This window comes from Pseudomonas frederiksbergensis (genome assembly GCF_001874645.1).
GTDB lineage: Bacteria > Pseudomonadota > Gammaproteobacteria > Pseudomonadales > Pseudomonadaceae > Aquipseudomonas > Aquipseudomonas frederiksbergensis_B.
Genome location: NZ_CP017886.1, coordinates 285,330 through 397,672, shown reverse-complemented (window position 1 = coordinate 397,672; position 112,343 = coordinate 285,330). Strand labels below are relative to the sequence as shown.

Below are 112,343 nucleotides of genomic sequence, written 5' to 3'. Positions count from 1 at the left end.
ATCAGTAAGGCGTAATTGATAGAGCTGTAAGCAACGGCATCCACCAACTGCTGAGAGGTGTCTTTAATCTGAGTCGGCTGGAGCAACGCATACGTTTTCAGGCTGATGAAGCCTGGAACCACAAATGCGATGAAAAAGACCAGCTTGTCGACGTTCCATATGTCCATACCAGCTCCTAGTCGGGGGGTGCACTGATGTTGCCCGTCTTTAAACCAGATTAAAAGCCGGCGCTCGCCGACCGTCCCATCATGGGCACATGACGACATCCATCCCTTACACAAGCCTCACCGCTGCTCACTGGCAGCCTGCCCTCGGCACCTCGGGTGAAGTGGTCGTGGGGCTGCGCGATATTGACCAGGTCATTCGGATCCTCATGACCACGCCCAAGGGCAGTGATCCTCATCGGCCAGAGTTTGGCAGCGATCTTCACCTCTACCTCGACTGGCCCACCAACCGTGTGACTCCGCACCTGGTGCGCGAAACGGTCGATGCCATTCGTGTTTGGGAAAACCGCGTCACGGTGGTCCAGGTGCAAGTCCTTATAGATGAAGCGCAGATCACCGTGAGAGTGCTCTGGCGCGTCGCTAATGGGATCACCCAAGTGACCGAGGTGCCTTATGCGCGAGCTGCCTAAACCCGAGTTCATCAAGATTGATCCTGCGGCGCTTGAAGCCGAACTGATTGCCCGCTATGAGGAAAAGTCCGGCAAAACCTTGTACCCGGCCCAGATCGAGCGCCTGTACATCGACCAGATTGCCTACGCCGTCACTCGGTTGCAGATGGGTATTCAGAACGCAGGCGAGCAGCTCCTGGTGCGTTTCGCTCGCGGACCGATCCTCGACTACCTCGGTGAATTGGTGGCTACACCCAGGCTCTTGGCACAACCCGCTCAATGCCCTTTGCGTTTCCGCATGCCCGCCGCCGTGCTGGCACCCTTGTTGATTCCTGTTGGAACTCAGGTCAGTACCCAGGATGCGAAGCTGACGTTCGTGACGGATCAGGATGTTGTCATTGCAGTGGGGCAGACCCAGGTGACTGTCATTGCGACGTGCCTGATTGCTGGTGAGTTGGGTAATGGTTGGACCATCGGACAGATCAGCAGCATTGGTACCTCGCCAGCAGCGGGGCTGGTCGCTAGTAACACCAGAGTCACAGCTGACGGTGTCGAGGACGAAGAGGATGACCGTTACCGTGAGAGGATCATCCTGGCGCCTGAGGCGTTCAGCAATGCCGGAAGTCGCGGTGCCTATCGCTACCACGCGTTGGCCGTGCATCAGTCGATTATTGATGTCGCCGTGCATGGGCCGGACGAAGGGCAACCAGATGGTCATGTCGCTCTGTACCCGTTGACCACCAACGGATTGCCATCGGACGACCTGCTGCAACAGGTCAAGAATCAGGTCAGCGGCGAAAAACTCCGTCCCTTGTGTGACACCGTCAAGGCATTGTCACCGACTGAGGTAGGTTTTCAGATCAAGGCACGGCTCACCTTTTACGCCAACGCAGTCCGCAGCGATGCCATGGCTGCCGCGCAGGCCGCAGCTGACGCCTATGCCGTAGAACGTCGGGCCGGACTCGGACGGGATATTGTGCAGGAGCAATTGACGGCACTGCTCCAGGTGACTGGTGTGTACCGCGCCGATCTGGAGCTGCCTGCTGCCTTGCGCGAACTGCAAGGCAACGAATGGGCAAACTGCACCTCAATTCAACTGATCGATGCTGGGGTGGCTTATGGCTGATCAGCAGCTGCCCCCTGCGCTGGCCGGTGATGAACGTTTTGCGCTGCTCTGTGAGTTGCTCGACGAGACGTTGACCGACCTCGATCTCAACGTGATGTTGGTCTACCTGATCGACCTGGTGAAAACGTCACTACTGCCGACCCTGGCCGATCAATTCTCGCTCCTCGATGAGGCTGCCTGGATGTTGGCCGAGTCCGAGGAGGCCAAGCGCAACCTGATCAAGAGCGCCGCCGAACTGCATCGCTTCAAAGGCACCCCCTGGGCGATGCGCGAGGTCATTCGGCTGCTGGGGTTCGGTGAGGTGGTCCTGCAGGAAGGACTGAACAACCAGGTGCACAACGGCTCCATCACCAGAGATGGGAGCCACGTCCATGGCGCCCCTTCAGCGTGGGCGCTTTACCGGGTGTATCTCCAGCGCGTTATCACCAACGATCAGGCCGCGCTCCTGCGCCGACTTTTACTTTCCGTCGCACCGACTCGCTGCCGACTGGTGTCGCTCGACTATCAATCGGTAGCCATCCGACACAACGGCGTTGCTCGCCGCGACGGCCAATACAACCATGGGAGCAGCTAATGGCCGATCTACCCGAATCAAATGAATGGGCACCAGGTGTCTATCAGCTCGAAACATCAGATCCTGTGCTGGGTGGGCCGGAAGGTATCGACAACCTCCAGGCAAGACAGCTCGCGAGTCGCACTAAATGGCTCAAGGATCAAATTCAGAAAATCATCAATGATGCAGCACCGTTGGCTAGTCCGACGTTCACGGGTGACCCAAAGGTGCCAACCCCGCTAGCCGGGGACAATGATCTGTCCGTGTCGAACACTGAATTTGTGCGCACGGCGTTGCACGGTAATACGTTCATTGATGTCTCGGGCTCGGGCGTTCTAACGCTGTCGGCGGCTCAGGCCGGGACCGGAACGCTGAGTCTGTACGGGACTCTCACCGGTAACCGGACGATCATCGTGCCGACATTGCCCGCGCGTTTTCAGGTGGTCAATGGCACCACTGGTGCCTTTTCCTTGATTGTGAAAACGGCGACCGGTACGGGGGTCGCGGTAACGCAGGACACGTCAACTCTGCTGTTTGTGACCGGTGCAAACACCATTGCTCAGCAGCAGAGCGACTTTGACAGCGTGAACCTGACCGGCAATCCGAAATCCCCCACGCCGCCCCCTGGAGCCAACGATAAGTCGGTAGTGAACTCCGAGTTTGTACAGAGCGCCATCAATGGCGCTACTTCGGTGAATATTGCTGGGGCCGGCAATATTGTGCTGACAGCGGCTCAACTGAGTGCAGGCATTGTGTACCTGTCAGGCGTGTTGACCGGCAACAAAACGGTGATCGTGCCAAACGTGACTGCTCGATTCCAAATGCAGAACGTCACGACGGGCGCCTTTACGGTGACGGTAAAAACGGCGGCGGGCGTAGGGATTGCGATCACGCCGAACACGTCCTCCTTGCTGTTCTGTGATGCCACCAATGTGCAGTTGCAGCAATCGGACTTTATCAGTCCGGTCCTGCGGGGTAAGCCGTTAACGGCCCTTCCTCCTCGGTTCGATGTCAGCACCCAGGTGATGAGTACGGAGGCAGCGCAAGCCCGAGGGCATCAGTATTCAGGCTTCTGGTCGTTTTCGGGGGCGACACCGGGAGCTGTCGGCCACGTTGGTGGGGTGGTCCATTGCTCGGGGGCTACGAACAACTCCTACAGTCTGCCTGACAGTGCAACGAACAACATTCCAGTAGGGGCTGCCATTCGGGTGCAGAACTGGGGCACTTACGCTATGGCCCTGAGTGTTCAGGGTGCCGACAAGATGCAGGAAAATATAGACGGCATGTGGACGGCTGCCACGCGCTCGATTCCGCCAGACACCTACGTCGATTGCATGTTCATCGGCATGAACCTTTGGTTGCTGACCGGCACGGGGGTGGTCGGGAAAACCCGACCGTGGGCTTGCATGTTGGGTCCGTCAGGCTATCAAAAACTACCATCCGGTTTGATCGTTCAATGGATGACCGCGACCTTCTCGGGTCCGGGTCCGGCTTCGGGCGCTTACAACTTGCCGATTGCTTTTCCGAGTATGAACTTCGGTTGCCTGGTCACCATGACGGACAGCGTTATTTATGGCGCCAGTGGGACGCCCTTTGTGGCAGGCATGGCTAACGGTCTTGGCCAAGTGCTTTTGCAGACGAACTACACCGCCAGTCAATCGGCGGGCAAGGTGTTGGCCTTTGGGATTTAAGGGGAAACGATCATGGTTTATTCCAGTAAGACAACGGGACTTTTTCACGATCCAGATTTAGGCGGTGAGCTTCCGGTGGACGCGATTGAAATATCAGCCGAGCTACATGCCGAACTTTTGACGGGGCAAGGAAACGGCAAGAAGATCAGTTTCGATACTGAGCCGCCGTCTCTGATTGAGCGTCCGCCGATGTCCCCCGAGCAGTTGGCTGACATCGAGCGCGCTTGGCGTGACGGGCAGTTGGCTACGACCGACAGCGTCGTGGCGCGCCACCGTGACGAGCTAGAAGGTGGCCCGACAACCACGCTCAAAGCCGAGCAATACGCGGCGCTGCAAGTCTACCGGCGTGAGCTGCGTGACTGGCCACAATCGCCTGGCTTTCCCTCTCAGGAACTTCGTCCCGCTCAACCCACCTGGCTCATCGAGCAGGAACGGTAAACCATCCTCGGGGCGTCACGACCTTTTGTGTCCTGTACGCTCTGCTCACGAGCGAGCGTCTGGAAAGGGAGCGAAGCAAAGGAGGAGCTAAACTTCAGTTGGAACGTTCAGGCCGACCTGTTTTGATATTCTGTTGCAACAGGTGCAAAAGAATCTGAAGCTATTTATCTCACGTTAGGGTGCGGATTTTTCGCGCTCGGCGTCAGGCTACTTCCCTTGGTTTAGCGGGGCGTCCGATTGGGATGCCTCCCAGCGAGCCCATTACGATTTGGCGGCCACCCTCATAATCGGTGCCGTTCTGCCTCGCAATCTCCTCTACAAAGGCGACTGATGCCTCCGTCTCCACCCATCCCGGTGAAACCCTGACCACGCGCACGCCCTTGGGGCTGACCTCTTTGGAAAGGCCCTTGCTGTAGTTCGAGAGCGCGGCCTTGGCGGCGGCATACGCAAGTGTGGATTCAGGCAGCGGAAGCTGCCGCTGGATAGAGGTGACATGGATGATGACACCCGAACCTTGCTTGAGCAGCATAGGCAACAGCGCTCGGTCAAGGCGAACTGCTGAGAACAGGTTCAGGTCCAGAGCCCGTTGCCATTCCTGGTCGTCGAGCACCGCATAGCCACCGGCTGGAGCCGATGAGCCGCCAGCGACATGAACGATGATATCGAGCCCGCCGAGACGATCATGGACGGCATCGAAGACGCTGGCACAACCCTCGGTGGTGGTGATGTCCGCTGAGACGAAGAGGTCCTCGGGCAGGTGTTCGGGACGCGAGCGCGCAGCTGTCAGGACTTTTGCGCCAGCCTCGCGAAGTCGGGAGACGACGGCTTCTCCAATGCCTTTGGTTCCGCCGGTGACCAGCGTCCGGAGGTCTTCGAGTTCCAGTGCGATGCTCATTAGCGAATCTCCAGGGATGCGATCTTGTCGTCGACGAGTACAACGGTGTAAGTGAGCTCGACAGGGCTGCCAGGGAAGTTCCCCGTAAGCCGAGCGAGCAGGGTCACGGTCTGTCCTTCCTGCGAGCTGCTCAATGGTTCGATGCTGTATTGATACTTGGCCTGGGAGGCTTGCTTCCAGGACTTGATAGCCTCCAACCCCTTGTACGTCCGGCCTTCGTCGCGCACGGTGGCATCTTTGGCGAAGCAGCGCTCCAACACCTCGGTGTCAGTAATCTTTTCGGCCGCAAGGTAGCTGGCGAGCGGTTCAGGCAATTCGATTTTCATGGCGATTTCACCTCACTGATGTAAGGATTTCTTCATCCACATGCTCGCTTTCGGCCATACCCGATGGCAAGAACCCACGAAAAAGTAAGCTAGGGAAATATGAGAAAAATCTATACGCCCTCTACTGCGGCTAGCGAAGTAGAAGCAGTGTTCAAGCAACTCGAAGGACGTTGGAAGCTGGTGATCCTGTTCCACCTCTTCGGTGGCCAGGTGCAACGTTTTTCCGAGCTGGAAAAGCTAATCCCCGAGATATCCCAGAAAATGCTCGCCCAGCAGTTACGCCAGTTGGAAGCGGATGGCATTGTGCATCGCACCGCCTATCCGCAAGTACCACCCAAGGTGGAGTACCGCATGACAGAGTGGGGTCAGGCGCTTTGTCCGGCACTGGATGCACTGTTGAAATGGGCGGAACTTCGGGAAACGCTCAAGCCAGCAGATTGAACCTCCCAAGTTTCGCAGCCCCACCTGAGAGGACACTTCTGGCCGAATGCAGTCGCCGCAACAGCGAGAGCTTCATTCCGCAATTTTTTGAGAGGCCCTGATTTTATTGGCTTTCAACGGTGGCGAAATTCACAATATGCGGAAAAATAAACCCTGTAACTAGCTGATTTTAAATAAGAAGTACTTGGACTTAAAATCCCCCGCTCGTAAGGGCGTGCCGGTTCGATTCCGGCTTCGGGCACCATATTTATCAAGGGTTTGCGAGCGAAAGCTAAGCAAACCCTTGTTCATTTCTGGTCCGCAATTTCAGAGTTGGTCCGCAATTCACTTCGTTGGCGAGACTTTCTTGCCTTTTCGGTTGCGGATGTACTGCTCTGTCATAACGACGGTGGTATGCCCAAGTTGATCCTTGGCCTACATGATGTCACCACTCGATTCAGCCTTGTCCGTACCGGCCTTTGCGCGAAAATCGCGCATTTGAAACTCTGGCTTTGAAACACCAGCGGCCTCCCTGGCCACATCAAATCTTCTGCGCAACATCGCCACTGTCATCGGTGTGCCTTCCTCTGTAACGATCAGCCGCGTCGAGCGGACCTTATGGCCTAACTTTCGGGCCGTGATTCGATCAATCAAAACCTTCAGTTCACCGGTCACTTCGATTCGTCGCTTGGCCTTCGTCTTACCTTGCAACACCCAAATTTGCCCGTCGCGGATATCGCGTTCGTCCATCAGGCGTGTGTCGGTCATGCGCTGGCCGGTCAAATAGGCCAGATCCATAGCATCGCGCAGGCCGACATCAGCCTTGTCGTGCACGCGCTTGAACAGTTCGTCCTCGATATACGCGTCCCGACCGGTCTCCTTATTACCCTTGATTCCCGCACAGGGGTTGGCCAATGAGGTGTAGCCGGTATCTCGGGCGAAGTTCCAGATTGCACTCAGCAGCGCTTTTTCCCTGTTGGCTCTCACTGGCGCCGACTTTCGCCAGGTGAGGTACTGGCGGACATGCAATGGCTCGATAGTTTCCAGTGGCGCGGGTGGATCTACGCACCATCGTGCCGACCGGTAGTACGCCATTGCTAAACAGTCCGTTTGTGCTCGGCGCTTGGGACTGTTTTGCTGTTGTACGAGATTTTTACATCCGCGCCATGAGCATCGAGCTGCCAAACTTCAAGCGCGAAGATGGCTGGTGGGAGAATGCGGACGCGGCAAGCTTGCACGAGGCCAACTACGAGGCAGCAGGTTTCGTGAGAGTCGATCAGCCGGAGCGTGGCGACATGATCGTTATGGGTGTCGGTCGCACGGCTCACCCGAATCGCGCGATGCAGTGCTACCTGGCAAAGAGTCAGATACGTTCGGGCCTGGGCCCTTTCTGCTGCACCACCTGTACGGGCGGCCGTCGGAGATCATCGTCTTCGGCGGCCTCTGGCTCGACCGAACACGCCTGATACTCAGGCACAAAAATGCACAACCAACGACATGATGCGGCAGGGCTGCGAGAGGAAGAAAATGGGGGAGATAAAATTGGCAAGGCTTGCTGACGAGAAGATTGTTATTTCTGGACTGGGGCTTGGGGCTGGCAGTGGTTCAGTCACTGCCAGCCAAGGCCTCAAGAAAGTCGCGACAGAATGAGGTTGATAATTTCCTCATACTGGCTTTGGTTTCCGTTCTGTATCTGAACGGATTTCAGCTCTTCCCTGAGCCTTGACGGTCTGCTGTGAGTCACCAAAGGATGACGTATAGGGGGGTATTCACACTAGTTGGTAAAGCCGTTCCCGCTAGCGTTTGATTGAAAGTCAGAACACACTTATTTTCCAGAACCTGAACGGCTGCCTTAGTCGTTTGCCAGCGTCGACAATCAGCTTAAAGTCAGCAATAAACATTTATCCGCTCAACGCATTACAACGTTGCATCGCCTTATTGAGCAATCTATGCCTGCCTCCCTACGGAAGAGAGCTTATGCAGACCGACAAGACTGAATCACTTCTTCACATAGCCCGCAGCATCGTTGCCAAAGTGCCGTATTGCATGGCAATTACCGTTACCGAAGCGGGCCATGCGAATGCTCGTATTGTTGAACCCTATTCATTGAGCGAACACTGGTCGGTGCGTTTTCTGACGGGGCGGCAGTGCCGTAAGGTGCAGGAAATGCAACACGCTGGGCGAATGACCCTGTCTTACCAATGTGATGAAGATCATGCGTACGTGACACTGCTTGGACAAGCAAAAGTGCTGGATCACGATCCGGCACTCAAAAGCACGTTGTGGCGGAAGAATTCAGACTTGTGGTTCCCTGGCGGACCATTTGACCCGGACGTGGTGGTGATCGAATTGCGGGTCGAGCAGATTGAATTGTGGTGTCTAAAACTCGGCGTGGCCCCACCTCCGCTCGGCCTGCAAGCTGCAATCCTGAAACGCGATGGCGCCGAATGGATTACGTTGGTGGGCTGAACACAGAGACTGCCTAGGTCGTAAGCGCGCCGAAATTGGCGCAATCCCAGTCCTTGGGCTTGCAAGAAAGGGCCGGGACAGTTGTTCTTCGTTAGTCCAGCCAGTCTCGCTCAATATACAGACGCGGCCCACCTTGCTGGTCGTTAATGGTGAAACGGAAAACGGCGGTGTCAGTTGAGCCGTTGCTGTAGTAGAAGCTGATGATCCCCTGCCATGGGTTTTTTGCTGACAATCTAATGCTGCGTTGCGTGTCCTTGAGTTCTGGGTAGCGCTTGTCGATTGCAGTATCAAGCGATTTGCTCTCTTCCAGAGACATGATTAGGCGGCAGTTCTTGAGCCGGGACAGAATGCGCTTTTCTATATCCAGCCTGGGAAGGTAACTCTTGGGGCGGCGTATTCGGGATCTGGAATGTGCAGTATGGGGACGGAGCGAATAGAAAGAGACGCTTCAGCGCAGCAAAACGTAATCAAAAAATATCGAGTCTTTACTGGCGGCGATGGGCAGATAGATATTCTTCCCACCACGCTCTGAATCGAAACCGCCTATTGGCGGTTTTTTATTGTCCGGAATCATTAGACCACTACATATTGAGCATTTTGAAAGGTGCGTGTGTGCTTCCTATCGCCAAGCTGCTCTCGTCAGTGCATTTGCGATGGCGAACTAGAACTGTAGAGGCCGCGGCAGTGCCAACGTTCGACCTGTGGAAGTGGCACGCCGTCGAGAGCTTACATCGGAGTAACAAAAAGCCCGCACGCGGCGGGCTCTTTGCATATGGGGTCAAATCCTTTTGTCCACTGAATCTGCGCTTTGGTTTGTGAGCGCTTTGTGAAAAGCATGTCGAAGAATTGAAAGGCCCGCAAAGAGGTCGAGGGGTTTTCTGTCGGCAGGGAGATGCCTTGCCGAGGTAGCATGGCGAATGTGTGTGCGGGTTACTCGAATATCAACCACCAGAGGGATGCAGCAATGACTGAGCGCCATTTGATCCACTCGGAAACGCTTTCGAACGGACGCAAGATCGAGGTCAGGGCCAAGATTCTGAGGGACGGTTCGTTGCAGATGTTCATCGGTGTTTACCAGCCAGACGGCACGGTCCTCCTTGAGGACAACGACCCAAAACCGCATCTGCTGGACATGGAAGATGCTCTGGACTGGGGGATCGAAATCGCGAGAGGCGCCGGTAACGACCCTAACATCAGTCAGGCTTGATAATCACTGGATCTGATTTTTTGGTGTGCCGACTCCCACGAATGAATCATTGAACTGCTTGATGGTCGTATCTGCGGTTGAACGCTCTCCGAACTAAACTTGTGGGTAGCGACAATCCTTCTCCGTAGCACTGACCTTTGCTTTTAGGATGTCCAAATGAAGCGCACAGCGATAATGATCCTGGCCATTTCAAGCTCTCTCCTGCTGGGAGGCTGCTGGCCTTACTGGGAAGATGGAGGCGGGCACGGTCGAGATCATGACCGAGGTCGCGAATATAACCGTGGTTATGATCGTGGTTATGAGCGCCACGATGACCGTGGATACGATCGTCGTGACAATGATCAGGGTGAAGGTCGTCACCATAATCGTGAATATGACGACAGAGGCGACTGACACATACAAGCCTGCCCTTCAGAGCGTGTGAGTCCCGCTCTGAGAAAAGCCCAGTCCTAGTGCTGGGCTTTCTCGTTTGTGCGCCAGCCGCAAGTCGATCTGATGAACGGGCGTCTTGTCGGCGTAGAGGCGCTGGCACGCTGGGAACACCCAACACCGGGAAGTATCTCGCCAACGCGATTCATACCCTTGGCCGAGGAGTGCGGGTTAACGCTGAAGGCATTGAGCATGCTGCCTAGCGCGACATTCTCAGATTGCAAGGTTATGAGGTCGGGCAGGGATGTTTCTTCTCTGTCCCATTGTCTTCCGGGGAATTCATGCAATGGATGCCGAGCGGCTGAGCTGGCGATAGTTAACGGTGCAGGAATAATTCCTGGCCAGCCACGGCAGTCGATCAGGTCTTCATCCCTGACATCTATACTGTTTGTCATGTATTCAGCCATGGGATCACGATCCTGGGGCCTATCCTGTTCACTCGCTGGTGATAAAGCCTTGGCATAGTTTTACGAGGGCTCAACATGCGGATTTTGATAGGGGTTGCAGCCTTTGCATTAATTTCAGGGTGCACGACTTCTCCAGTTTCAGCAGAAAAAGCAGCTCAGGTTCCAAGTGATCGGGTTTTTGCGTTTCAGCAACCCGTCGAGGGAGACAGTGGAACGATTTTTGTAACTCGTGATGGTGGCTTGCTGGGTTCGGCCTGTTACATCGGTGTTTACGTGAATGGTGATTTTGTTGCGAGAGTGGGGCCTGGTGAAGGAGCAAGATTTTTCACTAAACCTGGGGAAGTCTTTGTGGGCGCAGGAGAAGACCTGAAGGGTAACGGCCTGTGCTCGATAGGTATTTCCTTGCGCGAGGTCTTGACGACCATGGATGCCGGAGAGGTAAAGCATTTTCGAATTTACGGTGATGTGAGCGAGGGTATTTCAATAACGCCAAGCTCTCGCTGAAGCAGCGACTGCGCATACCTTGTTGTAGAGCTGTAATGCCCTTGTCGTAACAAGCTGTAGACTTGAAAAAAGTGTGGTTATTTAAGGGCTTAGGTGATTATTTCGTTTAAAAACAAGATGTAAATATCTTGTTACATGTCGAGTGGTGAACTATTATCGCGCCCGTGTTCACCTACCACGGTTTACGCATTTTTAAGCCCCAAGCGTCCATCAGCTGCTTGGGCTTTTTTTTGCCTGAAATTTGTCGCTGGCTGGAACTGGCTTTGAGCATGGGTCGTTTCTAAACTTCTAATATGTATCGACCGCAGGGCGTACGAGAGGTGAACCATGAAGACCGATCCGCAAGCACCAGGTACTAAAAAACCAGTTGAGCCGATCCGTTCGGATGACGCGCAACAGGACCGCGACGAGCTCCAGCCAGATAATCCGAAAAAGTGGAAGGATGATCGAAGCTTGGTCGAAGACGAGCTTGAAAAACTGCACGATAGAGCCAGACCCCTTTAAATGGCGCGAGTCAGTGGGTATGAAAAAATGCATCTCACCGCGTGGTGAGATGCATTTTGCAAATCAGGCAATCAGATCTACTTTGCCGCTGGCCAGGCGATAGATACCCCCGACGACTTTCAACGTGCCCTTGCTCAGCGCTTCAGTCAGTACGGGTGAGGCTGTCTTGAGGTTATTTACCGCGTCTTTGACGTTTTGCACGGTCGCGTTCTCGAGTAGACCTCCCGGGTCCTTGAGTACCTTCTCGATAGAGGGCCTGAGTGCGTCAGTCAGTTTCTGGATGTGTCCAGGGAAAACCGCATTGTCCTTTGTTGCCTTGATGCCGGCAGTGAGGGCGCCGCAGTCTTCATGCCCCAGCACCAGAATCAGTGGTGCGCCGAGAACCAGGACCGAGTACTCCAGGCTTGCCAAGCCTTCCTCCGTGACGAAGTTGCCTGCGACACGCACCGCAAACAGGTCGCCGCGGGCGGTATCAAACGCGTACTCGGGGGCGATGCGCGAATCAGCACAACTCAACACTGCCGCGAACGGGTTCTGGCCAGAGACCAGGGCTTCACGCTCGGACTTGAAATCATGTGTCATGGAGGTGCCGCTGATGTATCGCTGATTGCCCTTGATCAGTCGTTGAAGGGCCATGTCCGGGCTGATCGAGTTTTGTGGTTTCGGAGGAGGAGCCTTTTTCTCGGCGGCCTGGACGATGCTGTCAGGCAGCGCACCGGTAAGCAGCAGGGCACCAGCCCCTAGTCCTGCAAGCCGGAGAAAACGACGACGGCCATTTGCGTCTGGCGCAGCGGTTGAATCACAGGATTCACACATAGTCTTGCGTACTCAGGGTTTGGGTAGGAGTGACTCGCTATCAAGGGCTAATACTTCCATAAATCTTCAGCAGTGCTTCGTTGGAGTCTAGATGCTTTGTAAAAGCCTGTTGCGGGCGTCGTGGCATTACACATTGAGAAGCGGATAGCACTTTGAGCTTAATCCGTTCGCATTTGTGGGAGGCAGCTAACCTGTAAGGATCAGGCAACACTCCAGTACACAATCCCCCACGGACGGAATGCCATGTTTCCTCTTCTTCAGCTTTGCCAGATTGTGGAGTCCGGTTTCTATCCACTCTCGTGCACCTGTACGGTGAATCCCGACGGATCGTTGAGGATCACGATTGTCGAACCAGAATCCGGACGCGTTGAACTACTGATCACGGGCATGTCGACGGCGAAGCTGAGCAGTGTCCGGGAGATCGCCAACTTTATCGGTGAGCTGCGTACTGAGTTGAAAGCCGGGCGCAGAGCGTTCGCTGGCTGACACAACGATTAAGTCAGGTCGAAGGCCGACGATTGCGCGTGTTGCGAGCCTCGGCGAGGTTCAGCTTTGCCAGCAAAAGACCGGGCAGTTGCGCCATAAGGTCGGCCTTCATGCAGCGATTCGGCGCGCAGCCCGTCAGCGTGACGCCGTGAGTGCTTTCCTCGCCTGAACAGGCGGGCGACTGGTGGGTGATCTGGCGGCAGGCATTGTTCACCGCCGTAGCGAAGTACTAAATCCGGGAGTTGCATCAAGTGCACGAGAGGGTTATCAAGTATTTTGCAGTTGTATCGATTTTCAGAGCGTCGCATCGAGTGATGCCGTGACGCGGAGGGAATTGCCATGTTACTCAACAAACCTGAACACGAACTGCGCAGCGATTTCCAGAACCTTGCATCTGATTTGCGATGGTCAGCGGTGGAGCTCAAAGGCATTGCCGAGCGACTGAGACAGACCGGTAGTGAGGTCGACGCCGAGGCACTGCTGAAGACGTGCCAGGTGCTGGAAACCGCCGAAGAGCGGCTGGCAACCTACGCGGACGAAGTAAAAGCTCATCGAATCAGCCTTAAATAAGCGCGGTTCGCCATTGCAGCTCGCTCAGGGCTGTCAGGTAGCCTCTGCGACATCATTGTGGATTTTTCGGAACGATGGAAGTTTCCAGGCGTCTCAGATCAAGTCGCCTCTATAGAGTAGGGAGATATACCCAGTTGAAGGAAAGGTTATCAGGTTTTGCAGTGCTCACATTGATGGCGCTTGGCGGCATTTCGTTGCTGTTCGTTGCTAAATACTGCATTGAATACTTCGTAGGCCCCATTGCTGAGTCATGGATTGATCTCGTGCTCGTTCTCTCGGGCTATGTATTGTTCTTTTTTCTTGAGCCTATTCGAAAGCGGGTGAGTAAAAAATGGAGTAAAGATGCGAGACGAAAAAAACACAGCAGGGAAGTGTGAAGGGCGTTGAGAAGGCGCTGGCTTCTTGGGGGACTGTGATATTTCCGTAACCGTGACAACCCTTTCACGAAGTCTTCACCCTGACCGGCCTAGATTGACCTGACTCCTTTGAGATATTCCCTTCAAGCCCGCCCGCATGCGGGCTTTTTTTCGACCTCAACATTGTAGTGGTCAACTAATCCCGGACACGGTTTTGAGTTTTTCTTCAGTTTTCGCCGGGGCCAACCCATCGTTAAATTGATGGGGTCGGATCCAGTTGTAGTGATGCATCAGGTACTGGCTGATGTCTCGCTGAGCTTGCTGGCCGGTCATGTAGCCAGTGGTCGGTATCCATTCTGTTTTCAAACTGCGAAACACCCGTTCCATCGGCGCATTATCCCAGCAATTTCCTCGGCGACTCATGCTCTGGCGCATACGGTAGCGCCACAGTCGTTGGCGAAATTGGCGGCTGGCGTACTGCGATCCTTGATCCGAGTGAAACAGCAACCCCTGAGGCTTTCCACGTTGTTCGTAAGCCACGTCCAGCGCCTTGACCACCAGATCTGCATCCGGCTTTTCTGATAACGCCCAGCCCACAACTCGACGCGCGTAGAGATCCAGGACAACCGCAAGGTAGTGCCATTTACCCTGCGCCCAAATGTAGGTGATATCGCCACACCAGACCTGGTTGGGCGCCTCGACATCAAACTCCCGGTTCAAGATGTTCGGGATATCAGGCCGCTCCACCGTCGCTTTTTTGTAGGCGTGTGATCCCGGCTGCTTGCTGACCAGCTCCAGTTCGCGCATCAGGCCGCGTACCTTGAACCGCCCGATTTGCTCACCCTCTTCTTGCATCATCACGGTGATGCTGCGGCTGCCCGGCGCACTTCGCCCCCGGGTGAACAACTCGTTCACTCGACTACGCAGCCTGAGCCGCTCAACGTCAGGGGTTAGCCGTCTGAGACGATGTGCGTAGTAACTCGAGCGGGCGACTTCGAACACCTCGCACAAGCAATCAACTGGCTCATGGACGCTTAACTGATTGATCAGCGCGTACGCTCGAGATCTTCCGACATCAAGAGCGCGGTAGCCTTTTTTAGTATCGATTTCTCGCGCTCAAGGCGAGCGATCCGAGCTTCCAGCTCCTGGATTTTTTGCTGCTCTGGAGTTAGCGCCTTGCTCTGTGGGGTGATGCCTGTGCGCTCCTGCTGAAGCTGGTCGACCCAACGGCGCAGAACCGATTCGCCAACGCCGAGCGAGCGGCTGGCCTCGATGAAGCTGTAGTTTTGCTTGAGCACGAGGTCGGCAGCCTCGCGTTTGAATTCAGCGGAAAAGGTACGGCGTTGCTTGGTCATCTGACACCTCGATCTGGCGGGTATTCTCGCCTAAATGGGTGTCCGGAATCATTAGACCACTACAACATTGTCCATTTGTCGATAGGTGCAGAGCTGCTTCGACGAGGCCATACCTCGATTCGCGCTGTAGGTAAAGCTGCGCACCTTTAAACCCGCCTAAAGAACTCCTCCTTCAACGAGGGAAAACCACCTTCGAACTACTATTACTTTTGCCGAGGTCTGACAAATTCTATAAAGTTAACCATTAGGTCAGCTTTTTAGGCCTGTCAGCCCTTCGCATTGCCAGGAAGGGCTCCTGAGACCAGAGATTTCCCCGTACACCATAACGACATGGGCGGATTTCATAACCGTCCAGAGGATGATCCATGTCCAACCGTGATATATCCCGGCGCTCCTTCCTGCAGGGTGGGTTGATCGCTGGCGTCAGCGTGACGCTGACGCCACTCAGCAGTCAGGCGTTGGCTGCCTTGATGGAAAACAGCGTGACCGTCCCGTCCGAGCAATGGCTCGGCAACAACGGCAAGGCACGCATGCGCAACGACTCATTGTCCAAGGTCTGCGGCAGCAAGGTATTTGCCCGCGACATCCGCGCCAAGGACATGCCGGGCTGGCCGCAGCAACAAGGCCACGCGATGTTGCTCAAAACCATTCGCGCCGACCGCATTTATGACGGTTTCGACCTGTCGTTGCTGGGGGCCGAGTTGCAGCCAGATCGCATCGTCACCGCTGAAGACCTGGACAAGGACGGCATCGTTTTCCCTGAAGACCACGCGCCCGATCCACTGCTGCCGACCGGCAAGGTGCCGATGTTCATCGGCCACCCGGTGGCGATCCTGATCTGGAACGACTTCGAGCGTTTCCGTCAGGCCAAGAACACACTCAAGTTCAACGACAAAGCGATCCGTTACGGCGCCGAGGCGCCGTTTTACACGCGCGATCCTTATGGCAGTTTCCGTTACGTGCGGGTCGGAGGTGCAACCTCGGCGGATGAAGATGAATTCGCCAGTCTGAAAGACTCGATCCTGTTCCCAATGATTCGCGAGCGGCGTCCGGTGTGGAACGCCCAGCCGAACCTGCATGGCAACCTGACCGAGCGTGGCCTGTTTTATGCCGATCGCATGAAGCAGCAACTGGAAACCCCGCCAGAAGGCTGGATGGTCTTCGACGAGCGCTACAAGACGCCGTCGATTGAACCGGCTGCAATGGAACCGGACAACGGCAATGGCTGGTATGACCCGGCGACCAAGACCCTGCATTTTGTCGTCGCGACCCAGTGCCCGCTGGAGGCTGCGACTGAAACCGCGAAGATGATCGCACCATCGCGTTTCGGCTTGAGCACGCTGAACATGCACCCTGGTTATACCGTCGGCTACGGCTCCAAAGACCACAACATCTTTGTCTACTACGCGGCCTTGGCGGCGTTGTATGGTGGCGGTGTGCCGGTGCGTCTGGCCAACGACCGATACGAGCAATTCCAGAGCGGTATCAAGCGTCATCCGTTCGACATTCGCTACCAGTTGGCTGTCGACAAACAGGATCACACTTTCAAGATTTTCCGTGCTGACATGTCCATCGACGGCGGTGGCCGAATCAACTACAGCCCTTCGGTGGCGGCGGTCGGTGCGACGGCCGCGCAGTCGATTTACTACATGCCACAGAACGACCTGCAAGTGACCGCTTACCACTCGCGCGGCGTTGAAGCAGGCTCCATGCGGGGTTACGGCACCCTGCAAAGCATGGCCGCCACCGAGATGATGGTGGACGAAATCGCTGATCGTCTGGGTATCGACGCCATCGACCTGCGCAAGAAGAACGCGCTGCTGTCCGGGATGAAAAACACCCAGGGCGCAGTGCCGGCAGGTGCGTTGCGCCTGCACGAAATTCTTGAGAAGGCAGCTGATAACGAGCTCTGGAAAAACCGTCACGCACTGAAAAAGCAAGAGGACGCCAAGGATCCGGATAACTGGTACGGCATCGGTTTTGCCATCTGCCAGAAAGACTTCGGCACCGGGTCCGAAGCGCCGATGGCCAGTGTCGAATTCACTGCTGACGGGCATATCACGCTGCGCCATATCGGCATCGAAATTGGCACCGGCATGTCCACTTCGCAGGCCTTGGTGGTCGCCGATTTCCTCGGCAACCCGGCCAGTGAAGTGAAGACCGGCGAAACCGAATGGAAAGAGCTGCAACTGACCAGCAGTGGCAACCCGTACATCATGAGCCAGGCCGAGCAGGACACCGTGCTGCGCAACCCGCGTTGGGTCGGCAAGATTGCCTCGGCGTCGTCGGCGACCAACTCTGCTTACTACTTCAGCCACGCCACCCGTGAAGCGGCGCGTGTGCTGTTCAACCACGGTCTGTGGCCAGCCGCCGTCGAAATTTGGCGTCAGGGGCCGTTCGGTGGTCAAGCCAACCCGTATGTGCTGCGCCGCGAAGATGCCCATTGGGTGGACGGCAAACTGACCGCCAACGGCATGGAGCCGCTGCCATTTGCCGTATTGGCCAAACGTGCCCATGAGCGCGGTCTGGTGACCGGTGCAACGGTGCACGGTTTCAACCGCTGGAGCTGGGCCGAGGCCGAGTACAGCATCAATGGCGTGCGCGAGCGGTTGCCACTCGATGGTCTTGCCGTGAAGTATGGCGACGGTGCGCCGAACGCGATAAAGGCGCAGATGACCAGCGCCGGTTTCCATCTGCTGGATCGGCAGAACATCACCTATCCGGCGACCCAGTTGAACAACGCGGCGGTGACCTATTACAGCCCCGTGGCGACGCTGGTTGAACTGAAAGTGAACAAGGGTTCGGGTGAGGTGCACGTCCTCAACCATCACTCCTGGCTCGAATGTGGCCGGGTGTTGGTGCCGGAACTGGTCAAGGGCCAGCTCGAAGGCGGGATCGCCATGGGCATCGGGCACGCGCTGCTGGAAGAAATGCCGCTGTACGAAGGTGGACCTGGGGAGGGTGACTGGAACTTCAACCGTTACCGTTTGCCGCGCGCCAAGGACGTCGCGGTCTGGACGCAGACCTCGGAAATCCTCCCGCCATTGTCGCCAAGCGATCCGTCCAAGGGCATTGCCGAGGTGGTGATGATTCCGGTAGTGGGCGCCATTGCCAACGCCGTGGCCCACGCAATTGGCAAACGGGTCCGGGACCTGCCTATCACTCCAGCGCGCATCAAGGAGGCCCTCAATGGCTAACCGTCCGCTTCAAATGACCCTCAATGGTCAATCCGTCGGTCCCGTGGAGGTCCCTGAAGATCTGCCGATGATCGACTACCTGCACGAATACCGAAACCTTACCGGTTCGCGCCTGGGCTGTGGCCAGGGCATTTGCCACGCCTGCGTGGTGATTGTCGACAACCCCGACGGTACCAGCGAAGAAGTGCGCACCTGCATCACCGGCGCGCATTACTTCGAGGGCAAAAGAATCCGCACCATCGAAGGCCATGCGGCCCGTGATGAAAACGGCAAGGTCACCGAACTGAACCCGATCCAGCAACGTTTCGTCGACGAGTTCGCCTTCCAGTGCAGCTATTGCGCCCCAGGCTTTGTCAACGCTGCGACGGTGCTGGTGGAAAAACTCCAGCGTCAGCCGATCAAGAAAAGCCAACTGGAAGCGGTGATCGAGGACAGCCTCGGCCACCACATCTGCCGCTGCACCGGCTACGTGCGCTATTACAGCGCCACGCGTAACGTGCTGACCGATCTCGGCCTGGTCAAGGAGGGTTAAGCATGAAGCGACTACTTTCCGGCCTTGGCGCTGCGGTTGGTCTGGCCGTTTCGCTGATGGCGACCCAGCAGGCCCAGGCCGCCGATCAGCCACAGATCAAGCGCGGTGAATACCTGGCACGGGCGGCGGACTGCATGGCTTGCCACACCGCACCCGGTGGCGCGCCCTATGCCGGCGGCCTGCCGATCGTTTCACCGTTTGGCACGATTTACGGCAGCAACATCACCCCGGACAAGGATCACGGCATTGGTCTGTACAGCGACGACGAGTTCTTCGCTGCGTTGACCGAAGGCAAGCGTCGTGACGGCGCCAACCTGTATCCGGCGATGCCGTACACCTCGTATCACTTGATGCCGCGTGAAGACTCCGATGCGATCCACGCGTACCTGCAGACGGTCGCGCCGATCAACCGTGCCGCACCGGTCACCCGCCTGAGCTTCCCGTTCAACGTGCGTCTGGGGTTGACAGGCTGGAACATGCTCTACGGCAAGGACGTGAAACTGGCGACGGCTGATGGCAAAAGTGAAGACTGGAAACGCGGCCAATACCTGGTCGATGTACTCGGTCACTGTGGTGAATGCCACACGCCGCGTGGCTTGCCCGGCGCGATGCAGCAAGACAAACGCATGACCGGCGGCCTGCTCAATGGCTATTTGGCGCCAAGCTTGCTCACCAACGATCTGGCGGCACGCGGCTGGACGCATCAGGACCTGAGCTCTTTCCTCAAGCACGGTATGAGCGCCCAGGGCACGATGTTCAACGAGATGTTCCCGGTGTTCCATAACAGCACCCAGAACCTCAATGACCCGGACCTGGCGGCCATGGCGACTTTCCTGCTCGGCGACCAACCACCACCGGCGAAGGTGCTGAGCGAAGTGCCGCTGGCGAAAATGACCGAGAGTGCCCAGCGTGGCCGTCAGGATTACCTGAACGTTTGCGCCGGTTGCCATGGTGCCAATGGCGAAGGCAAGCCGCACATCGCGGTGGCGATGCAAGGCAACACCACGCTGCGCCTGGAAGATCCGCGCAACCTGTTGCGGGTGATCGAAGACGGCATTGGCGAACAGAAGTTTGCCGGTTTCGAGCGCATGCAACCGATGCCGGGTTTTGCTGATAAATTGAGCCAGCAACAAACGACCGACCTGATCAACTACTTGCGTCAGGCCTGGGGTGGTCAACCGACTGATCTGCTGATCAGTCAGATCGAGCAGTTGAAGGCGGATATCCCCGCTGAGCACAAGGCACACTGATATGCAGCATCTTGACCTGCAAGTGGTTCGGCGAGCGTTGGCCTGGTCCAACGCTGGTCAGCGTGTGTGGCTCTGCAGTGTGCTCGGCACCTACGGTTCGGCGCCCCGTGCGCCGGGCTCGATGCTGGCGGTCAACGACAGCGGCCATTGGATTGGTTCGCTGTCGGGCGGCTGTGTCGAAGAGGACTTTCTTGAGCGCATGGCCGAAGGGGCGTTCCTCGATGCCGTTTCGGTGGTGCGCTACGGCGAAGGCGACGACCCGCGCTCCCAGGTGAAACTGCCCTGCGGCGGGTTGCTCGACGTGCTGGTGGAAAAGCTTGAGCCTGACGGTGAGGTGCAAGCCCATTTGCGCGAGCTGGAGTCCGCATTGCTGGGCCAGCGTCGCTTGATTCGTGAAGTCGATCTGGCCAGCGGTGCACGCAGCCTGCTGGTTGATCGTGAACATGGGCCGCGTATCGAGCGAGAAATTGATCGGGTGCGTTTGCGCGTCGGTGCGGCCCAACGCTTGTTACTCGCCGGTTATTCCAGCGTGGCACAGGCGTGTGCCGAGTTCGCGGTTGGCCTGGGTTTCGAGGTGATTCTGTGCGATCCGCGTGATGAGGTCCTCGACGGTGTGGTCCTTGAGAACGTGGAGATTCGTCGCGAGTTGCCGTCGATGTTCATCGCCGACGGTGGCTGTCACAGCGATACGGCGGTGGTGGCGCTGACACATGATCCGCGCATCGACGACCTGGCCATGATGGAAGCGGTGCGCACCGAGGCGTTTTACATCGGTGTAATGGGCTCGATGCAAACCTCGCAAAAGCGCTTTGAGCGTTTACGGCGTATCGGTGGTTTGGACGAGGCTGAGCTGGCACGTATTCACGCGCCCATCGGGCTTAATCTGGGCAGCAAGACACCGGCGGAAATCGCCTTGGCGGTGCTCGCCGATATTCTGCGTATTCGCAGCGGTATTGCGCGGGATCGGCTCTGAGAAACACCCTGTCGGTGGCGCGCCGATCCTGAGCGAGTCCCGGCTTCAGCTGGCTTGAGCGTAGGGGCCGGGACTTGTTTACCGGAATCGAGGCAGTGGCCGGTCGATGGGTTTGAGTGATGTCAGCGCATTCTGAATCAGCGGCGCATCTTTCTCGATGTCTTGCAGACGGTCGCGAATTTTCATCGCGGTGGGGTGGCCGCCATGGATGTCGACCCAGTCGGCGATTTCCTTGCAGGCCGCCGCCAAGCGCGCCTGACGCGAGTCGAGCAGGGTCAATAATGTGGTGATGGACTCTTTTTCGGACATGAGAAGCACCTCCCTATCAGAGAAGCTTTTGATCGAGCAACAAAACGCTCGCCGGGAGCGAGCGTTTGCCGATGAGGTCGCCGATCCTTCAGCTGAAATCAGTATAGACCCAGAAAACCAATTGCAGAGGAGCCGCTTCACGTCTGCGTTTCAGACTTTACGCGAGCCCCGCGAACTGGCGGCATTGAGCCGTCGACACTCACGCATGGCATCTTCAATACGCTCATAACCGTCGCCGATAAAACCGCCGCCGGTGCGGGTATCGGCGATCCGGTACCAGATCGCCGCAATCGGCTGTTGCTGAGACACTTCACCCGCCCGGCGACCCTGGACGCTGATCTTGTTGCAACGTTTCACAACGAAAATGTCTTCCATGGCATCACCGAACTTCAATCGTGTTCACATCAACTATAGAAGCAAGTTGAAAAGGCGCAAAAAGGCTCTCGTGCTGTTCGTCGCCTTACGCGAGGACCGCCACCGCCTTGATCTGCGCCCACAGTTGCTGACCTGGATGCAGCTTCAAGTGATCGCGGGAATAGCGGGTAATGCGCGCCAGCAATGGCGTTCCGGCAGCATCCAGGCGCACCAGCACATGGGCGGCGTTGTCTGCGGAAATTTCGCTGGTCACCGTCACTGGCAGGCGATTGAGGATACTGCTGTGCTCGCCGCCCTGAAGACTCAGGCTGACGTCGCGAGCCTGGACCTTGAAGCGCAGCAATTTGCCCACGGCCAAAGGCGAATGCGCGACCCGCACGTTCAATGGGCTGTGGGGCAGTTGCAGGGTCAGCAGTTGGTAATGGGCGTCGTAGTCCGTCACCTGACCTTCGATCACCACGCCGGCGTCGTCACCCAATGCCAGCGGCAGGTCGAGCCGCGCAAGGGTTTCGCCGACAGGACCGCTGGCCAGGACCTTGCCGTAGCTGAGCAAGACAATGTGGTCGGCCAGTCGCGCGACTTCATCCTGCGAGTGGCTGACGTACAACACCGGGATTTCCAGTTCGTCGTGCAGCCGTTCGAGGTACGGCAGGATCTCGCTTTTGCGCTGTGAATCCAGCGCGGCCAGCGGCTCGTCCATCAACAGCAGCTTAGGGCTGGTGAGTAACGCTCGGGCAATACCGACCCGTTGGCGCTCACCGCCCGAGAGGTGTTGTGGATGACGGTCGAGCAAGTGGCCGATTCCCAGCAGTTCGGTGGCGTGGGCCATGTCGACCCGGCGTTGCTGGCGTGGAATGCGCCGCAGGCCAAACTCCAGATTGGCCTGCACCGACAGATGGGGAAACAGGCTGGCCTCCTGAAACACGTAACCCAGCGCCCGTTTGTGCGGGGCGACAAACAGCTTTTTGCTGCTGTCCTGCCAGACTTCGTCATTGATCTGGACGAAGCCTTGCCCGGCTCTTTCCAGGCCGGCGATGCAGCGCAGGCAGGTGGTTTTGCCCGAACCGGAATGGCCGTATAGCGCAGTCACGCCTCGGCCGGGCAGGTTCAGGTCGACGTCCAGGGAAAAATCCGGATAGCTCAGTTGCAGGCGAGCGTGAATCGTTGAGGCCATTGATCAGCTCCAGCCGGCTTTGGTTGTGCGGCTGGAGTACAGCGCCAGCAAGACCAGGAATGAGAACACCAGCATCGCCCCGGCCAGCCAGTGGGCCTGGGCGTACTCCATGGCTTCGACATGATCGTAGATCTGCACCGACACCACCCGGGTTTTGTCCGGGATATTACCGCCGATCATCAGCACCACCCCGAACTCACCGACGGTGTGGGCGAAGCCGAGAATGGCCGCGGTGATAAAGCCTGGCCTGGCCAACGGCAAGATCACGCTGAAAAAAGTGTCCCAAGGGTTGGCGCGCAAGGTGGCGGCCACTTCCAGCGGACGCGTGCCAATCGCCGAGAAGGCGTTCTGCAATGGCTGGATGACAAAGGGCATCGAGTAGATCACCGAGCCGATCACCAGCCCTGCAAAACTGAACGTCAGCGTGCCCAACCCAAGTGTTTGGGTGAACTGGCCGATGACCCCGTTAGGGCCGAGGGTCAGCAGCAGATAGAAGCCGATTACCGTTGGCGGTAACACCAGGGGCAGGGCGACGATTGCGCCGATCGGGCCGCGCAACCACGAGCGGGTGCGCGACAGCCATAACGCAATCGGAGTGCCGATGACCAGCAGGATGACCGTCGTCAGGGACGCCAGTTTGAGGGTCAGCCAGATGGCGGAAAAGTCGGCACTCGATAGCGTCATTTAGAGTTGATAACCGTAGGACTTGATGATGGCAGCCGCTTTAGGCCCCTTGAGGTAGGTGACCAGTGCCTTGGCGGCCGGGTTGTCTTTGCCTTTGTTGAGGATCACGGCGTCTTGTTTGATCGGGTCGTGCATGTCGGCTGGAACGATCCACGCCGAGCCGCCGGTGACTTTGCCGTCTTTATAGATCTGCGACAAGGCGACGAAGCCTATTTCAGCATTGCCGGTGGAGACGAACTGGTAGGCCTGGGTGATGTTCTGGCCTTCGACGATCTTGTCCTTGACCTTGTCGGTCAGGCCCAGTTTGGCCAACACCTGGGTGGCCGCGAGGCCGTAAGGGGCGGCTTTCGGGTTGGCGATCGACAGGTGCTGATATTTGTTGTCGGTGAGCACTTTGCCTTTGGCGTCAACATAACCGTCCTTGGCCGACCACAGTGCCAAGGTGCCGATGGCGTAGGTGAAACGCGAACCTTTGACCGTGTCGCCTTCGCTCTCGAGTTTTTGCGGAGTGGCGTCGTCAGCCGACAGGAACACTTCGAACGGTGCACCGTTTTTGATCTGGGTGTAGAACTGGCCCGTGGCGCCATAGACTGCGACCAGTTTGTGTCCGGTGTCTTTTTCGAAGTCGGCGGCAATGGCCTGGATCGGTGCGGTGAAGTTAGCCGCGACCGCAACCTGGACTTCGTCGGCGTGGGCTGAGCCCAACGCAAACACGGCGAGCAAGGATGCCAGGCAAGTGGGGGCAAAACGTGAGGCACGAATAGTCATGAAGCGGCTCCGAGGTGCAAGTGAAGTGGGCAGTTTGTTGTTGTCAGTCGACTGCGCCGGGGCTGAGGCAAAAACGCTATATATCGGAATATATAGCGAATTGGCGACGAACGGAACTCACAGGCTGTTTTCGCGCAAAAATTGTATACAATTTTTAAGCCGCGCCAGCAGGGCGCTGTTTGATCAGACGCAGAGCGTGGTAACGATCAATCGAACGGTATTTAGCGGCGGGACATCAAGGCCAGCGCCTCGTCGGCCAGGCGGCGGGTCAATTCTGCGGTCGGTAATTCAATCCCAAGTCGCAGCGCTTGCCCGGCCCAGAGGTTGCTGAAATCCGCTTCACCCTTGGCGCGCAGCGGCATCAGCGCGCCGCCGGCCATCGGGAAGGCTGGGGCAGCGGGGCTGATCGGGCCGAGTTCACGCATGACCCGATTGAGAATTCCCCGTGCCGGACGCCCGGTGAAGATGTTGGTCAGCGCTGTCTCGCTTTCCTTGGCGCTGCGCAGTGCCCGGTGATGGGAGGCACTGACCTTGGCCTCTGGAGTAAACAAGTAGGCGGTGCCCAGCAGCACTGCCGAGGCGCCCAAGGCGAAGGCGGCGACAATCCCGCGCGCATCGCCAATCCCGCCAGCGGCGATCACCGGTACGCTCACGGCATCGACCATTTGCGGCACCAGCGCAAAGGTGCCGACCTGACTGCTCAGGTCGTTGCTGAGAAACATTCCGCGATGGCCTCCGGCCTCGTAACCCATGGCGATAATCGCGTCGCAGCCATGCTGTTCCAGCCAGATCGCCTCATCGACGGTGGTCGCCGAAGACAGGACTTTCGCGCCTGTGGCTTTGACCCGATCGAGCAGGGATTTTTCCGGTAGGCCGAAGTGAAAACTCACCACTTCCGGGCAGAACTCTTCGACCACCGCGCAGGCGGCGGCATCGAACGGCGCACGATTGGAAACCGGGGTCGGTGCGTCGAAGTCAGCGCCCAATTCGCGGTAATACGGTTCCAGCAGATTTTTCCATTGCCGGGCGCGTTGCTCGTCGGCCATCGGTGGTTGATGGCAGAAGAAGTTCACATTGAACGGGTGCTGGCTGTGTTGGCGGATGACGTTCAACTCGGCGCGCAACTGTTCGATGCTCAGCATGGCGGCGGGCATTGAACCCAGGGCACCGGCATTGCTGGCCGCAATGACCATGGCCGATCCGGTGGCTCCGGCCATGGGCGCCTGGATGATCGGTAATTCGATGCCGAGCAGATCAAGAATGCGCGTGTCAGGCCACGGGTTCATCGGGATGCTCTCCTCATGACAAGAGTCGGTTTTGTAGCAGGCGTCAGCGTCACAAGACCAGTGGCCTTTAGGCGCAGATGCCGAGTGCAACAAAGCGTAGCCTTCGGTTGTGACATTGCTTGTGGCTTTTTTGTGCGGTGATTGACTCGGTCGGTAGCCACACCCTGGCACAACGCTTGTGCCAGCACCCGGGCCAAGGCATTGTGGCCGCTTGTGGTGGATGTGAATCGTTAACGACGGAGGCGTTGTTCCATGGATTTTAAGCAACTTGAGATTTCGCCATTCCGCGTGTCGGGACTGCGTGTACGTACGCTCAACAGCGCTGAACAGCAGGCAACTACCGCCAGAATCGGTCCGATGTGGCAGCGATTTTTTGTCGATGGGCTGTTTGACAAAATTGCCAATAAAAAACCGGATTCACCGGCTTACGGGGTGTACTCCAGCTATGAGTCCGATGCCTCCGGGGCTTTCGATGTGATGGCCGGGGTGGCGGTCAGTGAAGCCGCCCCCGGTTATGAAACCATTGAGGTACAGGGCGGCCAGTACCTGGTTTTCGAGGCGAAGGGGGCGATGCCGGGCGGTGTCATCGAGGCGTGGGGCAGAGTCTGGGCGTATTTTGAGGCCAATCCGCAGGTCAAACGCCGATTTGCCACCGACTTCGAGGCCTATACCGGCCCTGAGTCAGTGGCAGTACACATCGGCATTTTCTAAGGCTGGGTTTCACGCGCAAGCAGTTGACGCTTGCGCTCCACGCCCCAGCGATAGCCCGAGAGACCGCCGTCACTGCGCACCACCCGATGGCAGGGAATAGCCACCGCGAGGCTGTTGGCACCGCAGGCCTGGGCCACGGCACGGAACGCTTTTGGCGCGCCGATGCGCTGGGCAATGTCGGCGTAGCTGGCGGTGCTGCCCGCCGGAATATCTCGCAGCGCCATCCACACCCGCTCCTGAAACGCCGTGCCGCGCACATCCAGCGGCAGGTCCAGGCCAAGCGCTGGGGCTTCGATGAAACCCACCACCTTGGCAATCAACTGCTCGAACTCATGGTCAGCGCCAATCAGGTTGGCTTGGCGGAACCGGTCTTGCAGGTCGCAGACCAGTGCGTGGGGATCATCCCCCAAAAGGATCGCGCACACCCCGCGTTGACTTTGTGCCACCAGAATCGCCCCCAGCGAACATTGGCCGACGGCAAAGCGGATATCGGTGTTTTGGCCCGCGGCGCGGTAGTCGCTGGGCTTCATGCCAAGCAGATGGTCAGCGGACTCGTAGAAACGGCTGTTGGAATTGAAGCCTGCGTCATACAGCGCGTCGGTCACCGAGCTGGCGACTTCCAGGCGTTCACGAACCCTGCGTGAGCGCTGTGCGGTGGCGTAGCCCTTGGGCGTCAGGCCGGTGACTGCCTTGAACACCCGGTGAAAGTGGAAGGCACTCATTCGTGCGGTCTCTGCCAGCGCGTTCAAGCTGGGCACCGTCTCGGCGGACTCGATCTGCCGACAGGCTGCGGCGACCAGTGTGGCGTGTTGTGCGGCGAGATGGGTCTGGTCCGTTGCTGCGCGTTTGCTCGGGCGATAACCGGCAGCCTGAGCCTGTTCCTCAGTGTCGAAAAACTCGACGTTTTCCGGTTTCGGCAGCCGTGCCAGGCTGCTGGGGCGGCAGTAGATTCCGGTGGTTTTCACCGCGTAGACAAACTGACCGTCAGCACGCGAGTCGCGAGCCAGCACGGCGGACCAACGGGGATCTTGCTCAGTGGTGTGTTTGGCAGTGGTCATGGGCATTACCCGTAAAAGTTTCAGTTCAGCCTAGGCTCTGTACGAAAACTGCCTGGCGAGTGTGGGCGGTGAAGACACTCCGGTGCTTGCGGTCAAATTCCGGGTTTCATCCCGCGGTGCGGAACGTGAAGTTGATCCGCTGTCCGCCCAGTTGTGGGTGATAGCCATCCTTGAGCGGCAACACGCCGTGGTAACGCAAGCGATCCACGCCGCCCCACACCACGATGTCTCCGTGAAACAGCGGCACTCGCTGACTCTTGTCATTACGCTCAAAGCCACCGAACAGAAACATCGCCGGCAGGCCGAGGGATACCGAAACAATGGGTGGATCGTAGGAGCGTTCATCCTTGTCCTGATGCAACGACATCCTGGCGCCCGGCAGATAACGGTTGATCAGGCAGGCATCGGGCTCAAAGTGATGGAAACCGGCTTCTCGTGCTGCCGCCTGTGCCAATTCACTAAAGACCTCGGGCATCGCCGGCCAAGGTTGGCCGCTGACGGGATCAATGCGAGTGTAGCGATAGCCGCTGCGATCGGTGGTCCAGCCCAGCGTGCCACAACTGCTCAAGCCGACAGACAGGGTGAAACCGCCGGGGGTCACCATCTGCCGAAACGGTGCGGCCAATAAAATCTTCTCCAGCACCGGTAGCAATTGCTCCACCCAGGGCAGGGCGAAACCTCGGAGAACGAAAGACTGTTCGCCGATTTGCTCGGTTCTGGCCGGTTGTTGATCGTCATCGGCTAACAGGTCGAAGGTCGTTGGCGGCATCGCTTTACTGCGCATCGTGAAAGATCACTCCAAGGGTATGCCGTTTGCCGCTGTGCAGGCGACTGACACCGTGACGCACGTTCACCCGGTAATCGCCGCGAACACCTTTGACCGGGCGCTGATGCACGGCAAAGATCAGCGCATCGCCTTTTTCGAGGCTCATCACCATGGGCCGTGATTGCACCCGTGGGCGCTGCTCGGTGAGCACGAATTCGCCGCCGGTAAAGTCTTCACCGGGTGCGGACAGCAAAATCGCCACTTGCAGCGGGAACACATGCTCGCCATACAGATCCTGATGCAAGCAGTTGTAGTCCTGCGGACCATATTGCAGCAACAGCGGCGTAGGGCGCTCTTGTCCTGCGTCATGACAGCGTTGCAGAAACGCCGCGTGCTCCATGGGAAAGCGGGTGGGCAAGTCCATCCGTTCATTCCAGCGATTGGCCCGCGGCACAAGCCTTGGGTACAGCGTGCTGCGCAGGCGAGCAATGATATCTGGCAGCGGGTATCTGAAATACTGGTACTCGCCGCGCCCGAAACCATGCCGCGCCATTATCACTTGCGAGCGAAAAAGCGTGGGCTGAGCGTAGAGTGCGCTGAGGTCTTCACAGTGTTCAGGGCTCAGCAGTCCTTTGATTGTCGCGCAGCCGTCCCGGTCGAGGTCTTGCTCCAGGGTGAGCCAGTCCAGTGCGTTGATGCGCGAGGTCAGAGGCTGTTCGCCCATTGCACAGACACCGTCGATATGACGCGCTATCGAGGTGTGGTGCGGCGAAGAAATGGACATGTTCCGGCTCCTGAACTCAAGGTTGAGGAGTGCCAGTCTAGGGAGCTCAAGGGGGGGCGACACTCCGGTGCTTGCGGTCGAACTCCGGAGTGGCTGCCGAGCGTATCGGCGTTACAGCGCTTTGCTGACGCTGATATCGCTGATGATGTCTGACGTTTCACCATGAATGGCGGTGAGCGCGGCCTTGGCCTCTGCTTCAGTGCCATTTTCAAGCTGGGCGAACTCGAAGCGGCGCTCGCCGTTGAATTTGTACTTGATGACGTATTTAGTCGTTTGGGCCACGGTCGTACCTGTTTGTCGCTGTGCGGGCCGAGGTCTCAGCTGAGTTTCGAACTGGACCGGCGGATGATTTTGATCGAGTGAGTCAGCGTCGGTTTGCGGGTCACGCTGATCGGCCGACGGTTGACCGTGTCGATAGTAATGTTCCAGAAACCGGTGCTTGGCGCGGTGATTTTCGCCGGGAAGGTGTCGAATGCGCCGCCGTGGTAGGTGTGGCGGCCGCCATTCTTGAAGCTGCGAAAATTGGCGTCGTTCATCAAGCGGATGTTGCACATTTGGGAGCATTGAATGACGACGATGTCATCTTCGTTGAGGTGCTCGCGCTGGTGGATAAATTTCATGGTGGCGCCTCCAGAAGGGCTTTTTCTACAAAATCAAAACGATAGCATGGGCGATGGCGCAGTTTATCAGCCCGAACGGTTTATTATTGGGCTACCGCTGGGCGCTTTGACAATAAAAACAGCTATTCGGGTTTTTATGGGTGATAAAGCAGCGGTCTCCGGAGAAAAACAGTATTTGTGCTGTCGGAGGGTCTTTATCGGAGGTTTTGTATGAGACGGGGCGTTTTAGTGCTGGTGTTGGCGATGAGTGGTTGTGCGACAGTCTCGGACATTAGTCAGACGCTGCCGACCATGAATGTGATTTCGGGGAAAAAGCCTCAAGCGTACGCCAACTGCGTGGCCGCCAAGTTGGCCAAGACCCGCGGAGCGCTCCAGATGGAACCGCATAAGGATGGCGTGCGGGTGATTGTTCCCGGGAAATTGTCCGCAGGCCCTGCTGCGGTATTTGACATCGAAGAGCGATCTGGCGGTAGCAGTATCAAGCTTCACGAGAGCATGTCCAATGTGCCGTTTCGGCCTGGAGATATCGGTAATGCCGCCAATGAGTGCATTTCCGGTTAAGACCTGTTCGCCTGCACACGACACTATTTACGCAAAGCCCGGCTCGGTACCTGTTCAAGGTCCGGGGCCGGGCTTTTTCGTCCCCGCAGAGTGACTCACTCGATTGCCTGGGGTGAAACTCCCAACCCTCTGGTTTCGCCATCTCGTACTGACGCCCGCATTGTGACGGGCAGAACAATCACCTACTCTTTGTATGCTTATGCTGAATAAGTCTAAGCCTATAACTAGAAAAGGGAGTTCGAGATGGTTTTCAACCGGATTGTGTTGAGCAGCGTGATGCTCATTGCCGTAAGCGGCGCCCATGCCGCAGACGGACAGAAAATATTTACTCAGGGCGGTGCGCAGCCGGGTGCGACGGCTTGTTTTGCTTGCCACGGTGGCGACGGCATGGGTATGCCGGCAGCCGGTTTTCCGCGACTGGCGGGGTTGTCTGCGGGGTATCTGAGCAAACAACTGGAGGACTTCAGAAGCGGTTCACGCGTCAGCGCGGTGATGCAGCCATTGGCGAAAGCCTTGGCCGAAGATGAAATTCAAGCGGTTTCCAGCGCCTTGGCGGCCATGCCAGCCCCCAAATCGCCACTCATCACGCGTAATGAATCGCCCAAAAGCCCCGGTGAAAAACTGGCGCTGCGTGGTGCCTGGGATCGTCAGATTCCAGAGTGCGTGATGTGTCATGGCCCCGGCGGTGTTGGCGTCGGCGTCGCGTTTCCACCCTTGGTCGCTCAACCTGCCAGTTATCTGGTGGCGCAATTAAACGCTTGGCGTGACGGAACCCGCCACAACGATCCCAATGACCTGATGGGACACATTGCCAAGTCCCTGACCTCGGATGAAATCAATGCGGTGGCCGACTATTTCTCGACACTGGGCAATCAGGAGGTCAAGCCATGAAATCTCGTCATGTTGTGCCACTGGCTTTTGCGCTGTTGAGCCTCCACGTTGATGCCGCATCGACCGTCATGGACGACCAATCCGAACTGCAAACCCCGGCACCTGCCGCAGGTCATGCCCAATATTTCCAACCACCGACCGAGCATGAATTACCGGATAACGCTTTTGGCAAACTGGTCCGGCAAGGCTACAGCTTGTTTGTCGACACCAAACGCCAGGCACCAGAGTTTGTCGGTAACGGACTCAATTGCAGCAATTGCCACCTCGATCAAGGGCGTTTGGCCAATTCCGCGCCACTGTGGGGGGCTTATCCACTGTACCCGGCGTATCGCAAGAAGAACGACAAGGTGAATACCTTTGCCGAGCGCCTGCAAGGTTGTTTCCAGTACAGCATGAACGGCAAGCCGCCAGCGGCGGACAGCCCGGAGATCACCGCCTTGTCGGTGTATTCCTATTGGCTGGCAAGCAAGGCGCCTATTGGTGTCGAGCTACCGGGGCGCGGTTACCCTGAGGTGGCGAAACCGGCCAAGGGATACGACATTGCTCAAGGCGAGCAGGTCTACAAGACGCAATGTGCGATTTGCCATGGTGACGCCGGACAAGGGCAAAAAGTCGGCCAGGACTATGTGATGCCGCCGCTGTGGGGGAAGGACTCCTACAACTGGGGCGCCGGTATGCATCGGATCAATACGGCGGCTTCGTTCATCAAATACAACATGCCGCTGGGTAAAGCGCAGACCTTGAGCGATCAGCAGGCCTGGGACGTTGCAGCGTTCATCAACAGCCATGAGCGCCCTCAGGATCCGCGGCTGATCGACGGCTCCATTGAGAAAACCCGGGTGAAGTTCCACGCCAACGATGGGGTCAATCTGTACGGACAAACGGTTAATGGCGTGCTGATGGGGCAAGGCATCCGATAAACTGTCGTCCATCGACACAATGCCGTCCGGGTTCGCGCTTTGGCGGCATTGTCATTTCTGGAGTGGTCAATGAAGCGAGAGCAAGTAAGAGAGCGGCATGCAGAGGGGCACATTTCTGCGACCCATGTGATTCAAAACCCGGCAAACTCCGGTGAATGGATTGTGTTCTTCAAGAAAAGTGCGGGGCGCAGCTTTTTCCTGGTGGATGAAAACGACGAGGTCGAATCATTCGCTCGGCTGGACGATTTGATCGAGACAGTGCGTGGCCTCGGGATCAAATTCGCCGAAATTCACATGTAACGGCCCACAGCGTCTTGCCGGTTACTTGCACACGACAACGACACTGCGGCTCTTGAAGTTGCCAACGTCGACACCCAGGGTCTTGTCGCTTTCCTTGGTGGTTGGCGAGCCTTCGGTGCCGATGATCCGATAGCCGGTTCCAGCGCAGGAAGCATCAGCCATTTCATAGCATTTGGCCCAGGAATTGGCTTCCCCCGAGCAGTCGATTGACAGGCCTTGTTCGCCGTTATCCAGATAGGTTTTGGAGGCCGTGGCGCAACCGCTCAAGGCCAACACCGCAATCAGAGCCAGATATTTTTTCATGTGAGGGTCGTCATCGAGTGGAAAGGGCGTAACGGGCACGGGTCACCCTGCAGCGAGATGCTATAGCGAACAGCCTTTTCGGTACAGATAGACGCCCAAAAGCCCTGCGCGTTGGCGGCAGGGCTCTTTTGCGGCGCAGGTGTTACTCAGGCTTGGCGCCGCGCCGCTTGGGTGCCGGAGGGGTGTCTTGCAGCACCGAGGCTACCTCGATCGCCATTGCTTCAGAAGGGAAAGGCCCGGCGATGTTTTCGCCACTGGCGCTGTCGACCCACCATTGGCCATCTTTGGCCTGATTGATCAGGTAACCGTTTACGCTTTTTGCTGCCGACATCTATCTGCCTCGTTGGCTGGTTCAATCGCGCAATGATAACTGGAAAAGTGCCTGGGCGCGTTCACTGGTCTAAAGTGAAGTCTTTGCGTTGTTCGATACGCGTTAGCCTGGAGGCTAATCTGCGTCGCTGCGGAACTATCCGCGGGAATATTTCTCTATGATGGCATCGGTTAGCCAGCGCGGGGCATTGTAAGGTGCTCGCCGCCTGATTAGACTGCGCCGAAACTCGTACACACAGCCCTTTTAAGGACTTTTATGATCAAGAAATGCTTGTTCCCAGCAGCCGGTTACGGTACTCGCTTCCTGCCAGCGACTAAAGCCATGCCTAAAGAAATGCTGCCGGTGGTGAACAAGCCACTGATCCAGTACGGCGTTGAAGAAGCACTGGACGCTGGTTTGACAGAAATTTCCATCGTTACCGGTCGTGGCAAGCGCGCCCTGGAAGACCACTTCGACATCAGCTACGAGCTGGAAAACCAGATCAAAGGTACTGACAAAGAGAAGTACCTGGTCGGCATCCGCAAGCTGCTCGACGAGTGCTCGTTCTCCTACACCCGTCAAACCGAAATGAAAGGCCTGGGTCACGCGATTCTGACCGGTCGTCCGTTGATCGGTGATGAACCGTTCGCGGTCGTGCTGGCGGACGACTTGTGCGTCAACCTGGATGGCGACGGTGTACTGACCCAAATGGTCAAACTGTACAAACAGTACCGTTGCACCATCGTTGCGATCCAGGAAGTCGACCCGCAGGAAACCCACAAATACGGCGTAATCGCTGGCGACTTGATCGGTGATGACCTGTACCGCGTCCGTAACATGGTCGAGAAGCCAAAGCCGGAAGATGCTCCTTCCAATCTGGCGATCATTGGTCGTTACATTCTGACGCCGGACATCTTCAAGTTGATCGAAGAAACCGAGCCGGGCAAAGGCGGCGAGATTCAGATCACCGACGCCCTGATGAAACAGGCGCAAGACGGTTGCGTGATTGCCTACAAGTTCAAAGGCACGCGTTTCGACTGCGGTGGCGCTGAAGGCTACATCGAAGCGACCAACTTCTGCTTCGAACACTTCTACAAGACGGGCAAGGCTTACTAAAAGCGCTTCGCTGTTTTGTTCTGAAAAGCCACCTTCGGGTGGCTTTTTCGTTTGTGCGCCAGGCATGGCGCGTTGCGCGTAAGCGCAATCAGCTTGGCTGTGGTGGTCTTGCTGGTGACTTGGAAGTGAAAGTCTTCTACACACCCGGCAAGGGGAAGTGTTAGCCAGAGGCAAGGGTGTCGCGGGCGACTGCGAATCTGAAGGAAGCCCGAGGCAAACTGCTGGCCTGACGAACAGGAAGCGGATAGAGGCGGCGCAGTGGGGTAAGGGGGCAAACTTCCTCAAAGCCCAATACTTGCACGGGACGCTGCGACGTAGATCCGACAGGCATAAGCAGGAAGGTCGCGCGAATTACCCTGGGAGATCTGCACGTTTGCCACTGTGCTACCGAGCGTCGAGAGGCGACGGGATGAGCGTGCAGAAGTCAGCCGAAGCCGTAGTAAGTGGCGGTTAACCGCGCCACCAAGGGCTGAACAAGTTATGCCGCTAGTAGGTGTCAAAGTCTCGTTGAATACCGAAATGCAGAAACTTCTCCCAGAGAAGACTGTTACTCCGAGTCCCGGACAGAATCCGAGGATGACGGCTGACAGCGCACAGGTATCGACGGCGTCTGTGACGTGGACGAACGCGGAGCCGGACATGCTGATGGAGCGGGTGCTTGCACCCGCCAACCTCAGGCGTGCGTATCAGCGCGTGGTCAGCAACAAGGGCGCACCGGGTGCCGATGGCATGACGGTCGACCAACTGGCGGACTACGTGAAACAGTATTGGCCGATCCTCAAGGCGAGGTTGCTGGCCGGCGAGTATCACCCACAGGGTGTACGCGCCGTCGATATCCCCAAACCCAAAGGCGGGACAAGACAACTGGGTATCCCCAGCGTCGTGGATCGTCTGATCCAACAGGCTTTGCTGCAACAACTCACGCCGATCTTCGACCCGCTGTTCTCGGACTACAGTTACGGTTTTCGTCCGGGCAGAAGCGCCCACCAAGCCATCGAAACAGCCCGTGCCCATGTGGCGGCGGGTCACCGCTGGTGCGTGGAACTCGATCTGGAGAAGTTCTTTGACCGGGTCAGCCACGATGTTTTGATGGCCTATGTGCAGCGTCAGGTTGAAGACCGGCGGGTATTAGCGCTGATCCGTCGCTATCTCGAGGCCGGCGTGATGTCGGGCGGGATCGCCGGCCGACGGCAGGAAGGGACGCCGCAAGGCGGCCCGCTCTCGCCGTTGCTGTCGAATATCTTGCTCAACGAACTTGACCGTGAGCTGGAGCGGCGAGGTCATCGCTTCGTGCGTTATGCCGATGATGCGAACATTTATGTGCGCAGTCAGCGGGCTGGTGCGCGAGTGATGGCCGGTGTCGAGCGCTTTCTGAGCCAGCGTCTGAAATTGACGCTTAATGGGGCAAAGAGTCGCGTGGCAAGGCCTTGGGTCTGTGATTATCTGGGCTACGGGATGAGCTGGCACCAACGACCGAGGCTGAGAGTAGCGACGATGAGTCTGAGTCGCTTACGTGACCGACTCAGAGAACTACTGCGCGGAGCGCGGGGTCGCAAGATGGCATCTGTCATTGAGCGAATAAACCCTGTACTGCGTGGCTGGGCAGGTTATTTCAAGCTAAGCCAGAGCAAGCGGCCCCTTGAGGAGTTGGATGGTTGGGTGCGTCGTAAGCTGCGCTGCGCCATATGGCGTCAATGGAAGCGGCCCTCAACAAGGGCTCGTAACCTGATACGCCTAGGGCTCAGCAGGCACCGCGCCTGCATATCGGCGTTCAATGGCCGAGGCCCATGGTGGAGTTCCGGTGCTGCGCATTTGAATCACGTGCTACCGAAGAAACTGTGGGATCGGTATGGACTGGTCTCAATACTGGATGCAATCAACCGGCTTAATCGCATAATTTGAACCGCCGTATACGGATTCGTACGTACGGTGGTGTGAGAGGACGGCGGCTGTGAAGCCGCCTCCTACTCGATTCCGGCCCCATGTCATTCGCAGCGCTGACCGAGAAAGCTGCAGCGGGTATGCTTGTGGCCCGCCGAGGAGATTGAAAATGGCCTACGATTTTGACCTTTATGTGATTGGCGCCGGTTCCGGCGGTGTACGAGCAGCACGCTTCGCTGCAGGTTTTGGCGCGAAAGTGGCAGTAGCCGAGAGCCGCTATCTGGGCGGGACTTGCGTTAACGTTGGCTGCGTGCCGAAGAAATTGTTGGTTTACGGGGCGCATTTTGCCGAAGACTTCGAGCAGTCGCAGGGCTTTGGCTGGTCGTTGGGCGAGGCGAATTTCGATTGGGCAACGCTGATTGCCAACAAGGATCGCGAAATCAATCGGCTGAATGGTATCTACCGCAATCTGTTGGTCGGAAGCGGCGTAACCTTGCACGAAGGTCACGCCAAAATCGTTGGCCCGCATGAGGTCGAGATCAACGGCGGGCGCCATACCGCCAAGCATATTCTGATTGCCACGGGCGGCTGGCCGCAGATCCCCGAGATTCCGGGGCATGAGCACGCCATCAGCTCCAATCAGGCATTTTTCCTCAAAGAACTGCCCAAGCGCGTTCTGGTGGTCGGCGGCGGCTATATCGCCGTAGAGTTCGCCGGGATCTTCCACGGGCTGGGTGCTGAAACCACCTTGTTGTATCGCGGTGAGCTGTTCCTGCGCGGTTTCGACGGTGCAGTGCGCAAGCATTTGCAGGAAGAGCTGACCAAGCGCGGGATGAATCTGCAATTCAATGCCGACATCGAGCGCATAGAAAAGCAGGCCGACGGCAGTTTGAACGTGACCCTCAAGGATGGTCGCGAACTGCAGGCGGACTGTGTGTTCTACGCTACGGGTCGTCGTCCAATGGTCGACAACCTGGGGTTGGAGAACACCAGGGTCACGCTCGACAAGAAGGGTTTTGTCGAAGTCGATGAGCAGTATCAAACCGCTGAGCCATCAATTCTGGCGATTGGCGATGTGATCGGTCGCGTACAGTTGACGCCCGTAGCCCTGGCTGAAGGCATGGCAGTGGCGCGTCGGTTGTTCAAGCCTGAGCAGTATCGTCTGGTCGACTACAAGATGATTCCCACGGCCGTATTCAGCTTGCCGAACATTGGCACCGTTGGCCTGAGTGAAGAGCAGGCCAGGGAAGAAGGCTATGAGGTGCAGATTTTCGAAAGCCGTTTCCGGCCAATGAAGCTGACCATGACCGAGAGCCAGGAGCGCACGTTGATGAAATTGGTGGTGGACGGCAAGACCGACAAGGTTTTGGGTTGCCACATGGTTGGCCCGGAAGCGGGCGAGATCGTTCAGGGCCTGGCGATTGCCTTGAAGGCCGGCGCCACCAAGCGCGATTTCGACGAAACCATCGGCGTGCATCCTACCGCTGCCGAAGAGTTCGTCACTATGCGCACGCCGGTAGCGGGTTAATCGTCCTTCAACATCCCTGAAGCGGTGTCTGGCTCTGCGTTAATCGCGAGGGCCAGCCCGTTTCTCAGGGATGGCCCGGAACGCTGAAAAGGCTGTCGGCGATTAGATACGATTTTCTTCTATTAATAGTGTTGGCTAATAGCGAAAACCAATCAGCAGCATCAGGTTTGCCAATGAGCCATCAGGCGACCGGGTAGGTAGGATTCACTCCATCAACTTTTCAACCCTGACGGAGAGTCAACGATGCCTATCATCAACAGCCCAGTAAAACCGTTCAACGCTACCGCCTACAAAAACGGCAACTTCGTCGAAGTGTCGGACGCCGATCTGAAAGGCAAATGGTCTGTCGTGTTCTTCTACCCGGCCGACTTCACCTTCGTTTGCCCAACCGAGCTGGAAGACCTGGCTGACAACTACGATGCGTTCCAGAAGCTGGGCGTTGAAATCTACAGCGTGTCGACCGACACCCACTTTGCCCACGCTGCCTGGCACAACACGTCGCCTGCGATCGGCAAAATCAAGTACACCATGATTGGTGACCCGACCCACGTGATCTCCCGCAACTTCGACGTGTTGATCGAAGAAGTCGGTCTGGCTGACCGCGGCACCTTCGTGATCAACCCGGAAGGCCAGATCAAAATCGTCGAACTGAACGACGGCGGCGTTGGCCGTGACGCTTCCGAGCTGCTGCGCAAAATCAAGGCTGCTCAGTATGTCGCTGCTCACCCGGGCGAAGTGTGCCCAGCCAAGTGGAAAGAAGGCGAGGCCACCCTGGCTCCGTCCCTGGACCTGGTCGGCAAGATCTAAGTCTGTGAGTCGATTGAGGGCGATGAGCTCTTAAACACGTAAACACCATCGCCCCAAAAAACGCCTGGGCGAGTTGGTCGCCTGTGTGGCGAGTTCTGTTAGTCAATTTCGGCGCCGGCAGTCCATATCCTGCGTTGCCGCTCCTCCCCATAGCGGGCTATGAGTCGTCGCGGCGCCTTGGCTCTGGACTTCCGGCATCCGAACTTGATCTAACGAACTCGCCGTACAGGCGACAGCCCGGGCGTTGTTTTTTCTACCGTATTCAAAATGGAAATCGCCCGTATGTTGGACGCCAATCTTAAAGCTCAGTTGAAGTCATACCTGGAACGGGTCACCCAGCCGATCGAGATCGTCGCCTCCCTCGACGACGGTGCGAAATCCCAGGAAATGCTCGCGTTACTCAAAGACGTTGCCAGTCTTTCCCAGCACATTACCTTGCTCGACAACGGTACCGATGTGCGTAAGCCATCGTTCTCGTTGAACCGCCCGGGAAGTGATATCAGCCTGCGTTTCGCCGGTATCCCCATGGGCCACGAATTCACTTCGTTGGTGCTGGCCTTGCTGCAAGTCGGCGGTCACCCTTCAAAGGCCAGTGTCGAGGTGATCGAACAGATCCGCTCGCTCAAAGGCGAGTTCAACTTCGAGACCTACTTCTCGCTGTCGTGCCAGAACTGCCCGGACGTGGTTCAGGCGTTGAATCTGATGGCGGTGCTCAACCCGAACATCCGTCACGTCGCCATCGACGGTGCGTTGTTCCAGGACGAAGTCACTGAGCGTCAGATCATGGCGGTGCCAAGCGTTTACCTGAACGGCGTTAATTTCGGTCAGGGCCGTATGGGCCTGGAAGAAATCATCGCCAAGATCGACACCCGCGCCATCGAGCGCCAGGCCGAGAAAATAAACGCCAAAGAAACCTTTGACGTGCTGGTTGTCGGTGGTGGCCCGGCCGGTGCTTCGGCGGCGATCTACGCGGCCCGTAAAGGCATTCGTACCGGCGTTGCGGCCGAGCGTTTTGGTGGTCAGGTGCTGGACACCATGGCCATCGAAAACTTCATCTCGGTACAAGAGACTGAAGGGCCGAAGCTGGCTGTTGCACTGGAAGAACACGTCAAGCAATACGACGTCGACATCATGAACCTGCAGCGCGCCGACACGTTGCTGCCGGGCAAGAACGGCGAGTTGCACGAGATCAAATTCGCCAGTGGCGCTTCGCTCAAGGCCAGGACCGTGATCCTTGCGACCGGTGCTCGCTGGCGTGAAATGAACGTCCCGGGCGAGCAGCAATATCGCAACAAGGGCGTGGCGTACTGCCCGCACTGCGACGGCCCGCTGTTCAAAGGCAAGCGCGTTGCGGTGATCGGTGGCGGTAACTCGGGTGTGGAAGCGGCCATCGACCTGGCCGGTATTGTCGCCCACGTGACCCTGCTGGAGTTCGACGTGCAGTTGCGTGCCGATGCGGTGTTGCAACGCAAGTTGCACAGCCTGCCGAACGTGACGGTGATCACCCATGCGCAAACCACTGAAGTGACCGGCGACGGTCAGAAGGTCAACGGCTTGCGTTACAAGGATCGTCAGTCAGGCGAAGTGCTGAGTGTAGAGCTGGAAGGGATCTTCGTGCAGATCGGTTTGTTGCCTAATACCGATTGGCTCAAAGGCACCGTCGAGCTGTCGCCGCGCGGCGAAATCATCGTCGACAACCGTGGTGAGACTTCGATACCAGGTGTGTTTGCTGCCGGTGACGTCACGACCGTGCCATACAAGCAGATCGTGATTGCAGTAGGCGAGGGTGCCAAGGCATCGTTGAGTGCTTTCGATCATCTGATTCGCACGTCTGCCCCGGCATAAACCTCAACGCTGAAAGCACAAAACCCCATGAGCGATCATGGGGTTTTTTATATATGGATCAAAAGATCGTCCGAACGCGGCCCGAGCCTGCGGCAGCTCCTACGCCGAATCAAGCTCTGTAGGAGCTGGCGAAGCCTGCGATCTTTTTACAGCGGTGCCGGCTGAATGATTTCAACCCAGTACGCGTCCGGGTCCTTGATGAAGGCCAGGCTCTTCATGCGGCCGTCGTTCAGGCGCTTCTGGAAATCGCAGCCCAGGGCTTCGAAGCGCTCGCATGCGGCACGAATGTCCGGTACGGAGATGCAGATATGGCCGAAACCGCGAGGGTCGGCGTTGCCATTGTGGTAGGCGAAATCCGCATCGTTCTCGGTGCCGTGGTTGTGCGTCAGCTCAAGAATGCCGGGAATCGATTTCATCCACTGGGTGCGTGCAGCGGCGTCGGCCGGGATCTGGTTTTTATCGACCAGCGCCAGGAAGTACAGGCTGAACTCGGCTTCCGGAAAGTCGCGCTTTTCCACCAGCGTAAAGCCGAGGATGCGCGTGTAGAAGTCCAGGGATTTGGTGATGTCCTTGACCCGCAACATGGTGTGGTTGAAGACGAATTGCTGCGTGGCAGTGTCAGGTTGGGCGGTAACGCCGGGGAACGTGTTCAGTTCGTGCAGGCTCATGGGCCCTCCGGGAAATAAGTGGGGCAAACGGCGCTCCAGATAAGAGCTGTCCCTTGGCTTGCAGTTGATTGGGCTTCCTTGCGGTACGCCAATAATACGCAAGGGGCGCGCATTGCGCCAAAGCAAAACCTTCGGCTATTGCCTGGTGGCGTGGCTGGGCTCAAACTTTAACGTTCACCCCGTCAGTGTTGAGTGCAATGTTGCGACCGTATTGCTATCTGTTTGTGTTGACCTGCCTGTTTTCGGCTGTTGCCCGCGCCGAGACTGTGCTTCCCGAGATTACCTGGCCCAGCGGCTGGGAAGTGCAAGTGTTGCCACAAGAGGATGCGACAGCTCAAACATCGTCCAGGGTTTCAAGGCAGCGGGCGGTGAAAAACGATGCAAACGGTGATCCGGTCCTGGTGATGGAGTTGACCATGAGCCAGGTTGAGCCTGGGCATGAAGTCAATTTGCAAGGTGTGCTGCTGGAAATGCGCAAGTCCGTGCAAAAGGATTTTTTTCAGGGCGGCTATCAAAGTGTTTGCAACAAAATTCATCCTGCTACATTGAGCAGGCTGCCAGCGCTGGAAACCACCTGTACGGTCACGCAGAATGGACGACATCTGTTGTCGCAAACATTAGTCGCGGCGCTAGATGCCGATAAGGCCTATGTTTTTTCCTACGCAGGCCAAGCCGAGGCTTATGCCGCAAGTCAGGATGACATACGCGATGCGCGAAACAGTTTGAAACTTTAGTAGTGCGCGACGTCTGCACGCTTTCAGTGCCGAGAGTTAGTGTTTAATACCCAAAGGGATTAAGAACAAAGTTGTGCCGCGTGCCCACGGTATTTGGCGGGCGTTTCCAACTAGATCGACGATCATCGTTGCATCAAGTGTAGCCGAGCATAAAAAAGCCCTGCACAGGCAGGGCTTTTGGAGGGGCGCAGGGAAGCTTAAGCGCGCAGCCAGGAGTCGACGGTGCTCGCACCATATTGTTCCTTCCAGGCTTTCAGGCCGCGGTGATTGCCGCCCTTGGTTTCAATCAATTCACCGGTGTGCGGGTTTTGATAAACCTTGACCACGCGAGCGCGGCGGGTTTTAGGTGCGGCGGCCTGCTGGAGGCTGGATTTTGGGTTCGGGTCGAGAATGGCGATGATGTCGCGCAGGCTTTTGCCGTAGGTTTTCATCAGCCCCTGGAGCTTTTCTTCGAATTCGATTTCTTTCTTGAGCCCGGCGTCGTTCTTCAGCGATTCCAGCTGTGCGAGCTGTTCTTGAAGGGCCTTTTCAGCGGCACGAAATTCAGCGAGTCTGGACAATATCTTTACTCCAATAGTGTATTTGGCTGATACCAACCGCCAACAAAGCTATAAGCCAAGAGCCTTGTAGCGACTCGGTGTTAATGGCTCACCTGTCAATCTCGCGCAGGCAAGAAAAATTGTAGTAGTTAATTCGCTCAGAGTAAATCACGTCTTTTTCATGATGTAACGTACGCTGCTGTTTGGTGCAATGTGCTGCGGCTCCTTTTGTTGAGGATCTCCATGGAACGCGGAAAGTGGCTAATTAATGGCTGTTCAACGCAATAATGAAATCGGCGCCCGGCATCGGTCGTCCAAATAGGTAGCCTTGCAGAAAGTTCACCCCATGACGGGCAAGATAATCACTCTGTTCGAGGGTTTCGACACCTTCGGCAACGATACCAAGGTCCAGCTTGGCCGAGAGTTCGATAATGCTGTCGAGTATATGGCGTGACAAGGCATCGGCACCGATCATCGCCACAAAGCTTTGATCGATTTTCAGAAAGTCCACATTGAACTGGCGCAAATAGCCCAGGCTTGAATGCCCGGTACCGAAGTCATCGATCGCAATCATCACCCCCAGCTCATGTAACTGTTCGAACAATTGAAGGGTGATGGCGTTGGGTTCGATCAGCTCGCGTTCGGTCAGCTCCAGAACCAGCGCAACCTTGTCAGGCGGGAAGGCTGCGAGAAACTCGCGGCAATCGTCTACCAGCTCAAGGTCACGACAGTGGCTGGCGGTGATGTTGATGCCGATGTGAAAGCGCGTATGGAACACATGTGCATGCGGGGCGAGCAACGCCGCAGTCTGGCGCATCAACGAGCGGGTCATCGGCACGATCAATCCAGAATGCTCAGCGAATGGAATGAACAGGTCCGGACGCACCAGCCCTTCTTTTGGGTGCTTCCAGCGCATCAAGACTTCAATGCCGGCCCACTGTTTAGTGTCGCCGTGGACCACGGGCTGAAAGTAAGGAATGAACTCATTGGCTTCCAGTGCTCGCCGCAATTCATGACTCGGTGACGACGAGCGCTTCTGTAGCCAATGACCAAGGGTCCCGGCAATCACCCCAAAGAAGATCAGCAGGCTGAAAAGCGGCGGGTATTCACTTTTCATGTAGCGCCAGACTTCGCCCTCGGGAAAGCCGGCCTCGACCTCAAAGGCATACCGCGAAGATTCAAGATTGCTTCGGGCTACCGGTAATACGGGCAGGGCGCCCTCATGGACCTTGCCATCGGCCGACAGCCAGTGGGGGCCGACTTGCAGTAACAGCAGGGTCTTGCGACCAATCAGCCGCAGGACGTTGCTCAGGTGATAGCCGTCCAGGGAGGTTAGGGCGCCTTGTCTGCCTTTGCTGAGGCGATACACCAGCAATGCGGTATTGGGTGTGACCGGATTGCCGTTCATCAACCACAACGTGCCTTGGGTGTACTCGCCAGGATCAACCGCTGCCTGATAGTCGCCAAACAGCGAGCTGCAATACAGATTGTTATCCCACACCAGATTGGTCGAGCGCACAAAGGGTCGGCGCGTGACTTGTTCGCGCAATGCCAGTTTTACCTCGGCGCAAGGTTGTCCAGCCAGCGGCAGCAGTTCTTGTGCCGCCTGCGCGGTGTTGTCGAGCATCAAATCGAATTGCCGTACCGCTTCTTCGGCTGTTTGGTAGGTGCTCTGTTCCAGCCCCTGTTCGGCTTGCATGCGCAGAATGACGGTTCCCAGTACCACGGGAATCAGGCCGATCAGCAGCGTGATGAGGTTGCGAGTCAGTGGCGTGCGACGGACGTTGATGGTCAAGGGCATTGGTGGAACCTGCGACGATGGAGTAGGGCTCTCAGAAAGAGTAGGGCTCTCGAATGCAGGCAGGGCACAGGCTTGCCTTTCAAAAAGAGTACAGATACGGGCCATGATAGATGGCGTACAGGCTTTGTGCTTTTCAGCGGTAATCCAGACTCGTGGCCAATTTGATAAACGCCAGGGTCGCCGGTGATTTAAGTGGGGCGATGTACCTGGGAGGCGGGGCGATTCTGCTGGGCATCTACCTGTGCAACAAACCCCTTGCACCGGCGCCCAAAAGGGGCATTTTATAGAGAAGGCGGACAAATCTGGTTACGCTGTGTAGAATCGGTTTACGCATATAAGAATAACGTCTTCTGGCAGCAGAAGCCTCGCCCGCAAGAGCCTTGGGTCGACAATGAAGATATTTGGGTTCCAATTGATCTACGGTGATTTTCTCGCCCGCAGTGTGCGAGGCATCTCCTGCGCGCCACCCGCCGCTCTCAGCATTGCTTGTAACTAACGCTCCGTTAATCCAGCCGTTAATTCCAAAAGCATCATGATGAGGCGCCAACCATGGCAGATTTATACGAAAACCCAATGGGCCTGATGGGCTTTGAGTTCATTGAGCTTGCATCGCCGATCCCGAACACCCTTGAACCGATCTTCGAGATCATGGGCTTCACCAAGGTCGCGACCCACCGCTCCAAAGACGTGCACTTGTACCGTCAGGGCCAGATCAACCTGATCCTCAACAACGAACCCCACAGCGTAGCCTCGTACTTTGCGGCCGAACACGGCCCGTCGGTGTGCGGCATGGCGTTCCGTGTCAAGGATTCGCAAAAAGCCTACAAGCGAGCCCTGGAACTCGGCGCCCAGCCGATCCACATCGAAACCGGTCCTATGGAGCTGAACCTGCCGGCGATCAAAGGCATCGGCGGCGCGCCGCTGTACCTGATCGACCGTTTCGGCGAAGGCAGTTCGATCTATGACATCGACTTTGTGTTCATCGACGGTGTTGACCGCCACCCGGTAGGGGCGGGCCTGAAGATCATCGACCACCTGACCCATAACGTGTATCGCGGCCGTATGGCTTATTGGGCGAACTTCTACGAGAAGTTGTTCAACTTCCGCGAGATCCGTTACTTCGACATCAAGGGCGAATACACCGGCCTGACCTCCAAGGCCATGACCGCTCCGGATGGCATGATCCGCATCCCGCTGAACGAAGAGTCGTCCAAGGGCGCCGGGCAGATCGAAGAGTTCCTGATGCAGTTCAACGGCGAGGGTATCCAGCACGTTGCCTTCCTCTCCGATGACCTGGTGAAGACCTGGGACCACCTGAAAAAGATCGGCATGCGCTTCATGACCGCGCCGCCAGAGACCTACTACGAAATGCTCGAAGGCCGTTTGCCGAACCACGGCGAGCCGGTCAACGAACTGCAAGCGCGGGGAATTCTGCTGGACGGTTCGTCTGAGTCGGGCGACAAGCGTCTGCTGCTGCAAATCTTCTCGGAAACCTTGATGGGCCCGGTGTTCTTCGAATTCATCCAGCGTAAAGGCGACGATGGTTTCGGCGAAGGCAACTTCAAGGCACTGTTCGAATCCATCGAACGCGACCAGGTTCGCCGCGGTGTGCTCAGCACTGAGTAATTTGCTTCAGCTGTGAAAAAGCCTGGTCAGCATTACTGTTGATCGGGCTTTTTTTGGATCAAAAGATCGCAGCCTGCGGCAGCTCCTACGGCATAAATGGATACCGGTGTAGGAGCTGCCGCAGGCTGCGATCTTTTGCTTTTATGGGCGTCGATGCCGCATCAAATGCTTGAACCCTTCAAGCATCAACACCAGCACCGCCAGCCAGATCGGGATATACGTCAGCCATTCCCCAGACTTGATGCTTTCCCCCAGCAGCAAGGCAACCCTCAGCAACAGCACCGGCTCGACATAGCTCAGTAGCCCGAACAGGCTGAACGGCAGCAACCGGCTGGCGATGATGTACACCACCAGCGCCGACGCACTGATCACCCCGAGCAGCGGGATCAGCAGCGACAACCATGGATGTTGATCGAATACCGCAAAGCCTTGTTCACCGCTGTGCACGAACCCGTACGCCACCGGCAGCATGAGCGCCATGTCCAGCCACAAACCGCCGAGGTTGTCCGACGCCAAACGTCGGCGCAGCACGAAGTAGGTCGGGTAACCGATGGCCACCAACAGGGTCGCCCAGGAAAAACTGCCCACCTGATACAACTCATTGAGCACCCCGAGGGTGGCAAAAAACGCGGCGACCTTTTGCAGGTGCGAGAGCTGTTCGCCATAGGCGATGCGCCCGGTCAGCACCATCGTCAGTGGCAGCAGGAAGTAGCCCAGCGAAACGTCAAGGCTATGACCATTCAGCGGCGCCCACATGAACAACCAGAGTTGCACGCCGAGTAATGCCGAGGAAACCAGCAGAGCACCTGACAATGCCGGTTTACTGCCCACCCGACGGAGGATTTCGACCACACGTCGCCATTCACCGGAAACCACCATGAACACGGTCATGCACGGTACGGTCAGCAGCATTCGCCAGCCAAAGATTTCCACGCCGCTCAGGGGCGACAGCAACGAGGTGTAGAAATACATGACGGCGAACAGCACCGAGGCTGACACCGATAGAGCAATACCTTTAGACAAACTGTCCTCGCGACACGTGGGGAACTCAGGGGGCGCAGAGAATAGCCTAATACCCGTAGGAGCTGCCGGAGGCTGCGATCTTTTGATCTTAAAAACAAAGATCGCAGCCTCCGGCAGCTCCTACAGAGTTAGCGTGGGGTGCGGCCCGAGACAAAATGGCTCACATCATTGAATCCCGGCGTCGACGAGTGTCCCGGCGTCACCAGCGAGTCAATGAAGGCTTCGTCTTCGGCGGTGATTTTCACCGCCAGGGCCTTGGTGTAGGCATCCCATTGGGCTTCGGTGCGCGGGCCGACGATGGCCGAGCTGACGGCCGAGTTGTTCAGCACCCAGGCGATGGCGAACTCGACGATGCCGACGCCGCGCTCCTGCGTGTACGCCTGAATCTGCTGGGCAATGCGCAGCGACTCGACCCGCCATTCGGTTTCCAGAATGCGCTTGTCCTGACGGCCAGCGCGGCTGTTGATGTCCGGGGTGACGTCCGGCGCGTACTTGCCGCTCAATACGCCACGGGCCAACGGGCTGTAGGGCACCACGCCGAGGCCATAGTTTTGCGCGGCGGTGATCTGTTCGGTTTCCGCCTGGCGGTTGACGATGTTGTACAGCGGCTGACTGATCACCGGTTTGTCGACGCCAAGTTTCTCGGCAACACGGATCACGTCGCTGATACGCCAGCCACGGTAGTTGGACAGGCCCCAGTAACGGATCTTGCCTTGGCGAATCAGATCGCCAATGGCCGACACCGTCACCTCCAGCGGCGTGTCGTGGTCTTCGCGGTGCAGGTAATAGATGTCCAGATAATCGGTGCCCAAGCGGGTCAGGCTGGCGTCGATACCATTGAACAAGTGCTTGCGGCTCAGCCCGCTGCGATTCGGCACACCGTCCACCGGGCCGAAACCGACCTTGGAGGCCACCACCCATTCATGGCGGTGACCGGCAATGGCTTCGCCGACGATTTCCTCGGAGCGGCCGCTGGTGTACACGTCTGCAGTGTCGATGAAATTGACGCCCTGATCCCAGGCCTTGTCGATGATCCGCAGTGAATCTTCAGGGCTGGTCTGCTCGCCAAACATCATGGTGCCCAGGGTCAGGGTCGAAACCTGCAAACCCGAATGACCCAGCGTGCGGTAGCTCATGTTGAAATCCTTTTACGGGTGGGAAAGGCTCAATCAAATACCAGAATAGTCGGGTGTGGCAAACGAAAAGATCGCAGCCTGCGGCAGCTCCTACACGGGAATGAGGTACACCGTAGGAGCTGCCGCAGGCTGCGATCTTTTGATCTTGCCGCGTTACACCCGCAAGGTCCGGGTCATGCGCAGCGCCAGCACACTGCCGCAGGCAATCACACCGGCCAGCAGGTACAACGCAGCATCGGTCGAGCCGGTGCTGTCCTTGACCCAACCCACCAGATACGGGCTGAGGAAACCGGCCATCTGGCCCATGGAGTTGATCAACGCCAGGCCACCGGCGGCCGCACCGGCGCTGAGCATGGCGGTCGGCACCGGCCAGAACATCGGCAGGCCGGTGAGGGCGCCCATGGTGGCGAGGGTCAGGCCAAGAATCGCAATAGCCGGGTTGGCCGCAAAGTTCACGGCGATCAACAGACCCACCGCGCCCATCAGCATCGGCACCACCAAATGCCAGCGGCGTTCTTTATGCAGGTCGGCCGAGCGACCGACCATCAGCATGAATACCGCGGCCAGCAGATAGGGAATCGCACTGAGCCAGCCAATCACCAGGTTATCGGCGAAACCGAGGTTCTTGATGATCGACGGCAGCCAGAAGTTGATCGCGTAAACGCCGCTTTGAATGCAGAAGTAGATCAGGCCGAACGCCCAGATCGCCGGGTTCTTGAACACGGCCAGCAGCGAGTCGGTGGCGGTTTTCGGTTTGTTGGCCCAATCGATGGCTTGATCCGCCTCAAGTACCGCACGTTCTTCCGGTTTCAACCATTTGGCGCTGGCGAAGTTGTCGCTGAGCAGGAAGAACGCAAGAGCGCCGAGGGCGATGGTCGGAATGCCTTGTAGCAGGAACATCCACTGCCAGCCGGCGAGGCCACCTTGGCCGGTGGCAAAGTGGTTGAGGATCCAGCCAGAGAACGGGCTGCCGAGCAGCCCGGACACCGGAATCGCCGACATGAACAGCGCCATGATGCGGCCACGTCGGAACGTCGGGAACCACTGCGAGAGGTACAGCACTACGCCTGGGAAGAACCCGGCTTCGGCGGCACCGGTGAACAGGCGCAGGGTGTAGAACCCGGTCGGTGTGGTGACGAACAGCAGGCAGGTCGACAGCATGCCCCAGGTGACCATCATCAGCGCGATCCAGCGCCGAGGACCGAATTTTGTCAGTGCCAGGTTGCTCGGTACGCCGCACAGCACGTAGCCAATGAAGAAAATCCCGGCCCCGAGGCCGTACACGGTTTCGCTGAATTTCAGCGCATCGAGCATCTGCAGTTTGGCAAATCCAACGTTGACCCGGTCGAGGTAGTTGAACAGATAGCAGATGAAGATGAAGGGGATCAGGCGCAGGGTAACGCGCTTGTAGACGGCATTTTTATCGTCATCGGTGGCCAGGGTGGCGGCGGCGCTCTGTGACATGGCGGGTCTCTCTTTATTATGATTTTTTGCGATACGAGGGTAACGTTGATCGCCCACAGAGTCTCGGTCACCCCTAAGCGGATGTCTTTGTGCCTGAGCACAGGGTTTGCACCCACTGCCTGTGCGGGTGAACAATCAATCACCGCCCGTTTTCAAGGACTACGCCGCATGTTCGAACTCGATCACGACCTGGCGCAGGATATCGTCGACCGGGCGATGGCCATCCTGCCGTACAACGTCAACGTCATGGACAGCCAAGGGCTGATCCTCGGCAGCGGCGAGCCGGAGCGGGTCAACACCCGACACGAAGGCGCGCAGCTGGTGTTGGCGAACGGTCGGGTGGTGGAAATCGACGCCCAGACCGCCGTGCACCTCAAAGGTGTACAGCCGGGGATCAATTTGCCGCTGCTGCTCGATCAGCGCCTGATCGGCGTACTGGGCATTACCGGTGAACCGGAACAACTGCGTACTTATGCGGAACTGGTGCGCATGACTGCCGAGATGCTGGTCGGCCAGCGCAACCAGCAGGCCGACCAGCAATGGCGTCGCCAGCGTTGCGATGACCTGTTGGCGTTGCTGCTCAGTGAGGCGGGGGACTCGCCACGGCTGATTGACGAAGCACAGCAAATGGGCCTCAAACCGCAGCTGTCGCGCACGCCTTATTTGTTTGAGTTGGGCCTGGAACATGGGGCGGGGCAAACCGCCGAGGCCTTGAGTGCCTGGCTGATCTCACGCTATCCCGACAGTTGGTGCGTGAGTTCCGCCAAGTCGTCGTTGCTGTGGTGCCGGCCGACCACGCAAACGGTGGAGAACGAGCGCTTGCTGGAGAAACTCGAAGGGCTGGGCTGGAACATTTTGCGCATCGCCGTGGGTGGCCAGGCGGATGGGTTGCAAGGCTTGCGTCGCTGCTATCGGCGGGTCGGCGACTTGCTGGCGTACGGGCGCGATGTACTGCCGAAAAGCCGTTTGCTGACGCTGAACCGCTATCGACTGCCCGTCATGCTCTGGCGCCATCGCAACGACGATGCGCTGGACGAGCTGCTCAGCCCACTGCGCAAAGTCATCGCCAAGGACAGTAACGGTCAACTGTTGGCGACCTTGCGCAGTTGGTGCGAACACGACGGCCAAAGCCAGGCCTGCGCCGATGCGCTGGGTATCCACCGCAACAGCTTGCGCTACCGCATGGAGCGCATCGCCGAACTCAGCGGTGTTGACCCGTTGCGCCTCGATGGCATGCTCGCCTTGTACCTGGGCGTGCAACTGCTGCCGCAGACCGACACTCACCCATAAAAGATCGCAGGCTTCGCCAGCTCCTACGGAATCGGTATGTACGCGGTCGTCGGAGCTGCCGCAGGCTGCGATCTTTTGATTTTGTGAGAATGAACAATAAACCCCTGCCGCACTTGTGCAGTGGACCGGCGTTATTGTTCATGTCAACTGGCAGCATGGGCGCCATTGGAACTGGAGAATTCACATGAAAATCGTCATCGCCCCTGATTCGTTCAAGGACAGCCTGAGTGCCGAAGCCGTGGCCAATGCCATTGCACTGGGCCTGTCCGAGGTCTGGCCGGACGCGACGCTGGTCAAGTGCCCGATGGCCGACGGCGGGGAAGGGACGGTCGAGTCGATTCTCGCTGCCTGCGAGGGTGAACTGCGCAGCGCCACCGTACAGGGTCCGCTCGGCACACAGGTCGACGCGCACTGGGGCTGGTTGCCCCACAATCACACCGCGATCATCGAAATGGCCGAAGCCAGCGGTTTGCAGTTGGTGCCGGTGGGCCAGCGCGATGCATGCACCAGCAGCACGTTTGGTACGGGCGAACTGATCCGCGCCGCGCTCGATGCGGGGGCGCAGCGGATCATCCTGGCCATCGGCGGCAGCGCCACCAACGACGCCGGTGCGGGTGCATTGCAGGCGCTGGGTGTGCGCTTGCTCGATGCCCAGGGGCAAACATTGAAATCGGGTGGCCTGGCGTTGACGCACCTGGCGCAGATCGACCTGAGTCACAGGGACCCGCGTCTGGCCACTGTGCGTTTTGAAATCGCCGCCGACGTCAACAATCCGCTATGCGGTCCCCACGGCGCCTCAGCCATTTTCGGCCCGCAAAAAGGCGCATCGCTCGAACAGGTTCAACAATTGGATCTGGCCCTTGGGCATTTCGCCGGGCTCTGTGCCCAAACCCTGGGCAAAGATCTGCGCGAAGAGCCGGGCAGTGGTGCAGCGGGCGGTCTGGGGTTTGCGGCCAAGGCGTTTCTTGGCGCGCAATTTCGTGCCGGCGTGGAAGTGGTCGCCGATCTGGTCGGCCTGGAGGATGCGGTACGTGATGCGGACTTGGTAATCACCGGCGAGGGCCGCTTCGACGCCCAGACCTTGCGCGGCAAGACACCCTTTGGCGTGGCGCGTATCGCCCGGCAGCAGGGCGTGCCGGTGATCGTGATCGCCGGCACCCTCGGCGAGGGCTATCAGCAGATGTACGAACATGGCGTGGATGCGGCATTCGCCCTCGCGTCTGGGCCGATGACCCTGGAACAAGCCTGTGCGGACGCCCCGCGTCTGTTGCAGGATCGAGCGCGGGACATCGCCCGCGTCTGGCGCATCGCGGTTTGCAAGGGTTAACGGTAATCCTGTAGCAGCTGGCGAAGCCTGCGTTCGGTTGCGTAGCAACCGTAAAACCGGTGAACGCATTCAACCTGACAAACTGCGTTCGGTCGTTCTACAAAAGTCCTCTGAAACCCGACAAGTGTTTCACCCTTGAAACACTTGTCACATCAAGAAATATATTTCTCTCAACTCTGCATAAAACCTAAAGCCCTGCCGATACAGCGTATAGGCGCACACACCGATCAAAACAATGACGCCTACCTGCCCGCCGGGAGTGATCTCCTGCCTGGCAGCGTTAACGGCAAGGATGCTCGAAGACTTCACTACCCCGAGAGTCATCCTATGTCCCTACGTAATATGAATATCGCGCCTCGAGCTTTCCTCGGATTTGCTTTCATTGCGTTGTTGGTGATCGTGCTCGGTGTCTTTGCCGTGAACCGCATGTCGATCATTCGTCAGGCATCCATCGACATGGAAACCAATCAACTACCCAGCGTCGCCTTCCTTGGGAATATCACAGAGAACATCCTGCGCTTGCGCATTCTGTCGTTCCGTGTGTTGGTAAACCGCGACGCGGCCGGGTTGCAAGAAGCTGAAACCCGCGTCATTTTACTCTCTGACAAGGCCAGAGAAGCTCAAAAGAGCTATGCAGCCCTGCCAGCGGGCCCGGAAGAAGCGGCGCTGTATAAAACCTTTGCCGCCACCCTCGACAGCTATCTGCAAGCGCAAAACCAGATGATGGAGCTGTCGCGGCAGAACAAAACCGAAGATTTACGCAACCTGATCAATACGCGTATCAAGGACGGTACCGATTTGATGGGGGAGCAGTTGAGCAAGCTGATCGCCATTAACGAGGCGGGCGCGACCGAGGCCGACGCCTTGGCCGGTGAGCAGTACGCCTACGCCACCAACGGCATCATCGCGGTGTCGGTGATCGCAGCGCTGGTGACGGTGTTGCTGGCCTGGCTGCTGACCCGCAGCATCGTCACACCACTGAACCGCGCCGTCGCCGCCGCCGAGTCGATTGCCGGCGGTAACCTCGCCAAACCTATAGAAGTCGATGGCAAGGACGAACCGGCGCGTTTGCTCGGGGCCTTGTCGACCATGCAGGCCAACCTGCGCAAAACCATCGAGCAGATCGCCGGTTCCGCGAATCAGCTGGGGGCTGCCGCAGAGGAACTCAGTGCGGTGACCGAGGAAGCGTCGCGCGGCCTGCAACAGCAGAACAACGAAATCGAACAGGCCGCGACCGCCGTCAATGAAATGACCGCCGCCGTGGAAGAGGTTGCACGTAATGCCGTCTCTACGTCCGAAGCGTCCAATCAATCGACCCAGGCCGCCCGTGAAGGTCGCGACCGCGTGGTGGAAACCGTTAACGCCATTCAGACCATGACCCATGACGTACAAACCACCTCGCTGATGATTGAAGGTCTGGCCACTCAGGGCCGCGATATCGGCAAGGTGCTGGACGTGATTCGGGCGATTGCCGAGCAGACCAACCTGCTGGCGCTCAACGCGGCCATCGAAGCGGCGCGTGCCGGTGAAGCCGGACGCGGTTTTGCGGTGGTGGCCGACGAGGTCCGCGCCTTGGCCCATCGCACTGCGCAATCGACCCAGGAAATCGAAAAAATGGTCGCCGGGATTCAAAACGGCACCGGCGAAGCGGTCGACTCCATGCAGCAAAGCAACCAGCGCACTCACACGACCCTGGAACTGGCCCGTGCGGCCGGCGTGGCGCTGGAGCAAATCACCCAGTCGATCCACCAGATCAACGAGCGCAACCTGGTGATCGCCAGCGCGTCCGAAGAACAGGCGCAAGTGTCGCGTGAAGTCGACCGCAACCTGGTGAACATCCGCGACCTGGCCACCCAATCGGCCGCCGGAGCCAACCAGACCAGCGCCGCCAGCCATGAGCTGTCGCGTCTGGCGGTGGATTTGAATGCCATGGTGGCGCGCTTCGTTATATAAGCCTTGGCGCAACCTGTAGCAGCAGGCGAAGCCTGCGTTCGGCTGCGCAGCAGTCGTAAAATCAGACAATGCGGTCCTCCAGGATGACCGCATGCTCAGGGTTTACGGTTGCTACGCAACCGAACGCAGGCTTCGCCAGCTGCTACCAGGGGAGCGTTGTCAGTAACTACTCCGGCGGGTCGATCTGATCGAGCACCCGGTTCGCCGTGATCTCCGCCAGCATCACGCTGTTGGAAATACCCAGCAGCGCATTGCGCGACCCCCCCTCCAGATGATCCACCAGGTCATGGACCATCACATCGACCGAGGCCAGCGTCTCGACCAGATACACCATCAGCGTTTCGGTCGTGGCCTCTGGGTCGACGGTAAACAGCGTGCAGGGTGTTCGCGGGGTGGCTTTGATGTCGGCAATCGACGGGAAGTGGAAGTCGAGGGCGCGCTCGGCGGCCTCGTTGAGTTTGTTTGAATCGGGCTCGTATGGGGAGGCCGGATCGGTGTCTGGTGGGTTTGGCGTTACCTTGAACATAGATGCTTCCCTTTTGAGTAGGGCTGCAACCACTCGCGACTAAACAAAGGGGTGGCAGCTGAGCGCAGGTTAGTCGACCGGTAGGGAAAGCAAAAACCGGCGCGTCCGAGGACGCCCTGCGCACAGCTACCATCAAGCGCAGGCGAATACCTGACTGATGATGCTTGTACGACCGCTTTACCTTAGCCGGGCGACTAAACCCGATCACTGATGGGCAGTGACGCGAATCAAGTTACCGAGCGGCCCCAAGGCGCACAAGCCGGCGGATTCTGGCGTAACCGTACGCAACGACGCAAGGCCTTGTAGTTTTCATGAAGTGACGTTGCGCGCGTTTAAACAGACGCTCTGCGACGATGTTCGCTGTACATGCTCCGGGTTGCCTGCAAGTCTTTTCAACAGCCTTCGAATTCAGGGCTTATTACCTTGAGTCTAATGCTCTCCCGACTCTCCAGTACTCACTGTATGCATCGCCACCTGTCAAGTTTGACAGTATCGCACTTTCAAAAGCCGGTGCTTAATCCGCTCAGGTCATTACGACCGAGCAGAGCGACCGGGCGGTTACGCAGTATCCAAGCCATCCGTCGAACTGCCAGACAAGTTTTGATTGCCATGAAAATGTTCATGGCCGAACTCAAACGGTTCCGGAGAGAAAACGATGGCAAGTTCCTTCCAAGAGCAAAAGCTGACTGCTGAACAGGTGCGAAACAACTATCGCGCAAATTTCTTCACTGCAGATCCGCTCATCGAAGCGACCATTGTGGACGCGATGCCCGGTGATGCGGACGGTTTGATGCCCATCGGCAAAATTGATGCTGCAATAAACGTCACGATTCCATTGTGGTCGGATCGGCCACCCATCGGGTTCGGCCAGGTGAACAAGCTGGCTCTGGAGTGGCTGCCTGAAAGTTCAAGTGACTATCTGCCCATTGGTACTGCGGAGGATATTCCCGACAGCGATACCCTGCCCGATGCCGATTTCCCCCTCAAAAAGGTAATTCCCCTCGAGATCTTCAAAAACTACGAAGGTACATTCAAATTCAGATACACCGTCACTAACTGGAACGACGGCGGCTCTAGATTGGCACCTGAAGTTCCCGTCACCATCGACAGAACCGGCCCGATCAGGCCAGCTACACCTGCCCCCATCGAAATCGTTGAGCCCTTGATTACCGACGCTGTTTTAACCCGCGACGGCGGTGTCAAGTGTGTGGTGCCGGATTTCATCGAGGATAAAAAAGATTTTGTCAAAGTTGCCGTCGGCTGGATGAAGGATCTGCCGGAAGACGAGGCGGACTTTCCCGAGCGGGTTGCGTTTTTTGATCTGCTGCCCTCGGACCGGACAATACTCGTACCTGCGAGCTTTGTAACGGCTATAGGGTCGGCAATCCAATACGCTGTGTACTTCCTGTTCGACAAGGCGGGCAATCGAAGTGAAATGTCCTTACCGAAAAGTGTGCAGGCTGCCCTTGGGGAGCTTCCCAGTGGTTTGAAAGCTTGCACGGTCCCATTGGCAGATGATGGCTTGATTGATCGGGCAGATGCTGCCTTTCCGACCAAAGTACATATCGAGGAATATACAGGGGTCGACGATGATGACGGGATTGTGATCACGTGGGGCAAGAATAATCTGGCTCGAACTTCTGTCGGTGCTCACCGTCCATTTCCGCTGAAAATCCCCGTGTCGTGGTTGCATATGGCAAGAGAGTACGACTTTGCCTCCACGACCCACGTGCAGCCTATCGATGTGGACTACACAGTATTTAGAGGTGATTACCCGACCTCTTCGCCAGGAAAGATCAGCGTCAATACGGACTTCGCAATCACTGGGCCGGTAAACCCGAATCCTGAGCCAATTAGCCCTACACTGGAGTTAATCAGATTCGAAAGTTCAAGCGGCAGCGATAAAGAATTAACCATTGCCGATATCGGCAAGCCCGCGACAGGGCACATCAAACTCTTCACCACGCCTGCCCCTGTGGTTGGCGACACGTTAACGCTTTATTACAACGGCAAGGCTGTCAGCTCCGCCCCCTATGTCGTAACGGGTAATGAAACGCCCGCCCAGGAAATTCCAATGGCTATTCCGTGGGACGATATCAAGCTCGTCCCGGTAATGGACAACTTGCCGCTGCATTACACGCTGACACACACAGGGTTTGCCAACCCACAGGAATCGCGGCGCACAACGATCAACGTCATGGTGGAAGTCGTCACCCTTCCGGAGATCACCGTCCCTGCGGTAGTGATCAATTGCAGTCATCTGCGAGAGGATGGCAGCGGGAAGTGGGGGGTGTACGTGCGTATTCCCACGTCGGATTACTTGAAAGAAGGCGCGCAGGTGGTTGCCGTTTGGAACACCTATAAAGTTGATAAGGTTACAGAGATTCCGACGACTTACCTTGTTGAGGAACTGACAGTCAGCAAGGTACAAGAACAAACCGGCATCGACTGGTTCATCCCCTATGAGAAATGTTTAAAACCCACCTATGTACCTGGTGTTTCCAATGCCGGCCTCGGCAAGGTGACCTATGGCATCAATATTCGAGGTCAGATGGTCGCGTCCGACGTGAAGGAGTGTCTTATCGGCGTGTTCGAGGATGCAGGCTCAGGTAATGACCACTGCGTGATACCCAGACCTTGACATGATCAACTTCGACCAGCAGGAAGGGGGCCCTTCCTGCTGTTTCAATGATGTTTTTCCAATGATGCTTGGGACTAGTCCTACAGACACCTCTGAGTTTTCTAACTAGCCTCGTCGCCCTTGATTTCATGGGCCGGACCCGAGGGTTTGGCGAGTTTGATGTTTAATAACTTTATTGCGGTGCCTGATGAACGCTAAACGGACTTTTGCTTTACACCCTCTTTCGGTCTCCCTCAAGTGGATAACGCTTGTGCCCTTGTTGCTGACCAGTACTCACTCGTTGGCAAGAATTATTGTCACCGACACCTTGATCGGTGGCAGCGCTGTCGTCGAAGACTATCGGGTCATAAACAATGCCCACCTGACCGCCAATGGCGCGACAACCAATCAAATACGAGTTGAGCCCGGTTCGTCACTGACACTCAACGGCTCGACGACGACCGCCATCGGGACCAACACCGCTGTCGATCTGGTGGACAGCAGCGCAACCATCAGCGGCAGTAACGTCACCGCAAGCGGGACAGCTCTGTCACTTGGGTACACCGCCACCGCACCCAACCCGAGCGGCTCCACAGCAACGGTCACCGGCAGCAATATTACCGGTGGCAGGACTGGCGTCCTGGCCGGAAACTTGAGCGATTTGACGCTGATTCAAACCAATGTGACTGCAACCAACCCCACGGGTACGGGGCTTCAGTTGGCCAACGGTTCCGTATCGGCAACTGCAAGCACAATCAGCGGCGGTGCTCAGGGCGTTCTCTTTACGCCCACCAGCGATAACGTAGGCAATCCAGGAAAACTGGTCCTCAACGATACCAATGTCATCGGTCAGACCGGCTCAGCCATTGTCGTCAACGACTTTGGTCTGGCGCCGATATTGGCCACGATCGAGGTCAACAATGGTTCCACCCTGGTGGGTGGCAACGGCAAGATTCTTGAGGTCAACGGTGTATCGACGGCCAACATGACGGTCGATAACAGCCATCTGGTCGGCGATGTCGTCGCTGACGCCGGTGCGACCGCGAATATCACGCTGCAAAACCGCGCGACCCTGACCGGTCAGCTCGACAACGTCAGCCAGCTGACCGTCAACAGCGACGCCCGGTGGGTGATGGTCGGCGATGGCAACATCGCGAACCTGGCACTCAACGGCGGTGGTGTGCAGTTCGGTAACCCCGGCGAATTCTTCAAGTTGACGGTGGGCAATCTGTCGGGCACCGGCGGTACGTTGTTCATGCACACCAACTTTGGTCAGATCGATACCCTGACTGTCACCGGCACCGCGACCGGCAATCACTCGGTTGCAATCGATGCCAGCGGTTCCGAACCCGTGGCCGCCGGTGCCATCCCGGTGATCCACATCGCGGCGGGTGACGCCCAGTTCTCGTTGCACGGTGGTCCGGTAGACCTGGGTGCTTTCTCCTATGACCTGATCAAACAAGGCGGCAACGACTGGTACCTGAACACCGCATCTCGGGTCATCAGCCCTGGTGCGGCATCGGCAGTGGCGTTGTTCAATGCGGGGCCCACTGTCTGGTATGGCGAACTCCCGACATTGCGTAGCCGAATGGGCGAAGTACGGATGGACGGCGGCAAGGCGGGTGGCTGGATTCGTGCTTATGGCAACAAGTTCGATGTCGATGCCAGTTCCGGTGTGGCTTACCAGCAGACCCAACAGGGCCTGTCGTTTGGTGCCGATGCGCCGTTGCCAATCGGTGATGGTCAGTGGCTGGCAGGCTTGCTGGGCGGGTATAGCAAATCCGATCTGGACCTGAGCCATGGCACCAGCGGTACGGTCGACAGTTACTATGTCGGTGCGTACACCACCTGGCTGGATGAGCCGAGCGGTTATTACTTTGATGGCGTGCTCAAGTTCAACCGTTTCCAGAACAAGGCCGATGTACAACTCAGTGATGGCAGCAAGACCAAGGGCAGTTACGACAATAACGGTATCGGTGCTTCTCTGGAATTCGGCCGGCATATCAAACTGGCCGACGACTATTTTGTCGAGCCATACACTCAGTTATCGGGCGTGGCTATTCAGGGGCAAAGTTATGATCTGGACAATGGCCTGGCCGCGGACGGTGATCGCACTCGCTCACTGCTGGGCAAGGTCGGCGCCACCGCCGGGCGCAATTTCAATCTGGGTGAAGGCAAAGTGGTGCAGCCGTATATCCGTTCCGCTTATGTGCATGAGTTCGCCAAAAACAATGAAGTCAAAGTCAATAACAATGTGTTCAACAACGACCTTTCAGGTTCCCGTGGCGAATTGGGTGCAGGGATCGCCATGAACCTGACCGACAAGGTTTCTGTACACGCTGATGTCGATTACAGCAACGGTGACAAGATCGAACAGCCGTGGGGTTTCAATTTCGGTGCTCGCTATAGTTGGTGATCGCACTGCAGCGGGGGAGAGAGGGCATGACTTCCCCGTTTTTTATTTTCTCGCTTGTCATTCACAACAGCGTTTCGGGTAACTACGTGACATCGCATTTTCACAACATTGGCCGGAGAGACTCTTCGCGATAGTCCTTTTGGCTCGCTTCTTAGTGAGGGAACAGACATGTCAAAAAAATCCGCGCCACTTGATGAATTTGATAACAGTCTCACCGCTCCCGATATCATCGGCGTGCTCGAACCCGTTCCTGGTGGTGAAGAAAACCTGCTGCCCAAGGATGCATGGCTGGTTCCGTTGCGTGTGGAGTTTGAATTATGGAGTGATTACGCTCCGGTATCCGGCCTGACCGATGTCGTCCAGTTGATCTGGGATGGGGATGAAAACAATCCTGTCGCCGAAAAACATTTTGAGGGGACCGGTAGCCCGTTTGATCCATCGTTACTGTGGCTACAGGTCCCGACCTCAAAACTGGATGAGGGTGTTCATTCCTTGTATTACCGGTTGCAACCCTGGAATGGTTCGCCTGCGCGGACATCGGTTCCGGTTAGTGTCACTGTTGATAAAACCGCGCCTGTCACCAGCGGCAAGCTGATTTTTCCTGCCAAAGTTCTCCCTCCCAATCAAATCACTGCTGCGTATCTTGCCGACCCGGTCAATCAGGATCAGGTACTGGCAACCGTGCCCGAATACACCGTGAAGAAAGTAGGTGACGTCATTACCTGGTATTGGGAACTCTCTCCCGGTGGGCGTGAGGTGGCAGGCACCAGGACGCTTGAGCAAACCGACATCGGACAGCCCGTGCAAGTGAGCTTCACGGGGGATTTGCTGCGCAGGGCCAACGGAGTTTTCTATGCGACCTATCGGGTGTGTGACAGGGCCGGAAACAAGTCTGTACTATCTAATGACGAGAAGCTGGACGTCAATATCCGCCCACCCACCCCACGCAAGTTTCCAACCGTCCAGCAGGCGAACAGTACGCCGAGTGGCACGGGGATATTGAATCCACTCAGGGGTACAGCAGGGGTGATAGTGGTGGTGGCGGCATCGGAAGTCGATCCCGATGAAGCTGTGCTCGTGGATTTTATCGGTCTGGGCGGCGAGGGTGGGATTGGCTCTGTCATGGGCGTGAAACCGACCACCCCGGGCGGCCTGGAGTTCGCTATCCCGGCTCCAGTCGTGGCAGCCAACATCCCTGTCAGTGGCGATGGGCGCAAGGTTGAGGTCTGGTATTGGGCCGGTCATGAAACACAGCACTCAGCGGTTTATACGCTGGCCATCAATGAGTTGTCTGGAGAAGCGTTTGGCTCGGTCGGTTGCCCCGAGGCACAAATCGGCTCACCGGCGACGCTCTCCAAGAGCAAGGTGGCGTTGTCCGGTGCCAACATCGAAATAGATAAATGGGCTTACCATGAGGTCACTCAGCGAATAAATGTGTGGTCGATGGCATCCGGCGTTCGAACAGATTTCCTGACGGACGCGCCGACACCGCTCAATGCCAGTGGAAAGTTCGTTACGCCACTGCCCAAGGACTATGTTGCGCCTTTGCCTCTTAACGAGACATTTACCCTGTATGCCAGTGTCAGCTTTGATCAGGGACATAGTTACCGCCTCTGCAAACCGATGGCGATGAAACTGGTCACGTAGCCGAGCATCTCGTTCGCTCCCCGGCAGGTCTGGCCTACCGGGGAACGTGTTTATTTGTAGGTGATGGTAAAAGCCAGTGATGCATCCGCCGACCCAGGCGAGACGTCTGCCGTCGCTCCGGTCTGATAGTAGAGGGCATTGAACTCCAGCAGCATGCCCCCGCTGGCCGGGATGGCGCCCTGAATGACATCGGTGTTCAGCGTGACAGGCGTCGCGGCATCACGTCCCAGTATCTGAATGCCGACACCCCTTGCGGTAGAACCGCTGCCCAGGCTGAACAATCCCAGGTCGGCATCGATTGTCGTCGAACCCGCCATGGGCTCCAGACGGATGTGAGCATTGGTCACCGTGCCGCCCGGCAGCGGGTCGGAAATGCACGAGTTCAAGGCAATGCTGAACGGGACCGGGTCGGTCGTATCACCTTCGCCAGTAAATTGCGTAGTTGACCAGTCGCCGAGCTTGACGGGGTCGGCGCTGACCGGATTGGCCGACAGGGTGCATTCTGCCTGAGTGACCGAACCACTCAACGCCAGGCTGAACGCATTGGGTAGACCGGTGAACGAGGCCGAGATCATTTCCTTGCCGGAGTCCAGGGGTTGCATGCCTCGCCCGATCGGCCCCGTTTTGACCAGAGTGATCACGCCACGCAATAACGAGTGCTGCAAGACAAAGGGGGTACTGAAATCAATGAACGCATTGAATGGCACTGTGCTTTCAGAGCCGCTGAGCTTCCAGTAGCCAGCGGTAAAACCATCGTAGGGATCGCCTAATTTGATCAGGGCGCCAACTCCGGCGATGTTGGTTTCGAGCAAGGTGCCACTCATGGGGGTGCCATTCACTCTAGCAATGGGACCTGGTACCGGTATGGCTTTCGCCGCGGCCTCGAATGTCAGTCGAGTGCCATCGGTTTCGCAGTGAATGGACAATCCTCCACCGCTCTGAAGGAACGGCTGCTCTATCGGGCCGACGGGATCACCGACCTTGGCATCTCTGGGGATGAACAATGTGCCCACGTTGGCCACATAGTGGATCGGTCCTGGATTGGTGCCCCAGTAACACGAATTGGTGGCGTAGGCGGTATCAAATGGCATCAGTGCGCTGGCGGCAAGTGTGAACAGTGCGCCGGGCAGTAATCGTTTCGACATGCTGTGTCTGTCCTGAAAAAAACAACTCGATGCACCGCAGGGTGCATCGAGTATGAGTAAACGAATGGCCGAGTCAGCGGCAAGTCAGGTCTTGAACCCGGTAGCCTTGCTCCGTGGGCATGTTCTGAACATTGAACTGCAGTTGGCACTGCTCGGTGGCGGCGTTGCCCCAGCTCACATTCAGGGTTTGCTGGCCATCGACAGTGCCCAGCAGCACTTGGCCGGCCTGGCCGACAACCCCGAGTACTTCGCCATCGGCATTGCTGACCTGAGCGCCGAAAGGCAAGGGCGCGCCTTGGCTATCACGTGTGGTCAACACCAGTCGTTGCACTGTCCGAGCGGGGAAAGTCGCTTTCACTACCGCGCCGCGACGCGGCACCACTTGGGTCACGCCGTTGTCGATCTCGACATTTGGATCGAGCTGGTTCGTATCGAGAATGACCCGGTTGACCCGGTAAGGCTGCAAGTAGGGGATCAAGGCATAACCGCGATCGTTGGTTTTGGCGCTGGAGGCATTCAGCAGACCGACCCCGGCGATATCCGGCACATGCACCAGGCCGCTGGTTTCACCCAGGTAGGCGCCGAATTCGACGCCGTCGGCGTGGGCCAGCAGCGCGCCATTGGCATTGAGTGAAAGGTTGTTGTAGGCGCTGCCTTGAGTGATGCCTGCGCCGACGCTGGCGACAGAAGTCTGATAACCCACTGCCAGCTCGCCGGTTTGTTGATGGCGTTCATTACTGGACACGGACGCCCGATAGTTGAGTCGATCGCCTTCGCCACGGCCCGACAGGGAAGCCCGCTGATTCAACTCGCCGCGATTTTCGCGCAGGTCGAAGGTGGCAGTGGTGGAGTTGCCAAAATCCAGCGGGAAGGAAACACTCAAGCCCAATTGTCGGTCGTTGGACTGCTCATCGTTCAGCGATTGCGAGGCATAAAGGCTGTAGTTGAGCGACTTGTAACGGCTGTTGAAATTGAATTGGAACTGACGCTGCTGATAATCGGATTGCCAGAAATCTTCCTGGGATAACGTCAGGCTCAACGAGCTGTCGGCTGCGATGTTTTGAAACACCGAGGCTTCGAGCAGGCTGCGTCGGCTGCCACGAAAACGCTGATCGGCACTGCGCTCACGCACCGCTTCGCTGAAGTCGCGATAGCCTTCGGTGGAGTAGCGATAACCGGCAAAGCGCAAGTTGGTGCGGGTTTCGAACGACTTGCCGTACTTGACGGCGTAGCTCATGCCCTGAACATTACGCCCGGCGTCCTTCAAGTCGATATCCGCGGAGGAACGTGTGACATCGAGCGACAACGCCCCTATGGAACCGAAATTCCTGCCGACACCGAACGTACCTGCCCGATAGAATTCATTGGCCATCAATCCACCGTAAAGCGTCGAATTCCATCCCGCGCCGGTGGCCAGGGTGCCTTGCCACAGCGATGTGTTTTCGGATGAGAAAGAGGGGGCGTTATAACGGCCCAGGCTGGTGCTGTAGCGCCATACGCCTTCACGCAACAGGTTGTTGAGCGTTGCATAGGGCTGGGTGAAACGCCGCACCTGACCATCGGCTTCGGTCAGGATGATTTCCAGTTCACCACTGCCGCCGCCGATTGTGAGGTCATCGATCTCATAGGGGCCCGGGCTGACGTAGCTGGAATAAATCGGGTAACCGTTCTGACGAATTTCCAGTCTGGCCCGGGTCTGCGCGACGCCGCGCACGACCGGCGCATAGTGTTGCTGTGAATCAGGCAGCATGCTCATGTCGGATGCAATCTGGATGCCCTTGATCGGCACGCTTTTGAATACTTCACCCGGTGTAAACGTCTCGCCCAGGGTCAGTTGTGAATACAGGCCGGGCAGATCACGTTGCAGATAGGTGTAGGCGCGAGTCCAGCTACGCTCGCCTTGCGAGTCGCTGCGAAAGGCGTTGTTGCTGCGCAAGCGCCAGGCACCCAGATTCAAACCACTGTTGAGGTAAAGATCCTGGCTGCTGTTGTGGCCCGACTGATTGCGGCCCTGTTGCGCAGAGGCCTGATAGTTGATGAACGCCGAGTTGATGCCGTAATCCCAGCGTTGAGGATCGACATAACCGATGGCATCCCGGCGCATGGCAATTTGCGGAATGGAAATAGAGAGAAGCAGTTTTCCGCCATCTAATTCAGTCAATGCGCCAGGCACCAGGCGCAGCAGATCAACGCATGAATCGGCCGGCATTTCAGGCGCGGCCAGGCTGTCGAGCCTGACGCCCATATCCTGGAGCAGTTGCCATGACAGGCAGGGTGAAAGCGCATCACCCTGAGGATTGGCGGTGAACTCAATTTCTCTCTGGTCGAAAAAACTGCGATTGACTTCGATGCTGACAAGGTAGCGTCCCGGCGCCAGATCCTGGCTTGCGGAGAGCGTTTTCAGGGCCAGCGCGCCAGCGTCGCCGGCATGGTTGCCCAGTTGGCGCATGAACGTGGATTGAAACTCCACGGGGGCATCCGCCAGGGCAGATTTGATATCCAGGAGCACCGAACTGGCACCGGTGAACATGACTATCGGGAGCAAGCGCTGCGCCACAGGCGTACGCCGGTGTGTGAAGGAGGGCATGGTGAACGTCCGCAATATTAGGAATCAAGGCCGACCGGCAGCGTCATGGGGGCTGTGTAGCCGCCGTAGTCGGTGATCACGGAAAAATTCACCTGCATGCCCGGCGTCGGCTTCAAGCCATCGAGTTCAAAGTGCTGGGTCGCCATGGGCTCTGCCATGGGCGTCTCTTTGAGCGTGACGGTCTGGCCATTGGCACGCAGTTCGACACGCACGAAAGACACGTGGAATGGACTTGGATTGATCACTTGCAGGCGAGGTTTGCCGTCGATGTGCTGGATCGACCAGCGCAGTTCTTGCAAGCGGTCCACTGGATTGCTCTTGATTTCGACCGGGCGGTAGAACAGCTTGATGCGGGTTCGAAGCGCGATGTTCAACTGGTTGGTATCGCTTGCTTGCAGTTGTGGCAACTCCTGAACATTGAAATAAAACAGTGATTCTCGATCATTGGGCAAGGTATTGGGAAGTCCGTTGATCTGCACGTGTTGCTCTTTGCCTGCATTCAATCGAAACAGCGGAGGGGATGCGATAAAAGGCACGGCAGTGGCTTGATCGTCGGCAGCCGTATTGACCCAGGTTTGTACGGCAAAAGGTTTATTGCTGGGGTTTGAAACGCTCAGCGATACATTGCGCTTGTCGCTGTCGAACACCACCCGGGTACTACTGATTGTTAAGGCTGCGTGGCTGTGTGGAACCCATAGGGTCAGAGCGCCGAACAACGCGCAGGACAAAATCCCGCACCTGACCTGGGCGGGGTGCTTAGTGAAGCCGAACATAATAAAAAAAATCCCTGTGTCGAAACATTGCATATAAACAACGGGCTGTAAGGCCCGTTGTTCTAAAACGGGTGCGTGTGATCAGTTAAGGCTGAGTGTGAACTCGACATCGGAGTCGGCTGGGCCAGGCGTTACGGTGGCTGCGGTGGCGATGTACATGGCGCTGAAGTCCATGAGCGTTGGGTCGGTCGCGTCCAGTTTGTAAACGACGGAGGTGTCACCGTTTTTGATGAAAGCGCCGCTGACGTCCTTGATGGCGACGGCGACACCTCTTGCTGGCGAGCCGTTCGGTTTGAGGCCGTAGTGGTCGCCACCGCCGCCGTAAACCGAGTTGAAGGTCACGGTTGCATCGAGTTTCAGAGGGTCCAGTACGCACGCGCTACCTGGCGTTACACGCATTTGAAAGGACCGTTCACCGGCGACGGTATTGACACCCTTGAAGGCGCTGGAATCAACCCAGCCCAGGGACACCAGGTTGCTGACGTTGCCGTTCTCAGGGTTGACGATTTCAATCGGGCAAGTGGCGCTGGAGATCTTGCCAGTGAAGTTGATACGACCATCGGCGGCGAATGCCGAAGTGGCGGCCAGGCCCATTGCAAGAGCCAATGGTAGTGCGAACAAAGATGTCTTCATGTAACAAATCCTTAGCTAGATCAAGTCCGGCTTTATTGCCCGAGACGATGCCGGAAGTGCTCACGATTGTTGTGAGTGGGGAGGGGGGTGGTGTCTCGGCGGCGGGAGTGTAGAGGGGAGGGTGGGGAGGGGATATGAGAGAACTCTCAGTGTTGGAGAGGTGGTGTTTGCAGATGTGTATCTGTTTCATGAAATAAAACGGGCTCCTGTTTCGAAAGAAGGAGCCCGTGGTTTTCTTTGTTTTCTAGCGTAGGCTTAAGGATGTATGCGCAGGACCAGATTATTAGAAATTATGTCTCGGGTGCTGGCAATATTTAAACTTAGATCGTGAGAAATATCACCGGTTATATTCGCCTCCACCCTATTTCCACCGTCTCCCACGTACCCAGTTGCCTTACGAGTGTCTATATCTCTTTGGCGATCTGTCCAGTTGTATCCAGAGCTGCGTTCACGCGTACCAAAAGCAGAATTGGAAGTTGTATCAGTAACTTGAGCCGCTGGCCTTCTGGGTGGTGGTACGGAAGTTGCCGGAATGTTCGGCGTCGCGCCTGCAGGCCCCGGAACTCCTTGAGGTCCGCGACGCCCTGGAGCTCCCGGCACTCCCTGTGCTCCCTGAGGCCCAGTTGCCCCCGCAGGTCCAGCAGGCCCCGGAACTCCAGGCGCACCCCGCGCACCCTGCGGCCAAGGCGTTCCATTTGCTGCGCCCGGGGCAAAATGATTCCCGCTAGCAGCTAATGCGTCTCTAGCGTTGACCAACTTCGCATTTCTGGCAGCCTTGGCAGCAGTACTGAGGGCCCTCCCAAGGAAGATCCCGCCCAACGCAACGTCTGCCCCGCCGGAGATCAGGGAACTCGTGGTGTGTTTTTCACGGTCTGTCAATTTGGTAGCGGTATTACCCATGACGCCTTCATAGATGCCATAGCCGCCACCACCAAGACCAATCGTTGTAGACGTGATACTGAATGCAATAGCCCCTGCGCCAACTGGCGGAGCCACCACCACCGCTGCGATGGTCAGTCCGATACCGATGGCCGACAAAATCGCACCCCCCACCCCACCCCAGTTAACCCCCCGGTTGGCATGCCCCGTCGGGTCGGTATTGTTGATTGGGTCGCCCGTGCAGTATGTGTAACAGTTGAACCCGCCGGCACCGAAGGGGCTCAACGAGTCCGGACTATGGAAGCACCTCAGCGTCGGGTTGTAAGCCCGGTAGCCGACCCCCAGCAAGTACCAGCCGCTCTGTTCGTCACGCACTTCGCCGTTGAAGCCAAGCAGGCATTTCAACTCGTCGTCCGGGTTGCGTTCGCCATAGGCGCCATAAACCGCTTTACGCAGTTCATTCCGATCACTTTCCGCCAGCACACTGTTTTTACCATCCGTCAACAGTAGCAAAGCCTGCTGCGGATCATCCTGCTCTTGCTGGCCCAGGGGCTGATCGCCGACGTACAGATAATCGATTTTCTGGTTGCCCTGTTCGGTGCGGCTAAGGCGATCATCCTGATAAAAGCGCAGGGTTTCAGCCTGTGTGCCCCGGGTGACACCCAGCAAATGGTTGTGAGCGTCATAGCGGTACTGGCTGACGACTTTGCCGCCACTGTCGGTGACCCGAAGCAATCGGCTCTGGGAGTCGTAGTGCAGTGTCTGGCCGGTTTCATCGTGCAGCAGGTTGCCATCCTTGTCGTAATCAAGCTTGAAACTGGCCGGGTAGTCGGGGTGGTTGTGGGTGACTTCGACCTTTTGGCAAGGATCGTTCGCAGAGAAATAGCTGATGGCGTCGTCACGTTTACCGTCGGCAAACAGCGTGTAGACCCCGGTCATATTGTCGAGTGCGTCGAACTCGAACAGCTGCTCCTTGATGGCGTTGCCGTATTGATCCTGAGGCAGGGCAGGGCCTTCACAGTTATAGGCCACCATGCGCCCGCGCGGGTCATAATCGAAGGTTTCCTGTAACTCGGTCTGGCCACCCACTTGCAAGTGACGAACCTGTAGCTTGCTGTCATCGCGGTAGGTTTGACTGATGGTTTGCTCCGGGTGACCGTCAAGCGCCATCAGCCGAGTGATTTCCCGGCCTTGTTCGTCATAGGTCAGGGTGGTTTTCAAGGCCTGCCCGGTGTGTGTATTGCGGGTGGTGGTTTCGCTCACCTGGCCCAGGTTGTCGTACTCGAAGGCGGCGACCAGTTGGCCTTGAGTGAGGGTCTTGAGTCGGGCGATTGCGTCATAGGTATAGCTGCAGACCAGTCCATTGGCGTCCAGACGGGTGAGCGGACGTCCGTTGAGGGTCTGGGTGTAGCGGGTTTCCCATTGTTTGCCGGAGCGCGCCTCTTTCCACAACTCCTTGAGTAACTGACCGTTGGCGTTGTAGTTGAAGGTATGCTCGCCCTGGGTGTTTTGCGACAAGGTCAGTTGCGCACTCCGCACGTCGTAGTTGAAACTCGACTGCTCATCCGGAGCAATACTTCCGACCGGCGTGCCCACTAGCCCCGGCTTGTACTCGTAGGTGATCTCCTGGTTGCTGGCGGTGGTCATCTTGCTCACCTGGGATTGCCCGCCGCGATACTCGAACGCCTGAATACGCTGCCCGACTTCCAGCGTCGTGCGGCGTTCAAGGCCGTCAAAGGTCTGGGCGCCAACACTAACAGGCCCTGCCGGGCCGACAACGCGCAGGTCGATAGGCAGCTCACCGGCACTGTGAGCGGCGTAGGTGCGGCGCACTTCGGTGTAGTCCGGCAAAATCGTGGCTTGCACCCGGGCAAACAGATCGAACTCGAAGCGGGTGGACTCGCCCATTTCGTTGGTCTGTTCTACACAGTTACCCAAGCCGTCATACAGATATTCACTGGTGCTGACGACCTTGTCCTGGGCATCCAGCGCCTCGATCCTGTCTTCTTTGCCGAAGCGGTTGATGGTCGTGCGGCTTTTACCGCTGACCTTGATCGGCGCCACGGTACTTTCAGTCCAGCTGCGCAAGGTTTGCGTCGGCGGGTTGGTTTCGGTGATCTGCGCCACGCCATCGGCTCCGATCACCTTGTATTGCTCGCCCCAGGCGTCGTAATGGATGTGGCTGGTCAAGGGCTTGTCGGTGGCGCCCTCCCAGTCGATGATGGTTTCGCGGATCAACTGCCCAAGGTTGTTATAGGTCGCGTTGTAGGTTTCGCGAAACGCTTGCGGATTGCCGCCCAGGGCATCGGCGTCCTGGCGCTCTTCCTTGATGACCCGATTGTGGCCGTCCAGCCAGGTGATGGTTTTGACGCCCTTGACGTCTGTGGCGGTTTGAAAGGCCTGTTGACCCTCAACGCCATCGGTGAGCATGTAGGTATAGACGCGGCTGGCTTTGTAGTCATCGGAGTCAGGCGCGACGATTTCTTCTATCACCCGGCCGAGCCGGTCATAGGCGTAGGCGATCCGGGCGTCGTTGTCGTCCTGGCTGAGCAGCTTTTGCCCGTTCAGCAGTGAGTGTTCCTGGGTGATGACTTTGCGTATGGGCTTGCCTGGCGTGTCATCGAACCCGATCAGTTCGCTCTCCGTGCGCATGACCATAGTCTGCGCCCTGGCGTTGCGCGTAATGCCGTACTTGTACAGGGTAGTCGTCAGGGTTTCGGCACGGCCATGCAGCGTTTGCGTCATCCGTTGGATGAGTCCGTGGGTCAATGGATTGGCGGGCGTGCTGAGGTACTCATGGGTCAGCAGTCGTAACTCCGTTGCAGTATTGGCATCGACAATGTTCAGCAATGTTTCATCGCGCAGTGCCAACCAAGGCCCGCTGCCGGTCAGGCCCAATTGCGCGGTGTAGGTGTAGCGGGTTTGCAGGGTTGGCGCATCGCCAAACTTCGACGGGGCGGGTGTCACGGTCTTGCTCTTGAGGTTGCGCACAAATCCCTGCGGATCGGCCGGGCAACCGACCTCGGCCTGTGCCTGGTACCACTCGCTGGTTTCGGTGACGCCGTTGGCGTTGACCTGGGTCAGCAGGTTGCCGAAGTTGTCGTAGGTGGTGGTGGTAACTTCTGCGTGCCGGGGCACCGTGGCACTGGCGTGGCGCCAGGTCTGGGTCACGGTTTTTGGCAGCTGGCAAAAAGGTGGCTGGTCCTTGAAGTCCAGGCTCGGATCGAAGTGGTAGTCGGTTGCGGTGGTCTGCAGGGTATTTTTCGCCGGATCGCTGCTGTATTGCGTGGTTTCTTCCAGGGTCAACAGATGCAGGCGGTTGAACACCCGTTTTGTTTCACGCACCGCTTTGCCGGCCGAGGCGTCCCAGAGGATTTCTTTGGTTTCGTACTCATACGCGGAGCGCACTTTATAAAGGTTGTCCAGGCCATCGTCGCTCCAGGACAGACCGCTGCCGAAGCCCACAAAGTTACGGTCCTGGGCGTCGTACTCGTAACGGGTTTCGCTGGCTGGCTGGCCGAAACCGGGGTCGCGCACGTGGGCTTGCACCCGTGGCAGGGTACGCCCGGCCACGCCCGGAAAGTAATGCGGGCGGCCCGAATAAGTAACGGTCTCATGGCCGCCGGTGGGGGTGTAGACATGCTTGAGGCAGGTCAGCCCGCTCTCGGGGACATAGTCGAAACGCCAGGAAGCCTTGTCGTCGGTCGGCAGCACCAGGCTTCTACTCTCGCCGCGGCTCGAAGGCATGGGTAAAACCGTCACGTCCAATAACCTGTTCGACAAGCCCGACAGCGTCAGACGTATCGACCTGAGCGGCCAGCAGATCAGCGAGCATGTTTATCAATACGACGGGGCGGGGCGTACCGCCGAGGAGTACGACGCTGCCGGCAACTGGACACGTTATGAGTACGATGGTTTTGATCGAATGACCAAAACCGTGTTGCCGGACAGCAACGAAGTCGAGCGCCAGTATGCCGGGCACAGCAGCGAAGACCTTCCGGTGAAGATCAGTGTCAACGGTGTTGCGCTGGGGGAACAGGGTTTTGACGGGCTCGATCGGATGACCGTGTCCATTACCGGCGGGCGGAAAAGTGTCTATACCTTCGACCCGGGACAAAGCCAGCCGAAAAGCGTCAAGCGTCCCAGCGGGGTGGAAACCGGTTACGTGTATCGGCCGGAGCTGGGCGAAGATCCAGAACAGCGGATTGCGCTGGAGAGTACCGCGATCTTTACCTATGACGCCCAGAACGCGCGTCTGAAGACCACTGAAGAAGTTGACCCGTCAGGCATCAAACATAGCCTTGCACGTGAGTATTTCAGCACCGGTGAACTGAAAAGTGAACGCCGTGAGCAGACCGGCGAAGTCACGCGGGTCATGTATTACGAGTACAGCCGGCAGGCACGCTTGATGAGGTATACCGATGTCCTCGGGCAATCCCAGGAGTATGAATACAACGCACGTGCCCAGTTGATCGCCACCCGTCTTGGGGACACACGCTCGACATTCATCTATGACGATCTGGCGCAACTCAAGACGATTGAAACCGTCGATGGAGCGCAGCGGCTGAAGATCGACCTTGAGTACGATGATTTTGGCCGTGAGGTGCTGCGTACATTCGACCTGGGCAATCAGATCACACAAACCCTGAGCCAGACCTACGACGAGGTGGACAGGCTGACTCAGCGCACGTTGATGCAGGGCAGCGGGACGTTGCGTGACGAAACCTACGCTTATGACGAACGCGGACGCCTGGTCGACTACAACTGCAGAGGCAGTCAACTGCCAGAAGACCCTTATGGCAAAGTCATCAAGGGCCAGCTTTTTGGTTTTGATGCGCAGGACAATCTGGACTTTGTGGAGACCACCTTTGACGGCGGCCGTCATTCGATCTACTTCGAATACACGAACGCCGACGATCCTTGCCAGTTGACCGCGCTCACCAATCAATTGAGTCCGGCGCTACCTGGCGATCCGCTTTATCCGCCTAGAATCGACTTTACGTACGACGCCGACGGGAATCTGCTGCGCGACGAAGTCGGTCGTATTTTGGGTTACGACAGCCTGGGGCGTCTGATCAGCGTCAGCGCCCAGGCTGGTGAAACGGCCACCGACTATCACTATGACTCGCTGGACACGCTTAGCGGCCTTGGCACTTCTGGCGGCAATGAACAGCGTTTTTACCAGGGCGGTGAATTGGCCAACCAGATCAAGGGTGCCAACAACAGTACCTTTGTAAGAGCCGACGGGATTGTGCTCGCCGAGCTCCAGGCAGGTGCTGGCCCAAAGTCCCTGTTGCTGGCCAGTGATGACAAGAACAGCGTGCTGTGCGAACTCAGCCAGGATGGGCGTAGCGAAGTGGTGTATTCGGCGTACGGCCATCGTGGGGCTGACCCGGCCGTGAGCGGTCATTTGGGTTACAACGGCGAACGACGGGAAGCGCAAACCGGGTGGTACTTGTTGGGTAATGGGTATCGGGCGTTCAATCCGTTGTTGATGCGGTTTCATGGCCCCGATAGCTGGAGCCCGTTTGGTGTCGGGGGATTGAATGCGTATATGTATTGTTTGGGGAATCCGGTTCGATTCAAGGATGAAACAGGGCACTCAGTTTTTTCCAGGCTTGCTATGTTGTTTATGTACGCTGGCGGCGACGATGTAGTCGGAGCGGTGGCCAGTAGGGTTGGTTCAAATGCCGCGAAAACAGCAGGCCGTGGTTCTCGACAATTAGTGAACGTCACCGATGAGTTGGGAAAACTTTCTGTGTCTACTCGACCTTCAAGACCAACCGTGCGTCAGCCTTCGGCAAGGGCCCGTTCTATAACACCGGACTATTCGCGTTCTCCTGAACGCGCTCCACAAACCTTGGCCAGAGAGGCGCGTCTCGATAGATATGTCGCACCCAACTCTTCACAGGAAACATTCGATATGGCATTCAAGCAGGCGAAAGTTAAAAATCCAGCTATTGAAATGCCAGTCACTAATACATCAACTAAGCAAAAAGTTTCAACTCAGATCTCTGACAAAAAATCGCCCAGACCAAAACAACCGGCACCAATAACTGAACAGCAGAAGCAGAAAGAAGCTTGGGAGAAAAAGAATCGAATCGAAGAAATCAGGAAAAACGACAGCAGGTTTTAAACCCTAATTATCGAGATACCCACTCGAGCAAGTTCGTTGTGTTGTAGAGGACTCACCCCCACAATCCACTCACCCGCGCAAACTCCACCAACCCACCGTCATGGCCAAGTCCCAACTTGTCCATGGCGGTGCGTTTTTGTCGGCTGATGGTTTTTTCGCTGCGGTTCAGTTGCGCCGCGATCTGCCGGCCTGACAAGCCCTGAACAAACAGTCGGACCACTTCCAGTTCTCGCTCGGAAAGGCTCACCAATGGCGCGCCAGTGCTGGAGGAGGGCAGGCACTGGGCCTTCAGGATCCCGGCAAACGTAGGGCACAGGTGTCGACGCCCCTTGATCACCGTTTGTACTGCCTGTTTCAGCTCGCCCATGGGGCTGCGCTTGTCGAACACGCCGCTCACGCCGGTGTTGAGCAACGCTTGCAACAACGAAGGATTACGCAGCATGGTCATCACGATCAGCGGAATGTGCCCGAAATGACGCCTCAAGTACCCGATCAGCGCCAGACCATCGGGGAAACGCCCGTAGGGCATCGAGTAGTCGCTGATCACCAGGTCACACGGCGTGCGTTCCAGGTGCTCGATGAGTTCATCGGCGTTGCTGGCCAGTGCGACAATGGAGAACGTCGATTTGCAAGACGCACGCAGGGCCATTTCAGCCCCCATCAGCACCACCGGATGGTCATCGGCGAGGATGATGCGCAGCGGTTGGTAGGGGCGATGCCTGTGCGACACGGGCGTATCGTCACAGGCATGGTCGCGGGAGAGGTGAGACGGTGTGGGGCGGGGCGTCTGTTCCAGCTTCATGAAAAATCTCAACAAGGGTCAATGACACGCTGACCGCTGAAGAGAGACCGATTCAAGACGATTGGATCAAGCCTTGTTCCAGCGCCTTGGCCATGGCGGCCCAGCGCGATCTCACGCCGAATTTTCGACGGATATTGCAAAAGTGGTAATTCACGCCAGCCTCGCTGCAGCTGCAGATCTGGGCGATTTCCCAGGACGACTTACCGGCCACGCCCCACGTCAAGACTTCTTTTTCCCTGGCCGTCAGCGTGATCGCCTCGGGTGGCGGGGGTTGCTGTGGCTGGAGGTTGACCGGGGCTGGCGATGATCGAACTGAAGCAGTTGTGGAACGGTACATAAGCGAATCTCCCATTCATCATCATTGACGGCGTGGGCGCGGCGCAATCTTCCTGTTTCTTAAGGGTGGGGTCCGCGCGACCGACCTTCAGGTACCTGTACGGGCTGAAAGCACGGTTTTCTTATATCGCGATTTCTCAACCTTGGAACCTGTCACAAATTACAGGTGGCGTACTTTAATCAGGCGCTATGGAAACGGCTGTAGGAGCAAGTGCTCGAGATTTGTAGGAGTTGTCTGTGAGTTTCTCGGTCTTACGGATAAGCGCTAATTTTCTGATTAGGCGAGATTTTTATCCTCGGTGAAGGCGAGAAAGAGGATGTAGGACGTTGCGCGAAAAATGCCTGAGCTGCCGTTTTCTGTCGATCGGCGTGGCGTGTCCGTCCGTCGATTTAAAACGCCAGGCTGCCGCGTTTGGCAATTTGAGATAGGGTTTAGGCTGGGAACCCGCGCGACAGGAGAACACATGCGCTACTCAGCGTTGACCCAACGCATCGCCGGTGACGGAGCGGCGGCGTGGCAGATTCATGATCGAGCGCTGGAATTGCGCGAGCAGGGTGTCGACGTATTGCTGCTGTCGATCGGTGATCCTGACTTTGATACACCTGCGCCCATTGTCCGGGCCGCCATCGACAGCCTGGTGGCGGGTGACACTCACTATCCGCCCGTACGCGGCACTCAAGGGCTGCGCGACAGCATCGCCCGTCGCCATCGACGCCGCAGTGGTCAGGCGGTGAGTGCCGATCACATCATCGTCATGCCCGGCGCCCAGTGTGCGGTGTATTCCGTGGCGCAATGCCTGCTCGATCCGGGCGATGAAGTGATCATCGCCGAACCGATGTACGTGACGTATGAAGGCGTGTTCGGTGCCATTGGGGTGAAAGTGCTGCCAGTGGCGGTGCGCCCGCAGAACGGTTTCCGGGTCGATCCGGCGGATGTCGCGGCACTCATCACCCCGAAAACCCGCGCGATCCTGCTCAACAGCCCGAACAATCCTTCCGGCGCCAGCTTACCGCTGAGGGTCTGGCAGGCACTGGCATCGCTGTGTATTCGTCACGACCTGTGGCTGATCAGCGACGAGGTCTACAGCGATTTGCTGTATGAGGGCGAGCACATCAGCCCGGCCAGCCTGCCGGGCATGGCCGAGCGTACGGCGACCATCAACAGCCTGTCCAAGTCCCACGCCATGAGCGGCTGGCGGGTCGGATGGGTGATAGGCCCCAAAACCCTGGCCGATCATCTGGAGCACCTGTCGTTGTGCATGTTGTTCGGCATTCCAGAGTTCATTCAGAACGCCGCGCAATGGGCGCTGGACGAGGATTTGCCGGAAGTGGCGCTGATGCGTGAGGAATATCGCCAGCGGCGCGACCTGGTGTGCGCCAGTTTGAGTGATTGTCCGGGCATCCGGCCGATCCGCCCCGATGGCGGGATGTTCGTGATGGTCGATGTACGGCAGACAGGGCTGACGGCCCAGCACTTCGCCGAGCGGCTGCTGGAAGGTTATGGGGTGTCGGTACTGGCCGGTGAAGCATTCGGGCCGAGTGCGGCGGGGCATATTCGCTTGGGCCTGGTGGTGGATCGCAGGAAACTGGCGGACGCCTGTCGACGCATTGCCTTGTGCGCGGCGGATTTGCTGGAGTCGCGGGTGGGTTTTGGTTAAACCGTACCGTGCTGGATCAGGACTTGACTGCACTCGGTAGCATGGAAAACCAGCGCCCGCCACTAACAGTTCTGTCAGTGGTGAGTTGGCACCCAGAGGCTTTTAATGGGAGGCGCGGCAACCATCGCTGCGGAGATACTTGATGAGCGAAGATAAAGAGGGGACCGGCGCAGAGATCATGGGTATTGAGACGCCCACTATCGTAGTGTCTGCTGCGCCGGGCGCCATCAAGCTCAATTGGGCCTACGGAGCGGCGGGCACGGACAACGACACCCTTATTGTTTGGTGGTGCGGTGGCGAGGAGATCGATAGGTATTATGTCCAGAGCGGTTTAAAGAGCTATGTAATCAATAACCTCTTACCCGAGACGCTTTACCGTGTCTTCGCCTACGGAGTCAGGGAAGGCGTGGAGTCAAATCCCACCTGGAAGGACATCACTACCCAGGCCATCGTCTCCCCGCCGCAAAGCCCTACCAATCTCGTCGCGTTTCCACAGCTCAGTTTGATGGACCTGAAATGGTCACCCTCCATCAATGCATCAAGCTACAAGATCAGTTTTGGACGTGCCCCCAACTCGCAGGACGGCCGCACCGAAACATCAATCGATCCAAAACATTGCTTCGATAGATTGTTGTCAGACACCAGCTACTGGTTTGAGGTTGTTGCGGTAAACAATGCTGGCGAATCGGAGCCGACGCGCGTTATAGAGAGGACACTCAAGTATACCGAGCCTCCTGTTCCCGAGCCCCCCGAAACTCCCGGTAACCTTCAGGCTGCGCCAGCGATTACCACGATGCAGCTGCAATGGTCGGCTTCCGCGCGCGCAACCGGTTATGTCATCAGCTATTGGGCCGAGCCCGGCGGCACGACCTTCACGATCGATACGCGGTTGCTGACTGAAGCGTTGGAAAAATTGACTGCCAATACGCTTTATGCGGTACAGGTCGTCGCTGTCAACGCTTATGGTGAATCGTCTGCCGCATCTACCACTGTGAGGACGCTGGCCGGCAATCCACTAAAACCATACCCATTCAATGAAGAAGTCCATTTCAGTGAAGTGAAGCTGACTTGGGGGGGAGGGGCGCCAGAATATGAGGTCTACTGGGGGCTGGTTAATCAATATCCGGCAGTCATCGGGTGTTATCTCACCACCCGTAACGAAGATACATTTCAGGATTTGCTGCCTGATACGAGATATTTCTTCCACGTCCGAGCAAAAAATGGCAGTGCTTATTCGGTGGCGGCGACGAAAACGCTCGACATCGGGCCAGACAGAACGCAACCGCGAAATGTGCGAGATTCCGGTCGAACGTTCTCTGACGTTTGGCTGACGTGGGATATGCCAGAAGATTCCGCCTTTCTGATGGGCTACGAAATAACCTGTCCCGATATCCCAATCATTCAAACCACCCAACCGGAGTGTATCGTCACGGGCCTGATCCCTGAAAAGGCATATGTGTTCACGATACAGCCACGCCAACCTCCTGACCGGCGTCCGGCACTTACGGCGTCCATCAGCGTGAAGACCCATGACTATGTGCCACCTTCCCGTCCGCAGCGGATCAAACTCACTCCGTTGACACTCGACAGTGCAGAATTGAGCTGGATGGCGTCGGAAGACAATGTGGGTGTCACTGGCTATGAAGTCCGTCGTAATGGCGTTGCCTGGGTGAGGGCCAACGGAACCTCGCATACCATCAACGGCCTGGTTGATGGCGTCATTGATACCTTCGAGGTACGTGCCAGCGACGCTGCCAATAATTTGTCCCGGAGCGCTTACCTCACTCATAAATACAGCCAGCCATTGTTACCTGGTGCGCCGACCAACTTCCGGGTAAAAACGGGGCTTGTTCCTCTTCTGGAGTGGGATAGACCGAACGGACCCGTCAGTCCGGACGGTTACAAAATCGCCATTACTGGCCCGCAAGGAACTGTATTGCCCTATGAGTCAATCAAAGAAAGCCTGGCTCCTGTATTGCTGCCGCTCACTCGATACGATGTGGAGATTGTGGCGTACAACAACCATGGCAACTCACCCGCGTTAAGAGGGGTGATACCGGTTTCTGCCGGGGAGTAGTGTTTGAAAAATCAGTGCAGCCCTCAGCTGAACAACCCCGCGGCGATGTTGATCGAAAACCCGAGGATGGCCGTGTTGAACAGAAAACCGATCAGGGACTGGGCCAGCACGATCTTGCGCAAACCAGGGGTGGCGACCCCGACATCGGAGGTCTGCACCGCCACGCCGATGGTGAACGAGAAGTACAGGAAGTCCCAGTAGTTGGGGGTCAGCAGGCCTTCGGCAAAACGCAGTGCCGGGTCCTTGCCGTTCCAGGTGTAGAACAGCCGTGCGTAGTGCACGCTGAAGATCACCCCGACCAATAACCATGAACCGATCACTGTCATTCCGGTGAAGCCGTAGTGCAATAACCTTCGGCTGGTTTCCAGGTCCTTGCTGCCGGCCAGTTCCAGGGTGATGGTGGCGAGGCTGGCAATCGCCGCTATGCAGACAATCAGCAGCACCATCCCGGCGTTTTCATCCTCGACTTCGGCAATGCGTTTGACGTCATCGGCACGCGCACGCACGGTCAGCCAGAGCATCAACACCAGATAGGTCCAGACACCGGCATTCCAGCCGATCAGAATTTTGCTGATGAGTGAGTCGGCGGGCGCCAGGATGCTGACCGTCACCCCCAGCAAAGTGGCGGCGGTCAGGCGAGGGTGGGTGCGCAGGAGGTGTGGCATGGAGGCTCACTTTGGCAAGACGTCGTTGCACCATAGCGCACACGACAGGGCTTTTGTAGGCGCTGGCGAAGCCTGCGATCTTTTGCCTTTGACGGTGGCGCCGAAGAACAAGATCAAAAGATCGCAGCCTGCGGCAGCTCCTACGGTTTATACGGTTTACGTTTGACCAGCTTCATCACCACCACAAAAAACACCGGTACAAACACCACCGCCAATGTCGCGGTGATCATCCCGCCAATCACGCCAGTGCCGATGGCTTGCTGGCTCGCCGAGCTGGCCCCGGTGGCAATCGCCAGCGGCACCACGCCCAGGATGAACGCCAGCGAGGTCATGATGATCGGCCGCAGGCGCAAGCGCGCGGCTTGCACCGTGGCGTCGATCAGGTCATGGCCTTCGTCGTACAGACTCTTGGCGAACTCGATGATCAGGATCGCGTTTTTCGCCGACAGTCCGATGATGGTGATCAGTCCGACCTTGAAGAACACGTCGTTGGGCATTCCGCGCAAGGTCACGGCCAGCACCGCGCCGAGCACACCCAGCGGCACCACCAGCAGCACCGAGGTCGGGATCGACCAGCTCTCGTACAGCGCCGCCAGACACAGGAACACGATCAACAACGACAAGCCGAGCAGCATCGGTGCCTGGCTGCCGGACAGCCGCTCTTGCAACGACAACCCGGTCCATTCCTGACCCAGTCCCGCCGGGCCTTGCGCGACCAGACGCTCGATTTCCGCCATCGCTTCGCCGGTGCTGTGACCGGGCGCCGGCTCACCGGAAATGCTGATGGCCGGGTAACCGTTGTAGCGTGTCAACTGCGCCGGACCCTGGGTCCATGTGGCCTGGACGAACGCCGACAACGGCACCATTTTCTCGGCGTTGTTGCGCACGTGAATCTTCAGCAAGTCGTCAACCTGACTGCGTTGATCGCCTTCGGCCTGAACCACCACCCGCTGCATGCGTCCCTGATTGGGGAAGTCGTTGATGTACGCCGAACCGACGGCGGTGGACAGTACGTTGCCGATATCGGCGAAGGAAACGCCCAAGGCATTGGCCTGTTTGCGGTCGACCTCCAACTGCACTTGCGGTGCTTCAGCCAAGGCGCTTTCGCGCACGTTTATCAGGATCGGGCTCTTTTCGGCAGCCGCCAGCAAGGCACTGCGCGCTTGCATCAGCGCTGCATGGCCAAGGCCACCCCGGTCTTGCAGGCGGAACTCGAAACCGCTCGACGTACCGAGGCCGTCAACCGGAGGAGGCAGTATCGAAAAGGCCACGGCGTCCTTGATCTGGCTCAACGCACTGTTGGCGCGGTCGGCAATCGAGGCAGCCGAGTCATCACGGCTACGTACCGACCAATCCTTGAGCGTGGTGAACGCCAGCGCAGCATTCTGGCCGCTACCGGAGAAACTGAAACCGAGAATCACCGTGCTGTCGCCTACACCCGGCTCAGTGGCGTTGTGCGCTTCGATCTGCTCGACCACCTGCACCGTACGGTTCTTGCTCGCGCCCGGCGGCAGTTGAATGTCGGTGATGGTGTAGCCCTGGTCTTCGACGGGCAGGAACGAAGAGGGCAGTCGACTGAAGCAAAACACCAGGCCGATCAACAGCACGCCGTAGACCAGCAGAAAACGACCACTGCGTTTCAGCGCGTAAATGACCCAGCGCTGATAACCCTCGGTCATCTGCTCGAAGCGTCGGTTGAACCCGCCGAAGAAACCACCCTTGGCGTGGTGTTCGCCCTTGGCAATCGGCTTGAGCAGCGTGGCGCAGAGAGCCGGGGTCAAGGTCAGGGCGAGGAACGCCGAGAACAGGATCGAGGTGGCCATCGACAGCGAGAACTGCTGGTAAATCACCCCGACCGAACCCTGCATGAAGGCCATCGGGATAAACACCGCTACCAGCACCAGGGTGATGCCGATGATCGCCCCGGTGATCTGGCCCATCGCCTTGCGCGTTGCCTCTTTGGGCGACAGGCCCTCGTTGACCATGATCCGCTCGACGTTCTCGACGACGACAATGGCATCGTCCACCAGAATGCCGATGGCCAGCACCATGCCGAACATGGTCAGCACGTTGATCGAAAAACCCAGTGCCAACATGACGGCAAAGGTGCCCATCAGTGCCACCGGCACCACCAGGGTCGGGATCAGCGTGTAGCGGATGTTTTGCAGGAACAGGAACATGACCGCGAACACCAGCAACATCGCTTCGCCGAGGGTGACGATCACTTTGGTGATCGAGACTTTGACGAACGGCGAGGTGTCGTACGGAATCTTGTACTCCACGCCGGCCGGGAAGTAGCGCGCCAGCTCGTCCATCTTCTCGCGCACCAGCGTTGCGGTGCTCAAGGCGTTGGCGCCGGGCGACAGCTGTACGCTGACTGCGGTTGATGGCTTGCCATTGAGGCGGGTGGAGAACTGGTATTGCTGGCTGCCGATCTCGACCCGCGCCACGTCACCCACGCGCACCGTGGAACCGTCGGGATTGGCCCGCAACACAATGTCAGCGAACTCTTCGGGGGTCGACAGTTGACCTTTCACCAGCACGGTCGCGGTGATTTCCTGGGTGGTGCGGGCCGGCAAGTCGCCGATGCTGCCGGCCGAGACCTGGGCGTTCTGCGCAACAATCGCGGCATTGACGTCGGCCGGGGTCAGGTTGAAACCGATCAGTTTCTGCGGGTCGATCCAGATCCGCATGGCCCGCTCGGCACCATACAGCTGCGCCTTGCCGACGCCGTCCAGACGCTTGATTTCGTTCATCACGTTGCGCGCCAGGTAATCGCTGAGCGCCACGTCACTGAGCTTGCCGTCGCTGGAGGTCAGGGTAATCAACAGCAGGAAGCCGGCCGAGACTTTCTCGACCTGCAAGCCTTGTTGGGTCACCGCTTGCGGCAGGCGCGACTCGACCACCTTGAGGCGATTTTGCACATCGACCTGAGCCATTTCCGGATCGGTGCCGGGCTGGAAGGTGGCGGTGATGGTCGCGGCGCCAAGGCTGCTCTGGGATTCGAAATACAGCAGGTGGTCGGCGCCGTTGAGCTCGCCCTCAATCAGGCTGACCACGCTCTCGTCGATGGTTTGCGCCGAGGCGCCCGGGTACACCGCATAGATCTCGACCTTCGGCGGTGCGACGTTGGGGTACTGCGCAACGGGTAGCTGCGGGATGGCCAGCGCGCCGGCCAACAGGATAAACAGCGCGACCACCCAGGCGAACACCGGGCGGTCGATAAAGAATTGCGGCATAAAGTCTGCGTCCTGCCTACTGCCCGGTGACCTGGGCAAGGGGAATAGGGGTGTCGTCGATTTCTACTTTCTCGCCGGGACGGGCGTGCTGCAGGCCTTCGATGACAATTCGGTCGCCGGGTTTGAGGCCACCGGTGACGATCCAGCGATCCTTCTGCACCTGGCCCAGTTGCACCGGTTGCTGGCTGACACGGGCGTCGGCGTCGAGCAACAGCACCTGAGCAATGCCGGCGCTGTCACGCAGGATCGCCCGTTGCGGCACGCTGATGCCTTGCTGATTCACCGCTTGCTCCAGGCGCACGCGGATGAAACTGCCCGGCAGCAGGTCGAGGTCCGGGTTGGGGAACTCGCTGCGCAGGATGATCTGGCCGGTACTCGGGTCGACACTGATGTCGGCGAACAGCAGCTTGCCCGGCAACGGATAGAGGCTGCCGTCGTCCTGAATCAGCGTGGCTTTGGCCTGGTCCTGGCCGATCTGTTGCAACTGGCCGGCACGGAAGGCCCGGCGCAACTCGTTGAGTTCGCGGGTCGACTGAGTCAGGTCCGCGTGGATCGGGTCCAGTTGCTGGATCAGCGCCAAGGGCGTGCTTTCGTTCTGCCCGACCAGCGCGCCTTCAGTGACCAGAGCCCGACCAACGCGCCCGGAAATCGGTGCGGTGACAGTAGCGTAACCCAGGTTCAGTTTCGCCCGTTGTACCGCCGCCTGATTGGCCGCGACATCGGCGGCGGTCTGCCGGGCATTGGCGCGGGCGTTGTCGTAATCCTGACCGCTGATGGCGTTGCCTTCGATCAACTGGGCGTAACGCTGCTCCTGCAAGCGCGCCTGAAAGGCATTGGCCTCGGCTTTACGCAGCGCCGCCTGAGCGCTGTCCAGATCTGCCTTGAACGGTGCCGGATCGATGCGAAACAGCACGTCGCCCTGTTTGACGTCGCTGCCTTCGCGGAAGGTCCGTTGCAGGACCACGCCGGCCACCCGGGCGCGGACTTCGGCGATTCGCGGTGCGGCGATCCGCCCACTCAGTTCGCTGCTGATCGACAGCGGCCGGGCTGAGAGGGTTTCGATCCGGACTGTGGCCAGCGGCGCCGCCTCGATGGCGGTGGAGGACTTGTCACACGCGCTTAGCGTCATTGCCAAGGCAATCAGGCCGAGCTTCGCAAACAGGTTCTTTGACATGTAAATACCCCAATATTGATCCCCGGCATCCTACTGGGCGTACGCGAGGCCAGCGGTGAAGCTTTGTAGGTGCTGTGTGAAATTGTGTAAGGGTTTTACTCACGCAGGCGTGAGGGCGTATATCCTTGATGCCTGCTTCGCAGTCGACCGCGGGCAAGCGATAGGCATCTACACATCTGCAAGTTCCGGTCAGATCACCTGTAGGAGCTGCCGCAGGCTGCGATCTTTTGATCCTCGGCGTTCCTTGCAGACGCCAAAAGATCGCAGCCTGCGGCAGCTCCTACGAGAGATTTTGCGGTCATCAGAGATGTGTCAATATCCATGCCGCGATAGCGATCCATTGATCACCACAGCATTCCCTGGAAACACCCATGCCCAACATCCTCCTGGTCGAAGACGACTCCGCGCTTTCTGAATTGATTGCGAGCTACCTTGAACGCAACGGCTATCAGGTCAGCGTGATCAGCCGTGGCGACCATGTGCGCGAACGGGCGCGGGTCGATCCACCGGATCTGGTGATCCTCGATCTGATGCTGCCGGGCCTTGATGGCCTGCAAGTCTGTCGTTTGCTGCGCGCCGATTCGGCGACCTTGCCGATTCTCATGCTGACGGCCCGCGACGACAGTCACGACCAGGTATTGGGTCTGGAAATGGGCGCCGACGATTACGTCACCAAGCCCTGTGAGCCACGGGTATTGTTGGCGCGAGTGCGGACCTTGCTGCGGCGCAGCAGCCTGAACGAGCCGCAGACCGCCAGTGACCGGATCCTCATGGGCAACCTCTGCATCGATCTGTCAGAGCGCACCGTGACCTGGCGCGAACAGTTGGTCGAACTGTCCAGCGGCGAATACAACTTGCTGGTGGTGTTGGCGCGCCACGCCGGTGAAGTGCTCAGTCGCGACCAGATCCTGCAACGCCTGCGCGGCATCGAATTCAACGGCACCGACCGCTCGGTGGACGTGGCGATTTCCAAGCTGCGGCGCAAATTCGACGACCATGCCGGCGAAGCGCGAAAGATCAAAACCGTGTGGGGCAAGGGCTATCTGTTCAGTCGCTCCGAGTGGGAATGTTGAACATGCTGCGCATTCTGATCCGTCTTTACCTGATCACCATCGTCACCTTCAGTGCAGCGATCTATTTCATCCCGGACCTGGTGATCAAGGTGTTTCACGAGCGTTTTGTGAACTACAACCTTGATCAGTCTCGGGGCTTGCAGAGCCTGATCGTCAAGCAGTTTCACGGCGTGCCGACCGAGCAATGGACAACGCTGGCTGCACAGCTGGACAAGGACTTCAGCCCACTGCACGTGGCGCTGGTGCGCAATGACGACGCGGATTTCACGCCTTACGAGCGTGAGCGTCTGGAGCGCGGTGAAAAGGTCATTCGCATGGGCGACTGGGGCTGGCGCACGCTGGCGGTGTCACCGCTGGATGAACAGTTGTCAGTGAAACTGGTGGTGCCGCCGGATCCGCTGGACGTCAATTTGCTCTACTGGAGCATCAATGTGCTGATCGGCGCCGCGCTGCTGGCCTGCCTGCTGATCTGGCTGCGGCCGCACTGGCGTGATCTGGAACGTTTGAAAAATACCGCCGAGCGCTTTGGCAAGGGCCACTTGAGCGAGCGCACACAGATCCCGCCGAGTTCGAACATTGGCAGCCTGGCCAACGTTTTCGACACCATGGCCGGCGATATCGAAAACCTCCTGAACCAGCAACGTGATTTGCTCAATGCGGTGTCCCACGAGCTGCGCACGCCGCTGACCCGACTGGATTTCGGTCTGGCACTGGCATTGTCCGACGACTTGCCGGCCGCCAGCCGCGAACGTTTACAGGGGTTGGTGGCGCACATTCGCGAACTGGATGAGCTGGTGCTGGAATTGCTCTCCTACAGCCGCCTGCAAAACCCGGCGCGGGTGCCGGAGCAGGTGGAGGTGTCGCTGGATGAATTCATTGACAGCATTCTGGGCAGTGTCGATGAAGAACTGGAGTCGCCGGACATCGTCATCGACGTCTTGCTGCACGGCCAACTCGAACGCTTCAGCCTCGACCCGCGCCTGACTGCCCGAGCGATCCAGAACCTGCTGCGCAACGCCATGCGCTACTGCGAAAAACGTATTCAGATCGGCGTGCGGGTCTGCCCCAAAGGGTGTGAGATCTGGGTCGACGATGACGGCATCGGCATTCCGCAAGACGAGCGTGAGCGGGTTTTCGAGCCTTTCTATCGGCTGGATCGCAGCCGCGACCGCGCCACGGGCGGGTTTGGCCTGGGGCTGGCGATCAGCCGTCGGGCACTCGAAGCCCAGGCCGGCACGTTGACCGCCGAAACCTCGCCGCTGGGCGGTGCGCGGTTCCGGTTGTGGTTGCCGACACCGGTTTGAGCGCCTGAAGATCAAAAGATCGCAGCCTGCGGCAGCTCCTACAGGGAAGCGCATATTCCTGCGTAGGAGCTGCCGCAGGCTGCGATCTTTTGGGGGCAGTCAACGCTTAACGGTCACTGCATCAATCGGCAGGCAGTAACCGCTGGCGGCAATCGAGTGTCAGGCGGGCGCCGCCGAGTTCGCTGCCGCCAACGTCCAGGGCGAACCCGTGCAGGTTCACGATGGCCGCGACAATCGATAATCCCAGGCCGAAACCACCGCTCTTGGCTGTGTCGTCAACGCGATAGAAGCGTTGAAACACCGCAGTGCGTTTGTCCGCCGGGATGCCGGGTCCGGAGTCGAGGACTTCAATGCGTGTGCTGCCGGCGTTGTTGCTCGCCCGCACGATGACCTGACCGCCCGCCGGGGTGAACTTGATCGAGTTGCTCAGCAAGTTCGACAGGGCTTCAAACAACAACGCCCGGTCGCCGGTCAGCGCAGGCAGGGTGTGTGGCGTTTGCAGGCTTAATGTCAGCTGACCTTCTTCGGCCAGCGGCAGGTAAAAATCGTGCAGTTCTTGCAGCAACGGCAACGGATCGAATAGCACAAAGCCCGAACGCCGTTGTTGATCCTCTAGCTCGGAAATCCGCAGCAACCCGCGAAAACGCGCCATCAGGGTGTCGGTTTCGGCGATCACCTGATCCAGCTGCAACGCCTCGGCAGAACCTTCGGCGGCCTGTTGTTGAATGCGGTAAAGCTGCGCGCGTAGCCGGGTGAGCGGGGTGCGCAGGTCATGGGCAATGTTGTCGCAAACCCCTTTGACCTCGTTCACCAAACGCTCGATGCGTTCGAGCATGGCGTTGACGATGGCGGCGAGCATGTCCAACTCATCGCGGCGGCTGGACAGCGGCAAGCGGTGGTTCAGGTTGCCGGCGACGATGGCTTCGGCGCTCGCTTGCAGGGCGCGAATACGCCGCAGCGGCCGACGGCGCAACAAGTGCCAACCGGCGATGCCGGGGATGATGGTCAGCGAGACGCCCCAGAACAGGGCATACAGGATGATCCGCGTGACAGCGAACAACGAACCGTTGTCACGCACCAGCACCAGCCAGCGGTTATCCAGGGTGTGAGTCGCCACGGCGTCGCAGCTGTCGGACGGCATGCTGGCGTCATCCGGGTCGGCGCAGTCGTGCAGTTCATGGATCTTGCCGTCCAGCGGCAGACCGGCGGGGATCTTGCGGATCAGCCCGTGCAGGGGCCGGAGCCGCTCGTCGAATAGCCCGTAGGCGTCGATGCCACGTTGATCGAAGGTGATGCTGGCGATCAGCGCCTCATCCAGTTGCTCGCCGTGGAAGCGTGAAAACAGGTGCTGGCGTTGCATCAGTGAATGTTTGGCAAGGTTCTCCAGGTAGCTGGAAACCTCGTAATACATCACCCCCATGAGCAGGCCGCTCCAGACCACGAACAGCGAACTGTAGAGCGCCAGCAAGCGGCTGCTGGAGGAGCGCCAGCCTTTAGACGGGTTCAGCAATGACATAACCCGAGCCTCGCACAGTCCGTATGAGCGGCAGTTGGCCCGGTGGGTCGATCTTTTTGCGCAGACGTCCGATGTGCACATCGATCAGGTTGGTGCCCGGGTCGAAGTGATAGCCCCAGACTTCTTCGAAAATCATCATCCGCGAGAGGATCTGCCCGGTATTGCGCAACAAAAACTCCAGCAGTTTGTATTCGGTCGGCAGCAGGCTCAGCAACTGTCCGGCGCGGCTGGCTTCGCGGCTGATCAGGTTGAGCTCAAGGTCGGCCACGCGCAGCGTCGTGGTGTAGTCCTTGACGGTGTTCTGGCGTCGCAACAGGACTTCGACCCGGGCGGCCATTTCGTCGGTGGCAAAGGGTTTGGTCAGGTAATCGTCGCCGCCGGCGCGCAGGCCGCGAACCCGCTCATCGACGTCGGACAGGGCGCTGATCATCAGAATCGGCGTCGACACGCCCATGGTTCGCAAGGTGGTGACAATCGCCAGGCCATCGAGCTCCGGCAGCATGCGGTCCAGGGTGATCAGGTCGTAGTCACCGCTGACCGCCCGCGCCAGACCTTCTCGACCATTGGCGACCCAGTCCACCTGCAAGCCATGGCTGCTCAGCTCGGCAACGATCTCCTGTGCGGTGACAGCGTCGTCTTCAATGGTCAGGATTCGGGTCATGGGGCTTGCCTGAGAGTGAATGAAGTACACGGGCGGCAGTGTGCCAAGAAATGCCGGCGAGGGTTCTAAAAAAACTTTCATATAGGGTAGACCGCCTTCAGACAAGGCGTTAGCGACTTCGCTGGAGCCAGCAAACCTTCAGACACCGCGCATTCTGTAGCAGCTGCCGAAGGCTGCGTTCGGCCGCGCAGCGGTCGTAAACCTGTGTCCACGGTTCACCTGATAAACCGCAGTGCCTGATTTCACGACTGCTTCGCAGCCGAACGCAGCCTTCGGCAGCTGCTACGGGAGTTGCGCGACACCGGCATCAGCGTCAATAGATGCGGTTTTTTTCATGGGCGTGTCAGATGGACCGCGGGGTGCAGTTCACTGGCCTGGATCAATGTTTCGCTTTGGCCTATCACGTAACGTAAAAGATCCAGGGCCTTGTAGCACCCTCAGCGACATTGCCTTGGCGCAGCGATGTTACGTCGTTGCACGACCGCAGCATGATGCTGCCAACCCTCAATGACTTTTCACGGATGAAACATGCCATGCAACGCCTAGACCGTACCTTTGACATCCAGCCGCTTGTGCGGGCGGACATGACCATCGAACTCAATGGCCAGCGGGTCAGCGCCGCGATTGGCGAAACTGTGCTGACGGTCATTCAATCCCTCGGCGTGCGCCAGGTCGCACGCAATGATCACGATCAGATCAGCGGGGCCTATTGCGGCATGGGCGTGTGCCAATGCTGCCTGGTGAAAATCAACGGCCGACACAAGCGCCGCGCCTGCCAGACGCTGGTGCAGCCAGGTATGCAGGTTGAAACGGTGGTCAACCGTATTGCCGAGCAGGAGGCCCTATGAGCCTGCATCCGGTAATCGTCGGTGGTGGCCCGGCGGGTATGGCGGCGGCCATTGAACTGGCCGAACACGGCGTGCACTGCACGTTACTTGAAGAAGCTTCCCGACTGGGCGGTGTGGTGTATCGCGGGCCGTTGCGCGACGGTGTGCACCTGGACTATCTGGGGCCGCGTTACGCCGAGGTTCTGGCCAGGCTGCATGGCGATTTTCAGGACCGTTGTGCACTGATCGACGTGTGTTTGAACACTCGGGTCGTCGGTGCAGAAGGGACTCGGGCGTTGGTCATGCTGGACGCAGGCGAACGCGTGCAGGAAATCACCTATCCGCAATTGTTGCTCGCTGCCGGATGCCATGAGCGCAGCGTACCGTTCCCCGGCTGGACCTTGCCGGGCGTGATATTGCTGGGTGGTTTGCAGTTGCAGATCAAGAGTGGCGTGGTCAAGCCGCAAAGCCCGGTGGTGATCGCCGGTACCGGTCCGCTGTTACCGCTGGTCGCCTGTCAATTGCACGCATCCGGGGTGAAGGTTGCCGGAGTGTTCGAAGCCAGCGCGTTCGGCAAGATCGCCAAGGAAAGCCTGGCACTGCTGAACAAACCGCAACTGTTCCTCGACGGGCTGAGCATGCTCGCGTACCTGAAATTGCACCGGATCCCGATGCGTTACGGTTGGGGTGTGGTCGAGGCACAAGGCGAGGGCGAATTACGCAACGTGACGGTCGCACCGTATTCCAGCAGCTGGCAGCCAGACCTGAGTCGCGCCGAGCAGGTTGCGGCGCAGACCCTGGCGGTGGGCTATGGCTTCATTCCGCGTACTCAGCTCAGTCAGCAAATGGGGCTGGAGCATGGCTTCAGTGATGATGGTTATCTGCGCGCCACGGCCAATATCTGGCAGCAAAGCAGCGAACCGCACGTTCACCTGGCCGGTGACATGGGCGGGATTCGCGGCGGCGAAGCAGCGATGTTCAGCGGTCGAATCGCTGCGTTGTCGATCCTTGTGCAGCGTGATGTGCTGAGCACCGAACAGGCGCTGCCATTGCGTGAGCGCTATCTGGCGAAGCTCAAGTCCATCGTGCGCTTTCGCGCGGCGGTGGATCGCTACACCGAACGCGGTGCCGGGCAGACGGCGTTGCCGGCTGCCGATACGGTGATCTGCCGCTGCGAAAACGCCACCCGCGCCGATATCGATCGGGCGCTGTCCCAAGGCGTTCAAGACATGGCCAGCCTGAAAATGCGCACGCGGGTGAGCATGGGCGATTGTCAGGGGCGGATGTGTGTCGGTTATTGCAGCGACCGCTTGCGTGAAGCCACCGGCCGCCAGGATGTCGGTTGGTTGCGACCGCGTTTTCCCATCGAGCCGATTCCTTTTTCGGCTTTCCAGAACCTCGGCACGGATGCGTTGAATCATGAGTAAGTTCTACGATGTGGTGATTGCCGGTGGCGGTGTGATCGGGGCTTCTTGTGCCTATCAACTGTCGAAACGCAAAAACCTGAAAATCGCCCTGATCGATGCCAAGCGTCCCGGCAACGCGACCCGTGCGTCGGCAGGCGGCCTCTGGGCGATTGGTGAGTCGGTCGGGCTGGGCTGCGGGGTCATCTTCTTTCGCATGATGTCGGCCAACCGCAAACGCGACACTCAAGGCACGGCGGTGGCGGTTGATTCCAGCACGCCGCACATCCTGCCGGAGTCGTTCTTTGACTTTGCCCTGCAATCGAATGCGATGTACCCGGACCTGCACCGCGAGTTGCAGGAAAACCACGGCATGGACTTCAAGTTCGAAAAAACCGGGCTGAAGTTCGTGATCTACGACGATGAGGATCGCTTGTACGCCGAGCACATCGTCGCCTGCATCCCGCACCTCGCCGATCAGGTGCGCTGGCTGGACCAGGCCGCGTTGCGCGAGGCCGAGCCGAGCGTCAGCCATGAAGCACGTGGGGCGCTGGAGTTTCTCTGCGACCATCAGGTCAGCCCGTTCCGCCTGGCGGACGCCTACACCGAAGGCGCCCGGCAGAATGGCGTCGACCTGTACTTCAACACTAACGTCACTGACGTGTTGCGCCAGGGTTCGCGGGTGGTTGGTGTACAGACTGCCGAAGCCGGCGAGTTCCGTTGCGACACCTTGATCAACGCCGCCGGTGCCTGGGCTGCGCAGCTCAGCCTGCAAGCCACGGGCATCAGCATTCCGGTGAATCCGGTCAAGGGTCAGATTTTGCTGACCGAGCGCATGCCGAAGATCTTGCGCGGTTGCCTGACGACCAGTGATTGCTATCTGGCGCAGAAGGACAACGGCGAGATCCTGATCGGCAGCACCACTGAAGACAAAGGCTTCGACGTAACCACCACCTACCCGGAAATCAATGGGCTGGTGCAAGGCGCGATCCGCTGCATTCCAGAGCTTGAACACATCAACCTCAAGCGCTGCTGGGCGGGGCTGCGACCCGGCTCACCGGATGAATTGCCGATTCTCGGGCCGATGAAAGGGGTTCAGGGATATCTCAATGCCTGCGGGCATTTCCGTACCGGCATCCTGACGTCGGCGATCACCGGGGTGTTACTGGACAAGCTGGTGAACAACGAGGCGTTGCCGCTGGACATCACACCGTTCCTGGCGGATCGGTTTGAGGTGCAGACAACGGCCGTGGTCAAACAGGCAGAAATGGCCTGAGATGGCTCAGGCGTTCTGCGAGCAGCGGTAACCGCTGTTCAAAGGACGCCTGTGGCTTGCCAGCGCATGGGGGCTTGGCAGTTGAGCGGAAAACTGTGCTTTGACGCGCGCGCGCGGCGTCTAGCGTTTGTGTCCCCGCAGTGGTACGGGGCGTGAATTCGGAACCCGCCATGCAAGCGCTGTTGAACGAGATTCTTGACACGGTTCGCCCCCTGATCGGACAGGGCAAGGTGGCTGATTACATTCCTGCGCTGGGCAGTGTGCCGGCCGATCAGTTGGGCATTGCGGTGTATGGCAATGACGGCGAACTGTATTGCGCAGGCGATGCACACACGCCGTTTTCGGTGCAGAGCATTTCCAAGGTGTTCAGCCTGGTGCAGGCCATCGACCATTCTGGTGAGGCGATCTGGGAACGACTCGGTCACGAGCCTTCCGGTCAGCCGTTCAACTCGCTGGTGCAGCTGGAGTTTGAGCGCGGTCGGCCGCGCAATCCGTTCATCAATGCCGGGGCGCTGGTGATCTGCGACATCAACCAGTCACGCTTTGCCGCACCGGCGCTGTCGATGCGTGATTTTGTGCGGCGGTTGTCCGGCAACCCGCAAGTGATGGTCGACAGCAAAGTCGCCGAGTCGGAGTACCAGCACCGTGCGCGCAACGCGGCCATGGCCTATCTGATGCAGTCGTTTGGTAACTTTCATAACGATGTGGAAGCGGTGCTGCGCAGCTACTTCAGCCATTGTGCGCTGCGCATGAGTTGCGTCGACCTGGCCCGGGCGTTCTGTTTCCTGGCCAATGACGGCTTCTGCAAGCACAGCGGCGAACAGATCCTCACCGCGCGCCAGACCCAACAGGTCAACTCCATCATGGCCACCAGCGGTCTGTATGACGAAGCCGGCAACTTCGCCTATCGCGTGGGTCTACCCGGCAAGAGTGGCGTGGGCGGTGGCATCGTGGCCGTGGTGCCGGGGCGCTTTACCGTATGCGTCTGGTCGCCGGAGCTGAACCCGGCGGGTAACTCGCTGGCCGGCATGGCGGCGCTGGAATTGTTGAGTCAGCGCATTGGCTGGTCGGTGTTCTAAGGCCCAGAAATCAAGATCAAAAGATCGCAGCCTTCGGCAGCTCCTACGCCGAATGACGTGTCCCGCGTAGGAGCTGGCGCAGCCTGCGATCTTTGCCCAACCTCCGGCGACTACGCCGGTTCAGGCGGATCGAGGTGATCCAGCGCGCGATTCACCGCCAATTCAGCCAGCGAAATCATCTGCTGAATCGCCAGCGCGGTATTGCGCTTGGGGCCTTCGAGCTCGAACGCCAGATCGCTGGCCATGACATTGGCCGAGGCGAGGGTTTCGCAGGCGTGGGCCAGCAGGGTTTCAGAGTCGACGTCGGGCGCAATGACGAAAATGCAGCCGGGACGTCGGTCGGCTAACAATTGCTTGGTCTCCGGCAACACCAGGCGTTGTAGCCCGCGACGAAGGCCAAGTCGGCAAGTATAAACGCCCGTAGCAGCTGTCGAGCCTGCGAGGCTATCCGAACGGCCCGCTTCGCTACGGCTCTATTAATTTTTGCACTCCGCCAACACCACCTTGCAGGTACTCGGCGTGCCACCGGATTGGCTGGCATAGCGTATGCAATTATCCAGGGATTTTTGGCGAGCGATGCTCAAGGTGGAGCCCCAAGCCAGGCCGCCCTCGCCGGCAGTGGGTAGCGCTTTTGCATAGCAGCTTGAGCCTGTGCTTGAGGCCGAATAGCGAGCCGTGGCAGTTTTGCCTGCACATCCCGCTGTCAGCACCAGGCTGATGGCGAGCAGGGAGGGTAGGCCCCATGACAAGCATTGGCGCGCTGTTTTCCCGGTCATCCCCCTTCCCCTATAAGAAGCCCCTGTATCAAGAAGCCCCTGTATCAAGAGGCTAGAGGCGTGTTTGTGGTGGTGCTCTACTCAGATTAGACGGTGTTGCGCCTGCCCTTGGGGCCGTTTAGCGGAGGTGGCGCAGCGCATTTTTTCCACTGCGCATAAGCCCGCGGTAAGCACACTGCGCACGGTCGATAACCCGCAGCACGGGCCGTGGTTTCATCGGCAAAAAACACTCGATGCGCAACATAGCCGCCACGGGCAATGGCCCGCAGCGCAGCAGGGCAGTCCAGTCGACCGTAGACCCGTGATCGTCGATGGCCACCCAATTGTCCGGGTTCGGCGTTGTCTAGCGGTTCGCCCTGAGCGTTGAGCAACACAAAGCGTTTCATGGGTTTGGCACTCGCCACAAATACCAGGCCGCCACGGTTCTATAGGGGCTCCATGCCTGACCGATATCGACCATCTGCTGGCGGCTCGGCTGTTGCTCCAGCCCCTTGAGACGGCGGTAGCCGTCGCGCACGCCAACGTCGTCGGCGGGCAGGATGTCCATGCGTTCCAGGGTGTAGATCAGCAGCATCTCGACAGTCCAGCGGCCGACACCGCGTAACCGGGTCAGGCGTTCAATCAATCCGTCGTCGCTCATCGACAACGCGTTTGAACGATCCGGCACCAGACCCTCCAGCGCGCCTTGGGCGATACCTTGAAGCGTGGCGATCTTGCTGCGGGAGAAACCACAGCCGCGCAACACCTCGAATTCGCAGGCCAGCAATTGCTCGGGCGTCGGAAAAGGCGAGTCGGGAAACAGCGCAATCAAACGCCCGAGAATGGCATCGCCGGCCTTGGCATGGAGTTGCTGATAAGCAACTGCCCGAACCAGCGCTTCATAGGGATCGCGAGCCGGTTTTGGCTGATGCAGGCACGGGCCGATGGCTGCGATGTGCCGCGCCCAGTCCGGGTCGATGGTGGATAGGCATTGGCTGGCGTGGTGATAGGGCATGGAGATTCCGCACAGACGTTCAGGTACTGCAGGCAGATTAAAGGTCTGCCCGCAGGATCGCACCCGGTCTCTTGCGCTCAAACTTTCGCGCAGGACGCTCGCTAGCGCAGAAGATGCACGGCCAAACCCATGAGCGCGCAGGCCATCAGTACTTGAATGACACCACGCTTGAAGCGAAACAAGGCAATCGCTGCGGCAATGGCGATCAGCGCAGAGGGCCAATCGAGGGTGCCGCTGAACCCTTTGGGCCACAGCACGTGATAGCCGAAGAACACCGCCAAATTAAGAATCACCCCAACCACCGCGGCAGTAATCCCGGTCAGCGGCGCGGTGAACTTGAGTTCGTTGTGAGTCGCTTCCACCAGCGGGCCGCCGGCGAGGATGAACAGGAACGAAGGCAGAAAGGTGAACCAGGTCACCAGCGTGGCCGCGAGGGCACCCGCCAGAAACACCTGATCGGCACCGAACACCTGTGAGACATAGGCGCCGACAAAGCCGACGAAAGCCACCACCATGATCAGCGGCCCCGGCGTGGTTTCCCCCAGTGCCAGGCCATCGATCATCTGTGTCGGTGTCAGCCAACCATAGTGACCGACCGCGCCCTGGTAGACATACGGGAGCACCGCATAGGCACCGCCAAAAGTCAGCAGCGCCGCCTTGGTAAAGAACCAGCCCATCTGGGTCAAGGTGCCTTCCCAGCCAAAGAGCGCGGTCAGGATTCCCATTGGCAACGCCCACAACGCGGCGCCGATGAGTGCCAGCAGCGCCAGTTTCAACCCGCTGAATCGGGCATGGTCAGGGGTAGGGGTGTCGTCATCGATCAAGGCCGGGCCATAGGAGTTTTTGGCTGCGCTGTGGCCGCCGATCCTGAATTTCTCGGGCGCCAGGCGGCCGCCCACATAGCCGATCAATCCAGCACTCAGCACGATCAGCGGGAAGGGCACATCAAATGCAAATATCGCCACGAACGACGCCGCCGCGATGGCCCACAGCCAATGGTTCTTCAGTGCGCGTGAACCGATTCGATGAGCGGCCTGCACCACGATGGCGGTCACGGCGGGTTTGATGCCATAGAAAAGCCCAGCCACTACCGGCACGTCGCCGAAGGCGATATACATCCACGACAAGGCAATCAGGATGAACAACGAGGGCAGTACAAACAGCCCCCCAGCGATGACGCCACCCCAGGTCCGATGCATTAGCCAGCCGATGTAGGTTGCCAGCTGCTGAGCCTCCGGCCCCGGCAGCAACATGCAGTAGTTGAGGGCGTGCAGAAAGCGTCGTTCGGAAATCCAGCGCCGCCGCTCGACCAGCTCCTGGTGCATGATCGAAATCTGTCCGGCCGGCCCGCCGAAACTGATGAAACCGAGCTTGAGCCAGAACCAGAACGCCTCGCGGAAACTGATCGCCTCAGGTCTTGGCAGATCCGCTTCAACGAGTGCTGGAGAAACCTTACTCATTGGGTTGTTCCTCTTTCACAAACGCGGCGAGCAAGCGGTCAATGCTTGTGCCGGTGATGAATGTCCGGGAAGTGCGGATGGCTGTGCCGGATCGCCAGATGCTGGTGAACGTGGCTGTGGGGTTCGCTGCCATCCCATTCAACGTCGTGCTCATGCTGATGGTGTTCATCGTGAACATGCCGGTGACCATGGATCAGCGGCTCGTGCTGGTGTTCGTGCGCATGGCTTTCAGTGAGGTGAATCCAGACGCCAATGCCCATCAGCAGGGCAGCGATCCAGAACGTCAATGAAGCCGGTTCGCCGAGGATCAGAATCGCAATCGCCGCCCCCAGAAACGGCGCGGTCGAAAAGTATGCGCCGGTGCGCGCCGTGCCCAGGCCGCGAAGAGCGAGTACGAACAGCACCAGGCTGATGCCGTAACCCAGAAAGCCGACCAGGAGTATCGGCGCGAGCGTGGCAATGTTCGGTAGTTTGGCCCCCAACGATAGCGCCAGCGTACAGTTGACCGCCCCCGCGACCAGCCCCTTGATACCGGCAATGAACAGGGCATCGGACGCCGAGATCTTGCGGGTCAGGTTGTTATCGATGGCCCAGCAGGCACACGCCAGCGCTACGGCCAACGGGCCGATCCAGCCTTGCGCCTGAGTCGAGTCTTGCGGCCAGGCAAGGAACACCCCGCCAGCGACGATGGCCAACATCCCCGCGACGATTCGCCGATCAGCGTTCTCCTTGAACACCAGCCAGGCCAGCAGCGCCGTCAGTACCGATTCCAGATTGAGCATCAGCGAGGCCGCCGCCCCTGAAGTCAGGGTCAAACCGAACATCAATGCCACAGGCCCAAGCACCCCGCCGAAGGCGATGGCACCAATCAGCCACGGCCACTCGCCGGCCGTCAGACCGGTTGCCTGCCAGCCGCGGTCGCGGATAAACCGGACCAGGGTCAAGCCGATGCCGCTACCCAGATACAGCAACCCCGCCAGTAAAATTGGCGAGACATCCACGCCCAGCAGTTTGGCCAGCGGGGTGCTGGCGCCAAACAGTGCGGCCGCGCTCAAGGCGTAGAAAATGCTCAGGTTCATGTGGGTTTTCAGTGCCTTAACGTTCAATGGGATTCAGGCCCTGCGGGCCATCAGCAACACCGACGCCGCTGCCGACAACAAACCGGCGCAGCAACGGTTGAAAATTCGCTTGCCGCGTGGCTCGGCAAACCAGCGACGCATGTGCAAACCCATATAGGCGTAGGCACTGATGGCGATCCATTCCAGACCCAGAAACAACGCACCCAGTACCGCGAACTGCGGCGTCACGGCTTTCGTCGGGTCGACAAACTGCGGGAGGAACGCAGTGAAAATCAAAATGGCTTTCCGGTTCCTTGAAACGATCCTGAATCGCCTCGCTATTGCTGCCTGTAGCCCCTTGTTTCATTCAAGCGTTTCTAGGTTATGGGCATACATACAGGCATACACCTACCTGCTGCTGGACCATTTTCTGGTCAAACCTTGATCGTTCTTCGCCATCCGGCTACGAGCCGCTGCTCGACAGTCTTGCACTGGTAAGAGGTTATCGCGGATCACAATTTCCGATCACTACCCAATATCTTGCAGGCGCGCTGTAGTCAACCTATGTTTATAGATCTGCATACCTGACGGCGATAGTGACCCGACCATCAGGATCAACCCAGTGTCTGCTAAATCGCCTTCCGTCCATGGGTCTGGCCGCGCAGCGGAAGTGCCATTGAGGCAGGCCAGGAGCGAAGCATGACAGCGTCAAGACTGCCCATCCGAGCATTAACGCTGGCATTGGCATTGTCTGCCATCCAGCCGATCCGCGCCGCGACCCTGGACCCCGGTTGGCCGCGTGAAGTTGTCCGGGACGGCGCGACCCTTACCTATTACCAGCCTCAGATCGACGACTGGACGGACTTCAAGCAACTGACCGGTCGAATGGCGATAAACATCACCCCGCCCGGGGGCAAACCACAGGTAGGCGTGGTCACGCTGCAAACGCATACCGATGTGGATATAGACAGTCGCAACGCATTATTAAGCAACCCGCAAATTGTCAGTACCGCATTCCCCGGTGCGGACCAGGCAACGAGCCAAAAGCTGGATCAACTCGTGCGCGAGTTTCTCAATCCGCAGGCTTCGCTGACCCTGTCAGTCGACCGCCTGGTCGCGAGCGTGGAGAGCAAAAAAGCGCCTCCGGTTGCCGAGGTCAAGAACGATCCGCCGGCGATCTTCGTGAGTTACGGGCCGGCGATCCTGCTGGTTGTGGACGGCGAACCGACGCTCGCGCCGATTCAGGATTCAGACCTTTCATTCGTGGTCAATGCCAACTGGCCGCTGTTTACCGACAACGCCAGCCACCAGTACTACCTGTTTACCGGACAGTCATGGATGACATCGACCGACCCGAAAAGCGGATGGGCAGAAACGAAAGTGCTGCCCGCCACGATGTCCAAGGTTCCTTCCGACCCCACCTGGGCAGACCTGAAACCCTACATTCCGCCACCTAAAGCGCAAAAAACCAAGGCGCCAGGGGTGTTCTTCAGCAGTGCCCCGGCTGAGCTGATTGCCTTCGGCGGGCAGCCGGTCTACGCACCGATTCCCGGCACTGGGCTGGTCTTCGCCAAGAATACCGAGAGTGATGTATTCGTCTTTTCACCGACCAAGACTTTCTACTATTTGACTGGCGGCCGGTGGTTTTCTGCGCCCGCACTGGGCGGACCGTGGACGTTCGCGACGAATCAGTTACCGCCCGATTTCGCGAAGATTCCGCGCGACAGCGCGGCCGCCTGGGTCCTCAGTTCCGTACCCGGGACACCGGAAGCCGCAGATGCTGTTCTGCTCGCACAGATCCCGACAACCGTCGAGGTGGATCCTGCTGCGGCGGCGAGCGAGGTCAAGGTTTCGTACAACGGCGAACCCGAGTTCCAGCCGATTGAAGGTACTGCGCTCGCGTACGCAACGAACACACCTGACAAAGTGATCAAGGTGGACAATCGTTACTATGTCTGCACTAAAGGCGTGTGGTTCGATGCTTCGTCCCCCGCCGGCCCCTGGCAAACCACCACGTCTGTGCCCCCGGTTATCTATACGATCCCGCCTAGTTCGCCCGTCTATAACGTGACCTATGTCACGCAACAGGTCACCCCCAGCGGCAGCGTGCAGGCAAGTTACACGGCGGGGTATGTCGGCGCGTTTATCGTCGGTGCGGCGGTCGGCGCGATCATTGCGAACGGCAACGGGTATTACTATCCGCCCTATATCGCTCGGGGACCCGGACGTTACCCGGTTTACTATCCACGTCCGGTGCCCTACGGCTATCGCACCTACAACCCTTACACGGGAGCCAGCGGCGTGAGAGGGGGCGCTTACGGACCGAACGGCAGCGCGCAATGGGGCACCTCGTACAACCCGAACACTGGTACCTATGCACGCGGCGCGGCTGCTTCCGGACGGTACGGCAGCGCCGGTATTGCGCAGGCCTACAATCCCTACACCGGTGCCTATGCGGCGACACGCCAAGGCTCGAACGCGTACGGCCAGTGGGGAAGTTCTGTCGTCACGAAGGGCAACCAGTGGGCGGCGACGCAGCATACGACGACGGCCAGCGGGACGGTCGGTACGTATCAGAATTCGGCCGGCGGCAAGGCCATTACCAGTACGAGCGTCAACGGGCGCGCGGCGGCGGGCAAAACCGCGAACGGCGATATGTACGCCGGGCGTGACGGCAGTGTTTACAAGAACACCAATGGTAGCTGGCAGAAATACGACAATGGCTCCTGGTCATCGGTCAACAAACCCACGCCGAAGGGTACGCAACCGACAGCGCAGAGTGTTCAACAACCGCGCCCCACTACTACTCAAGCCAACAATTCTGCGACCGCTCAGCAAAGAACGCAGAGCAGTCAACAGCAGCGTCCGGCGCCATCGACTGCGAACAGGCCAAGTGGGGGCACTCCACAAAATACTGCGGGCGGCTATAGCAGACCCAGCGGACAGGTGCCTGTGAGCGAGTTGAATAAGGACATGCAGAATCGACACCGAGGTGCAGCCCAGAGCCGACGCTACACCCAGACCGAGCGTGGCGGTGGTGGTTTTCGTCGATAGAGGCCTTGCTGTGTTGTAGTGGTCAACTAATCCCGGACACGACGTTAAGTTTTTTCTCGGCCTGTGCCGTCCTGTTTCGCTCCATGCACCAACATTAGAGGATGCCGTAGCACGTATCGATTGCCCGTTGAAGAGCTACGCCCGGATCAGAAGCCACCCACTGCGCCGCCGGTATTTCTTTTTGCCGTTGATGCCAGGCGAGCAGCCATTGCGAGTGCGCAAAAAAAACGATGAGGGTGCTCCACACTCATTCACGAATCACCTGGATGCGTCCAGCCTTGACTGCTGCTTTCAAAACCGCCCAGTCGGCCTCATTCTGATCCGCATAAGCGAGTGCGAATCGCTCGATGGCCTTGTCGAATGCATCCGACTTTCCAACGTATCCGCTGAGCAACGCAGGGTCTCCCGCTTTCGCCATCGAATGGGCCAGCGCGTGAGCGCAGGAAACCGCATATTCGCCGAGATCTTTAACGTCGAAGCGGGTGAAATCGAACGCACCCTTCATGTCGCGCAATTGCCGCACGTAGAAGTCATTGCCCGTATGACGCATCTTCGACCATCCGAGAAAAATGTCGCTGGCCGATTGCAGTAGACGCTGCCCGTTCACCACACGCTGACCGTGATTGGAATAACGACTCGGCGGCAGATAACTCTCCAGTACAGAAGCCCGCGCCTCCTTGAGTTGAAGGAACAATGGGCACTCTCCGTCGGCCATGAAAAGCGCCTCGTAGCAGCGCGTCCCCACCGACCCAACGCCCACTACGCGAATGGCGACATCCACCAGTTCATAGCGATCGAACAGTGCGCGCCTGTCATCGGGCAGAGTCAAACGGTAGTCGGCGAAGAAACGCCGGACCAGTGCATCGTATTGCTTTTGATCGTGCCGGCTCTCCAGTGGGGCGTGATAAACGTGCGGCGGCATGTCCTTGATGCGCAGCTTGCCGTTGACAAGCTCGGTGGCATGAGCCGTCACGGAACGCGACGACTGCTGCCTCGCCTTGTCGATGACGGTCAGTTCTTTTCTCTTTTCTTCCGTCGAATCGGCAATGGCCAGCATGCTTGACGCCTTGAACTGGTAGTACCAGACGTCGAGCGTGTCCATCCGGCTGAACTCGGCGACTTGTTGCCGGAACGTCTCGCATAGCCGGCGCACCAAGGCGCGCTGATCACGCGTCGCAAGTCCGCGTTCGCGCGCGGCAATCACGAACGATGTAGCCAGTCTGCGCACATCCCAGTCAAAGGGGCCGGGCAGTGTTTCGTCGAAGTCGTTGGGTCCGAAAAGAATGCGCCGCTCGGGGCTTGCGAACAGTCCGAAATTGGCCAGATGCGCATCGCCGCCCAGTTGCACGATCAGGCCGGAATGAGGCAGTTTCGACAGGTCGAATGCCATCAGCGGAGCCGCACCACGATAGAACGCGAATGGGTTCGCAACCATACGTCCGTAGCGAATGGGTATCAGCTCTGTCACCCGACCCACGTTGGACGCGTCGAGCAGCGCAATGGGGTCCCGATCTTCGATCTTGCAGTCCGCCAGCTTCGCGCGCGGCACCTTTGCGCGCGCCGCTTTGCCCTGTCCGATGCGCGACGCCAAAGAGGCACGCCCCGCAAACAGCGTGGACGGGTCTTCTTGTGCTGCCAGGGTTTTCGGATCAGTAGGTTCCGTAGCAGGTTTGTTGCGCTTGCGGGCAGTGGATTCAGGCATGTGTCCCCCCTTTATCATTCATCCGCCTCCCCAATAGGCAAGCGACACTGGCTTTGCGTTCATATTCTCCAGTCGCCGACCTGGATTCCAGCCGGTTGGGTTTCAGTCGTGCGACACTCGCCCTCATCAGCCTAGTTGATACCCAATGTGGAAGCGTAGCTGATGTAAGCCGACACAAATACGTTGCTTTACAGCATCAAAAACGAAAGCGGCAAGCCAGGCTTCAGCCAATGAGATCGGCACCTGTCGTCAGGACGATTTTTCCAAAGTGTGTGCCGGAATCGATCAGCTCGTGAGCGCCGCAAGCGTCGGCAAGCGCAAAGGTCTTGTAGATAACCGGCTTGATCTTGCCGCTCTCGATGTGCGGCCAGACCAGCTGTTCGAGTTCATTGATGATGCTCGCCTTTTCCGCGGAGGTGCGCGATCGCAATGTTGAGCCCATGTGCGTTAGACGTTTCATCATCATAGGCACGACGTCGAGATCCTTCGCCGGCCCCTTGATCACGCCCACCTGGAGGATCCGGCCATCCATGGCGGCTACGGCATAGTTTCTAGCCACGTAGTCGCCGGCAATGATGTCGAGGATCACGTCGACACCTTTTCCATCGGTATAACGCTTCGCTTCGGCGACGAAATCTTCCTCGCGGTAATCTATCGCGAGGTCTGCGCCGAGCGCCAGGCTGGCCTTCCGATGTGCCTGCGAGCCAACGGTCGTGATGATCTTCGCAGCGCCGAATGCCTTCGCCAGCATGGTCGCCGTGGTACCGATACCTGACGCACCGCCATGGATCAACACTGATTCACCAGCAACCAGCTTGCCGCGCTGGAAAACGTTCAGCCACACCGTCATAAACGTTTCAGGCATGGCCGCCGCTTCCACCAACGTCAGGCCTTTGGGGATATGCATCGTGTTGCAGGCGTCCGCAACTGCATATTCTGCGTAGCCACCGCCGGGAATCAATGCACACACCCGTTCGCCGATCCGGAATTTGGACACGTCGGAGCCAATGGCGACCACCTGACCTGCGACTTCCAGCCCTGGAATGTCCGTAACTCCAGCGGGTGCATCGTACAGCCCTTTGCGCTGGAAAACGTCTGGGCCGTTCACGGCCGCCGCGTGGATGCGGATCAGAACCTGATCGGCGGTTGGCGTCGGCACCGAGCGCGTAGTCGGCACCAGGACCTCAGGACCGCCGGGCTGTTTAATTTCAATGGCCGTCATGGACGACGGCACGCGATAAGTTGAAGCCGACATAGCTACCACTCCTTCAATAGATGAGGCTCGATTGATCCGGGCGGATCATTGAGCGAGGCCCCCAAGTCAGCGAAGTATAGATATCGACACTGATGCTGACGTGCAGCATTATTCATAGGGTGAGATGCAGATTTGCATCAGGAGTGGGCACGATGAATTGGGATGATGCGCGAGTGTTTCTAGCGGTGGAGCGCGAAAAAACGCTCCGTGGAGCGGGCAGGGCGCTCAATCTCGATCAGGCGACGGTCGGCAGACGGATTGCAGCACTGGAGCACGCTCTACGTGCAACGCTCTTTCTGCGCACCTCTGAGGGTTACGCGTTGACCACCGCAGGCGAGATCGCGCTGAGATCAGCGGAGAAAATGGAGCACTCGGCACACGAACTTGTCAGACGAACTCAAGGCACGGATACACGGCTTGCGGGGGACGTGAGAGTCACCAGCACCGACTCGATCGCGCTCGAATTCCTGCTTCCCGCCATCGAACGCCTGCATGCCGTGCATCCCGAAGTGCGCGTTCTGCTGGACACCTCGACGCGCATGCTGAATCTGGCAAAGCGTGAAGCGGACATCGCGGTCCGGTCAGTCAGGCCGGATAATCCCGATCTTGTCGCACGGCGCCTGGCTCGCTGGCCCATGGCGCTCTTTGCATCGAATGCTTATCTCGAGCAACACGGCAAGCCCGCCGTTGGCTCTGCATTCGCGGGCCACGATCTTGTCGTCTACCAGGGAAATTGGACGAGCAATCGATCACCGACGCTTGCTGGCGAACCGATACACGCGGGGCGCATCGTATCGACCTTCAACTCTAGCCTCATGCTGCGTACTGCGGTAAAGGCCGGTATCGGCATCGGTGAGCTTCCGATACATCTGGCTGAACACGACGGCCTCGTGCAGATATGGCCGGAACCCGCACGTGGGGCGGTCTACGAAGTCTGGCTTGTCACGCATCAAGACCTTCGGCATACCGCGCGCATCGCAGCAATGATTGATGGCATCGTCTGCGCGTTCGAAGCTCACACAACCCACACACAATAGTCACGCACGACTTGGTTGCGGTTGCTGCGTGTTGCGGGCAGTGTCATCGCCACGGCGCCGGATAAAACCGGATCAAAGTAATCTGATGGCTAACAAGGGCTGCGGCGCTATCGCGCCGGCAGCCAGTATTGGGCACTATCCGTTGTCCGATATGAAGGAACGTATCCCATGACGACACCTACGTTGCATTTGATGTGCGGCAAAATCGCGTCTGGTAAATCGACATTGGCAAAAGTGCTTGCCGACAACCACGCTGCCATTCTACTCAGCGAAGACCATTGGCTTTCGATGCTTTATCCGGGAGAGATCCGCTCGGTGACCGATTATGTGCGGTGTGCACATCGCATTCGTGGGGTGTTGGGGCCGTTGGTTGTCAGCCTGCTTGCGGCAGGTGTTTGCGTGGTACTGGATTTTCCTGCAAACACCGTCTCTGATCGCGAGTGGTTGCGCACCTTGGCAGATCAAACGCAGACGCAGCATTGTCTGCACTATCTGGATGTTGACGAGGAGACTTGCCGCGCCAGATTGCACGTACGGAACGCGGAGGGCTTACATGATTTCGCAGCAACGGACGCCGAGTTTGATCTGATCACACGCTACTTCAGCATTCCGGGTGAGGGGGAGGGGCTGGTTGTCGTTGTTCATTAGCAACGATCAGCTTTGCGCTGGAGCAAGGTCGGTGCGCTGCAAAATGGGGACTTCAAAAAGGCAACGGGGGACCAGAAAAATGGCACCCTGAAGCCCAAGCGTCAGGCACGACGGGCCATCAGCAACATCGACGCCGCTGCCGACAACAGCCCGGCGCAGCAACGATTGAAAATCTGCTTGCCACGTGGCTCGGCAAACCAGCGACGCATGTGCAAACCCATGTAGGCGTAGGCACTGATGGCGATCCATTCCAGACACAAAAACAACGCACCCAGTACCGCGAACTGCGGCGTCACGGCTTTCGTCGGGTCGACGAACTGCGGGAGGAATGCAGTGAAAATCAAAATCGCTTTGGGGTTACTGGGGCCTAGCTTGATTTCACAGCAGCTAGGCGGGCGGAGCCGGAGCGGGACGCCGCGTTCGACTCAGAGCAGCCCGTTGTGATGGGTAGAAAGGAGTCCGGCGACAGTATTAGGCTGCGGTACTCGACAACATCAGCCAAGCCGCGGGCCCCTTGTGCTTACGTAACGAATTCACTAAATCGGAACGGCTGTCTGCCAGATCAGGCTGTGGGCCTGGATTTTAAGCTGGGCCGTTTCGGAGTCCGCACGGACTAGGCTGGTAGGGGCACGTGCAGCTAGTGCATTGAAGGATTGTCCAAGGCTCCATGACTCCAGCTCGTCAACGATGATCAGCCGATCATGTAGCGACCGATCTGGCGCAAGTCTAGCTTCCAATGGGCGTGCCGACGAATACTGCTGTGCCCAGTGTCTCACCGCCGGAGCTAATGCTGCTTTCCTTCCGCTGGTGTCTGCCAAGATCAGTATTGTGACACCTTCGGGTACCAAGACGGCGAAGTCTGTCAGGAGGTTGGCGTCGGCATATGGGTCGACGAACATCACAGTGTTGCGGGCTTCGGTCAGGATCTTCGATATGGCGGTAAACGCGGAGAAGGTCTCTCCGACAGGAATAAAGGCGCCGCGGGTGGAAGGGGATGCCTGAAGTTCTGCCCGGGCCAAGGCACGATAAAGGACAGTTGTCATTAGTTGCACGGCTTCAGGATGGCCTGGTATGAGGGCGTTGGAACTCAAACGCTCTGTAGCGGCGTTGAAAGTTGCCGCATCCATGATGCTGCCACTTTGCTCAAGAAGAGCCGAGGCGCGTCCTAGCCATCGCTGGCCTTCAGCGGTCTGCCATTGATGGGTGGCCATGTCTGGCATTTCCGCAATAAGGTAGCCGAGGTCGTGATAGAGGCGATCAGGTTCTATAGGCATGGCGGCTTAGGCCTTTCAGAGAGAAGGCATAAAGCTAGCATTGAATCGCCCTGAAGTCTGTAAACACTGAATGACCGTAGCTGGCCCAAAGCTGTCTGACCAAATTTTATTTTGGGCATCGTTAGGATTGCTGGTGACAATCTTCTGGTTCAGTTCACACTCCAAGGTGCACATTGCAGAGCGTCGGACCTACACCGCTTACAGGTAAACGAGCGTTATCGATCCGGATCTATGGGGTGAGAAAAAATTACGGCGGACTAATGGCTGATTTGTTTTTTTCTGCGCGTTCCTGGATCGCGTTTAGTTGGGGATGTGGCGTGGCCCCCAACGAGTGCGCCAGATATGCAGGGAGTTCAAGGTGGATACCGGTTTGGAGGGGGCGTGCGAGCACAATGATCTGACCGTCGCCAATTTTGGCAAGATCTTGATGCGTAAGAGTGTCAATAGGCGCACACAGGATCGTCCAATTCAGCTGCGAGCTGATGTTAAGGTTAATCGCTATGCCGTCGGGAGTAGAGATTAGCGCTATGGCTACCGCATTAGGGAAGCCTACGATGCTGTTGATGTCCCGATCTTTGGGATGGGAAAACAGTGCAGTGCCACGAACATTCGGTTCCTCATTGTCTCCGCGATACCACAATCCTTTGTGCAGTTCCTTGCCATAATCGGTATCTAGAACCTTTGACCCGAATAAGCAGTAGGCGACGCCTATTGCCAATTTGCACAAGAATCGTTGGTCAAACCGAGAGTTCACCACAACCTGTACGCTGCGTTCTGACGTGCCATGACTATTGTCATGAAAAAACTTAATACGTGATCGATCTATTTCATCAGCCTGCGTGAACCCTATGTCAGCCGGATCAGCTCCATCGATCTCAGTGCACATGATTTTTTTGACCTTGCGCCCTTGGAATGCCTGTTCAAAGGACAGCCATGTTTTGAGAGGATCTGTATGCGAGTTTTCTGAAAATAAGAAATAGGCTCGTGTCTCAACGCTCTTCATCGTCCGTGGATTTCCGCCAACGTACGCGGACATTCTTTCATCGTGCGGACGAAGCCAAAATACTTGTTCGCCAAGTGGACCTAGCCACAGTTCGCAGACATGGTCATCGGGAAGCTCTGGAGGGGAGAGGTCACTGTTTCCCATGCAGATGAGTGACACACCAACAGGCTTGTCCGAGTTATAGAGTGCTGAAGATGTCTCGCGGAGCCAATTGGAAACGACCCAGTTCTTCTCAAAAGATGCATCTACAAATAAGCCGAGGTTGCTATTGCAATTTTTGCACACATCTCGTGTTTTCAAAAAATCGGGACTATGTGCACCTCCTAAAAACTGTGGAATTACGTGCTCTAGGGTGAACTCTGAATCATCCTTGTCCGTACGGCAGTAAATGCAATGAGCCATAAATCCCTCAATATTTTACTAAGAAGAGCTTTAAGGTAGCACGTTGATATCAAGGCGTTGAATTTTGGGATTTAGGTGGGCACTAAAATTGTAAAATCATGCAAGCTCATCATTTGATGCGCTTGGGCAGCCCCGGCGCGGCCGATAGCAACTCATCGGAAATTTTATATTACCCATCATTAGGCTTGCCTGCCGCCACCAGAAACTCTTGCCGGGCCAACGCCAGGATGCCAATCGGCGCGCTGGCGACTGCGCTTTCAGCCTGCGGATTGGCTCGCCAGAGTTGAACCGCTAGGTAGAACAGATACGCCGCACCGAGAATCTTGATCCCGTAAAACAGCAGTTCTGAGGTTTGCAGTACCACCGCCAGCCCGGCTGAGGCCAACGCAATCATTCCGGCGAACGCCAGCAAACGTCCGAGCCCGGCTACACAGGACGCGTGGTAGCCGTATCGGGTCGAGTTGCTGACCGACAGCAGATTGTTCGGGCCTGGCGCCATGTTCAGGGCGAAACAGGCGGGAAGGAATAGTGTGAGCGTGGCGAGATCCATGGCAACTTCCAGAAGCAGGGACGGTACTGTTATCACAGGTGTCGGGTTGTTTAGCCGAATCTGCGGTTGATGCCAATTGGCCATCTGATCAGTTAGAGTGTGCACCGCTCGAGAAATGGATCCCGGGCTTTTCTCATGGAGTTACTCAGTGAAACACCTCAGCAAAGTTGTTGCCGTTGTATTGTTTGGCCTGGTTCTGGCAGGTTGCACCGGCACCTCGATGAAGACCCAGCACTATGACAGCACCCAGTACACCGTTCTGGGTCACAGTGAAGCGAGCGCCACTGGCCTCCTGCTGTTTGGCTGCATCCCGATCCAGCAGAACAGCCGCTTTGTTCGTGCTCAGGACGCGGCGATCAAGGCCAAGGGCGGCGACGCAATGATCAACACCCAGGTACAGGAAAACTGGTTCTGGGCTTGGGTCCTGACCGGTTACACCACCAAGATCTCCGGTGACGTGATCAAGCTGAAAAACGTTCAGTAAACGCAGTACCCGTCTGCTGGTGAGTACGCTCTTACGTGAAAAAGCCCGGTTAGCCGGGCTTTTTCGTCTGTGCTCGTTGCGCGAAATGGGGGGCAGATTTTTTTTGGCTTGACCGTCAGCAGGCCGTGCAATGACTTGGCGCGATGGGCTGAAACGCCAGTGATAGTGGCGATTACTCGGCTGTCGGCGCGCGCGCAGCCTGATCGATTTCCTGGTTGAGCGCTTCAAGCACATCGATCACCTGGAAGAACCGGAAACTACGCTCGACTGAACGGCGTCGCGCCATTCGACGGGCCTTGTCGTTTCGACGGCGACGCTACCGACTGGCTGTGCAAGGTTGCGGGCAGCACAATCCCGGCCTATGGTCCAAGCGACGCATTGCCTGCGACCGGCGCACGTTGCTCACCGCCGGTTGCTGTCCATCCAGGGTGAATTCCCGCAGCGAGGTGACGACATGCCGAACGACTCCCGCCCCGCCGTGCTCGAACTGATCGGCAATACGCCGCTGGTTCGCGTGAGCCGCTTCGATACCGGCCCGTGCACGCTGTTTCTCAAGCTCGAATCGCAGAACCCCGGCGGTTCGATCAAGGATCGCATCGGCCTGGCGATGATCGACGGCGCCGAGCGCGATGGCCGCCTGCGGCCCGGCGGCACCATCGTCGAGGCCACCGCCGGCAACACCGGCCTCGGCCTGGCGCTGGTCGGCCGCGCCAAGGGATACCGGGTGGTGTTGGTGGTGCCGGACAAGATGTCCACCGAGAAGGTCCTGCACCTCAAGGCGATGGGCGCCGAGGTGCACATCACTCGTTCCGACGTTGGCAAGGGCCATCCCGAGTACTACCAGGACGTTGCCGCGCGGCTGGCGCAAGAAATTCCCGAGGCCTTTTTCGCCGATCAGTTCAACAACCCGGCCAACCCGCTGGCGCACGAGTGCAGCACCGCTCCGGAGATTTGGGCGCAGACTCAGCATGATCTGGATGCCATCGTCGTCGGCGTCGGTTCGGCCGGCACGCTGACCGGGCTGACCCGCTTCTTTCGCCGCGTGCAGCCGAACCTGGAAATGGTGCTGGCCGACCCGGTCGGCTCGGTGATGGCCGAATACAGCCGCAGCGGGACCCTCGGCACACCCGGTTCGTGGGCGGTGGAGGGCATCGGCGAAGACTTCATCCCGTCGATTGCCGACCTTTCCAGCGTGCGCCACGCCTACTCGATCAGCGACGAGGAAAGCTTCGATCATGCCCGCCAACTGCTGCGCGCCGAAGGCATTCTCGGCGGCTCTTCGACCGGCACCTTGCTGGCGGCGGCACTGCGTTACTGCCGTGAGCAAACCGAGCCGAAGCGGGTGGTCAGCTTCGTCTGCGACACCGGCACCCGCTACCTGTCGAAGGTCTACAACGACCAGTGGATGACCGACCAGGGCTTGCTTGCGCGCAAGCGCTACGGTGATCTGCGCGACCTGATCGCGCGACGCTTCGAAGATGGCCGGGTCATCAGCGTAGGCCCGGACGACACGCTGCTCACCGCCTTCCAGCGCATGCGCCTGGCGGATGTGTCGCAGCTGCCGGTGCTGGTGGACGGCCAGCGGCTGGTCGGCGTGATTGACGAATCCGATATTCTGCTTGACGTGCACCAGGACACTTCGCACTTTCGCATGACCGTGGCCAGCGCGATGACCGACAAGCTGGAAACCCTGCCTCCCGGCGCCAGCCTGGCCGAACTGCAGGCGGAGCTCGACCGTGGGCTGGTGGCGATCATCAAAGACGCCTCGGGCTTCCACGGCCTGATTACTCGAGTCGACATGCTCAATCACTTGCGGAGATCCCTCACATGAGTCAACACGATGAAACCGCCGCACCACGCGCCTTCGCCACCCGTGTGATCCACGCCGGACAGGCGCCGGACCCTTCCACCGGGGCGCTGATGCCGCCGATTTACGCCAATTCCACCTACTTGCAGCAGAGCCCCGGTGTACACAAGGGGCTCGACTACGGGCGCTCGCACAATCCGACGCGCTTTGCGCTGGAGCGTTGCGTGGCAGACCTTGAGGGCGGCACCCAGGCCTTCGCCTTCGCCTCCGGGCTGGCGGCGATCTCCACCGTGCTCGAACTGCTCGACAGTGGCGCGCACATCGTCTCCGGCAACGACCTGTATGGCGGTACTTTTCGACTGTTCGACAAGGTGCGCCGGCACAGCGCCGGGCATCGCTTCAGCTTCGTCGATCTGACCGACCTGTCGGCATTCGAAGCGGCGCTGCAGGATGACACGCGGATGGTCATGGTCGAGACGCCGAGCAATCCCTTGCTGCGCCTGACTGACCTCGCCGCTATTGCGCGCATCTGTCGCGAGCGAGGCATCATCTGTGTGGCCGACAACACCTTTGCCAGCCCGTGGATCCAGCGCCCGCTGGAGCTGGGCTTCGATATCGTGCTGCATTCAACGACCAAGTACCTGAACGGCCACTCCGACGTGATCGGTGGCATAGCGGTGGTGGGGCAGAATTTCGAGCTGCGCGAACGGTTGGGCTTCTTGCAGAACGCGGTGGGGGCTATCGCCGGGCCGTTCGACGCTTTTCTCACCCTGCGCGGAGTGAAAACCCTGGCGCTGCGCATGGAGCGCCACTGCAGCAATGCGCTGAAGCTGGCGCAATGGCTAGAGCGTCAGCCACAGGTGGCGCGCGTCTATTATCCGGGCCTGCCGTCGCACCCGCAGCACGAACTGGCGCGGCGGCAGATGCGCGGTTTCGGCGGGATGATCTCCCTCGACCTGAACAGCGACCTGGCCGGCGCCAAGCGTTTCCTCGAGAGTGTGCAGATCTTCGCCTTGGCCGAGAGCCTGGGCGGGGTCGAAAGCCTGATCGAGCACCCGGCGATCATGACGCACGCCAGCATCCCGGCAGAAACCCGTGCGCAGCTCGGCATCGGCGATGCGCTGGTGCGTTTGTCAGTGGGTGTCGAGGATATCGAAGACCTGCGCGCCGACCTGGCCCAAGCGTTGGCGCGGATGTGAGTGGTGGGTCGATTTCGGTCAGTCGTGACTGACCGAAATCGGCCAAAAGCGGGCACTCGTGCGAAGAGATCTTTTGGTCGATCTCTGGGCATCAGGGATCTGGTCCAATATTTAAGCTGATATCATTCAAGCATTTACAATGCCAAGTAGAAAAATATGAATCGTCGTAAAAAAATAAAACAGCTATTAAAGGCTCACGCCAAAAAGGCTAGTGCCAAATTGGCACCGCCAAGCAAGTCTAAATACATCAGTAAAGCTGACCGATTGAAGCTAGCTGCTGAATCCAGTCACGACTCAATCATTTGCTCTGAAAGCTGATCTATGTATCTGAAGCACCACCGGAATTTACAAATCTGGTTGGGCTAGGCATTCCGATGGCACGTACCGCGAGAACGCGGCCTAACAGTTCATTCATGCCGAAGCCGCTTCGCGGCTCTGAATCGAACCCAATTCCCTAGGTACATTTGACTGGCCGCTTTTGACCGACCTCTGACGGTTGTGATGGGCGGAAATCGGGCAAAAGTGGCCGATGGTCGTTGCATTTCGCTTGTCGCCGGCGTTTGGCTAAGCTTAATAAATCGGGCGAACGGAAACCTGAGTGAGAGTGGCCATCAGCGGATCTGGATTGGCATCAAGACGGTACTCCCAAAGGAGACGACTATGTATGCGGTGATAAGAACCTACCTGGGTGCTGGCGCAAAGCAGCTTTTCAATCTTTTAGAAGAGCGCAACGCCGACGTCGAAGCTACCCTGCGGACAGTGCCTGGCCTCGTCAGCTACACACTGCTGAATACGGGTGATGGCGGTACGGCAGTGACTGTTTGCACGGACAAGGCCGGCAGCGATGCGAGCTTGAAAGTCGCGCGCGACTGGATTCAGAAAAATGCCTCGAATATCCACGCGAACCCGCCGATCGTAACGGAAGGTCCGGTGATTGTGCAGATCAATTAGCGCGTCGTTCCGATGGATCTCACAACACTTTCGCTGTCGCAAGTTTTGTATGTTTGCATAGCAGAGATGTGATCGTCGGCAAACCATCAGATTGGGTTTGCTTGCGGTGGAAGCGAACGACGGCTTTGGGTCGGTTGTTGCCTTTGGTGATGGATTACCTTTACCAGATAGCCAGGATCGCAGCCTGCGGCAGCTCCTACGGGTGTACACAGTCCCAACGTAGGAGCTGCCGCAGGCTGCGATCTTTTAAACGCTTAACGGACTGGCATTACGCCTTCAGAGTGCCCGTTTTCATTCACTTCGACGCCTGCGCCCGCAAGCGCCTGCCGATCACATCCATCAAATCGCACCCATCGCGCAACGGAATGGCCAGCAGCTTGGCGAAGTCGGCCAACACCACCGTGTCGCCCTCGATGTCGACACGAAAAGCGATGTTTTCCAGCACCTGAGTGACCGTGCGAATGCCGTAGTCGGCGGTGGCTTGCAGCACGTCGAGCGGGGCTTGAGTGTCGATGAGCAGGGAGGCCGGGATCAGGTCGATTCCGGTGAGGGGCATGTATCT

The 112,343-nt window shown here is 58.1% G+C and carries 103 protein-coding genes and 8 pseudogenes (2 of these 111 cut by a window edge); 57 read left to right on the top strand and 54 right to left on the bottom strand.

Annotated elements, in window-relative coordinates:
- Positions 1-167 carry the start of a DUF6338 family protein gene (locus tag BLL42_RS01815; protein WP_071550521.1) on the bottom strand. Its footprint begins 451 nt before the window's first position, so only the first 167 of its 618 coding nucleotides appear in the window; the start codon lies at positions 165-167; its stop codon lies beyond the left edge, outside the window.
- Positions 168-256: 89 nt separating this feature from the next.
- Here BLL42_RS01815 and BLL42_RS01810 point away from each other — a divergent pair, with 89 nt between their 5' ends.
- From BLL42_RS01810 to BLL42_RS01790, 5 genes are read left to right on the top strand one after another with little or no spacing between them, the layout of a single operon-like run.
- Positions 257-634, top strand: a complete 378-nt coding sequence (locus BLL42_RS01810; protein WP_071550520.1) for a GPW/gp25 family protein — start codon at positions 257-259, stop codon at positions 632-634.
- Entirely contained in the window at positions 618-1,739 is a 1,122-nt protein-coding gene (locus BLL42_RS01805) for a baseplate assembly protein (RefSeq protein WP_071550519.1), read from the top strand. The genes BLL42_RS01810 and BLL42_RS01805 overlap by 17 nt, the downstream gene beginning before the upstream one ends.
- Positions 1,732-2,313, top strand: coding sequence for a phage tail protein (locus tag BLL42_RS01800; protein ID WP_071550518.1), 582 nt, complete (start codon positions 1,732-1,734; stop codon positions 2,311-2,313). Before BLL42_RS01805 ends, BLL42_RS01800 begins: the two co-directional genes overlap by 8 nt.
- On the top strand, positions 2,313-3,983 hold the full coding sequence (locus BLL42_RS01795; RefSeq protein WP_071550517.1) for a gp53-like domain-containing protein: 1,671 nt from the start codon (positions 2,313-2,315) through the stop codon (positions 3,981-3,983). The genes BLL42_RS01800 and BLL42_RS01795 overlap by 1 nt, the downstream gene beginning before the upstream one ends.
- 12 nt (positions 3,984-3,995) lie before the next feature.
- Positions 3,996-4,421 (top strand): phage tail assembly chaperone, encoded by a 426-nt coding sequence (locus BLL42_RS01790; RefSeq protein WP_071550516.1) that lies wholly within the window; start codon positions 3,996-3,998, stop codon positions 4,419-4,421.
- Between the two features lie 202 nt (positions 4,422-4,623).
- On the opposite strand, the gene BLL42_RS01785 is transcribed toward BLL42_RS01790, so the two are convergent.
- Together BLL42_RS01785 and BLL42_RS01780 are read right to left on the bottom strand one after the other, a co-directional pair.
- Positions 4,624-5,316, bottom strand: coding sequence for an SDR family oxidoreductase (locus BLL42_RS01785; protein ID WP_236721955.1), 693 nt, complete (start codon positions 5,314-5,316; stop codon positions 4,624-4,626).
- Positions 5,316-5,642, bottom strand: a complete 327-nt coding sequence (locus tag BLL42_RS01780; RefSeq protein ID WP_071550515.1) for a nuclear transport factor 2 family protein — start codon at positions 5,640-5,642, stop codon at positions 5,316-5,318. Before BLL42_RS01780 ends, BLL42_RS01785 begins: the two co-directional genes overlap by 1 nt.
- A gap of 99 nt (positions 5,643-5,741) precedes the next feature.
- Between BLL42_RS01780 and BLL42_RS01775 the strand changes: the two genes are divergently transcribed.
- On the top strand, positions 5,742-6,083 hold the full coding sequence (locus tag BLL42_RS01775; RefSeq protein WP_071550514.1) for a winged helix-turn-helix transcriptional regulator: 342 nt from the start codon (positions 5,742-5,744) through the stop codon (positions 6,081-6,083).
- Positions 6,084-6,407: 324 nt separating this feature from the next.
- On the opposite strand, the pseudogene BLL42_RS01770 reads toward BLL42_RS01775, so the two are convergent.
- Positions 6,408-7,124 (bottom strand): annotated as a pseudogene (locus BLL42_RS01770) (tyrosine-type recombinase/integrase); the annotation flags it as partial.
- Between BLL42_RS01770 and BLL42_RS01765 the strand changes: the two are divergent.
- Positions 7,121-7,563: pseudogene (locus tag BLL42_RS01765) on the top strand (phage tail protein); the annotation flags it as partial. The pseudogenes BLL42_RS01770 and BLL42_RS01765 overlap by 4 nt on opposite strands.
- A gap of 476 nt (positions 7,564-8,039) precedes the next feature.
- The gene (locus BLL42_RS01760; protein ID WP_071550512.1) at positions 8,040-8,531 is read left to right on the top strand and encodes a pyridoxamine 5'-phosphate oxidase family protein; all 492 of its coding nucleotides are present in this window, start codon (positions 8,040-8,042) and stop codon (positions 8,529-8,531) included.
- Positions 8,532-8,622: 91 nt separating this feature from the next.
- Here the strand turns inward: BLL42_RS01760 and BLL42_RS01755 are convergent, their stop codons facing one another.
- On the bottom strand, positions 8,623-8,847 hold the full coding sequence (locus tag BLL42_RS01755; RefSeq protein WP_071550511.1) for a hypothetical protein: 225 nt from the start codon (positions 8,845-8,847) through the stop codon (positions 8,623-8,625).
- Positions 8,848-9,495: 648 nt separating this feature from the next.
- On the opposite strand from BLL42_RS01755, the gene BLL42_RS01750 reads away from it, so the two are divergent.
- The 5 genes and pseudogenes from BLL42_RS01750 (at position 9,496) to BLL42_RS30015 (ending at position 11,582) form a co-directional block, all read left to right on the top strand.
- Positions 9,496-9,738 carry a hypothetical protein gene (locus tag BLL42_RS01750; protein ID WP_071555672.1) on the top strand — a complete coding sequence of 81 codons (243 nt, stop codon included), beginning with the start codon at positions 9,496-9,498 and terminating at the stop codon, positions 9,736-9,738.
- A 156-nt stretch (positions 9,739-9,894) separates the two neighbouring features.
- Entirely contained in the window at positions 9,895-10,131 is a 237-nt protein-coding gene (locus BLL42_RS01745) for a hypothetical protein (protein ID WP_071550510.1), read from the top strand.
- 84 nt (positions 10,132-10,215) lie between these two features.
- Positions 10,216-10,341 (top strand): annotated as a pseudogene (locus BLL42_RS30955) (EAL domain-containing protein); the annotation flags it as partial.
- A 308-nt stretch (positions 10,342-10,649) separates the two neighbouring features.
- On the top strand, positions 10,650-11,078 hold the full coding sequence (locus BLL42_RS29460; RefSeq protein WP_071550509.1) for a hypothetical protein: 429 nt from the start codon (positions 10,650-10,652) through the stop codon (positions 11,076-11,078).
- 327 nt (positions 11,079-11,405) lie between these two features.
- Positions 11,406-11,582, top strand: coding sequence for a hypothetical protein (locus BLL42_RS30015; protein ID WP_161492336.1), 177 nt, complete (start codon positions 11,406-11,408; stop codon positions 11,580-11,582).
- 63 nt (positions 11,583-11,645) lie between these two features.
- Here the strand turns inward: BLL42_RS30015 and BLL42_RS01730 are convergent, their stop codons facing one another.
- A complete protein-coding gene (locus BLL42_RS01730; RefSeq protein ID WP_071550508.1) occupies positions 11,646-12,398 on the bottom strand; it encodes a carbonic anhydrase in 753 nt (250 codons plus the stop codon).
- A 243-nt stretch (positions 12,399-12,641) separates the two neighbouring features.
- Here BLL42_RS01730 and BLL42_RS01725 point away from each other — a divergent pair, with 243 nt between their 5' ends.
- Positions 12,642-12,884 carry a DUF1652 domain-containing protein gene (locus tag BLL42_RS01725; protein WP_071550507.1) on the top strand — a complete coding sequence of 81 codons (243 nt, stop codon included), beginning with the start codon at positions 12,642-12,644 and terminating at the stop codon, positions 12,882-12,884.
- A 13-nt stretch (positions 12,885-12,897) separates the two neighbouring features.
- On the opposite strand, the gene BLL42_RS30010 is transcribed toward BLL42_RS01725, so the two are convergent.
- Positions 12,898-13,098 (bottom strand): hypothetical protein, encoded by a 201-nt coding sequence (locus tag BLL42_RS30010; protein ID WP_071550506.1) that lies wholly within the window; start codon positions 13,096-13,098, stop codon positions 12,898-12,900.
- A gap of 125 nt (positions 13,099-13,223) precedes the next feature.
- Between BLL42_RS30010 and BLL42_RS01715 the strand changes: the two genes are divergently transcribed.
- Both BLL42_RS01715 and BLL42_RS01710 read left to right on the top strand, forming a co-directional pair.
- A complete protein-coding gene (locus BLL42_RS01715) occupies positions 13,224-13,454 on the top strand; it encodes a hypothetical protein (protein ID WP_071550505.1) in 231 nt (76 codons plus the stop codon).
- Between the two features lie 161 nt (positions 13,455-13,615).
- Positions 13,616-13,831, top strand: a complete 216-nt coding sequence (locus tag BLL42_RS01710; protein ID WP_129586923.1) for a hypothetical protein — start codon at positions 13,616-13,618, stop codon at positions 13,829-13,831.
- 171 nt (positions 13,832-14,002) lie between these two features.
- Here BLL42_RS01710 and BLL42_RS01705 read toward each other — a convergent pair.
- A protein-coding gene (locus BLL42_RS01705; protein WP_129586922.1) for an IS3 family transposase occupies positions 14,003-15,165 on the bottom strand; the annotation gives its coding sequence in 2 pieces (ribosomal slippage) (positions 14,003-14,910 and positions 14,910-15,165; 1,164 coding nt in all).
- A gap of 365 nt (positions 15,166-15,530) precedes the next feature.
- Between BLL42_RS01705 and BLL42_RS01695 the strand changes: the two genes are divergently transcribed.
- From BLL42_RS01695 to BLL42_RS01680, 4 genes are read left to right on the top strand one after another with little or no spacing between them, the layout of a single operon-like run.
- Positions 15,531-18,362 carry a xanthine dehydrogenase family protein molybdopterin-binding subunit gene (locus BLL42_RS01695; protein WP_071550502.1) on the top strand — a complete coding sequence of 944 codons (2,832 nt, stop codon included), beginning with the start codon at positions 15,531-15,533 and terminating at the stop codon, positions 18,360-18,362.
- Entirely contained in the window at positions 18,355-18,894 is a 540-nt protein-coding gene (locus BLL42_RS01690; RefSeq protein WP_071550501.1) for a (2Fe-2S)-binding protein, read from the top strand. Before BLL42_RS01695 ends, BLL42_RS01690 begins: the two co-directional genes overlap by 8 nt.
- 2 nt (positions 18,895-18,896) lie before the next feature.
- Positions 18,897-20,144 (top strand): c-type cytochrome, encoded by a 1,248-nt coding sequence (locus BLL42_RS01685; RefSeq protein ID WP_071550500.1) that lies wholly within the window; start codon positions 18,897-18,899, stop codon positions 20,142-20,144.
- A 1-nt stretch (position 20,145) separates the two neighbouring features.
- On the top strand, positions 20,146-21,117 hold the full coding sequence (locus tag BLL42_RS01680; RefSeq protein WP_071550499.1) for an XdhC family protein: 972 nt from the start codon (positions 20,146-20,148) through the stop codon (positions 21,115-21,117).
- Between the two features lie 78 nt (positions 21,118-21,195).
- On the opposite strand, the gene BLL42_RS01675 is transcribed toward BLL42_RS01680, so the two are convergent.
- The 6 genes from BLL42_RS01675 to BLL42_RS01650 form a co-directional block, all read right to left on the bottom strand.
- The gene (locus BLL42_RS01675) at positions 21,196-21,426 is read right to left on the bottom strand and encodes a hypothetical protein (RefSeq protein WP_071550498.1); all 231 of its coding nucleotides are present in this window, start codon (positions 21,424-21,426) and stop codon (positions 21,196-21,198) included.
- A 150-nt stretch (positions 21,427-21,576) separates the two neighbouring features.
- Complete coding sequence (locus tag BLL42_RS01670) at positions 21,577-21,801, bottom strand: hypothetical protein (protein ID WP_071550497.1); 225 nt, start codon at positions 21,799-21,801, stop codon at positions 21,577-21,579.
- A gap of 85 nt (positions 21,802-21,886) precedes the next feature.
- Positions 21,887-22,975, bottom strand: a complete 1,089-nt coding sequence (modC, locus tag BLL42_RS01665; RefSeq protein WP_071550496.1) for a molybdenum ABC transporter ATP-binding protein — start codon at positions 22,973-22,975, stop codon at positions 21,887-21,889.
- A gap of 3 nt (positions 22,976-22,978) precedes the next feature.
- Positions 22,979-23,659, bottom strand: a complete 681-nt coding sequence (gene modB / locus BLL42_RS01660) for a molybdate ABC transporter permease subunit (protein WP_071550495.1) — start codon at positions 23,657-23,659, stop codon at positions 22,979-22,981.
- Entirely contained in the window at positions 23,660-24,427 is a 768-nt protein-coding gene (modA, locus tag BLL42_RS01655) for a molybdate ABC transporter substrate-binding protein (RefSeq protein ID WP_071550494.1), read from the bottom strand.
- Between the two features lie 221 nt (positions 24,428-24,648).
- A complete protein-coding gene (locus BLL42_RS01650) occupies positions 24,649-25,713 on the bottom strand; it encodes an NAD(P)H-dependent flavin oxidoreductase (RefSeq protein ID WP_071550493.1) in 1,065 nt (354 codons plus the stop codon).
- A gap of 252 nt (positions 25,714-25,965) precedes the next feature.
- Here BLL42_RS01650 and BLL42_RS01645 point away from each other — a divergent pair, with 252 nt between their 5' ends.
- On the top strand, positions 25,966-26,424 hold the full coding sequence (locus BLL42_RS01645; protein WP_071550492.1) for a GyrI-like domain-containing protein: 459 nt from the start codon (positions 25,966-25,968) through the stop codon (positions 26,422-26,424).
- Here BLL42_RS01645 and ada read toward each other — a convergent pair.
- From ada to BLL42_RS01625, 5 genes are all read right to left on the bottom strand, one after another.
- The gene (gene ada, locus BLL42_RS01640) at positions 26,421-27,482 is read right to left on the bottom strand and encodes a bifunctional DNA-binding transcriptional regulator/O6-methylguanine-DNA methyltransferase Ada (RefSeq protein WP_129586921.1); all 1,062 of its coding nucleotides are present in this window, start codon (positions 27,480-27,482) and stop codon (positions 26,421-26,423) included. The genes BLL42_RS01645 and ada overlap by 4 nt on opposite strands.
- A gap of 106 nt (positions 27,483-27,588) precedes the next feature.
- The gene (gene alkB, locus BLL42_RS01635; RefSeq protein ID WP_071550490.1) at positions 27,589-28,266 is read right to left on the bottom strand and encodes a DNA oxidative demethylase AlkB; all 678 of its coding nucleotides are present in this window, start codon (positions 28,264-28,266) and stop codon (positions 27,589-27,591) included.
- Positions 28,256-28,972, bottom strand: coding sequence for a 2OG-Fe(II) oxygenase (locus BLL42_RS01630; protein WP_071555671.1), 717 nt, complete (start codon positions 28,970-28,972; stop codon positions 28,256-28,258). The genes alkB and BLL42_RS01630 overlap by 11 nt, the downstream gene beginning before the upstream one ends.
- 171 nt (positions 28,973-29,143) lie before the next feature.
- On the bottom strand, positions 29,144-29,314 hold the full coding sequence (locus BLL42_RS30165; protein ID WP_167368522.1) for a hypothetical protein: 171 nt from the start codon (positions 29,312-29,314) through the stop codon (positions 29,144-29,146).
- A gap of 35 nt (positions 29,315-29,349) precedes the next feature.
- Complete coding sequence (locus BLL42_RS01625) at positions 29,350-29,652, bottom strand: DUF1883 domain-containing protein (RefSeq protein ID WP_019690029.1); 303 nt, start codon at positions 29,650-29,652, stop codon at positions 29,350-29,352.
- On the opposite strand from BLL42_RS01625, the gene BLL42_RS30160 reads away from it, so the two are divergent.
- The 5 genes from BLL42_RS30160 to BLL42_RS01600 all read left to right on the top strand — a co-directional run bounded on the left by BLL42_RS30160 (position 29,651) and on the right by BLL42_RS01600 (position 32,324).
- Positions 29,651-29,866, top strand: coding sequence for a hypothetical protein (locus BLL42_RS30160; protein ID WP_071550489.1), 216 nt, complete (start codon positions 29,651-29,653; stop codon positions 29,864-29,866). The two genes, BLL42_RS01625 and BLL42_RS30160, sit on opposite strands and share 2 nt — an antisense overlap.
- Positions 29,863-30,213 carry a hypothetical protein gene (locus BLL42_RS01615; RefSeq protein ID WP_071550488.1) on the top strand — a complete coding sequence of 117 codons (351 nt, stop codon included), beginning with the start codon at positions 29,863-29,865 and terminating at the stop codon, positions 30,211-30,213. Before BLL42_RS30160 ends, BLL42_RS01615 begins: the two co-directional genes overlap by 4 nt.
- A gap of 243 nt (positions 30,214-30,456) precedes the next feature.
- Positions 30,457-31,104, top strand: a complete 648-nt coding sequence (locus BLL42_RS01610) for a c-type cytochrome (RefSeq protein WP_071550487.1) — start codon at positions 30,457-30,459, stop codon at positions 31,102-31,104.
- A gap of 68 nt (positions 31,105-31,172) precedes the next feature.
- Positions 31,173-32,024, top strand: coding sequence for a c-type cytochrome (locus BLL42_RS01605; protein WP_408004042.1), 852 nt, complete (start codon positions 31,173-31,175; stop codon positions 32,022-32,024).
- A gap of 69 nt (positions 32,025-32,093) precedes the next feature.
- Positions 32,094-32,324 carry a hypothetical protein gene (locus BLL42_RS01600; protein WP_071550485.1) on the top strand — a complete coding sequence of 77 codons (231 nt, stop codon included), beginning with the start codon at positions 32,094-32,096 and terminating at the stop codon, positions 32,322-32,324.
- Positions 32,325-32,345: 21 nt separating this feature from the next.
- Here the strand turns inward: BLL42_RS01600 and BLL42_RS01595 are convergent, their stop codons facing one another.
- Both BLL42_RS01595 and BLL42_RS01590 read right to left on the bottom strand, forming a co-directional pair.
- Positions 32,346-32,627, bottom strand: coding sequence for a hypothetical protein (locus BLL42_RS01595; RefSeq protein WP_071550484.1), 282 nt, complete (start codon positions 32,625-32,627; stop codon positions 32,346-32,348).
- A gap of 142 nt (positions 32,628-32,769) precedes the next feature.
- Positions 32,770-32,958, bottom strand: a complete 189-nt coding sequence (locus tag BLL42_RS01590) for a hypothetical protein (RefSeq protein ID WP_071550483.1) — start codon at positions 32,956-32,958, stop codon at positions 32,770-32,772.
- Between the two features lie 255 nt (positions 32,959-33,213).
- Here BLL42_RS01590 and galU point away from each other — a divergent pair, with 255 nt between their 5' ends.
- The 5 genes from galU (at position 33,214) to ahpF (ending at position 40,114) form a co-directional block, all read left to right on the top strand.
- Complete coding sequence (galU, locus tag BLL42_RS01585; RefSeq protein WP_019690034.1) at positions 33,214-34,053, top strand: UTP--glucose-1-phosphate uridylyltransferase GalU; 840 nt, start codon at positions 33,214-33,216, stop codon at positions 34,051-34,053.
- Positions 34,054-34,533: 480 nt separating this feature from the next.
- Entirely contained in the window at positions 34,534-35,955 is a 1,422-nt protein-coding gene (ltrA, locus tag BLL42_RS01580; RefSeq protein ID WP_071550482.1) for a group II intron reverse transcriptase/maturase, read from the top strand.
- A 148-nt stretch (positions 35,956-36,103) separates the two neighbouring features.
- Positions 36,104-37,462 (top strand): glutathione-disulfide reductase, encoded by a 1,359-nt coding sequence (gene gorA / locus BLL42_RS01575; protein ID WP_071550481.1) that lies wholly within the window; start codon positions 36,104-36,106, stop codon positions 37,460-37,462.
- A gap of 243 nt (positions 37,463-37,705) precedes the next feature.
- Entirely contained in the window at positions 37,706-38,269 is a 564-nt protein-coding gene (ahpC, locus tag BLL42_RS01570) for an alkyl hydroperoxide reductase subunit C (RefSeq protein WP_071550480.1), read from the top strand.
- A gap of 282 nt (positions 38,270-38,551) precedes the next feature.
- Positions 38,552-40,114, top strand: a complete 1,563-nt coding sequence (ahpF, locus tag BLL42_RS01565) for an alkyl hydroperoxide reductase subunit F (RefSeq protein WP_071550479.1) — start codon at positions 38,552-38,554, stop codon at positions 40,112-40,114.
- Between the two features lie 146 nt (positions 40,115-40,260).
- Here ahpF and gloA read toward each other — a convergent pair whose 3' ends face one another.
- Positions 40,261-40,782, bottom strand: a complete 522-nt coding sequence (gene gloA, locus BLL42_RS01560; RefSeq protein WP_071550478.1) for a lactoylglutathione lyase — start codon at positions 40,780-40,782, stop codon at positions 40,261-40,263.
- 197 nt (positions 40,783-40,979) lie between these two features.
- Between gloA and BLL42_RS01555 the strand changes: the two genes are divergently transcribed.
- Positions 40,980-41,516: a DUF4946 domain-containing protein gene (locus BLL42_RS01555; protein ID WP_071550477.1), complete on the top strand. Its 537-nt coding sequence runs from the start codon at positions 40,980-40,982 to the stop codon at positions 41,514-41,516.
- Between the two features lie 197 nt (positions 41,517-41,713).
- Here the strand turns inward: BLL42_RS01555 and BLL42_RS01550 are convergent, their stop codons facing one another.
- The gene (locus tag BLL42_RS01550) at positions 41,714-42,076 is read right to left on the bottom strand and encodes a histone-like nucleoid-structuring protein, MvaT/MvaU family (RefSeq protein WP_071550476.1); all 363 of its coding nucleotides are present in this window, start codon (positions 42,074-42,076) and stop codon (positions 41,714-41,716) included.
- A gap of 244 nt (positions 42,077-42,320) precedes the next feature.
- Positions 42,321-43,856: an EAL domain-containing protein gene (locus tag BLL42_RS01545; RefSeq protein WP_071550475.1), complete on the bottom strand. Its 1,536-nt coding sequence runs from the start codon at positions 43,854-43,856 to the stop codon at positions 42,321-42,323.
- Positions 43,857-44,405: 549 nt separating this feature from the next.
- Between BLL42_RS01545 and hppD the strand changes: the two genes are divergently transcribed.
- Positions 44,406-45,482 carry a 4-hydroxyphenylpyruvate dioxygenase gene (gene hppD, locus BLL42_RS01540; RefSeq protein ID WP_071550474.1) on the top strand — a complete coding sequence of 359 codons (1,077 nt, stop codon included), beginning with the start codon at positions 44,406-44,408 and terminating at the stop codon, positions 45,480-45,482.
- A 141-nt stretch (positions 45,483-45,623) separates the two neighbouring features.
- Here hppD and rarD read toward each other — a convergent pair whose 3' ends face one another.
- The 3 genes from rarD to BLL42_RS01525 all read right to left on the bottom strand — a co-directional run bounded on the left by rarD (position 45,624) and on the right by BLL42_RS01525 (position 49,105).
- Positions 45,624-46,505 carry an EamA family transporter RarD gene (rarD, locus tag BLL42_RS01535; protein ID WP_071550473.1) on the bottom strand — a complete coding sequence of 294 codons (882 nt, stop codon included), beginning with the start codon at positions 46,503-46,505 and terminating at the stop codon, positions 45,624-45,626.
- A gap of 128 nt (positions 46,506-46,633) precedes the next feature.
- Positions 46,634-47,641: an aldo/keto reductase gene (locus tag BLL42_RS01530; RefSeq protein WP_071550472.1), complete on the bottom strand. Its 1,008-nt coding sequence runs from the start codon at positions 47,639-47,641 to the stop codon at positions 46,634-46,636.
- Positions 47,642-47,794: 153 nt separating this feature from the next.
- A complete protein-coding gene (locus tag BLL42_RS01525) occupies positions 47,795-49,105 on the bottom strand; it encodes an MFS transporter (RefSeq protein WP_071550471.1) in 1,311 nt (436 codons plus the stop codon).
- 168 nt (positions 49,106-49,273) lie between these two features.
- Between BLL42_RS01525 and BLL42_RS01520 the strand changes: the two genes are divergently transcribed.
- The 4 genes and pseudogenes from BLL42_RS01520 (at position 49,274) to BLL42_RS30945 (ending at position 53,675) form a co-directional block, all read left to right on the top strand.
- Entirely contained in the window at positions 49,274-50,395 is a 1,122-nt protein-coding gene (locus BLL42_RS01520; RefSeq protein ID WP_071550470.1) for a sugar diacid recognition domain-containing protein, read from the top strand.
- A gap of 184 nt (positions 50,396-50,579) precedes the next feature.
- A complete protein-coding gene (locus BLL42_RS01515; RefSeq protein ID WP_071550469.1) occupies positions 50,580-51,722 on the top strand; it encodes a glycerate kinase in 1,143 nt (380 codons plus the stop codon).
- 327 nt (positions 51,723-52,049) lie between these two features.
- Positions 52,050-52,817 (top strand): annotated as a pseudogene (locus tag BLL42_RS30950) (MCP four helix bundle domain-containing protein); the annotation flags it as partial.
- On the top strand, positions 52,812-53,675 hold the full coding sequence (locus BLL42_RS30945; protein WP_408004041.1) for a methyl-accepting chemotaxis protein: 864 nt from the start codon (positions 52,812-52,814) through the stop codon (positions 53,673-53,675). The pseudogene BLL42_RS30950 and the gene BLL42_RS30945, both read left to right, overlap by 6 nt.
- 166 nt (positions 53,676-53,841) lie before the next feature.
- On the opposite strand, the gene BLL42_RS01505 is transcribed toward BLL42_RS30945, so the two are convergent.
- Positions 53,842-54,201, bottom strand: a complete 360-nt coding sequence (locus BLL42_RS01505) for a DUF6124 family protein (protein WP_071550467.1) — start codon at positions 54,199-54,201, stop codon at positions 53,842-53,844.
- Positions 54,202-54,856: 655 nt separating this feature from the next.
- Here BLL42_RS01505 and BLL42_RS01500 point away from each other — a divergent pair.
- The 3 genes from BLL42_RS01500 (at position 54,857) to BLL42_RS01490 (ending at position 60,884) form a co-directional block, all read left to right on the top strand.
- The gene (locus tag BLL42_RS01500) at positions 54,857-56,842 is read left to right on the top strand and encodes a hypothetical protein (protein WP_071550466.1); all 1,986 of its coding nucleotides are present in this window, start codon (positions 54,857-54,859) and stop codon (positions 56,840-56,842) included.
- A gap of 187 nt (positions 56,843-57,029) precedes the next feature.
- Positions 57,030-59,237, top strand: a complete 2,208-nt coding sequence (locus BLL42_RS01495) for an autotransporter outer membrane beta-barrel domain-containing protein (protein WP_071550465.1) — start codon at positions 57,030-57,032, stop codon at positions 59,235-59,237.
- A 168-nt stretch (positions 59,238-59,405) separates the two neighbouring features.
- Positions 59,406-60,884, top strand: a complete 1,479-nt coding sequence (locus BLL42_RS01490; RefSeq protein WP_071550464.1) for a hypothetical protein — start codon at positions 59,406-59,408, stop codon at positions 60,882-60,884.
- A gap of 50 nt (positions 60,885-60,934) precedes the next feature.
- On the opposite strand, the gene BLL42_RS01485 is transcribed toward BLL42_RS01490, so the two are convergent.
- The 5 genes from BLL42_RS01485 to BLL42_RS30745 all read right to left on the bottom strand — a co-directional run bounded on the left by BLL42_RS01485 (position 60,935) and on the right by BLL42_RS30745 (position 70,648).
- Entirely contained in the window at positions 60,935-62,029 is a 1,095-nt protein-coding gene (locus BLL42_RS01485; RefSeq protein WP_071550463.1) for a fimbrial protein, read from the bottom strand.
- 73 nt (positions 62,030-62,102) lie between these two features.
- Complete coding sequence (locus tag BLL42_RS01480) at positions 62,103-64,616, bottom strand: fimbria/pilus outer membrane usher protein (protein ID WP_071555670.1); 2,514 nt, start codon at positions 64,614-64,616, stop codon at positions 62,103-62,105.
- Positions 64,617-64,633: 17 nt separating this feature from the next.
- On the bottom strand, positions 64,634-65,389 hold the full coding sequence (locus BLL42_RS01475) for a fimbrial biogenesis chaperone (RefSeq protein ID WP_071550462.1): 756 nt from the start codon (positions 65,387-65,389) through the stop codon (positions 64,634-64,636).
- 81 nt (positions 65,390-65,470) lie between these two features.
- Positions 65,471-66,022: a fimbrial protein gene (locus BLL42_RS01470; RefSeq protein ID WP_071550461.1), complete on the bottom strand. Its 552-nt coding sequence runs from the start codon at positions 66,020-66,022 to the stop codon at positions 65,471-65,473.
- A gap of 255 nt (positions 66,023-66,277) precedes the next feature.
- Entirely contained in the window at positions 66,278-70,648 is a 4,371-nt protein-coding gene (locus BLL42_RS30745; RefSeq protein ID WP_071550460.1) for an RHS repeat-associated core domain-containing protein, read from the bottom strand.
- Here BLL42_RS30745 and BLL42_RS01460 point away from each other — a divergent pair.
- Complete coding sequence (locus tag BLL42_RS01460) at positions 70,647-73,037, top strand: RHS repeat domain-containing protein (RefSeq protein WP_071550459.1); 2,391 nt, start codon at positions 70,647-70,649, stop codon at positions 73,035-73,037. The two genes, BLL42_RS30745 and BLL42_RS01460, sit on opposite strands and share 2 nt — an antisense overlap.
- A 52-nt stretch (positions 73,038-73,089) precedes the next feature.
- Here BLL42_RS01460 and BLL42_RS01455 read toward each other — a convergent pair whose 3' ends face one another.
- Together BLL42_RS01455 and BLL42_RS01450 are read right to left on the bottom strand one after the other, a co-directional pair.
- Positions 73,090-73,839 carry a response regulator gene (locus BLL42_RS01455; RefSeq protein WP_071550458.1) on the bottom strand — a complete coding sequence of 250 codons (750 nt, stop codon included), beginning with the start codon at positions 73,837-73,839 and terminating at the stop codon, positions 73,090-73,092.
- A 52-nt stretch (positions 73,840-73,891) separates the two neighbouring features.
- A complete protein-coding gene (locus BLL42_RS01450) occupies positions 73,892-74,176 on the bottom strand; it encodes a LuxR family transcriptional regulator (protein WP_071550457.1) in 285 nt (94 codons plus the stop codon).
- A 463-nt stretch (positions 74,177-74,639) separates the two neighbouring features.
- On the opposite strand from BLL42_RS01450, the gene BLL42_RS01445 reads away from it, so the two are divergent.
- Together BLL42_RS01445 and BLL42_RS01440 are read left to right on the top strand one after the other, a co-directional pair.
- Positions 74,640-75,833, top strand: coding sequence for a pyridoxal phosphate-dependent aminotransferase (locus BLL42_RS01445; RefSeq protein WP_071550456.1), 1,194 nt, complete (start codon positions 74,640-74,642; stop codon positions 75,831-75,833).
- 142 nt (positions 75,834-75,975) lie between these two features.
- Entirely contained in the window at positions 75,976-77,910 is a 1,935-nt protein-coding gene (locus BLL42_RS01440; RefSeq protein WP_071550455.1) for a fibronectin type III domain-containing protein, read from the top strand.
- A gap of 23 nt (positions 77,911-77,933) precedes the next feature.
- Here BLL42_RS01440 and BLL42_RS01435 read toward each other — a convergent pair whose 3' ends face one another.
- The 3 genes from BLL42_RS01435 to BLL42_RS01425 form a co-directional block, all read right to left on the bottom strand.
- Positions 77,934-78,575, bottom strand: coding sequence for a DUF1345 domain-containing protein (locus tag BLL42_RS01435; RefSeq protein WP_071550454.1), 642 nt, complete (start codon positions 78,573-78,575; stop codon positions 77,934-77,936).
- A gap of 140 nt (positions 78,576-78,715) precedes the next feature.
- Entirely contained in the window at positions 78,716-81,814 is a 3,099-nt protein-coding gene (locus tag BLL42_RS01430; protein ID WP_071550453.1) for a multidrug efflux RND transporter permease subunit, read from the bottom strand.
- A gap of 16 nt (positions 81,815-81,830) precedes the next feature.
- Entirely contained in the window at positions 81,831-82,988 is a 1,158-nt protein-coding gene (locus tag BLL42_RS01425) for an efflux RND transporter periplasmic adaptor subunit (RefSeq protein WP_071550452.1), read from the bottom strand.
- Positions 82,989-83,359: 371 nt separating this feature from the next.
- Here BLL42_RS01425 and BLL42_RS01420 point away from each other — a divergent pair, with 371 nt between their 5' ends.
- Together BLL42_RS01420 and BLL42_RS01415 are read left to right on the top strand one after the other, a co-directional pair.
- Positions 83,360-84,061, top strand: a complete 702-nt coding sequence (locus BLL42_RS01420; protein ID WP_071550451.1) for a response regulator — start codon at positions 83,360-83,362, stop codon at positions 84,059-84,061.
- Positions 84,062-84,063: 2 nt separating this feature from the next.
- Positions 84,064-85,365, top strand: coding sequence for an ATP-binding protein (locus BLL42_RS01415; RefSeq protein ID WP_071550450.1), 1,302 nt, complete (start codon positions 84,064-84,066; stop codon positions 85,363-85,365).
- A 121-nt stretch (positions 85,366-85,486) separates the two neighbouring features.
- Here BLL42_RS01415 and BLL42_RS01410 read toward each other — a convergent pair whose 3' ends face one another.
- Positions 85,487-86,881 (bottom strand): sensor histidine kinase, encoded by a 1,395-nt coding sequence (locus BLL42_RS01410; protein ID WP_071550449.1) that lies wholly within the window; start codon positions 86,879-86,881, stop codon positions 85,487-85,489.
- Positions 86,859-87,542, bottom strand: a complete 684-nt coding sequence (locus BLL42_RS01405) for a response regulator transcription factor (protein ID WP_071550448.1) — start codon at positions 87,540-87,542, stop codon at positions 86,859-86,861. The genes BLL42_RS01410 and BLL42_RS01405 overlap by 23 nt, the downstream gene beginning before the upstream one ends.
- Positions 87,543-88,075: 533 nt before the next feature.
- Between BLL42_RS01405 and hcnA the strand changes: the two genes are divergently transcribed.
- The 4 genes from hcnA to glsB all read left to right on the top strand — a co-directional run bounded on the left by hcnA (position 88,076) and on the right by glsB (position 92,127).
- Positions 88,076-88,390, top strand: coding sequence for a cyanide-forming glycine dehydrogenase subunit HcnA (gene hcnA / locus BLL42_RS01400; protein WP_071555669.1), 315 nt, complete (start codon positions 88,076-88,078; stop codon positions 88,388-88,390).
- Positions 88,387-89,796, top strand: a complete 1,410-nt coding sequence (hcnB, locus tag BLL42_RS01395) for a cyanide-forming glycine dehydrogenase subunit HcnB (protein ID WP_071550446.1) — start codon at positions 88,387-88,389, stop codon at positions 89,794-89,796. The genes hcnA and hcnB overlap by 4 nt, the downstream gene beginning before the upstream one ends.
- Positions 89,789-91,048, top strand: coding sequence for a cyanide-forming glycine dehydrogenase subunit HcnC (hcnC, locus tag BLL42_RS01390; protein WP_071550444.1), 1,260 nt, complete (start codon positions 89,789-89,791; stop codon positions 91,046-91,048). Before hcnB ends, hcnC begins: the two co-directional genes overlap by 8 nt.
- Before the next feature lie 170 nt (positions 91,049-91,218).
- On the top strand, positions 91,219-92,127 hold the full coding sequence (glsB, locus tag BLL42_RS01385) for a glutaminase B (RefSeq protein ID WP_071550442.1): 909 nt from the start codon (positions 91,219-91,221) through the stop codon (positions 92,125-92,127).
- Positions 92,128-92,237: 110 nt separating this feature from the next.
- Here glsB and BLL42_RS01380 read toward each other — a convergent pair.
- The 7 genes and pseudogenes from BLL42_RS01380 to BLL42_RS01350 all read right to left on the bottom strand — a co-directional run.
- A pseudogene (locus BLL42_RS01380) lies at positions 92,238-92,501 on the bottom strand (DUF6124 family protein); the annotation flags it as partial.
- A 102-nt stretch (positions 92,502-92,603) separates the two neighbouring features.
- Entirely contained in the window at positions 92,604-92,903 is a 300-nt protein-coding gene (locus BLL42_RS30370; RefSeq protein WP_071550440.1) for a hypothetical protein, read from the bottom strand.
- 86 nt (positions 92,904-92,989) lie between these two features.
- Positions 92,990-93,289: an Ada metal-binding domain-containing protein gene (locus BLL42_RS01370; RefSeq protein WP_071555668.1), complete on the bottom strand. Its 300-nt coding sequence runs from the start codon at positions 93,287-93,289 to the stop codon at positions 92,990-92,992.
- Positions 93,286-93,897 (bottom strand): DNA-3-methyladenine glycosylase family protein, encoded by a 612-nt coding sequence (locus BLL42_RS01365; protein WP_071550438.1) that lies wholly within the window; start codon positions 93,895-93,897, stop codon positions 93,286-93,288. The genes BLL42_RS01370 and BLL42_RS01365 overlap by 4 nt, the downstream gene beginning before the upstream one ends.
- Positions 93,898-93,998: 101 nt before the next feature.
- Positions 93,999-95,357, bottom strand: a complete 1,359-nt coding sequence (chrA, locus tag BLL42_RS01360; RefSeq protein ID WP_071550437.1) for a chromate efflux transporter — start codon at positions 95,355-95,357, stop codon at positions 93,999-94,001.
- 38 nt (positions 95,358-95,395) lie between these two features.
- Complete coding sequence (locus BLL42_RS01355; RefSeq protein ID WP_071550435.1) at positions 95,396-96,436, bottom strand: DMT family transporter; 1,041 nt, start codon at positions 96,434-96,436, stop codon at positions 95,396-95,398.
- A gap of 33 nt (positions 96,437-96,469) precedes the next feature.
- Positions 96,470-96,727 (bottom strand): annotated as a pseudogene (locus BLL42_RS01350) (LysE family translocator); the annotation flags it as partial.
- 387 nt (positions 96,728-97,114) lie between these two features.
- Between BLL42_RS01350 and BLL42_RS01345 the strand changes: the two are divergent.
- Positions 97,115-99,469, top strand: coding sequence for a dermokine domain-containing protein (locus BLL42_RS01345; protein ID WP_071550433.1), 2,355 nt, complete (start codon positions 97,115-97,117; stop codon positions 99,467-99,469).
- A gap of 247 nt (positions 99,470-99,716) precedes the next feature.
- Here the strand turns inward: BLL42_RS01345 and BLL42_RS01340 are convergent, their stop codons facing one another.
- Positions 99,717-101,171, bottom strand: a complete 1,455-nt coding sequence (locus BLL42_RS01340; RefSeq protein ID WP_071550432.1) for a DUF2252 domain-containing protein — start codon at positions 101,169-101,171, stop codon at positions 99,717-99,719.
- Between the two features lie 223 nt (positions 101,172-101,394).
- Entirely contained in the window at positions 101,395-102,393 is a 999-nt protein-coding gene (locus BLL42_RS01335; protein WP_071555667.1) for an NAD(P)H-quinone oxidoreductase, read from the bottom strand.
- Between the two features lie 185 nt (positions 102,394-102,578).
- Here BLL42_RS01335 and BLL42_RS01330 point away from each other — a divergent pair, with 185 nt between their 5' ends.
- Both BLL42_RS01330 and BLL42_RS01325 read left to right on the top strand, forming a co-directional pair.
- Entirely contained in the window at positions 102,579-103,463 is an 885-nt protein-coding gene (locus BLL42_RS01330; protein WP_071550431.1) for a LysR family transcriptional regulator, read from the top strand.
- Positions 103,464-103,631: 168 nt separating this feature from the next.
- Positions 103,632-104,111, top strand: coding sequence for a P-loop nucleotide/nucleoside kinase family protein (locus BLL42_RS01325; RefSeq protein ID WP_071550430.1), 480 nt, complete (start codon positions 103,632-103,634; stop codon positions 104,109-104,111).
- 101 nt (positions 104,112-104,212) lie between these two features.
- Here the strand turns inward: BLL42_RS01325 and BLL42_RS01320 are convergent.
- From BLL42_RS01320 to BLL42_RS01305, 4 genes and pseudogenes are all read right to left on the bottom strand, one after another.
- Positions 104,213-104,473: pseudogene (locus tag BLL42_RS01320) on the bottom strand (LysE family translocator); the annotation flags it as partial.
- A 174-nt stretch (positions 104,474-104,647) separates the two neighbouring features.
- On the bottom strand, positions 104,648-105,385 hold the full coding sequence (locus BLL42_RS01315; RefSeq protein WP_071550429.1) for a hypothetical protein: 738 nt from the start codon (positions 105,383-105,385) through the stop codon (positions 104,648-104,650).
- 247 nt (positions 105,386-105,632) lie between these two features.
- Positions 105,633-106,790 carry an HNH endonuclease gene (locus BLL42_RS01310; protein WP_071550427.1) on the bottom strand — a complete coding sequence of 386 codons (1,158 nt, stop codon included), beginning with the start codon at positions 106,788-106,790 and terminating at the stop codon, positions 105,633-105,635.
- Positions 106,791-106,971: 181 nt separating this feature from the next.
- Positions 106,972-107,340, bottom strand: a pseudogene (locus BLL42_RS01305) (LysE family translocator); the annotation flags it as partial.
- A 148-nt stretch (positions 107,341-107,488) separates the two neighbouring features.
- Here BLL42_RS01305 and BLL42_RS01300 point away from each other — a divergent pair.
- From BLL42_RS01300 to BLL42_RS01280, 5 genes are all read left to right on the top strand, one after another.
- Positions 107,489-107,824, top strand: a complete 336-nt coding sequence (locus BLL42_RS01300) for a hypothetical protein (RefSeq protein ID WP_071550425.1) — start codon at positions 107,489-107,491, stop codon at positions 107,822-107,824.
- A gap of 454 nt (positions 107,825-108,278) precedes the next feature.
- On the top strand, positions 108,279-109,655 hold the full coding sequence (locus tag BLL42_RS01295) for a pyridoxal-phosphate dependent enzyme (RefSeq protein WP_071555666.1): 1,377 nt from the start codon (positions 108,279-108,281) through the stop codon (positions 109,653-109,655).
- Complete coding sequence (locus tag BLL42_RS01290) at positions 109,652-110,830, top strand: cystathionine gamma-synthase (RefSeq protein WP_071550424.1); 1,179 nt, start codon at positions 109,652-109,654, stop codon at positions 110,828-110,830. Before BLL42_RS01295 ends, BLL42_RS01290 begins: the two co-directional genes overlap by 4 nt.
- A gap of 156 nt (positions 110,831-110,986) precedes the next feature.
- Positions 110,987-111,148: a DUF2986 domain-containing protein gene (locus BLL42_RS01285; protein WP_071550422.1), complete on the top strand. Its 162-nt coding sequence runs from the start codon at positions 110,987-110,989 to the stop codon at positions 111,146-111,148.
- Positions 111,149-111,490: 342 nt separating this feature from the next.
- On the top strand, positions 111,491-111,781 hold the full coding sequence (locus tag BLL42_RS01280; RefSeq protein ID WP_071550420.1) for a hypothetical protein: 291 nt from the start codon (positions 111,491-111,493) through the stop codon (positions 111,779-111,781).
- 295 nt (positions 111,782-112,076) lie between these two features.
- On the opposite strand, the gene BLL42_RS01275 is transcribed toward BLL42_RS01280, so the two are convergent.
- Positions 112,077-112,343, bottom strand: the 3' portion of a protein-coding gene (locus BLL42_RS01275) for a hypothetical protein (RefSeq protein ID WP_071550418.1). It continues 6 nt past the right edge of the window; the window shows 267 of its 273 coding nt (coding positions 7-273); its start codon lies beyond the right edge, outside the window; the stop codon is at positions 112,077-112,079.

What these genes read in the sequence shown, in the direction of transcription:
- BLL42_RS01810 (WP_071550520.1), top strand. Translation starts at nt 257, where the DNA reads ATGACGACATCCATCCCTTACACAAGCCTCACCGCTGCTCACTGGCAG.
- BLL42_RS01805 (WP_071550519.1), top strand. Translation starts at nt 618, where the DNA reads ATGCGCGAGCTGCCTAAACCCGAGTTCATCAAGATTGATCCTGCGGCG.
- BLL42_RS01800 (WP_071550518.1), top strand. Translation starts at nt 1,732, where the DNA reads ATGGCTGATCAGCAGCTGCCCCCTGCGCTGGCCGGTGATGAACGTTTT.
- BLL42_RS01795 (WP_071550517.1), top strand. Translation starts at nt 2,313, where the DNA reads ATGGCCGATCTACCCGAATCAAATGAATGGGCACCAGGTGTCTATCAG.
- BLL42_RS01790 (WP_071550516.1), top strand. Translation starts at nt 3,996, where the DNA reads ATGGTTTATTCCAGTAAGACAACGGGACTTTTTCACGATCCAGATTTA.
- BLL42_RS01785 (WP_236721955.1), bottom strand. Translation starts at nt 5,316, where the DNA reads ATGAGCATCGCACTGGAACTCGAAGACCTCCGGACGCTGGTCACCGGC.
- BLL42_RS01780 (WP_071550515.1), bottom strand. Translation starts at nt 5,642, where the DNA reads ATGAAAATCGAATTGCCTGAACCGCTCGCCAGCTACCTTGCGGCCGAA.
- BLL42_RS01775 (WP_071550514.1), top strand. Translation starts at nt 5,742, where the DNA reads ATGAGAAAAATCTATACGCCCTCTACTGCGGCTAGCGAAGTAGAAGCA.
- BLL42_RS01760 (WP_071550512.1), top strand. Translation starts at nt 8,040, where the DNA reads ATGCAGACCGACAAGACTGAATCACTTCTTCACATAGCCCGCAGCATC.
- BLL42_RS01755 (WP_071550511.1), bottom strand. Translation starts at nt 8,847, where the DNA reads ATGTCTCTGGAAGAGAGCAAATCGCTTGATACTGCAATCGACAAGCGC.
- BLL42_RS01750 (WP_071555672.1), top strand. Translation starts at nt 9,496, where the DNA reads ATGACTGAGCGCCATTTGATCCACTCGGAAACGCTTTCGAACGGACGC.
- BLL42_RS01745 (WP_071550510.1), top strand. Translation starts at nt 9,895, where the DNA reads ATGAAGCGCACAGCGATAATGATCCTGGCCATTTCAAGCTCTCTCCTG.
- BLL42_RS29460 (WP_071550509.1), top strand. Translation starts at nt 10,650, where the DNA reads ATGCGGATTTTGATAGGGGTTGCAGCCTTTGCATTAATTTCAGGGTGC.
- BLL42_RS30015 (WP_161492336.1), top strand. Translation starts at nt 11,406, where the DNA reads ATGAAGACCGATCCGCAAGCACCAGGTACTAAAAAACCAGTTGAGCCG.
- BLL42_RS01730 (WP_071550508.1), bottom strand. Translation starts at nt 12,398, where the DNA reads ATGTGTGAATCCTGTGATTCAACCGCTGCGCCAGACGCAAATGGCCGT.
- BLL42_RS01725 (WP_071550507.1), top strand. Translation starts at nt 12,642, where the DNA reads ATGTTTCCTCTTCTTCAGCTTTGCCAGATTGTGGAGTCCGGTTTCTAT.
- BLL42_RS01715 (WP_071550505.1), top strand. Translation starts at nt 13,224, where the DNA reads ATGTTACTCAACAAACCTGAACACGAACTGCGCAGCGATTTCCAGAAC.
- BLL42_RS01695 (WP_071550502.1), top strand. Translation starts at nt 15,531, where the DNA reads ATGTCCAACCGTGATATATCCCGGCGCTCCTTCCTGCAGGGTGGGTTG.
- BLL42_RS01690 (WP_071550501.1), top strand. Translation starts at nt 18,355, where the DNA reads ATGGCTAACCGTCCGCTTCAAATGACCCTCAATGGTCAATCCGTCGGT.
- BLL42_RS01685 (WP_071550500.1), top strand. Translation starts at nt 18,897, where the DNA reads ATGAAGCGACTACTTTCCGGCCTTGGCGCTGCGGTTGGTCTGGCCGTT.
- BLL42_RS01680 (WP_071550499.1), top strand. Translation starts at nt 20,146, where the DNA reads ATGCAGCATCTTGACCTGCAAGTGGTTCGGCGAGCGTTGGCCTGGTCC.
- BLL42_RS01675 (WP_071550498.1), bottom strand. Translation starts at nt 21,426, where the DNA reads ATGTCCGAAAAAGAGTCCATCACCACATTATTGACCCTGCTCGACTCG.
- BLL42_RS01670 (WP_071550497.1), bottom strand. Translation starts at nt 21,801, where the DNA reads ATGGAAGACATTTTCGTTGTGAAACGTTGCAACAAGATCAGCGTCCAG.
- modC (WP_071550496.1), bottom strand. Translation starts at nt 22,975, where the DNA reads ATGGCCTCAACGATTCACGCTCGCCTGCAACTGAGCTATCCGGATTTT.
- modB (WP_071550495.1), bottom strand. Translation starts at nt 23,659, where the DNA reads ATGACGCTATCGAGTGCCGACTTTTCCGCCATCTGGCTGACCCTCAAA.
- modA (WP_071550494.1), bottom strand. Translation starts at nt 24,427, where the DNA reads ATGACTATTCGTGCCTCACGTTTTGCCCCCACTTGCCTGGCATCCTTG.
- BLL42_RS01650 (WP_071550493.1), bottom strand. Translation starts at nt 25,713, where the DNA reads ATGAACCCGTGGCCTGACACGCGCATTCTTGATCTGCTCGGCATCGAA.
- BLL42_RS01645 (WP_071550492.1), top strand. Translation starts at nt 25,966, where the DNA reads ATGGATTTTAAGCAACTTGAGATTTCGCCATTCCGCGTGTCGGGACTG.
- ada (WP_129586921.1), bottom strand. Translation starts at nt 27,482, where the DNA reads ATGACCACTGCCAAACACACCACTGAGCAAGATCCCCGTTGGTCCGCC.
- alkB (WP_071550490.1), bottom strand. Translation starts at nt 28,266, where the DNA reads ATGCGCAGTAAAGCGATGCCGCCAACGACCTTCGACCTGTTAGCCGAT.
- BLL42_RS01630 (WP_071555671.1), bottom strand. Translation starts at nt 28,972, where the DNA reads ATGGGCGAACAGCCTCTGACCTCGCGCATCAACGCACTGGACTGGCTC.
- BLL42_RS30160 (WP_071550489.1), top strand. Translation starts at nt 29,651, where the DNA reads ATGGTGGCGCCTCCAGAAGGGCTTTTTCTACAAAATCAAAACGATAGC.
- BLL42_RS01625 (WP_019690029.1), bottom strand. Translation starts at nt 29,652, where the DNA reads ATGAAATTTATCCACCAGCGCGAGCACCTCAACGAAGATGACATCGTC.
- BLL42_RS01615 (WP_071550488.1), top strand. Translation starts at nt 29,863, where the DNA reads ATGAGACGGGGCGTTTTAGTGCTGGTGTTGGCGATGAGTGGTTGTGCG.
- BLL42_RS01610 (WP_071550487.1), top strand. Translation starts at nt 30,457, where the DNA reads ATGGTTTTCAACCGGATTGTGTTGAGCAGCGTGATGCTCATTGCCGTA.
- BLL42_RS01605 (WP_408004042.1), top strand. Translation starts at nt 31,173, where the DNA reads ATGGACGACCAATCCGAACTGCAAACCCCGGCACCTGCCGCAGGTCAT.
- BLL42_RS01600 (WP_071550485.1), top strand. Translation starts at nt 32,094, where the DNA reads ATGAAGCGAGAGCAAGTAAGAGAGCGGCATGCAGAGGGGCACATTTCT.
- BLL42_RS01595 (WP_071550484.1), bottom strand. Translation starts at nt 32,627, where the DNA reads ATGAAAAAATATCTGGCTCTGATTGCGGTGTTGGCCTTGAGCGGTTGC.
- BLL42_RS01590 (WP_071550483.1), bottom strand. Translation starts at nt 32,958, where the DNA reads ATGTCGGCAGCAAAAAGCGTAAACGGTTACCTGATCAATCAGGCCAAA.
- galU (WP_019690034.1), top strand. Translation starts at nt 33,214, where the DNA reads ATGATCAAGAAATGCTTGTTCCCAGCAGCCGGTTACGGTACTCGCTTC.
- ltrA (WP_071550482.1), top strand. Translation starts at nt 34,534, where the DNA reads ATGCCGCTAGTAGGTGTCAAAGTCTCGTTGAATACCGAAATGCAGAAA.
- gorA (WP_071550481.1), top strand. Translation starts at nt 36,104, where the DNA reads ATGGCCTACGATTTTGACCTTTATGTGATTGGCGCCGGTTCCGGCGGT.
- ahpC (WP_071550480.1), top strand. Translation starts at nt 37,706, where the DNA reads ATGCCTATCATCAACAGCCCAGTAAAACCGTTCAACGCTACCGCCTAC.
- ahpF (WP_071550479.1), top strand. Translation starts at nt 38,552, where the DNA reads ATGTTGGACGCCAATCTTAAAGCTCAGTTGAAGTCATACCTGGAACGG.
- gloA (WP_071550478.1), bottom strand. Translation starts at nt 40,782, where the DNA reads ATGAGCCTGCACGAACTGAACACGTTCCCCGGCGTTACCGCCCAACCT.
- BLL42_RS01555 (WP_071550477.1), top strand. Translation starts at nt 40,980, where the DNA reads ATGTTGCGACCGTATTGCTATCTGTTTGTGTTGACCTGCCTGTTTTCG.
- BLL42_RS01545 (WP_071550475.1), bottom strand. Translation starts at nt 43,856, where the DNA reads ATGCCCTTGACCATCAACGTCCGTCGCACGCCACTGACTCGCAACCTC.
- hppD (WP_071550474.1), top strand. Translation starts at nt 44,406, where the DNA reads ATGGCAGATTTATACGAAAACCCAATGGGCCTGATGGGCTTTGAGTTC.
- BLL42_RS01530 (WP_071550472.1), bottom strand. Translation starts at nt 47,641, where the DNA reads ATGAGCTACCGCACGCTGGGTCATTCGGGTTTGCAGGTTTCGACCCTG.
- BLL42_RS01525 (WP_071550471.1), bottom strand. Translation starts at nt 49,105, where the DNA reads ATGTCACAGAGCGCCGCCGCCACCCTGGCCACCGATGACGATAAAAAT.
- BLL42_RS01520 (WP_071550470.1), top strand. Translation starts at nt 49,274, where the DNA reads ATGTTCGAACTCGATCACGACCTGGCGCAGGATATCGTCGACCGGGCG.
- BLL42_RS01515 (WP_071550469.1), top strand. Translation starts at nt 50,580, where the DNA reads ATGAAAATCGTCATCGCCCCTGATTCGTTCAAGGACAGCCTGAGTGCC.
- BLL42_RS30945 (WP_408004041.1), top strand. Translation starts at nt 52,812, where the DNA reads ATGCAGGCCAACCTGCGCAAAACCATCGAGCAGATCGCCGGTTCCGCG.
- BLL42_RS01505 (WP_071550467.1), bottom strand. Translation starts at nt 54,201, where the DNA reads ATGTTCAAGGTAACGCCAAACCCACCAGACACCGATCCGGCCTCCCCA.
- BLL42_RS01500 (WP_071550466.1), top strand. Translation starts at nt 54,857, where the DNA reads ATGGCAAGTTCCTTCCAAGAGCAAAAGCTGACTGCTGAACAGGTGCGA.
- BLL42_RS01495 (WP_071550465.1), top strand. Translation starts at nt 57,030, where the DNA reads ATGAACGCTAAACGGACTTTTGCTTTACACCCTCTTTCGGTCTCCCTC.
- BLL42_RS01490 (WP_071550464.1), top strand. Translation starts at nt 59,406, where the DNA reads ATGTCAAAAAAATCCGCGCCACTTGATGAATTTGATAACAGTCTCACC.
- BLL42_RS01485 (WP_071550463.1), bottom strand. Translation starts at nt 62,029, where the DNA reads ATGTCGAAACGATTACTGCCCGGCGCACTGTTCACACTTGCCGCCAGC.
- BLL42_RS01480 (WP_071555670.1), bottom strand. Translation starts at nt 64,616, where the DNA reads ATGCCCTCCTTCACACACCGGCGTACGCCTGTGGCGCAGCGCTTGCTC.
- BLL42_RS01475 (WP_071550462.1), bottom strand. Translation starts at nt 65,389, where the DNA reads ATGTTCGGCTTCACTAAGCACCCCGCCCAGGTCAGGTGCGGGATTTTG.
- BLL42_RS01470 (WP_071550461.1), bottom strand. Translation starts at nt 66,022, where the DNA reads ATGAAGACATCTTTGTTCGCACTACCATTGGCTCTTGCAATGGGCCTG.
- BLL42_RS01460 (WP_071550459.1), top strand. Translation starts at nt 70,647, where the DNA reads ATGGGTAAAACCGTCACGTCCAATAACCTGTTCGACAAGCCCGACAGC.
- BLL42_RS30745 (WP_071550460.1), bottom strand. Translation starts at nt 70,648, where the DNA reads ATGCCTTCGAGCCGCGGCGAGAGTAGAAGCCTGGTGCTGCCGACCGAC.
- BLL42_RS01455 (WP_071550458.1), bottom strand. Translation starts at nt 73,839, where the DNA reads ATGAAGCTGGAACAGACGCCCCGCCCCACACCGTCTCACCTCTCCCGC.
- BLL42_RS01450 (WP_071550457.1), bottom strand. Translation starts at nt 74,176, where the DNA reads ATGTACCGTTCCACAACTGCTTCAGTTCGATCATCGCCAGCCCCGGTC.
- BLL42_RS01445 (WP_071550456.1), top strand. Translation starts at nt 74,640, where the DNA reads ATGCGCTACTCAGCGTTGACCCAACGCATCGCCGGTGACGGAGCGGCG.
- BLL42_RS01440 (WP_071550455.1), top strand. Translation starts at nt 75,976, where the DNA reads ATGAGCGAAGATAAAGAGGGGACCGGCGCAGAGATCATGGGTATTGAG.
- BLL42_RS01435 (WP_071550454.1), bottom strand. Translation starts at nt 78,575, where the DNA reads ATGCCACACCTCCTGCGCACCCACCCTCGCCTGACCGCCGCCACTTTG.
- BLL42_RS01430 (WP_071550453.1), bottom strand. Translation starts at nt 81,814, where the DNA reads ATGCCGCAATTCTTTATCGACCGCCCGGTGTTCGCCTGGGTGGTCGCG.
- BLL42_RS01425 (WP_071550452.1), bottom strand. Translation starts at nt 82,988, where the DNA reads ATGTCAAAGAACCTGTTTGCGAAGCTCGGCCTGATTGCCTTGGCAATG.
- BLL42_RS01420 (WP_071550451.1), top strand. Translation starts at nt 83,360, where the DNA reads ATGCCCAACATCCTCCTGGTCGAAGACGACTCCGCGCTTTCTGAATTG.
- BLL42_RS01415 (WP_071550450.1), top strand. Translation starts at nt 84,064, where the DNA reads ATGCTGCGCATTCTGATCCGTCTTTACCTGATCACCATCGTCACCTTC.
- BLL42_RS01410 (WP_071550449.1), bottom strand. Translation starts at nt 86,881, where the DNA reads ATGTCATTGCTGAACCCGTCTAAAGGCTGGCGCTCCTCCAGCAGCCGC.
- BLL42_RS01405 (WP_071550448.1), bottom strand. Translation starts at nt 87,542, where the DNA reads ATGACCCGAATCCTGACCATTGAAGACGACGCTGTCACCGCACAGGAG.
- hcnA (WP_071555669.1), top strand. Translation starts at nt 88,076, where the DNA reads ATGCAACGCCTAGACCGTACCTTTGACATCCAGCCGCTTGTGCGGGCG.
- hcnB (WP_071550446.1), top strand. Translation starts at nt 88,387, where the DNA reads ATGAGCCTGCATCCGGTAATCGTCGGTGGTGGCCCGGCGGGTATGGCG.
- hcnC (WP_071550444.1), top strand. Translation starts at nt 89,789, where the DNA reads ATGAGTAAGTTCTACGATGTGGTGATTGCCGGTGGCGGTGTGATCGGG.
- glsB (WP_071550442.1), top strand. Translation starts at nt 91,219, where the DNA reads ATGCAAGCGCTGTTGAACGAGATTCTTGACACGGTTCGCCCCCTGATC.
- BLL42_RS30370 (WP_071550440.1), bottom strand. Translation starts at nt 92,903, where the DNA reads ATGACCGGGAAAACAGCGCGCCAATGCTTGTCATGGGGCCTACCCTCC.
- BLL42_RS01370 (WP_071555668.1), bottom strand. Translation starts at nt 93,289, where the DNA reads ATGAAACGCTTTGTGTTGCTCAACGCTCAGGGCGAACCGCTAGACAAC.
- BLL42_RS01365 (WP_071550438.1), bottom strand. Translation starts at nt 93,897, where the DNA reads ATGCCCTATCACCACGCCAGCCAATGCCTATCCACCATCGACCCGGAC.
- chrA (WP_071550437.1), bottom strand. Translation starts at nt 95,357, where the DNA reads ATGAGTAAGGTTTCTCCAGCACTCGTTGAAGCGGATCTGCCAAGACCT.
- BLL42_RS01355 (WP_071550435.1), bottom strand. Translation starts at nt 96,436, where the DNA reads ATGAACCTGAGCATTTTCTACGCCTTGAGCGCGGCCGCACTGTTTGGC.
- BLL42_RS01345 (WP_071550433.1), top strand. Translation starts at nt 97,115, where the DNA reads ATGACAGCGTCAAGACTGCCCATCCGAGCATTAACGCTGGCATTGGCA.
- BLL42_RS01340 (WP_071550432.1), bottom strand. Translation starts at nt 101,171, where the DNA reads ATGCCTGAATCCACTGCCCGCAAGCGCAACAAACCTGCTACGGAACCT.
- BLL42_RS01335 (WP_071555667.1), bottom strand. Translation starts at nt 102,393, where the DNA reads ATGACGGCCATTGAAATTAAACAGCCCGGCGGTCCTGAGGTCCTGGTG.
- BLL42_RS01330 (WP_071550431.1), top strand. Translation starts at nt 102,579, where the DNA reads ATGAATTGGGATGATGCGCGAGTGTTTCTAGCGGTGGAGCGCGAAAAA.
- BLL42_RS01325 (WP_071550430.1), top strand. Translation starts at nt 103,632, where the DNA reads ATGACGACACCTACGTTGCATTTGATGTGCGGCAAAATCGCGTCTGGT.
- BLL42_RS01315 (WP_071550429.1), bottom strand. Translation starts at nt 105,385, where the DNA reads ATGCCTATAGAACCTGATCGCCTCTATCACGACCTCGGCTACCTTATT.
- BLL42_RS01310 (WP_071550427.1), bottom strand. Translation starts at nt 106,790, where the DNA reads ATGGCTCATTGCATTTACTGCCGTACGGACAAGGATGATTCAGAGTTC.
- BLL42_RS01295 (WP_071555666.1), top strand. Translation starts at nt 108,279, where the DNA reads ATGCCGAACGACTCCCGCCCCGCCGTGCTCGAACTGATCGGCAATACG.
- BLL42_RS01290 (WP_071550424.1), top strand. Translation starts at nt 109,652, where the DNA reads ATGAGTCAACACGATGAAACCGCCGCACCACGCGCCTTCGCCACCCGT.
- BLL42_RS01285 (WP_071550422.1), top strand. Translation starts at nt 110,987, where the DNA reads ATGAATCGTCGTAAAAAAATAAAACAGCTATTAAAGGCTCACGCCAAA.
- BLL42_RS01280 (WP_071550420.1), top strand. Translation starts at nt 111,491, where the DNA reads ATGTATGCGGTGATAAGAACCTACCTGGGTGCTGGCGCAAAGCAGCTT.